Source organism: Streptomyces sp. cmx-18-6 (assembly GCF_046548915.1).
Lineage (GTDB): Bacteria > Actinomycetota > Actinomycetes > Streptomycetales > Streptomycetaceae > Streptomyces.
Genome location: NZ_JAEBEP010000001.1, coordinates 57672 through 172287, shown reverse-complemented (window position 1 = coordinate 172287; position 114616 = coordinate 57672). Strand labels below are relative to the sequence as shown.

Here is a 114616-nt window from a genome sequence, read left to right as displayed (position 1 = left end):
CGCACCCGGTGTGCGTGCTGCCGGCGGAGCCACCGTACCTACGGGCGTACGGCTGCTAGCCGCGCACCCCGCACAGATGCAGCAGTGCCGCTATGCCCCGGTACGGGTCGGTGCGTCCCGCCCGGTCCTCCAGGGCCAGCACCCGCTCCAGCTCGGCGGCGGGCAGCTCGACGCCGTCGCCCACGCCGTCCGTGAAGACCCGCACCCCGTACCAGGCGTGCAGCGGGGCGGCGATCCCGGCCAGCGTGGACCGCAGCGCGTCGAGCCGGTCGGCCCGGACCGTGAGGCCGAGGTGATCGGTGTACGTGGGGGTGTCGAAGGCCGCCAGGGCCGCGCCGAAGTCACCGGCGAGCCCGGGGCGCATCGCGAGCGCGTCCGCGTTCCGTACGAGCAGCGAGAGCAGGCCGCCCGGCGCCAGCATCCGGGCCAGGCCGGCGAGCATCGGGTCGGGCTCCGCCACGTACATCAGGACGCCGTGGCAGAGCACCACGTCGAAGCTGCCGGGCAGGAAGTGCACCCCGGTGTCCCGGCCGTCGCCCTCGATCAGCCGGAACCGGTCGCGGATGCCCTCGGGCTCGGTCGCCAGGCTCTCGCGGGCGGCCCGGAGCAGCTCGGCGTCCGACTCCAGGCCGGTCACCGAGTGCCCGGCCCGCGCCAGTCGCAGGGCCTGGGCCCCCCGGCCCATGCCGACGTCCAGGACGCGCAGCCGCTGCCCGACCGGGAACCGCCCGGCTATCTGCTCGTCCAGCTGCCGGGCGACGAGCTCCTGGCGGACCGTGTCGCGTACGCCGTCGAGGCTCGCCGGAGAGATCCCGGCGGAGCCGGAGGTCTCCGTGCTCAGGGCCGCTCTCCGCGCTTGACCTGGGGCTTCGGGAGCCGCAGACGACGCATCTGGAGGGTGCGCATCAGACCGTAGGCGACGGCGCCGCGCTTGGGGGTGTCCGGGAAGCGCTCCCGCAGCTGCTTCTTCAGCCGGATCGAGATGCCGATCGAGTCGATCACGATCAGGGTGATCACACCCATCCAGAGCAGCAGCACGACGCTCTGGATGTTCTGCACCTGGATCACGCTGAGGATCAGGATGACCACGGCGAGCGGCAGGAACCACTCGGCGATGCAGAAGCGCGAGTCCACGAAGTCACGGACGAAGCGCCGCACCGGGCCCTTGTCGCGGACCGGGAGATAGCGCTCGTCGCCCGAGGCCAGCGCCTCGCGCTGCCGCGCCAGATCGGCTCGGCGCGCCTCGCGCTGGCGCTTCGTGGCCGCCTTGCGGTCGACCGGCGTGGTCGAGGCGCGACGGCGCTGCGTCTGGGCCTCACTGCGCTTGGGGGTGGGGCGACCCTTGGGAGCCTGCGGGTCGCGGGGCTGCTTGGAGAGGTCCGCCGTCACCTTGGCGGTGGGGACCTTCTCTTCCTTGGCACGGCTACGGAACACAAAACCCAAGGGTACGGGGTCGGCGGACGGGCGCGGGGACCGCCCGGGCACGATCCCGCAACGGACCGCGTCCGGAAAAGCAGCCCGACAGGGGCAGAACGGACGTTTGCCTCCGGTTTCCCCGGCCGCCACCCCCTGTCCCTGACCGCCTTCTACTCCCTGGGCGGGAGCGGTCACGGGGCGCAGTCGTCCTTGCGGAGGAGCACATCGCGCCTCGAACAGTGCGGTAATAGAGACAGGGCCCGTACTGTGGGTTCTATCGGGAGTGCTGGAGCTCAGTCCGTCAGAAGGGGGCGCGCGAAGCCCATGAGCGGTGTCATGAAGCGTATGGGGATGCTTTTCCGCGCGAAGGCAAACAAGGCCCTGGACCGGGCCGAGGATCCGCGCGAGACCCTGGATTACTCGTACCAGAAGCAGCTGGAGCTGCTTCAGAAGGTGCGCCGCGGCGTCGCCGACGTCGCGACGTCCCGCAAGCGGCTGGAGTTGCAGCTGAACCAGTTGCAGGGCCAGTCGTCCAAGCTGGAGGACCAGGGCCGCAAGGCGCTGGCGCTGGGCCGCGAGGACCTGGCCCGCGAGGCGCTGTCCCGGCGCGCCGCCCTCCAGCAGCAGGTCACCGACCTGGAGACGCAGCACACCACGCTCCAGGGCGAGGAGGAGAAGCTCACCCTGGCGGCCCAGCGGCTCCAGGCCAAGGTCGACGCCTTCCGCACGAAGAAGGAGACCATCAAGGCGACCTACACGGCGGCCCAGGCGCAGACCCGGATCGGCGAGGCGTTCTCCGGCATCTCCGAGGAGATGGGCGACGTGGGCCTCGCGATCCAGCGGGCCGAGGACAAGACGCAGCAGCTCCAGGCGCGGGCCGGCGCCATCGACGAGCTGCTCGCCTCCGGCGCCCTGGACGACCCGACCGGCACGGCGAAGGACGACATCGCCGCCGAGCTGGACCGGATCTCCGGCGGCAGCGACGTGGAGCTGGAGCTGCAACGTATGAAGGCCGAGCTGGCCGGCGGCTCCTCGTCCTCGCAGCAGGCGATCGAGGGCGGCACGCAGGACGGCACACCGCAGTCGCAGCAGTCCCCGCACAAGTTCGACAAGCAGTGAGGGCGGCGTCATGATCGTACGGATCATGGGGGAGGGCCAGGTCAAGCTGGCCGACAGTCACTTCGCCGAGCTGAACGAGCTGGACGACGTCCTGCTCAAGGAGATGGACAGCGGGGACGGCCCCGGCTTCCGCACCACGCTCCACGCGCTGCTGGACAAGGTGCGCGAGCTCGGCACTCCGCTGCCGGACGACTCCCTGGAGCCGTCCGAGCTGATCCTCCCCGCGCCCGGCGCGACCCTTGAGGAAGTGCGCGCCATGCTCGGCGACGACGGCCTCATCCCCAGCTGAAGCACCACGCCGCAGCACCCCGCGTCCGGGCGGCCCCGCCGACCCGGGCGGGGCCGCCCGCTCCACCCCGCACCCGGACGCCTGTGCCCCGCGCCCCGGTCCGCCGGCGCGGGGCACGGTGCTGTCGCTGTCCGCGCGCCGGCGAGGGGCGGTGCCCCCTCCGCCGTGCGGTTCCGCGGCCGTACGGGCACCCGGCGTGGACTGATCCGGGCACACGCGGAGACGGATACGGGCACCCGTCTGGGACGGGTGCGAGTACCCGCGGAGACGGGCGCGAGCACCCGCGGAGACGGATACGGGCACCCGGCGGAGACGGATCCGTACGCGACACGCCGTACCGTTGCTCGATGTGACCACCCTCCCCTCCGGGTTCGCGCGGGCCCGTCGCTGGCTTCGGGACCACCCCCTCGCGTTCGACGCGGCCCTCGCGTTCTGCGTGCTGATCGCGATGATCAGCGGTTCGTTCGCCGACCCGGGCACGGGCCACGGGCCGAAGTTCGGGACCCGCACCCCCGAGCTCCTCAGCGTGCTGTTCATGGTGCTCGCGGCCGCGGCGCTCGTCCTGCGGCGGCGTCGGCCCAGGGCGGTGCTCGCGGCGACCGGTGTCCTCGCGGCGGCCGAATACGTCCTGATGGATCCGCCGGCCCCGGTCGTGATGAGCGCCGTCATCGCCCTCTACACCGTCGCCTCGCGCACCGACCGTCCCACCACCTGGCGGGTCGGCCTGCTGACCATGGGGGTGCTGACCGTGGCCGCGATGGTCTTCGGCTCGACCCCCTGGTACAGCCAGGAGAACCTGGGCGTCTTCGCCTGGACCGGGATGGCGTCCGCCGCCGGTGACGCCGTACGGAGCAGGCGCGCGTTCGTCGACGCCATCCGGGAGCGCGCCGAGCGGGCCGAGCGCACCCGGGAGGAGGAGGCCGGCCGCCGCGTCGCGGAGGAGCGGCTGCGGATCGCCCGGGACCTCCACGACGTCGTCGCCCACCACATCGCCCTGGTCAACGTCCAGGCCGGGGTCGCCGCCCACGTCATGGACAAGCGCCCCGACCAGGCCAAGGAAGCGCTCGCCCACGTACGCGACGCCAGCCGCTCCGCGCTCAACGAACTCCGCGTCACCGTAGGGCTGTTGCGTCAGTCCGGCGACCCCGAGGCCCCCACCGAACCGGCCCCCGGCCTCGCGGTCCTCGACGAGCTGGTGAACACCTTCCGCAACGCCGGGCTCCCCGTCGAGGTGGCCGGCGCCGACCGGGGCCCCGGCCTGCCCGCCGCCGTCGACCTGGCCGCGTACCGGGTCATCCAGGAGGCCCTGACCAACGTACGCAAACACGCCGGGGCCGGAGCCAGGGCCGAGGTGAGCGTCGTACGGGTCGGAGCCACCGCCGAGATCACGGTGCTGGACAACGGCCTCGGGAGCACGGTCCGCCGCCCGGGCTCCGAGGGCGGCGGCACCGCCCCCGACAGCGCCGGCACGGCTCCCGAGGGCGGCGGCCACGGTCTCCTCGGCATGCGGGAGCGGGTCACCGCCCTGGGCGGAGCGCTCACGGCGGGGCCTCGCTACGGAGGCGGGTTCCGGGTCCATGCGATCCTGCCCATCGAGGCCCGCACGGGTGAACCGGAACCGCCCGGCCCGGCGGCCACGACGGGGGAGCGCCGATGACACAGCCTGTGACAACCTCCGAGCCGCCCATCAAGGTGCTGCTCGCCGACGACCAGGCGCTCCTGCGCAGCGCCTTCCGGGTGCTGGTGGACTCCGAGCCCGACATGGAGGTCGTCGGCGAGGCGGCGGACGGGGCCGAGGCGGTGGAGCAGGCCCGGGCGACCGGCGCGGACGTGGTGCTGATGGACATCCGGATGCCGGGCACGGACGGGCTCGCCGCCACCCGCCTGATCAGCGCCGACCCGGAACTGGCCGCCGTGCGGGTGGTCATGCTCACCACCTTCGAGGTCGACGAGTACGTGGTCCAGGCCCTGCGCGCCGGAGCCTCCGGGTTCCTCGGCAAGGGCGCGGAGCCGGAGGAGCTGCTCAACGCCATCCGGATCGCGGCGGCGGGCGAGGCGCTGCTCTCCCCGGCGGCGACCAAGGGGCTCATCGCCACCTTCCTGGCCCAGGGCGGCAGTTCGGGGGAGGGCCCGGACAGCGCGGAGTACGCCGAGCGGCTGGCCGCGCTCACCGTGCGCGAGCGGGAGGTGCTCGTGCTGGTGGCGGGCGGCCACTCCAACGACCGGATCGCGGAACGGCTCCAGGTCAGCCCGCTCACCGTGAAGACCCATGTGAACCGGGCGATGGCGAAGGTGGCGGCCCGGGACCGTGCCCAACTGGTGGTCATCGCCTACGAATCGGGCCTGGTGCGTCCTCGCGCGGAGTGACGGCGGGCGGCGAGGACTGCGCCGGTTGGAGAAACGGCGTACTCCACCTGCGGTATGCGGGGCGTAAGAAAGCAGCCCGGGGACCGACGTCCCGGCGGGCCGGGTCGGAGATCGTATGAACGGGCGGGACGAGAGTCCCCGCAGGGGCTTCCTTCCATCCTTCCCGCCCGGCCTCCGTCTCGTACGCCACAGAAGAGAGACCCACCCATGTCCTGGCTGTCCAGATTCAGCCTCGCGCAACGGGCCCTGATCGGGCTGATCTCGATCGTCGCGCTCGTCTTCGGCGCGATCGCGATCCCGCAGCTCAAGCAACAGCTGCTGCCCACCATCGAACTCCCGATGGTCTCGGTGCTGGCCCCCTACCCGGGTGCGTCCCCCGATGTGGTGGAGAAGCAGGTCGTCGAGCCGCTGGAGAACTCCCTCAAGGCCGTCAACGGCGTCGAGGGCATCACCTCGACCGCCAGCGAGGGCAACGCCCTCATCATGGCGACCTTCGACTTCGGGGACGAGGGCACCAAGCAGCTCGTCGCCGACATCCAGCAGGCGGTGAACCGGGCCCGCGCCCAACTGCCCGGCACCGTCGACCCGCAGGTCATCGCCGGTTCCACCGACGACATGCCGACCGTGGTCCTCGCCGTCACCTCCGACAAGGACCAGCAGGCCCTGGCCGCCCAGCTGGACCGCACGGTCGTCCCCGCCCTCCAGGACATCGAGGGCGTCGGCCAGGTCACGGTGGACGGGGTGCGCGAGCTCCAGGTCTCCGTCGTGCCCGACGACAGGAAGCTCGCCGCGGCCGGCCTGAACGCGGGCGCGCTGTCCCAGGCCCTCCAGGCGGGCGGCGCGACCCTGCCGGCCGGCTCCTTCTCCGAGGGCGGCAAGAACCGCACCATCCAGGTCGGCGGCGGCTACACCTCGCTGCGGCAGATCGAGGACCTCCAGGTCGTCCCGCAGGGCCCGGCGGGCGGCGACGGCGGCGGCAAGGCCGAGCCGGTACGCGTCGGGGACGTCGCCCAGGTGAAGCAGGAGCCGTCCACCGCGGTCTCCATCACCCGTACGAACGGCAGGCCGAGCCTCGCCGTGATGGCCACCATGGACAAGGACGGCAGCGCCGTCGCCATCTCGGACGCGGTCAAGGACAAGCTGCCCGAGCTCCGCGAGGACCTCGGCGCGGGCGCGGAGCTGACCGTCGTCTCCGACCAGGGCCCCGCCGTCTCCAAGGCGATCTCCGGCCTCACCACCGAGGGCGCGCTCGGCCTGCTCTTCGCGGTCCTCGTGATCCTGGTCTTCCTCGCCTCGATCCGCTCGACCCTGGTCACCGCGGTCTCCATCCCGCTCTCGATCGTTCTCGCGCTGCTCGTGCTCTGGTCCCGCGACCTGTCGCTGAACATGCTCACGCTCGGCGCGCTGACCATCGCGATCGGCCGGGTCGTCGACGACTCGATCGTGGTCCTGGAGAACATCAAGAGGCACCTCGGCTACGGCGAGGAGCGCCACGCGGCGATCATCACCGCGGTCAGGGAGGTGGCCGGAGCGGTCACCTCCGCCACCCTCACCACCGTCGCCGTCTTCCTGCCCATCGGCCTGGTCGGCGGGATGGTCGGCCAGCTGTTCGGCTCGTTCTCCCTCACCGTCACGGCGGCGCTGCTGGCCTCGCTGCTGGTCTCGCTCACGGTGGTGCCCGTCCTGTCGTACTGGTTCCTGCGCCCGCCCAAGGGCACCCCCGAGGACGCGGCCGAAGCCCGCCGCATCGCCGAGGAGAAGGAGGCGGCCAGCAGGCTCCAGCGCCTGTACGTCCCCGTACTGCGCTTCGCGACCCGCCGCCGGATCACCAGCCTGGTCATCGCCGCCGCCGTGCTCATCGGCACCTTCGGCATGCTCCCGCTGCTCAAGACCAACTTCTTCGACGCGGGCGAGCAGGAAGTCCTCACCGTCAAGCAGGAACTGGCCCCCGGCACCAGCCTCCAGGCCGCCGACGAGGCCGCCCGCAAGGTCGAGCGGGTCCTCACCGACGACAAGGGCGTCAAGGACTACCAGGTCACCGTCGGCTCCTCCGGCTTCATGGCGGCCTTCGGCGGCGGTACGGGCTCCAACCAGGCGTCCTACCAGGTGACGCTGAAGGACGCGGCGGACTACGAGGACGCCCAGGACCGTATCGACGAGGCCCTCGGCAAGCTCGACGGCATCGGGGACACCACCATCGCCGCGGGCGACGGCTTCGGCTCCCAGGACCTGAGCGTCGTCGTCAAGGCGTCCGACCCGGACGTCCTGAAGAAGGCGGCCGACGCGGTCCGCGCCGAGGTCGCCACGATCGAGGACGTCACCGACGTCCAGAGCGACCTGTCGCAGAGCGTCCCGCGCATCTCCGTCACGGCCAACGACAAGGCGGCCGCCGCCGGATTCGACTCCGCCACCCTGGGCGCGGTCGTCGGCGGAGCCGTACGCGGCACCCCGTCCGGCACCGCGACGCTGGACGACACCGAGCGCGACATCGTCATCCGCTCCGCCCGCCCGGCCGCCACGATGGCCGAGCTGAAGGCCCTGCCGCTCGGCCCGGTGAAGCTCGGCGACATCGCCACGGTGGAGCTGGTCCCCGGCCCGGTCTCCATGACCCGCATCGACGGCCAGCGGGCGGCGACGATCACCGCCAAGCCCATCGGCGACAACACCGGCGCGGTCGGCACCACGCTCGCCACGAAGATCAACGCCCTGGACCTCCCCGAAGGCGCCACCGCCACCATCGGCGGCGTCACCGAGGACCAGAACGAAGCCTTCATGCAGCTCGGCCTGGCCATGCTGGCGGCCATCGCGATCGTCTTCATGCTGCTGGTGGCCACCTTCCGGTCGCTTGTCCAGCCGCTGATCCTGCTGGTCTCGGTCCCGTTCGCCGCGACCGGGGCCATCGGCCTCCTGCTCGTCACGGGCACCCCGCTGGGCGTCCCCGCGATGATCGGCCTGCTGATGCTCATCGGCATCGTGGTCACCAACGCCATCGTGCTGATCGACCTGATCAACCAGTACCGCGCCCAGGGCCTGGGCATCGTCGAAGCCGTGATCGAGGGCGGCCGCCACCGCTTCCGCCCGATCCTGATGACGGCCCTGGCCACCATCTTCGCCCTGCTCCCGATGGCGCTCGGCGTCACCGGCGACGGCGGCTTCATCTCGCAGCCGCTGGGCGTCGTGGTGATCGGCGGCCTGATCAGCTCCACGCTGCTCACCCTGCTGCTCGTACCGACGCTGTACGCGATGGTCGAGCTGCGCAAGGAGCGCCGAGCCGAGAAGAAGGCGGCCAAGCGCGCGGCGAAGGCGGCCGTCCCGGCGCAGGCCGAGCCGGCGGAGACGAAGGAGACGCAGCCCTCGGGCGTGTAGCCGACACGGTCGTACGACACAGGGGCCTGTCCCACGCGGGTGCGTGGGGCGGGCCCCTTCGGGGGTGAGGGAGCGAACGGGAGCCTTCGTCGTTTCGTCGAGCGGTCCGAACCCGCCCATCGCTCCACGCGGTCTTGACCGCCACGACCGACCTGAGGGAGCGTCACCGAGAGACTCCGCAACTGGCTCGGCGTTGGAGGGAAGCATGGCTTTGGAGTTCTTCGGGAAAGACCCGGACTCGCCCAACGGCGGCTCGCCCACGGTGTGGGTGGAGGACGAGACGGCCGAGATCCTCGTCCAGAGCTGGCTCCCGGACCCGGATACGTACGCGAGGATCAACGAGACCGAGTGGGTGCCGGGCCACCCCAAGGGCGTGCCCGACCATGAGGCCGTGATACGCATCCCCGCCCGGATGGTCCCGATCTTGAGGAAGGCGTGCGATGCCGCAGAACGTGCCGGACTTCACCGCCCTGCTGAGGAGCGCTGAGCGCTCGGCCGTTCACCTGGAGACGCGTGACTCGTACATGGCCGACCCGCTGTTCGACGTATGGCGGGAAGGCCGCGACGTCGAACTGCCCGATGAATACCGTCAGTGGCAGGACCTGGTGCGGGAGACAACGGCCCGTGGCGTGACGCTGCGCCGGGTCCGGGTCGTATCGGAGCCGGTGACCGACTACATCCGATGGGAGCACTCCCTGACCGCACGCCACAACATCGCGGCCGGCGAGAGCGTGCGCTGGCTGCCCCGGCGGCTTTCCTCCGACCTCGCGCTGCCCGGTAACGACCTCTGGCTGATCGACGACGAGCGGGTGCTCTTCCACTGGTTCACCGGCGACGGTGAGTGGGCCGGGCATGAGTTCAACGAAGACCCCGCCACGGTGAAGATGGTCGTCACCTCGATCGAAGCCCTGTGGGACCGTGCCATCCCTCACCAGGAGTTCGTGGTCTAGATCCGCCCTCGCGCCTCCACCGGACAGCCGGCATGTCTTCGACCCCCTCATCAAGCGTCGTCGAGGCGCGGAAGGCTCTCGCTCGCCGCCTGGCCGACATCCGCAAGGACGCCGGCCTCACGGGAGAGGAACTGTCCCTCCGGTGCGAATGGGACGCCGCGAAGACGAGCCGCATCCAGAGCGCGAAGAAGGCTCCTTCCGAGTCCGACATCAGAGCCTGGTGCACGGCGTGCGGAGCGGGTGAACAGATCCCTGACCTGATCGCCGCCGCGCGTGCGGTGCGGTCGATGTACACCGAGTGGCGGCAGATGGAGGGCAACGGGCTCCGGGCTGCTCAGGAATCCGTTGCGGGCCTCTACGAGCGCACCCGCCTGTTTCGCGTCTACTCCAGTCGCGTACTGCCCGGCATGGTTCAGACCGCCGAGTACACCGCTGCCGTGCTGCGCTCGATCCAGCGTGAGCGCGTCGCCGTCGACGACGTGGACGACGCGGTGCGGGCCCGAATGGAGCGCCGGGACGCCCTTCTCTCCGGCCGGCACCGGTTCGGCCTGCTGGTCGAGGAATACGTGCTGCGTGCCGCCGTGTGCGACCGCCGCGCCATGGCCGCCCAACTCGACCAGCTGATCGCGATCGGGTCCAAGCCGTTCGTCAGCCTCGGCATCATCCCCCTCGGCGTCGGCCGCGCTCACTTGCCGGCCGAGGACTTCTACCTGTTCGACGAGGCCGAGGTGGCCGTCGAGTTGACGTCCGGCTACCTCCGCATCACACAGCCCCGGGAGATCGCCGACTACGCCCGCGCCTTCACCGCCATGGCGAACACGGCCGTCCACGGCGCGCGGGCCCGCACTCTGATCCGGTCCGCGATCGACGCACTCGGGTGAAGGCCCGCAAGAAGTCGCAACTTCGTTGGAGGCACGTCCCCTCCCTGCCTAGCGTGTTGAGGGCCGGAGAAGCCACCGAATTCCGCCTGCCGGAGAACCGGCCCTGAGCGGATACGCCGCCGAGCACCATCCGAAAGACCGGCGACATCACTCGAAAGACTGTCGAGAGGAGCACCACCATGAGCATCACCACCATCGAACGCCGCGAGCTCGGCCGCTTCCTTGCCGTGGCCGGGCGACAGTTCGCGGGCGGCGGGGGCCCCGCCGAGATGTTCTCCCGAGCCGTGGACTCCGCGTGGCACCGGATGATCGGAACCCCCGAGTACGCCGCCTTCAGCTCCGAGCACGCCGGAACCGTGCTGGGGCACCGTGAGATGAACGGCTCCGGTCCGATCGGCTGGGTGGCCGCATACGAGGAGGCGTACGGTCAGTTGCCCGCAATCTGGTTCACCGGCGCAGACGGCGTTCTCGACGAGAGCGCCCTTGCCCGGTACGAGGCGACAGGCAAGGTCGTGGCCGAGTGGGACTGCGGCCCGACCACCGGGGACGGCGACGAGGCCGCGCCGGGCAGCCGGTGACCCTCCCGCGAATCGACGGAGCGTCCCGGCCCACCGCTGGGGCGCTTCGCCTCGTCGAGGCCAGTACGGTGAGGCCGAGGTCCATCGACATCACCGGATATGTGCAGCGGATGGCGGCTCACTGCCCTTATCTGTCTCCCTCCATCGAGCTGGGAGGGACCACCTGGACCGTCTACCGCGCCAACGGCAGCGCGGACGCCGTGGAAGCCGAACTGTTCTACGCCGGTGCGCGGGCCGCCGAGCGGCTGCGGCCTCTGATCCACCGACCGCACGGGTCTCTGCGGTGCGAGAACGTCGTCATCCTGGGTGAGATCCCCGGCGTCCGGCACCGCGACCTGATGGCGTGGCCCCACTGGACCCTCAAGAACCTGTACGGGCCCCTCGGGATCATGTTCGGCAAGTTCTACGCGGGCGAGGAGGAGGACACGCGGGCCGGCGAGCCCATCCCCGTCGCCCCGGTCTCGTTCCTCCCCGTGAGAGCCGCGATCCGCCGGCGCGATCCGCAGTTCCTCCGTGCGACGCCCGACCTGGCCGCCGCGCTCTCGGTGGCTGACGACGACGGCCGCGATGTCTTCGACCAACTCCCTGACGAATGGCAGGAGATCCGCACATGGGCGAAGCGCCTCCACCTCCCGCTGAAGCCGTCAGCCTCCTCGAGCACCACGTCGGCGAGCCCGTCACGGCCCGGCTCGTGAGCGACCGGCGCGGCTCGCGGGCCTGGAAGATCGCGGGCCCCCACGGTGTCGTCGCGTTGAAGGCGAACAACCCCGACGACGACACTGCGCGCGACAAGGCCGCAGAGGTGGCCCAGGAGGACGAACACCTCGTCCGCCTCACCGACACGGGTGTGCTCTCCCGCTGCTACCGGGTGGACGCCGGAACCTGGGAGGGCGGGAGGTGGCTCGCTGTGAGGTGGATCGACGGCATCCCCGTGTGGCGCGCCTTCGCCGCCGCGCGCGGCCCCGAAGGCGGCCACCCCTCCGTGCGCCCCTGGATTCTGGGCATCGCCCGGACGTGGGCCGAGCGGCTGGCACAGTTGCACGCCGCCGGGTGGGCCCACGCGGACGTCCAGCCCAGCAACACGCTGATCACGAAGGCCGGTGCCGCAGCGGTCGTCGACTACGCGCTTGCCTGTGGCCCCGACGACCGGCCCCGTCTTCCCTACCGGGGGGCGCTCACACACACCACCGCCCCTGAGATCGCGGATGCCCTTCTCTCCACCGCCGCCGACACCCACATCCAGGTGGAGCCGTCGGCCGACGTCTGGGGACTGGGCGCGTCACTGTTCTGGTGCTGGACCGGACACCGGCCTGTCGCCTACGAGGGCGACACCCCGCGCGAGGACAAGCTCAAGGCCATCGCGAAGGCCGCCACCTCCCCACTCGACGACGTCCGCCCATGGGCGTTCCCCACGTTCGAGAGGGTGATCCGCGTGTGTCTGGCCCCGGAGCCGGGCGACCGGCCGCGCGCCGCCGACCTGGCCGCCCTCCTCGCCAGCTCATGATCGCGCTCCGGCCCCTCACCGCCGCCGATGCCCCGGCCATCAGCCGCGTCTACGGCGGGGCCGCCACCACGTTCCTGGGGCGCTCCGCGATGACCGCTCGGGAGGCTGAGGAGTACGTGGTGCGCGTGGGTGAGAGGACTCCGGCAGACCCGGTCGAGCAGTACGTCTTCGGCCTGGACGTCGCCGGGGACCTGGCCGGCGTCGTCAAGCTCGGCCGTCGACGCGACGGTCACGGCCGGGTGAGCTACGTCCTGCGCGAGGATTGCTGGGGCCGGGGTTACGCGACGACGGCCGTCGAGAAACTCGTCGCCTTCGCCTTCACCACGGCCGGCCTCGACTCCCTCGGAGCCAGACACCACCCCGACAATCGCGCCTCGGGGAGGGTCCTCGCCAAGGCGGGCTTCACGCGGGTCGGAGCCCGGAACGGGATGATCGAGTACCGCCTGCTGCCCGGCCGGAGAGCGCCGACCCACGGCCGGTGAAGCGCCGACCGACAGCCGGTGAGCCTCAGTCCTCCCCGCCCAGCGCCCGGATGATCCGCCGCCATGTCTCCCCGTGCGGTTCGGGGTGGCGGGCGCGGAGGGCGACCACCTCGTCCAGCAGCCGGGTGCGGGTCTCCTCGTCGGTCGTGTGCAGGAGTCCGGCCAGGTCGTCCGGGTCGATGCCCCCGGTCTCCCCCGAGAGCACCAGGGCCACCTGGGCGTGGGTCAGTGAGGAGAGCCTGTCGCCGAAGACCTGGCCCTCGATGCCTCCGGCGTGCATCAGCGCGTTGCCGTCCCCGGCCTCCAGCGCCCGGTCCACGTACGCCTGGAGGGCGCTGCGGTCCTCGACGAGGGGGAAGGCCGCGTCCAGGCCCTCGGTGCGGGCGATGTCGAGTACGGCGATGTGCGCCAGCGGGGTGTCGGCCTCGGACGGCTGTACGTTCAGCAGGCGCGGGTGCTCCTCCAGGAAGGCCCGTGACTCCGCCCAGTCCGCGCACTCCACCCACTCGGCCAGCTGTTCCGTGAGGATCAGCGGATCGTAGGCGGCGGTCACCCCGTGGGCGAGGACGGCCTCACGGAGCAGGGCGTGCCGCTGGGCGGAGCGGGGGTCCAGGATGGCCAGCTCGTCGAGGGCCGTCGCCGTCTCCGCGCCGCTGAGCACCTCGGCGTTCCTCGACCAGAAGTCGCGCGACTGCGGCCAGTTGGGCGCGAACATCCAGGAGCTGACGAGCTCCACCGCCTGCGGCGACAGGGTGAGCCAGTCCGGTACGGGGGTGAAGGTCTCGTCCTCCCAGGCCGTGTGCACCGCCCGGGTGTCTCCGTACGCGCGCAGCGCCTGCCGGGCCCGTACGGTGACGGCGTCCGCGTCGCCGGTCCCCTCGGCATCCTCGTCGAGGAACGTCACGAGCTCGCGCAGACCGGCCGCCGCCTCGGGATCGGGGTCGGACCCGGACCCGGGCGCGGACTCGGGGCCGAAGCCCGGGCAGCGCAGCAGGAAGACGCTCCGCTCGACCCGCAGACGCCGGGCGGTCGCCGGGTGCGCCGCCGTGAACTCCTTGACCGCCTCGTCGAATTCCTGGACCGCCGTCGCACGGTCGCCGGTACGGGCGAGGATCCGGGTCAGGTCGGCGAGAGCCGAGACCAACGGGCCCTCGCAGCCGTCGGGGTCCTCCAGCGCCAGGGTCCGCCGGATCACGACGGCCTCCCTCACCGCGTCCACCGCTCCCGCGTCGTCGCCGGTCAGCTCCAGGTGCGCGCCGAGGTGCTGGAGCGCCAGCGCCAGGGCGGGGAGCAGGGCGTCCGTCTGCCCGGCGACGAGCTCGCGCAGGATGTCCACGGCCTCCCGCGCCGGGGGCAGGGCCTCCTTCGGGCCGCCGGTGTCGGCCAGGCTCCGCGCGAGGTTGCCGAGCGCGGTGGCGAGGCCGGGGCGGAAGGCGGCGGGACGTCGCGCGGCGAGTTCGCGGTGGAGGGCGACGGCTTCCTCCGCCGTCCGCAGCCCGTCCGCCGGGTCCCCGGCCGCGTTGAGGTGGCCCGCCAGGCCGTTGAGCGTGGCGGCCAGGTCCGGGCGGAAGACGTCGGGCCGCCGGGCCGCCAGTTCGCGGTGGAGGGCGAGGGCTTCCCGTACCGATTCGAGCGCCCCCGAGGCATCGCTCACGGCCGCGCGGTGATCGGCCAGGGCGTTGAGGGCCGTGGCGAGCCCGGGGAGGAAGGCGTCCGGGTCCCGCACGGCGAGAAGCCGGTGGAAGCCGACCGCCTCCTCGGCCTGCGGCACCGCCTCCACGAGCTCCCCGGCGGCCGCCAGATGCGCGGCGTAGCGGTGGAGGTAGCGCGCGAGCGTCGCCACGGAAGCGCTCGACTCGTCCCTGTCGACCAGCTCGTGCTGGAGCCGTACGGCCCGCTGGGCGAACGGCACGGCGGTCGCCCGGTCCCCGGTGTCCGCCAGCCAGTCGGCCAGGGACCCCATGCCGAGGGCCAGCTCCGCCTGGAAGGTCCCCGGGTGCTCGGAGGCGAGCCTGGCGAACAGCCGCGCGGCCTCCTTCGCCGGGGCCAGCGCGCCCATGGCGTCCCCGGCGGCGCGGGCCCGGTTCGACAGGTGGTGCAGGGCCATGGCCAGGTCGGGCAGGAAGCCGGCCGGGCGGTCCGCGCCGAGCGCCTCGTAGATCTCCACCGCCTCCTGCGCGGGGGCGACGGCCCCGGCGGGGTCCCCCGCCCCGGCCCGGAGCTCCGACAGACGGCTCAGGGCGGCGGCCAGCTCGGGCGAGGGGGCGGGGGCGGGCGAGGCGCCCTCGGCCGCGCCCCGCCGGCTGCGGACCGCCTCCTCCGCCTGCCGCAACGCGTCGGCCGGGGCTTCCTCGCCGCCCGCACCCGCCCCACGGCCCTCATCGCCCACGTCTGTCCCACGGTCCTCGTAGCTCATACCCGCCCCACCGTCCTCGCTACTCATTCCGGTCATCCGTGCCCCACCGTCAACGCCGCCGCGCACGCCGTCGCACGCGTCATCGCGCGCCCCTGCCCCAGCACGGGGCCAGTGCGGTGAGTAGCAGCGTAGTTACGGAACGCTCGGCCCGGCAGCCGTATGAAAGGAAAGCGACCGTACGAAGGAGCACGAAGACGAAGGAGTGCGAAGGAGTGCGAAGGAGTACGAGGGACACGAAGAAGTGCGAGGGAGCGCGAGGGGTGCGAAGAAGTGCGAGGGAGTACGAAGGAGCGCGAAGGCGGGCGCGGGCCGGGAGGGAGCCCGCCCGGCAGGCCGCGTACGAGCCCCCGTGCGACGACAAAGCCCCGGCAGGCCGACGTACGGCCTACCGGGGCTTCCCGCCACGCACCCGCCACCCGCCACGGCAGCGTCAGCACCCGCTACGGCAGCGCCAGCATCCGCTCCAGCGCGAGCTTGGCGTACTTCTCCGTCTCCGGGTCGACCTCGATCCGGTTGACCAGCTTGCCCTCCGCCAGCGACTCCAGCGTCCACACCAGGTGCGGCAGGTCGATGCGGTTCATCGTCGAGCAGAAGCAGACCGTCTTGTCGAGGAACACGATCTCCTTGTCCTCCGCGGCGAAACGGTTCGCCAGCCGGCGGACCAGGTTCAGCTCCGTGCCGATGGCCCATTTCGAGCCGCGCGGGGCCGCCTCCAGGGCCTTGATGATGTACTCCGTCGAGCCGACGTAGTCCGCCGCGGCCACCACCTCGTGCTTGCACTCGGGGTGCACCAGCACGTTGACCCCGGGCATCCGCGCCCGTACGTCCTCGACCGACTCGACCGAGAAGCGGCCGTGCACCGAGCAGTGGCCGCGCCACAGGATCATCTTCGCGTTCCGCAGCTGCTCGGCGGTGAGGCCGCCGTTCGGCTTGTGCGGGTTGTAGAGGACGCAGTCCTCCAGGCTCATCCCCATGTCCCGCACGGCCGTGTTGCGGCCCAGGTGCTGGTCGGGGAGGAAGAGGATCTTCTCGCCCTGCTCGAAGGCCCACTCCAGGGCCCGTTTCGCGTTCGACGACGTACAGATCGTGCCGCCGTGCCTGCCGGTGAACGCCTTGATGTCGGCGGAGGAGTTCATGTACGAGACGGGCACCACCTGGTCGGCGACCCCCGCCTCCGTCAGCACGTCCCAGCACTCGGCGACCTGCTCGGCGGTGGCCATGTCGGCCATCGAACAGCCCGCCGCCAGGTCCGGCAGCACGACCGCCTGGTCGTCGGTGGTCAGGATGTCGGCGGACTCGGCCATGAAGTGCACGCCGCAGAAGACGATGTACTCCGCCTCCGGGCGCGCCGCCGCGTCACGGGCGAGCTTGAACGAGTCGCCGGTGACGTCCGCGAACTGGATGACTTCGTCACGCTGGTAGTGGTGGCCGAGGACGAAGACCCTCTCGCCGAGCTTCTCCTTGGCGGCCCGGGCGCGCGCCACCAGGTCCGGGTCGGAGGGGGAGGGCAGGTCGCCGGGGCACTCGACGCCGCGCTCGCTCCTCGGGTCGGCCTCACGGCCGAGCAGCAGCAGCGCGAGCGGTGTCGGCTGAACATCCAGGGGCTGGGCCGTGGTCACGTCACGCACCCTTTCTACTCTGCGCATCTGCGATGGCGTCTGTGCATCTGCGATGGCGATCTGCGAGTCTTCGAACGGCCGCGTACGTCTGTGAGCCCGTGCGGGCTTCTCCGAACGCGCCTTTTCGTCTATTTGACGCTATCTATCATAGCTCCTTAGTGTCACGTTGACGATGCCGATAGCGTCGATGTGACGCATCCCCCGGACGGCCGGGTGTGCGAGCATGAAAAGGAACAGACAAGCGCTTGGCCCGGAATGAATCCGCGCCCGAGGCGGTTGAACCGTCGGCAAGCAGTCCGTACAACCCGGGAGAGAAGCAGATGTCCGTATCGGACGAGACCACCACCGTGAGCGACGGCATCCTCCTGTCCGACGCCGCCGCAGCCAAGGTCAAGGGCCTGCTGGAGCAGGAAGGCCGCGAGGACCTGGCGCTGCGCGTCGCCGTCCAGCCCGGCGGCTGCTCGGGCCTGCGCTACCAGCTCTTCTTCGACGAGCGCGCCCTCGACGGCGACGTCGTCAAGGACTTCGACGGCGTCAAGGTCGTCACCGACCGCATGAGCGCCCCGTATCTGGGCGGCGCCTCCATCGACTTCGTCGACACCATCGAGAAGCAGGGCTTCACGATCGACAACCCGAACGCCACCGGCTCCTGCGCCTGCGGCGACTCGTTCAGCTAGGCATCGCACCGCTCGTCCGGCCGAACGCGACGAGCACGGTCGTACGGGAGCGGCCCCCGGGAGTGATCCCGGGGGCCGCTCCCGTACGACCGGCCGCGCGTCAGCCGCGCGGCACCGTCGCTCCGCTCGCCGCGTCGATCACCGTCCGGTCGCCCAGCGGCTTCTCCAGCGTCACCGTCTCCTTGAGCTCCTTGGCGATCATGATGCAGGCCCCGCCCTTCTGCCGCTCCTCCTCGATGGAGATCCGCACCTGGCCCGCGCTCTCCTTCGCGCTCGCCGTGTACGTGCTGCACACGCTGCCCCAGAAGGTCACATCGAGCGTCCGGCCGTCCGCCGCGTACGAGGTCGCCTTCCGGTCGCCGGACGGCGTCGGCGTCTGCGGCTTCTCGACGAACTCCGGCGCCACGGCGATCTGCGTGACCGTGCTCCCGGGCCCGCCCGGCGCCTGGCGCACGGTGAACAGCCACGACGGCACGAGGGTCTGCCGGCCCTCGACGTAACTCAGGGCGAGGCCGAACACCGCCTTCTCGACCGTCTGCGTCACCGGGGCCCGCTTGCCGTTCGAGGGCACGCACTGCGGCTGCGAGGACTTCGGCTCGCCCTCCAGCGGTACGGGGGTGGCGCAGCCGCCGATGTCCCGGCCGGCCTCCCCCTCGCCCCGGCTCGCCTCGTTGAGCTGCTCGATCGCCTCACCGGCCCCGATCGCCGGGTAGGTGTGGCCCTTCTCCAGCGCCTTCAGCTGCCCGCTGCCGCCGGCCACCTTCCCGTCCGGGCCGACCTGGACGCCGGTCGACCAGCCGTACGTGGGCAGCCCGTCCACCTTCGGATCGGCGTTCACCACGCGTACGTCGCCCATGAGCCCGCCCGCGTCCAGCGCCGCGTCGCCCTGCCCGACCGCCTTGAGCACGGGTGCGGCGGCGGCCTTGGCGGCCTTCTCGCTCACCGGCTTCCCGTCCGCCTCCGGCGGGCTCTGGTTCGCGCACATCTTCCCCTGCTCGCAGGGCTGTACGGGGGTGGCGCGGGCGAACGTCCAGGTGCCGGGGGCCTGCTTGGTGACCTTCAGCAGTGCGCCGGGCCCGTCCTCGTCGCCGACCACCCAGGAAGCGCCCACGGTGCGCGGGGTCCCCGGAACGCCGAGCGCCTTCGCCAGCCGGGCGACCTCCGCCGGGGCGACCGTGCCCGTGGCGCGGTGCACCGCCGCCTCGTCCGGGCCGTCCGGGAGCTGGCCCGACGCCCGGTAGACCACGGGCGGACCGTTCGGGTCCGGTTCCCCCGGCGCGATGCCCGGGGGAGGCGTGCTCGGGTCGCCGGGCGCGGCCGGGTCGCCGGGGCCCGCCTCGGGCGCGTCCAGGGACAGGACGGGGGCCGCGTCGCGGTCGGCGCTCCGGCTGTCGGCCGCGTCGCCGCCGCCGGAAGCGGCGGAGGCCCAGTAGACCCCGCCGCCCCCGGCCAGCAGCACCGCTGCCGCCACCGAGGCCACCGCGAGCGGCGGCCGTCGCCGCCGGGGGCCGGTCACGTCGTTGTCGGGTCGCTCGGTGCTCACCGGATCGCTCCTTCGACTGCGTTGCCGTCGCGTCCACTGCCGCGTGCCCCCGGACGGGGACACCGGTGGGACGGAGGGGAGGAGGATACGGTTCCCGCGCCGGAGGAAGCGGTTCCCCTGCCGGAGGCCGTTCGGCGGCCCCGCGCGGGCCCCCGAACGGCCTCCGGTGCCCGACGACGCGGCCCCCGTACGGTCTCCGGCCCGGGACGACGCGGCTCCCGCGCCCGACGGCCCCCGGCTCAGTCCCCGTACTCGGACATCGCGTCGATCAGCCGCGCTGAGGCGGGCGGCACCGTGACCCCGTGGATCAGGGACGGCTTCACCGTCACGGTGGCGGTCTTCACGGGGGCGGTCCAGTGCGGAGCCATGCGCGCGCAGTCCCCGCGCAGCTCGGCCAGGCTCACTTCGGACTCGCGCGAGGCGATGTTGTTCGTCAGGTGCTTCGACATATCCGCACCGTAACCACGGTCACGCTCAGGTAGAAAGCCCTACTATCGGGTAGTTTTCCCTTTTCCCGGCCGGACGGCTCACCCGGTAGCGTGAACTGTCACGCCGTCCCGGAGGGCGCATCACGGCCCTTCGCCTTCCGCAGGAGAAGCCTCCCCGTGCGTATTGCAGTCACCGGCTCCATCGCCACCGACCACCTCATGACCTTCCCCGGCCGCTTCGCCGACCAGCTGGTCGCGGATCAGCTGCACACGGTCTCCCTCTCCTTCCTGGTCGACAACCTCGATGTGCGCCGGGGCGGTGTCGCCGCCAACATCTGCTTCGGCATGGGCCTGCTCGGCACCCGGCCGATCCTCGTGGGCGCGGCGGGATCCGACTTCGACGAGTACCGCGCCTGGCTCGACCGGCACGGCGTGGAGACCGGCTCGGTCCGGATCTCGGAGGTGCTGCACACCGCCCGCTTCGTCTGCACCACCGACGCCGACCACAACCAGATCGGCTCCTTCTACACGGGCGCGATGAGCGAGGCCCGCCTCATCGAGCTCAAGAGCGTCGCGGACCGCGTCGGCGGCCTCGACCTCGTCTCGATCGGCGCGGACGACCCGGAGGCGATGCTCCGCCACACCGAGGAGTGCCGCTCGCGGAACATCCCGTTCGCCGCGGACTTCTCGCAGCAGATCGCGCGGATGAACGGCGAGGAGATCCGCATCCTGCTGGACGGCGCCACGTACCTCTTCTCCAACGAGTACGAGAAGGGGCTCATCGAGTCCAAGACCGGCTGGAGCGACGAGGAGATCCTCTCCAAGGTCGGCCACCGGGTGACCACCCTCGGCTCCCGCGGCGTCCGGATCGAGCGGGTCGGCGAGCCGGTCATCGAGGTCGGCTGCCCCGAGGAGGACGTCAAGGCGGACCCGACCGGCGTCGGCGACGCCTTCCGGGCCGGGTTCCTCTCCGGTCTCGCCTGGGGCGTCGGCCTGGAGCGCGCCGCCCAGGTCGGCTGCATGCTCGCCACCCTGGTGATCGAGACGGTCGGCACCCAGGAGTACACCCTGCGCCGCACCAACTTCATGGACCGCTTCACCAAGGCGTACGGCCACGAGGCCGCCGCCGAGGTCAAGCAGCACCTGGCGTGATCAGCTGAGCCGGCGGACCACATAGGCCGAGCCCCGGTCCGCCGGCTCCTCGCCCACGTACTCCTGCTCCCGCATCTCGCACCAGGCGGGGATGTCGAGCCGCGCCGCCTCGTCGTCGGCGAGCACCGTCACCGTGCCGCCCACCGGTACCTCCCCGATCACCTTTGCGAGCTCGATCACCGGGATCGGGCAGCGCCGGCCGAGCGCGTCGACCACCAGGGACCGGGCGGGCGCGGGGGAGGGGGGTGCGGAGACCGGCGCGCCGAGCCGTTCCCGTACCTCCGCGACCACCCCGGGCAGGATGTCCAGGAAGCGGTCCACGTCCGCCTCCGCCGTCCCCGGGGGCAGCGACACCCGGACGTTCCCCTCCGACAGCACGCCCATCGCCTTGAGCACATGGCTCGGCTCCAGCGTGCTGCTCGTGCAGGACGAACCGGACGATACGGAGAATTCGCGCCGGTCCAGTTCGTGCAGCAGGGTCTCCCCGTCGACATAGAGACAGGAGAAGGTGACCAGATGCGGCAGCCGCCGCTCCGGATCGCCGACCACCTCCACATCGGGCACCCGCTCGGCCACCACCGAACGCACCCGGTCCACCAGCGCCCGCAACCGCACCGCCTCGGCCGCCGCCTCCTCCCGTACCGCGCGCAGCGAGGCCGCCGCCGCCACGATCGCCGGGAGGTTCTCGAACCCCGGTGCCCGGCCCGACTCCCGCTCCCCGGCCGGGCCTTGCGGCGAGAACCGGACCCCCTTGCGTACCGCCAGCAGCCCCACCCCGGCCGGCCCGCCCCACTTGTGCGCGCTCGCCGTCAGCAGCGACCAGCCGCCCGCCACCGGCCCCCACCCCAGCGACTGGGCGGCGTCCACCAGCAGCGGCACGCCGGCCTCGGCGCAGAGCGCGGCCACCTCCGCCACCGGCTGCTCGGTGCCCACCTCGTGGTTGGCCGACTGGAGACAGGCCAGCGCGGTGTCGGCGCGCAGCGCTGTGGCGTACGCCGCCGGGTCCACCGCCCCCGTCCGCTCCACCGGCGCTTCGGTGAACGACCCGCCCGCCGCCTCGTGGGCCGCCGCCGCATGGAGCACCGAGGAGTGCTCGACCGCGGAGAGGGCCAGGTGGCGGCCGACACGCCGACGCCCCGAAAGAGCGCCGGCGATTCCCGCGTGGACGGCGGCCGTCCCCGAAGAGGTGAACACCAGCTCGTCCGGGCGGCACCCGACCGCGTCGGCGGCGGCCTCCCGGGCGGCGTCCAGCAGCAGCCGGGCGCGCCGCCCCTCCCGGTACAGCCGGGCGGGATCGGCCCAGCCCTCGTCGAGCGCGGCAAGCAGCGCCTGGCGTGCGACGGGGTGCAGGGGGGCGGCGGAGGCGGCGTCGAAGTAGGGCACGCCGCCACGCTAGCCCGCACCGGCCCCCGCCCCGGCGGCCGCCCGGCCGCACCGGGGGAGAGAGGGCGTCAGATGACGGCCGGAGGCCCGGATTCCACCCCTTCGGGGAGTCGGGCGGCGCGTTGGGCACCCTCCCCGCGCGACCCCAAATAGCGTCCAGTAGGGTTTGGTCCGCATAAACATCCAAACCCCTGCCCGCGACAGGGACGGCGACCGACCAGCGAGACGGGCGCGCCGCCCGTGCGGGCGAGACTCTCGGGAAGGCGCTACGTGAGTCCCAACGGCTCCGACCGCTCGTCGCGGCGCCCGATGCGGCGGAAGCTGCCGCAGGTGCTGACTGCGGGCCTGGTCCTGGCGACGGCCTCCGGTTGTTCATACAACTGGGAGGATTTTCCCCGCCTCGGTATGCCCACCCCGGTGACGGAAGAGGCCCCTAGGATCCTCTCCCTCTGGCAAGGCTCGTGGGCGGCAGCGCTCGTCACGGGTGTCCTTGTCTGGGGGCTGATCCTCTGGAGCGTCATCTTTCACCGGCGTAGCCGGACCAAGGTGGAGGTACCTCCGCAGACCAGGTACAACATGCCCATCGAGGCGTTGTACACAGTGGTTCCCCTCATCATCGTCTCGGTGCTCTTCTACTTCACCGCGCGTGATGAGTCGAAGCTCCTCGAACTCTCCGACAAGCCGGCCCACACCATCAACGTGGTCGGCTACCAGTGGAGCTGGGGTTTCAACTACATCGAGAAGGTGGAAGGCCAGCCCGCTGCGGGCAACGAGGTCCCCAAGGAGCTCGCGGCCATCCCCGACCGGTTCCGTGAGGACTTCCCCGAGGGCGCCGGCGGCGTCTACGACGTGGGCATCCCCGGCACCCGTAACCCGCAGAACGGCAACCCGGGCCCGACCCTGTGGCTGCCCAAGGGTGAGAAGGTCCGTTTCGTCCTCACTTCGCGTGACGTCATCCACTCCTTCTGGGTGGTGCCGTTCCTCATGAAGCAGGACGTCATCCCGGGCCACACCAACGCGTTCGAGGTCACTCCCAACCGGGAGGGCACCTTCATGGGCAAGTGCGCCGAGCTCTGCGGCGCCGACCACTCCCGGATGCTCTTCAACGTCAAGGTCGTCTCCCCCGAGCGGTACCAGCAGCACCTCAAGGAGCTGGCGGAGAAGGGTCAGACGGGCTACGTGCCGGCAGGCATCGAGCAGACGGACCCGGCCAGGAATGCGGAGAAGAACCAACTGTGAGCATCCTCAACGAACCTCAGGGTGCTGCGCCGGCAGACGACTCGTACGAGGACGAGCTGCCGGTTCGGCGCAAGCAGCCGGGAAACGTCGTCATCAAGTGGCTGACCACCACTGACCACAAGACGATCGGCACGCTCTACCTGGTCACGTCGTTCGCGTTCTTCTGCATCGGCGGACTCATGGCGCTCTTCATGCGCGCCGAGCTGGCCCGTCCCGGCACGCAGATCATGTCGAACGAGCAGTTCAACCAGGCGTTCACGATGCACGGCACGATCATGCTGCTGATGTTCGCGACGCCGCTGTTCGCCGGGTTCGCGAACTGGATCATGCCGCTCCAGATCGGCGCGCCCGACGTGGCGTTCCCGCGGCTGAACATGTTCGCGTACTGGCTCTACCTCTTCGGCTCGCTCATCGCGGTGGCCGGCTTCCTCACCCCGCAGGGCGCCGCCGACTTCGGCTGGTTCGCCTACGCGCCGCTGAACGACGCCGTCCGCTCGCCGGGCATCGGCGCCGACATGTGGATCATGGGTCTGGCCTTCTCCGGCTTCGGCACGATCCTCGGCTCGGTCAACTTCATCACCACGATCATCTGCATGCGCGCCCCCGGCATGACGATGTTCCGCATGCCGATCTTCACCTGGAACGTCCTGCTGACCGGTGTCCTGGTCCTGCTGGCCTTCCCGGTCCTGGCCGCCGCGCTCTTCGCGCTGGAGGCGGATCGTAAATTCGGTGCGCATATCTTCGATTCCGCCAATGGCGGCGCGCTGCTGTGGCAACACCTCTTCTGGTTCTTCGGACACCCAGAGGTGTACATCATCGCCCTGCCGTTCTTCGGAATCATTTCCGAGGTCATCCCGGTATTCAGCCGCAAGCCGATGTTCGGCTACATCGGTCTGATCGCCGCGACGATCGCCATCGCCGGTCTCTCGGTGACGGTGTGGGCGCACCACATGTATGTGACGGGCGGCGTGCTATTGCCGTTCTTCTCCTTCATGACGTTCCTCATCGCGGTGCCGACCGGGGTGAAGTTCTTCAACTGGATCGGCACGATGTGGAAGGGGTCGTTGTCCTTCGAGACACCGATGCTCTGGGCGGTCGGCTTCCTGATCACCTTCACCTTCGGTGGTCTGACCGGCGTCATCCTGGCCTCGCCGCCGATGGACTTCCACGTCTCGGACTCGTACTTCGTCGTCGCGCACTTCCACTACGTCATCTTCGGCACCGTGGTCTTCGCGATGTTCTCCGGCTTCCACTTCTGGTGGCCGAAGTTCACCGGCAAGATGCTCGACGAGCGGCTCGGGAAGATCACGTTCTGGACGCTGTTCGTGGGCTTCCACGGCACGTTCCTGGTGCAGCACTGGCTCGGCGCGGAGGGAATGCCGCGTCGTTACGCGGACTATCTCGCCGCCGACGGCTTCACCGCGCTGAACACGATCTCGACGATCGCCTCGTTCGTGCTCGGCCTGTCGATGCTGCCGTTCTTCTACAACGTCTGGAAGACCGCCAAGTACGGCAAGAAGATCGAGGTCGACGACCCCTGGGGCTACGGCCGTTCGCTGGAGTGGGCGACCTCCTGCCCGCCGCCGCGGCACAACTTCCTCACCCTGCCGCGGATCCGTTCCGAATCCCCGGCGTTCGACCTGCACCACCCGGAGATCGCGGCGCTCGAACAGCTTGAGCACCACTCCGAGTCGGACAGGGCCCTCGCCGGTGACAAGGACCTCGCCGGTGACAAGGAGGCAGGCAAGTGAAGATCCAGGGACACCTGTTCATCTGGCTGAGCGCCTTCATCCTGGTCATGGCCGTCGTGTACGGCCTGTGGTCCAAGGAGCCGGTCGGCACCACGGCCCTCTTCCTGGCCTTCGGGCTCGCGATCATGGTCGGCTTCTACCTGGCCTTCACGGCCAACCGGGTCGACGCCATGGCCCAGGACGACAAGGAGGCGGACGTCGCCGACGAGGCGGGCGAGCTGGGGTTCTTCTCCCCGCACAGCTGGCAGCCGCTCTCCCTGGCGGTCGGCGGCGCCTTCGCCTTCATGGGCGTCGTCTTCGGCTGGTGGCTGATGTACTTCTCGGCCCCCCTGCTCCTGATCGGCCTCTTCGGCTGGGTCTTCGAGTACTACCGGGGCGAGAACCGCACCCAGTGACACCCTCCCCGGGGTGACACCGCACTACCCCACGAGGGGCCCGCGTCGCAGGAAGCGACGCACTACCCCACGAGGGGCCCGCGTCGCAGGAAGCGACGCGGGCCCCTCGCTCGTTCGGAGTCATTGAACGCGCTGGATCGGATGAATCTTCTTACGTTGAGTCCATGGACCACACGCCGCGCATCCGCACCGTAGTGAGCTGCACCCTGCTGGTCGTGACCCTCGCCGCCGGTGCGACCGCCTGTGGCTCGCCCGACAGCCACCCGCTCTCGACGAAGCCGTACGACGCGGGGGACCAGGTCTCCTTCAACGGCCCCTCCAAGAAGGAGAAGGCCGACCCCGACAAGCCCCTGGAAGTCACCGTCAAGGGTGACGACGGCCGCATCACCGACGTGAGCGCCGTGGACACGGGGGGCCGCCACCTGGCGGGCGAGCTCTCCGCGGACGGCAGGCGGTGGCGCTCCACCGCCCCGCTCGCGGCCGGCACCGGATACACCGTCAGGGTCTCCACCGAGAACGCGGACGGCGCCCCCGGCACCCGTACGCTCGCCTTCGAGACCTCATCGCCCAAGAAGCTGCTGAAGGTGGCCTTCGGCCCCCAGGCGGGCACCTACGGCGTCGGACAGCCCATCACAGCGGAACTCAGCGCTCCGGTCACCGACAAGGCCGCCAGGGCCACCGTGGAGCGCGCCCTGAAGGTCCGCTCCACCCCGGCCGCCACCGGCTCCTGGTACTGGGTCGACGACAAGAAGCTGCACTACCGCCCCCAGGAGTACTGGCCCGCCAACGCCACCATCGAAGTCCGCTCCAACCTCACCGGCATCAAGGTGACCAACGCCCTGTACGGGGCCGAGGCCAAGCCCCTGAAGATCACCACCGGCGACCGGGTCGAGGCCGTCACCGACGCCTCGGACCACACCATGACGGTCCTGCGCAACGGAGAAGTGATCAATACCATTCCGGTCACCACCGGCAAGCCCGGCTTCTCCACCCGCAACGGGGTCAAGGTGGTGCTCGCCAAGGAGCAGTTCGTACGGATGCGCGGGGAGAGCATCGGCATCGCCGCCGGCTCCTCGGAGTCGTACGACCTGCCGGTCTACTGGGCCACCCGGGTGACCTGGAGCGGCGAGTACGTCCACGCCGCCCCCTGGTCCACCGGCTCCCAGGGCAACGCCAACGTCAGCCACGGCTGCACCGGCATGAGCACGAGCAACGCCGAGTGGTTCTTCGACACCGTGCGCCAGGGCGACATCGTCAAGGTCGTCGGCAGCGCGGGGGAGACCATGACCCCGTTCGACAACGGGTTCGGCGACTGGAACCTCTCCTGGGAGAAGTGGCAGAAGGGCAGCGCCCTCAACGAAGGGGCGCCGGACAGCCCGCAGACGCTCCAGGCCGCCCGGCTGCGCCCCCACGTCTGACACCGCCCGAGGGGCGCCCCGCAGTGCGGGGCGCCCCTCAGCGGCTCACAGGGGCCCCTCAGGCCCCGACAGCCAGCCGGCGGCGCAGCAGCGCCGCCAGCGCGTCCGCGAACTCCACCGGGTCCACCGGCAGCGTCACCGCGGCCTCCGCACGGCTCCAGGTGGCCAGCCACGCGTCCTGCGGGCGGCCGATCAGCAGGAGCACCGGCGGGCAGTCGAAGATCTCGTCCTTGATCTGCCGGCAGACGCCCATGCCGCCGATGGGAGCGGTCTCGCCGTCCAGGACGCAGACGTCGATCCCGCCGCCGTCCAGCGCCGCCAGGACGGCCGGAAGCGTCGCGCACTCCAGGAACTTCACCGGTGGCACGTCGGCGGCGGGCCTGCGACCTGCCGCCAGCTTCACCTGCTCGCGGATGTTGGCGTCGTCGCTGTAGACCAGGACCGTGGCGGTCGCCTGCATTGTTCCTCCGTGACATCTGTGTCTTCGGGGCTCTCGGGGCATGAACCGATGCGCGGATCGTACTCCGGTCGACCGGCCGTCAGCACCGGTAAGGACGCCGATTCGATGGGCCGTTCGGGCAGGACACACGGGACTGACACACCGAACGGCACCCCCCGGAGTGAGGGCGGGATAAGCGACCGACATAATGTCGGTCGTGGCGACAGCAACGACAGTAGAAACCGGGCACGCGCACCCGTCGGTCAATCGGCCGAACCTCACCAGCGTCGGAACCATCATCTGGTTGAGTTCCGAGCTGATGTTCTTCGCGGCCCTCTTCGCGATGTACTTCACCCTGCGATCGGTGATGGGACCCGTTTACTGGAAGGAGATGGCCGGTCATCTGAACTTCCCGTTCTCGGCCACGAACACCACGATCCTGGTGCTCTCCTCACTCACCTGCCAGCTCGGCGTGTTCGCCGCCGAGCGGGGCGATGTGAAGAAGCTCCGCACCTGGTTCATCGTGACGTTCGTGATGGGTTCGATCTTCATCGGCGGCCAGGTACTGGAGTACACCGAGCTGGTCAAGGACGCGGGGCTGTCCCTGTCGTCCGACCCGTACGGCTCGGTGTTCTACCTGACCACCGGCTTCCACGGTCTGCACGTGACAGGCGGTCTCATCGCCTTCCTGCTGGTACTCGGCAGAACGTACGCAGCCAAGAGGTTCACTCATGACCAGGCGACCGCAGCCATCGTCGTGTCCTACTACTGGCACTTCGTCGATGTGGTGTGGATCGGCCTGTTCGCAACGATCTACATGATCAAGTAACCGGGCTCGCACCCACCCACCATCGACGCAGAAGATCCTGACACCGGGGTAATCCGTGAAAAAGCTCTCCGCACGACGACGCCATCCGCTGGCGGCGGTCGTCGTACTACTCCTCGCGCTGGCGGCCACCGGGGGGCTGTACGCCGCGTTCGCGCCTGCGGGCAAGGCGCAGGCCGATGAAACCGCCCAGTCCCTCGCCATCGACGAGGGCAAGAAGCTCTACACCGTAGGCTGCGCCAGCTGCCACGGAACCGGCGGTCAGGGCACCACCGACGGGCCGTCCCTCGTGGGCGTCGGCTCCGCCGCCGTCGACTTCCAGGTCGGTACGGGCCGTATGCCCGCGCAGCAGCCGGGCGCCCAGGTACCGAAGAAGCCGGTCATCTACAGCCAGGCGCAGATCGACCAGCTCGCGGCGTACGTCGCGTCGCTCGGCGCCGGCCCGATCACGCCGACCGACAAGCAGGTCGACCCGGCCGGCGCGAACATCGCCAAGGGTGGCGAACTGTTCCGCAACAACTGCGCCCAGTGCCACAACTTCACGGGTAAGGGCGGCGCGCTGACCAAGGGCAAGTTCGCCCCGGACCTCGAAGGCGTGAGCCCGAAGCACATCTACGAGGCCATGCAGACCGGCCCGCAGAGCATGCCCTCCTTCCCCGACACGACGATGCCGGAGCAGGAGAAGAAGGACATCATCGCGTACATCCAGACCGTGAACGGTGCGGAGACGGCGAGCCCCGGTGGCCTCTCCCTCGGCGGCCTGGGCCCGGTCAGCGAAGGTCTGTTCGCCTGGATCTTCGGGCTCGGCGCGCTCATCGCAACTGCCATCTGGGTCGCGGCCCACACCGCTAAGGCCAAGAAGTCATGAGTAGCCAACAGATTCCAGAAGACAACCTGCCAGTGCTGCAGGAGACCGTGCACGGCGCGGTCGAGGGTACGGACGACCCGTTCGCCGACCCGGGACTGCCGGCCCACCAGCCGCGCATCCAGGACCTCGACGAACGCGCCGCGAACCGCTCCGAGCGGGCCGTCGCGTTCATGTTCACCCTCTCGATGCTGTCGACGGTGGGCTTCATCGCCTCCTACGTCATCTTCCCGGTGGACAAGATCGTTTACATCTGGCCCTTCGGCCATGTGAGCGCGCTCAACTTCTCCCTGGGGCTGACGCTCGGCTTCGCCCTCTTCTTCATCGGCGCGGGCGCCGTCCACTGGGCGCGCACCCTGATGTCCGACGTCGAGGTCGCCGCCGAACGCCACCCGATCGAGGCTCCGGCCGAGGTCAAGGCCCAGGTCATGGCCGACTTCAAGGCCGGGGCCGAGGAGTCCGCGATCGGCCGGCGCAAGCTGATCCGCACCACCATGTTCGGCGCGCTGGCCCTGGTGCCGCTCTCCGGTGTGGTGCTGCTGCGCGACCTCGGCCCGCTGCCGGAGAAGAAGCTCCGGACCACCCTGTGGGAAAAGGGCAAGGTCCTCGTCAACATGAACACGATGGAGCCGCTGCGCCCCGAGCACGTCACCGTCGGCTCGCTGACCTTCGCCATGCCCCAGGGCCTGGAGGAGGACTCGCACGACTTCCTGTCGCAGATCGCCAAGGCCGCCCTGATGATCGTCCGCATCGAGCCGGACGACATCAAGGACAAGCGCCAGCGCGACTGGGCCCACGAGGGCGTCGTCGCGTTCTCCAAGATCTGCACCCACGTCGGCTGTCCCATCAGCCTGTACGAGCAGCAGACACACCACGTGCTCTGCCCGTGCCACCAGTCCACCTTCGACCTCTCCGACGGCGCCCGCGTCATCTTCGGTCCGGCCGGCCACGCGCTCCCGCAGCTGCGGATCGGCGTGAACAGCGAGGGCAACCTCGAGGCGCTCGGTGACTTCGACGAGCCCGTCGGCCCTTCCTTCTGGGAGCGCGGATGAGTACTGCAGCAACGAACGAGTCCGCCGACCCGGCGGGACAGCGCAAGGCGCCCGCGGGCGAGCGGGTCGCCGACTGGGCGGACGGCCGGCTCGGCATCTACGGCCTGGCCAAGGCCAACATGCGCAAGATCTTCCCGGACCACTGGTCCTTCATGCTCGGTGAGGTCGCGCTCTACAGCTTCATCATCATCATCCTCACGGGTGTGTATCTGACGCTGTTCTTCCAGCCGAGCATGACCGAGGTCGTCTACCACGGCCCGTACGAGCCCATGCAGGGCATCCGGATGTCGGAGGCGTACGCCTCCACGCTGAAGATCAGCTTCGAGGTCCGCGGTGGTCTGCTCGTGCGGCAGATCCACCACTGGGGCGCGCTGATCTTCCTGGCCGCGATGTTCGTGCACATGATGCGCGTCTTCTTCACGGGCGCCTTCCGCAAGCCGCGCGAGATCAACTGGCTGTTCGGCTTCCTGCTCTTCGTGCTGGGCATGTTCACCGGCTTCACCGGCTACTCCCTCCCGGACGACCTGCTCTCCGGTACGGGCGTCCGCTTCACGCAGGGCGCGATCCTGTCCGTGCCGATCGTCGGCACGTACATCTCGATGTTCCTGTTCGGCGGCGAGTTCCCCGGCCACGACTTCGTGGCCCGGTTCTACTCGATCCACATCCTGCTGCTGCCGGGCATCATGCTCGGGCTGCTGGTGGCCCACCTGATCCTGGTCTTCTACCACAAGCACACGCAGTTCGCGGGCCCCGGCCGGACCAACAAGAACGTCGTCGGCATGCCGCTGCTGCCGGTCTACATGGCGAAGGCCGGAGGGTTCTTCTTCCTGGTCTTCGGCATCATCGCGGTCATCTCGGCCATCGCCACGATCAACCCGATCTGGGCGCTCGGCCCGTACCGCCCGGACCAGGTGTCCACCGGCGCGCAGCCCGACTGGTACATGGGCTTCGCCGAGGGGCTGGTCCGTGTCATGCCGGGCTGGGAGATCGTCTTCTGGGGTCACACGCTCAACCTGGGCGTATTCATCCCGCTGGTCGTCTTCGGTCTGCTGCTCTCCCTGCCGGCGATCTACCCGTTCGTCGAGTCCTGGATCACCGGGGACAAGCGCGAGCACCACATCCTGGACCGCCCGCGCAACGCCCCGACCCGTACGGCCCTCGGCGTCGCCTGGATCACGGTGTACTTCATCGGTCTCGTCGGCGGCGGCAACGACCTGTGGGCCACGCACTTCCATCTGTCGCTGAACGCCATCTCCTGGTTCGTCCGGATCTTCCTCTTCGCCGGACCGGTCATCGCGTTCATCGTCACCAAGCGGATCTGTCTCGGCCTCCAGCGCCGCGACCGGGAGAAGGTGCTGCACGGTCGCGAGACCGGCATCATCAAGCGCCTGCCGCACGGTGAGTTCGTGGAGATCCACGAGCCGCTCTCCCCGGGGCAGCTGCACACGCTCACCGCGCACGAGCAGTACAAGCCCGTCGAACTCGGCCCCGAGGTCGACGAGAACGGCGTCAAGCGCAAGATCTCCCCGGTCCAGAAGGTGCGGGCCAAGCTCAGCAAGGGCTACTTCGGCGAGGACAACCAGATCGCCAAGCCCACCGCGGAGGAGTACAAGGAGATCACCTCGGGCCACGGCCACCACTGATCGCCCGGCCTGACCGCCTGACCTGATCGCCACCGTGAGAGCCCCGTCCATTCGATGGACGGGGCTCTTCGCGGTCCCGGCGGCTGGATAGGGTGGAGCCGTCTCTTTACCGGCTGTGGACCCCTGGAGCGGACCATGAACGTCTGGACCCCGAGCGGCGGCGACAGCGTGGCGGACCGTTCCTGGCCCGGCCTGCTGAACCCCCTGCTGCGCGGCGAGAACCTGTCTTCCGAGGACACCGCCTGGGCGATGGACCGCATCATGAGCGGCGAGGCGACCGACGCGCAGATCGCCGGCTTCGCGGTCGCGCTGCGGGCCAAGGGCGAGACCGTCGACGAGGTCACCGGTCTGGTGCGCGCGATGTACGCGCACGCCAACACCATCCATGTGCCGGGCCGCACCGTCGACATCGTCGGCACCGGCGGCGACCTCGCCAAGACGGTCAACATCTCCACCATGTCCGCGATCGTCATCGCCGGGACCGGGGCCAAGGTCGTCAAGCACGGCAACCGGGCCGCCTCCTCCGCGAGCGGCTCCTCCGACGTACTGGAGAAGCTCGGCGTCAACCTGGAGCTGACCCCGCAGCGGGTGGTCGAGGTCGCCGAGCGGGCGGGCATCACGTTCTGCTTCGCCGTGAAGTTCCACCCCGCCCTGCGGTACGCCGCCAAGGCCCGCCGGGAACTCGGCGCGCAGACCACGTTCAACATCCTGGGCCCCCTCACCAACCCGGCCCAGGTCCGCGCCCAGGCGGTCGGGGTGGCCGACGCGCGGATGGCGCCCATCGTCGCGGGCGTGCTGGCCGGCCGGGGCAACTCGGCGCTGGTCTTCCGCGGCGACGACGGGCTCGACGAGCTGACCACCACCGCCACTTCGCGGGTCTGGGTGGTCCGCGAGGGAGAGGTGCGCGAGGAGCCCTTCGACCCGCGCGACGTCGGCCTGACGCTGGTGCCCGTGGAGGCGCTGCGCGGGGCCGACGCCTCGTACAACGCCGATGTCGCCCGCCGCCTCCTGGACGGGGAGGGCGGAGCCGTCCGTGAGGCGGTGCTGCTCAACTCGGCGGCGGCGCTGGTCGCGCTGGACCCGGGGCCCGGCACGCTGACGGAGCAGATCGCGGCGAAGATCACCGTGGCGGCCGAGGCGGTCGACTCCGGTGCGGCCAAGCGCGCGCTGGAGCGCTGGGTGGCGGCCAGCAACGACTGAGGGGCGCACGGGTGTGACACAGGGCGCAGTCCGGATGCCGGACTGCGCCCTTGCGCGTCCGCATACATATGGCAAAATGCTGCGCAGGTCATGAGTGACAGCGACTACGGCCCCGGCCCGCTGTCCGGCAACCCTCCGTCCGTGGCGGGGTGCCCCGGGTGAAGACCAGGCCGTAGGCAGCGAGGTCTGCGGCAAGCGCGGGCCCCTCGGCATCCAGCGGATGCCAGCCCCCGGGGTCCTGGTCCCTAGGGAGCCTCTTGTGAGCAAGCGAATGCGCTAGGGGGCGTCCGGCGGATCTTGACCGGGTCCGCGACGCCTGGCATGGCACCTCGCGGCGTTGCCGGAACGCCCGAATCGCTCCGCGATGAGGACGTTCCAGCGCCTTGCGACGCACCGCACCAGACGCCGCGGCCTATCCGGCCCTGATCCGCCGGACACCCCCTAGGGCTCGTCCCAGGGCTTCTTCCCGCCCTGAGCTGACCGCCCTTCTTCAGCGCACCCTCTTTTCCCTTCCTTCTCCGCGCCGCCGCGTATCCGCAGGCGCGTGGATTTCGCCTGCCTGTTACGGGAGTTCGCCATGTCCGTCTCCACCGCTGCCCTCGACTCGTCGGTTTGTTCCCCGCTGCCCGTTCTGGGCCAGGACGTCACCGTTCCGCTCGTCACCGGCGGTGAAGTCACCTACGCCGCACTCGACTACGCCGCCAGCGCCCCGGCCCTCCAGCGGGTCTGGGACGACGTCGCCGCCTACGCCCCGTACTACGGCAGCGTCCACCGCGGCGCCGGATACCTCTCGCAGCTCTCCACCGACCTCTTCGAGAACAGCCGCCGCACCGTCGCGGAGTTCCTCGGCTGCCGCGCGGAGGACCAGGTGGTCTTCACCCGCTCCACGACCGACTCCCTCAACCTGCTGGCCGCCGCGATCCCCGCGAACTGCCAGGTGTTCGTGTACGAGACCGAGCACCACGCCTCCCTGCTGCCCTGGCGCGACGCCCAGGTCACCTACCTCAACGCGCCCCGCACCCCGGGCCAGGCGGTGGAGACCCTGGAGCGCGCCCTCGCGGACCGCGACCCCTACGGCCCCGCCCTGGTCTGCGTGACCGGCGCGTCCAACGTCACCGGCGAGCTGTGGCCGGTCAGGGAACTGGCCGCCGCCGCCCACGCGCACGGCGCCCGGATCGTCCTGGACGCCGCCCAGCTCGCCCCGCACCACCCGGTCGACATCGCCGAACTGGACGTCGACTGGGTCGCGTTCTCCGGCCACAAGCTGTACGCGCCCTTCGGCTCCGGCGTCCTCGCGGGCCGCGCCGACTGGCTCCAGGCAGCCGAGCCGTACCTCGCCGGCGGCGGCGCGTCCCGCAAGGTCGCCCGGCGCGCGGACGGCGGCGTGGACGTCGACTGGCACACCACGGCCGCCCGCCACGAGGCCGGCTCGCCCAACGTGATCGGCGTCTACTCCATCGCCTCCGCCTGCAAGGCCCTGACCGAGGCGGGCTTCGACAATCTGGTCGCCCGGGAGCAGCAGCTCGTGACCCGGGTCCGTGAGGGGCTCGCGGAGGTCCCCGAGGTCCAGGTGCTCTCGCTCTTCGGAGACGACGCCCCCCGGGTCGGCGTCATCTCCTTCGTGGTGCGCGGCTGGAACAGCTCGCACTTCGCCGCCGCCCTCTCCGCCGAGTACGGCATCGGCGTCCGCGACGGCCTCTTCTGCGCCCACCCGCTGGTGCGCACCCTCCTGGGCAGCGAGCCGCAGGACCCGGGCGAGTGCGGTGCGCCGGAGGCCGAGCCGGGCGAGCGGTCCCTCAACGCGATCCGGGTCAGCTTCGGGGCCGGTACGCCGGACGAGCACATCGACCGGTTCCTGCGCGCGGTCACCGAGCTGGTCCGCGAGGGCGCCCAGTGGAAGTACCGCACCGAGGACGGCCGTTGCGTCCCGGACCGGGGCACGGCCGCCCAGGTCTGAGGACGGACGTACGGAAACACCTCGGCCGGGGACGGGCGGCGCGCCCGTCCCCGGCCGAGGTGCGTACGGTGGCCCCGCGCGTCCAGGCCGGTCGCGTACGGTCCTAGGCGTCGAGGCCGATGGCGAACGCCGCTTCCAGGTCGTGCTGGGAGTACGTCCGGAACGCCACATGCGTGTCCGTGCCCTCGACGCCCGGGATCTTGCTGATCCGGCCGGGGATGACATCGGCCAGGTCGTCGTGCTTGGCGACCCGGACCATGGCGATCAGGTCGTAGGTGCCGGTGACGGAGAAGACCTCGCTGACGCTGTCCAGCGCGGCGATGGCCTCGGCGATCTCCGGAATCCGGTCCACGCTGGTCTTGATGAGCACGATCGCGGTGATCACGGCTGGCTGTCTCCCTCGGTGGCCGTGGCTGGAGTCCCAACTCTAGCCCCACGCCGATACCGCACCCAGGCGTACAGGAACCCCGCCGCGAACCCCGCCACATGCGCCAGATACGCCACCCCCGGGCCCGCGTCCGCCGCCTGGGCCGCCGCCCACTGGAGCCCGAACCAGAACACCAGCACGATCCAGGCGGGGAACCGCAGCGGCAGGAAGAAGAGGAACGGGAACAGGCTGGTCACCCGGGCCCTCGGGAACAGGTACAGGAACGCGCCGAGCACCGCCGAGATCGCCCCCGACGCGCCGACCAGCGTCTGCCCGGAGTCCGCGTGCACCGCCGCGTAGCAGACCAGCGCCAGGTAGCCGCACCCCACGTAGAAGAGGGCGAACGGCACCCGGCCCATGCGTTCCTCGGCCATCGCCCCGAACACGTACAGGAAGAGCAGGTTGCCCAGCAGGTGCAGCCAGCTGCCGTGCACGAACAGCGCGGTGAACGGGGTGAGCAGGGCGCGCGCCGAGCCCTCCCACAGCTCGGCCGGGATCACCCCCCACCGCTCGAAGTACCCGGCCTGGGCGGCGAGCAGGGCGTCCTTGCCGCCGTAGGAGGCGCTGAATCCGGCCAGCGGGCTGATCAGGAAGATCGCGCAGCACAGGGCGATCAGCCCGTACGTCACCGGCGCCCCGCCCGCCGCCGCCCGCTCCCGGACCGCCCCGGCCCGCCGCTCCGCCCGCCGCCAGTCGATCATGTACAGAGCATGACGTACCGGAGGCAACCGGGAGGAAGCGCCTCGCCGTGTCGATGCCTATACGCGAGGCCGTAGGGTTACGCCAGGACTTCCGCAGTTCGACGGCGCACCGCGAGATCCTTGACGTAGGACAGGAAGCGACGCGGCGGCGCGCCCGGCGCGCGCTGTCGTAGACGACGAAAGAGGACGCAACGATGACGACGGTTCCCCTGCCGACCGATGGGACCCGCTGGCGCTGCACCCTGTGCGGCAATCTCACGCGCTTCGACGTGACGCGGTCCTCCAAGGTCGTGGAGTACGTGCATCTCGACCTGGCCGGTGAGTCGAGTGTCGAGGAGCGGGAGGTGGTCAGTGAGACCATCGAGTCGGTCCGCTGTCGTTGGTGCAATGCGGTGGATCAGATCGAACTGGTGGACAGGCCGGGTGCCGCCTCCTGAGGGAGCGCACCGACAGACATAACTATGGGGTGACGGACGGTGGATCAGCCGACCAGCGGCGCCGAACCGGCCGACGCGGCCGACGGCGGCGCAGAGGCGCTCGACCGTCCGCTGCCCGAGGGCGTACGGCGGCGGGTCGTCGCCCTGGTCGCGGACGCCTTCGGCGGTCTGACCGTGGCCGAACTGCCCGCCCAGTTGCGGCAGTACGCCCGGTTCACCCCGACCCGGCGGGCCAAGTTCGCCGGCAACGCGATGGCCGCCGCCCTGGAGAGCGACTCGCTCTTCCGGCAGCGGATCGGTGAGCGGCTGAGCCAGGCCCAGCCGGAGCTGGCCGGTGCGCTGGAGGCCGGTTCGCCGCCCGCGGCCGCCGATCCCGTCGATGTGGCCGCCGCCGCCTATGTGCTGCGCCCCACGGGCTGGGTCAAGCTGGTCGAGGCGGCCGGCGAGGAGGTCCAGCGGGCCGACGCGGAGCGGGTGGACGAGGAGACCCGGCGCGAGCTGGAGCAGTTGCGCGAGGAGCTGGAGCGGGCCCGCGCCCACACCCGTACCGAGACCGAGCGGTTGCGCGCCGAACTGGACGCGGCCCGCAAGGAGTCCGAGGCGCTGCACCGCAAACTGCGCAGCGCGCTCAGCGAGGTGAAGCGCGGGGAGGCCGCCCTGCGCCGCGGTGTCGCCGAGGCCGACGCCCAGCGGGCCGAGGCGGCCGCCCAGCTCTCCGCCGCCGAGAGCGAGTCCCGCCGGCTCAAGGGCAGGCTCGGGGAGGCCGAGGCCGCCCTCGAAGCGGGCCGCAGGGCCTCCCGTGAGGGGCGCTCGATGGAGGACATGCGGCTGCGGCTGCTCCTGGACACGGTCCTGGACGCGGCCTCGGGGCTCCGGCGCGAGCTGGCGCTCCCGCCGGTGACGACCCGCCCGGCCGACAGCGTGGACGCGGTGGAGCCGGGGCGGATGTCGCCCAAGGACATCGCCGCCAGGGCGCTTTCCGAGACGGACCCGGCGCTGCTCGACCAGCTGCTGGCCCTGCCGCAGGCGCACCTCATCGTGGACGGGTACAACGTCACCAAGACCGGCTATCCCCAGATGCCGCTGGAGAAGCAGCGGTTGCGGCTGCTGGGCGGCCTCTCGGTGCTCGCCGCGCAGACCGGGGCCGAGATGACCTGTGTGTTCGACGGCGCGGAACTGGCCGCTCCGGTGCTGCTCGCGCCGCCGCGCGGGGTGCGGGTGCTGTTCAGCAGGGCGGGGGTCACCGCGGACGAGCTGATCCGCCAACTGGCCCGTGCGGAACCGCCGGGGCGGCCCGTGGTGGTCGTCTCCACCGACCGCGAGGTCGCGGACGGGGTGGCCAAGGCCGGGGCCAGGCCCGTCGCGTCCGTCTTGCTCCTGAAGCGCCTTTCGCGCGTCTAGGCGCAGATGTACGACATGTGTGGCATGCCGCATTTCTGGGAACGTACCGTCAAGTCGCCGCTACACGTGGTGGGGTGAGAGTAAAGAAGTGGCCGGTGTGACAAGAAAAATCCTGTGAGGATTTGAACTGATCACAAGATGGTCACTAGGGTCAGGGCTCGAACCTTCGCACGGTTGATCACTCATTGGGGGTGGCGGCGAAGGAACCGCCGAGTCCGTGAGTCCACGGAGCCGGGGATTCTCTCCCCACAGCCCGGTAGGCGGCTCTGAGGAAGAAGGAGCTCGCCTTCGTGGCGTCCCACCGTCGTCCCAAGCAGCCGAGCCGCACTCGCGTGACCGTGCTCACCGCGACCGCCGCCGCGGCCGTGGCCCTGACCTCCCAGGCCGCCCACGCCGACCCCAAGCCGAGCAAGAACGAAGTCAAGGCGAAGGTCGACAAGCTCTACCACGAGGCCGAGGCGGCCACCGAGAAGTACAACGGGGCCAAGGAGCAGCAGGACAAGCTCAAGAAGCAGGTCGACGCGCTGCAGGACAAGGTGGCCCGCGGACAGGACGAGCTCAACTCCCTGCGCGGCGAGCTGGGTTCCATCGCCACCGCGCAGTACCGCTCCGGCGGCATCGACCCCTCGGTCGCCCTCTTCCTCGCCTCGGACCCGGACAGCTTCCTCGACCAGGCTTCCGCGCTCGACCAGCTCACGGTCAAGCAGACGGAGTCCCTCCAGAAGATCCAGGCCAAGCAGCGCACCCTGGCCCAGCAGCGCAAGGAAGCCCAGGACAAGCTCGGCGACCTCGCCGACGTCCGCAAGGCGCTCGGCGAGAACAAGAAGAAGTTCCAGGGCAAGCTGGCCGACGCGCAGCGACTGCTCAACAGCCTGACCGAGGCCGAGCGGGCGAAGATCCAGGAGGAGGAGGCGGCGAAGGAGCGCGCCAGCCGCGCCACCAGCGAGCGGGTCCAGCTCAGCAAGGACGCGCCCCGCGGCAACGAGGCCCCCGCCTCCAACCTCGGCTCCGCCGCCCTCGCCGCCGCGGCCACCCAGCTCGGCAAGCCGTACGTCTCCGGCGGCTCGGGCCCCAACTCCTACGACTGCTCCGGGCTGACCCAGTGGGCCTTCGCCCAGGCCGGCGTCTCCATCACCCGGACCACGTACACCCAGCAGAACGACGGCCAGCGGATCGGCCGCAGCCAGCTCCGGCCGGGCGACCTGGTCTTCTTCAACGGCCTGTCGCACGTCGGCTTCTACGCCGGCAACAACCAGGTCCTGCACGCCCCGAAGCCGGGCACCGTCGTCCGCTACGAGTCGATGGACTACATGGGCACCTTCCAGTTCGGCGTCCGCATCTGACGCCACGCCGCCGGGAGCGACGCCCGAACGAGGGAATCGTCCCGCCCCGCATTGACGCCCCGCCCCGCCGGAGACCGAGGTCACCGGCGGGGCGGCGCCGTATCCCGCCCCTTCCGCCACCGGCGAGGTCTTTGGCCGGTGCGTAGTCGTCCGATTACTGTCTGGCTGCTGTGCAGCTCCCGGTCATCGGTCCGCCCTCCCGGGCGGCAGGGGCTGCGCGCTACCGCGTCAGCGGAAGGGAGTGCGGCTACCTGTGGTGTCCCATCGCCGTTCCACACCGTCCGGACGGGGCCGGGCCGTCAGCGTCACGGTCATCTCGGCGGCCGCCGCCACCGCGGCCGCGACCCTGACCGCCGCCCCGGCCGGCGCCGACCCCAAGGACACCCGGCAGAGCGCCAAGGCCGCCGTCGACCGGCTCTACGGCGAGGCGGAGAAGGCCACCGAGCGGTTCAACGAGGCCGCTGAGCGCGTCGACCGGCTGCGCGGCGAGGCGGACCGGGCCCAGGACGCGGCGGCCCGGGGCCAGGAGTCGATCAACCGGATGCGGGGCTCGCTCGGGGCGATGGCGGGCGCCCAGTACCGCACCGGCGGCATCGACCCCGCCCTCGCGCTGCTGCTCTCCTCCGACCCGGACACCTATCTGGAGCGGGCCGCCGCCCTCGACCGGGCCGGCGCGCGCCAGTCGCTGACCCTGGACAAGCTCCGCCAGGCCCAGCGCAGGGTCGCCCAGACCCGCGCCGAGGCCACCCGCGCCCTCACCGAGCTGGAGCAGAACCGGGCCGCCGTCACCCGCCACAAACGAGCCGTCGAGGCCAAGCTCCGCCAGGCCCGGCAGCTGCTGAACTCCCTGCCCGCCGAGGACCGCGCCTCCCTGGACCGGGCCTCCCGCACCGGCCGCGACGGCGCACCCGACCTCTCCGGCGTCGCCCCCGGTTCGCCCCGCGCCATGTCGGCCGTGGCCGCCGTACGGCAGGCGCTGGGCAAGCCGTACGTGTGGGGCGCGAACGGGCCCTCCGGCTTCGACTGTTCCGGGCTCATGCAGTGGGCCTACGCGCAGGCCGGGGTGAGCCTGCCCCGCACCTCGCAGGCCCAGCGGTACGCGGGCCGCATGGTGCCCCTCTCCCAGGCCCAGCCCGGCGACCTGGTCGCCTACCGCGCCGACGCCAGCCACATCGGCATGTACGTCGGCAACGGCCAGGTCATCCACGCCCCCTACCCCGGCGCCCCGATCCGCTACGACCCGGTCGGCATGATGCCCGTCTCCTCGGTCACCCGGATCTGACCGATCGGCATCCGGATCCGACCGGTACCACCGGACCCGGATGCGACCGTAGGACCGGATCCGGATGACCGTAGGACCGGATCCGGATGCGACCGTACGACCGGATCCGGATCCGACCGCACGACCGGATCCGGCCGGACCCGGCCCCGACCGCCCGCCCGGGTCCGGCCGCCTCCCGGCGCTGACCGTACGATCGGCAGGGTGGCCGTACGCAGACCTGACGCGCGAGGGGGACGCCCCCGGTGGCGACGGCGTGCGGCGGGCCTCGCGCTCGCCGCGCTGCTGACCGCCTCCGCCTGTACGGCCCCCGCCGACGCGAACACCTCCCTCACCGCCCGCGAGATCGACGCCGCCCTGGAGCACCGGGCCGCCGCCGTCCTCGCCCGCGACCAGGCGGGCTACCTCGACGGCCTCGCCCCCGGAGCCGCCAAGTTCCGGGCCGCCCAGCGCACCGAGTTCGCCAACCTCGCCGACGTACCGCTGGAGTCCTGGACGTACGAGGTGCTGGGCATCACCGAGCAGGACGGCGAGTGGGCCACCGCGGAGGTGGAGCTGCGCTACCGGATCGCCGGGTACGACACCGCCCCCGTGGCGACCCGCCGCACCCTGGAGCTCAGCCGGGACGGCGGGCGCTGGTCCGTGTACGCCGACCGGCCCGCCGAGGGCGCGTCCGACCAGCTCTGGCACCAGGGGGAGGTGGACGTCGTCCGGGGCGCGCACAGCCTCGTCCTGGGCGTCGGACGGAGCGAGGAGGAGCTGCGCCAGATCGCGGACACCGTGGACCTCGCCGTACCGGCCGTGTCGGACGCCTGGCCGCAGTCCTGGGCGCGCCGGGTGGTGGTGCTCGTCCCGGACTCCACCGAGTCGATGGCGGGGCTGCTGGGCTCCCCGGAGACCAGCTACCGGGGGATCGCCGCCGTCACCACCGGCGAGGCCGGAACCACGGGGAAGCGCCCGGCCATCGCGGACCGGGTGATCGTCAACCCGCAGGCGTACGCCACCCTCGGCAGTTTCGGCCAGCGGGTCGTCCTGACCCATGAGACGACCCATGTCGCCACCCGGACCAGCACCTCCGCTGCCACCCCCGTCTGGCTCTCCGAGGGCTTCGCCGACTGGGCCGCCTACCGGGCCGAGGACCGCACCCCCGACCTGATCGCCCCGGAGCTGACGGGCGCGGTCCAGCGCGGCGACGTACCCGCCGCCCTCCCCGTGGACGAGGACTTCGGCTTCGACGGCGACCCGGCCGCGCTCGCGCGCGCCTACGAGAGCGCCTGGATGGCGTGCGCGCTCATCGCGGAGCGGTGGGGCCAGGAGAAGCTGACCGCCTTCTACGCCGCCGTGGGAGCCCACCCGAAGCGGGACGGGGCGGTGGAGCAGGCGATGGACGCGGTGCTCGGCACGACGCCCGAGGAGTTCACCGCCGACTGGCGCGACTACCTGAGCGAGCGGCTCGGCTGACCCCCGTGCGCCGGGGACGCCCCGGCCTCCCCGCGCGACCGCGCCCCCGGCACCGTCTCCCGCCACAGCCGCCGGGCGGCGATCAGCGAGGCCGCCGCCAGCAGCCCGTTCCGTACGAACAGGAGCGTCACGCCCCACGCCTCGCTCGCCACCACCTGCCCGAAGCCCACCGGGAACTCCAGCACCGTCACCCCCGCCGCGACCAGCACCAGCACGGCGGGCCGGATCATCGCGGTCCCCCGGAACGCCAGGCAGACGGCCGCGAGCCCGACCAGCCACACCACGTACTGCGGGCTGATCACCCGGCTCGTCGTGGTGAACAGCAGCACCGCCGTGAACGCGGCGTCGGCCGGGGTGCGGACGGCGAACGTACGGGCCCGAAGCCGCCACACCAGCAGCCAGGCCAGCGCCAGCACGGCCAGCCCCAGCGCCAGGGTGGAGACCAGCTCCACGTGCGGGCCGAGGAACTCCATCGAGCCGTAGTGCAGCTCCACCCGCCCCTCCCAGCCGACATGCCGTGCGAGGTGGAAGTACAGCGCCCCCAGCGACTCGATCTCCAGGCCCCGGTCCCGCTGGAACGCCAGGAACGCGAACGCCCCCGGCATCCACAGCGCGAAGGAGACCGCGAGACCGCCCGCCGTCAGCGCCGCCGCCGACCAGGCCGCCCAGGTCGGCCGCCCCCGCCGGACCCCCACCAGCACCAGCGCCGGCCACACCTTCAGCAGCGCCCCGAACGCGGCCAGCGCCCCCATCGCCCGGGGATGGCGCACCCCCGCCAGCAGCGCCGCCACCGCGACCGCCGTCACCATCAGGTCGTACCGGGCGTACACGGTCGGCCCCAGCAGCGGCACCCCCGCGATCCACACCCACGCGCCCGCCCGCCGTATCCCCGGCCGCCGCCCGGCGTACAGCAGCAGCCCCAGCACCAGCGCGTCGCAGAGCAGCACGAGGGCGTAGAAGGCGGTCGCGTACTCCCAGAAGGGCAGCAGCGCGGGGGAGAGGATGGCGAGCGCGGCCCCGGGCGGGTACTGCCAGGTGACGTCGTTCAGCGGGTACGTGCCGGTGAGCAGCACCTCGTACCAGCCCCGGTAGATCGCCGACACGTCCACCGTGACGTCCGGCCCGGGGACCGTGAACACCCCGAACACGCAGAGCAGCAGCGCGGCCCGGGTCAGGGCCCAGGCCGCGTACGGGAGGAGGCCGCACGACAGGAGTCCGTACGGCAGGAGTCGTACGCCGGTGGGTGCTCGTCCGGTCATCGCCGCCCTCATCGTCTTCGGCCGTCGCCGGTCGGATACGGTCATATCTGGTCGTTTCCGGCCAAGGTTCCGGCGGCCCATGATGCCGGGAGGCGAGGGCGCCAGCGGTGAAGCGCGGCCGTTCGGTACTGTCGGCCGCGATGGACAAGACCTTGATCGTGACCAACGACTTCCCGCCCCGCCCCGGTGGCATCCAGGCGTTCCTGCACAACATGGCGCTGCGCCTGGACCCCGACCGGGTCGTCGTCTACGCCTCCACCTGGAAGCGCGGCGAGGAGGGCGCGGCGGCCACCGCCGCGTTCGACGCCGAGCAGCCGTTCACCGTGGTCCGCGACCGGACGACGATGCTGCTGCCGACCCCGCGCGTCACCCGGCGGGCCACCGCCCTGCTGCGCGAACACGGCTGCACCTCCGTCTGGTTCGGAGCCGCCGCCCCGCTCGGCCTGATGGCCCCCGCGCTGCGGGGCGCGGGCGCCCGGCGGCTGGTCGCCACCACCCACGGGCACGAGGCCGGGTGGGCCCAACTGCCCGCCTCCCGGCAGTTGCTGCGGAGGATCGGCGAGGGCACGGACACGATCACCTATCTGGGGGAGTACACCCGCTCCCGGATCGCCCCCGCCCTCACCCCGGACGCGGCCGCCCGGATGGTGCAACTGCCGCCCGGCGTCGACGAGAAGACCTTCCATCCGGCGTCCGGCGGGGACCGGGTCCGCGCCCGCCTGGGGCTCTCCGACCGGCCCGTCGTCGTCTGCGTCTCCCGCCTGGTGCCGCGCAAGGGCCAGGACACGCTGATCCTGGCCATGCCGGCGATCCTGGCGCAGATCCCGGACGCCGTGCTGCTGATCGTCGGCGGCGGCCCGTACGCCAAGGAGCTGAAGCGGCTCGCGGTGGAGACCGGGGTGCAGGACTCGGTGCGGTTCACCGGGCCGGTGCCGTGGGCGGAGCTGCCCGCGCACTACGGGGCCGGGGACGTCTTCGCCATGCCGTGCCGGACCCGGCGGCGGGGGCTCGACGTGGAGGGCCTGGGGATCGTCTACCTGGAGGCGTCCGCGACCGGGCTGCCGGTGGTCGCGGGCGACTCGGGCGGCGCGCCGGACGCGGTGCTCGACGGGGAGACCGGGTGGGTGGTGCGCGGCGGCAGCGCCGAGGAGTCGGCGGACCGGATCGTGACGCTGCTCGGGGACCCGGAGCTGCGGCAGCGGATGGGGGAGCGGGGGCGCGCCTGGGTCGAGGAGAAGTGGCGCTGGGACCTGCTGGCGGAGAAGCTCAAGGCGCTGCTGTGAGCACGGGGAACGAGCTGAGTCGAATACGCAGGAGGGGCCCGCGCTTTTGATCGGCGCGGGCCCCTCCTCCGTACGCGTGACACCGCTCAGGCGCGGTAGATCGACTCCACCTCGTCCGCGAAGTCCTTCGCCACCACGTTCCGCTTCAGCTTCAGCGACGGCGTGATGTGGCCCGCCTCCTCGGTGAACTGGGCCGGCAGGATACGGAACTTGCGCACCGACTCGGCCTTGGAGACCGCCGCGTTGCCGTCGTCCACCGCCCGCTGCACCTCGGCCAGCAGCTCGGTGTCCTCGCGCAGCGACAGGGCCGTCGAGCCGGCCGGCTTGCCGTGCTCCTCGGCCCAGCGGCCGAGGAACTCCTCGTCCAGGGTGACCAGCGCGCCGACGAACGGGCGGCCGTCGCCGACCACCATGCACTCGGCGACCAGCGCGTGCGCGCGGATGCGGTCCTCGATCACCGCCGGGGCGACGTTCTTGCCGCCCGCCGTGACGATGATCTCCTTCTTGCGGCCGGTGATCGCGAGGTAGCCGTCCTCGTCGAGCGTGCCGATGTCGCCGGTGTGGAACCAGCCGTCCGCCAGCGCCTCGACGGACGCCGACTCGTTCTTCCAGTACCCGGTGAACAGGTGCTCGCCGTGGAGCAGCACCTCGCCGTCGTCCGCGATCCGGACCACGGAGCCGGGCAGCGGCTGGCCGACCGTGCCGATCTTCTGCCGGTCCCACGGGTTGAAGGCGGTCGCCGCACACGTCTCGGTCAGGCCGTAGCCCTCCAGGACCGTGAAGCCGATGCCCCGGTAGAAGTGGCCGAGCCGCTCGCCCAGCGGGGCCCCGCCGGAGATCGCGAACTCCCCCTTGCCGCCGAGGACCGCGCGCAGCTTGCCGAAGACCAGCTTGTCGAACAGCTTGTGCTTGAGCTTCAGGCCCAGCGAGGGGCCCTGCGGGGTGCTCAGGGCCCGGCTGTAGGCGATCGCCGTGTCGGCGGCCCGGTCGAAGATCTTGCCCTTGCCGTCCGCCTGCGCCTTGGCGCGGGCCGCGTTGTAGACCTTCTCGAAGACCCGGGGCACGCCGAGGATCAGCGTCGGCCGGAACGAGGCCAGCTCGTCGGTGAGGTTCTTGATGTCCGGTACGCAGCCGAGCTTGATCGGGGCCATCACCGAGGCCACCTCGACCAGCCGGCCGAAGACGTGCGCGGCGGGCAGGAACAGCAGCACCGAGCACTCGCCCGTACGGAACAGCGGCTTCAGCCGCTCCACCACGTTGCCGCACTCCGCGAAGAAGCTGCGGTGGGTGAGCACACAGCCCTTGGGGCGGCCGGTTGTGCCGGAGGTGTAGACGATGGTCGCCGGGTCGTCCGCCTTGGCGCTGACCATCCGCAGGTCGACGGTCTCGTCGGTGACCTCCGCGCCCGCCCTGCCGAGGGCCTCCACCGCGCCCTGGTCGATCTGCCAGACGTGAGCGAGGTCCGGCAGCGCGTCCCGTACGGAGGCCACCGCAGCCGCGTGCGCGTCGCTCTCCACGAGCACCGCCACCGCCCCGGAGTCGCCCAGGATCCACTGCACCTGCTCGGCGGAGCTGGTCTCGTACACCGGCACGGTCACCGCGCCCGCGCTCCAGATCGCGAAGTCCAGCAGCACCCACTCGTAACGGGTGCGCGACATCAGGGCGACCCGGTCGCCGGGCCGCACGCCCGAGGCGATCAGCCCTTTGGCGGCGGCCTTCACCTCGGCCAGGAACTGGGTGGCGCTGACGTCCGTCCAGGCGCCGGCCACCTTGCGGCTCATCACCGCGACGTCGGGATGCTGAGCGGCGTTGCGGCGGATGAGATCCGTCAGATTGCCGTCCGTCGGGACCTCGTACAGGGCCGGAAGGCTGAACTCGCGCAAGACTGCTGCTCCTCATCGGGCTCCGGTGCCACGGCTCTGTGTGACGCACCGGCTGCGGTCCAAGAATGGCGGGTGCTCAGTGGGGTGAGCACGACTGGACTGCCCGGACGTTACCCACCGGTACCAGGTTCCCGATAGGGGGTTCCGGCCAGATGTCTTATGCATCACACAGGTAAATGGCCCTTTCGCGCACAGTAGTCCACCGCCGCGACGACTTGGAAGTAACCGCAGGTCCAGCCGGTCTGCTCGGCCGGTCTACCCGAGCGGGGGCCGCCGCTCTAGGGTGATCCGCATGCGAGGCAGCCAACCGGACGGGCCGGCGCCGGGCGCGCGGCGCTCCACCCGGATCCATGTAGTCAGCGACGTGCACGGCAACACCGAGGCCCTGGCCCGCGCCGGGGACGGCGCCGACGCCCTGATCTGCCTCGGTGACCTGGTGCTCTTCCTCGACTACGCCGACCACTCGCGCGGCATCTTCCCCGACCTGTTCGGCCGGGAGAACGCCACCCGCATCGTCGCGCTGCGCACCGCCCGCCGCTACGAGGAGGCCCGCGCCTTCGGCCGTGAGCTGTGGGAGGGCCGCGACCGCAACACCGAGATCATCGGCGCGGTGCGCAGGCAGTACGCCGAACTCTTCGCGGCCTTCCCCACCCCGACGTACGCCACCTACGGCAACGTCGACGTCCCCCGTCTGTGGCCCGAGTACGCCCGCCCCGGCATCACCGTGCTGGACGGCGAGCGGGTGGAGATCGGCGGACGGGTCTTCGGCTTCGTCGGCGGCGGCCTCAAGACCCCGATGAACACCCCGTACGAGATCAGCGACGAGGAGTACGCCGCGAAGGTCGAGGCGCTCGGCCCGGTCGACGTGCTCTGCTCGCACATCCCGCCCGAGGTCCCGGAGCTGACGTACGACACCGTCGCCCGCCGCTTCGAACGCGGCAGCACCGCCCTGCTGGAGGCCATCCGCACCACCCGCCCCCGGTACGCGCTTTTCGGCCATGTTCACCAGCCGCTGGTCCGCCGGATGCGGATCGGGACCACCGAATGCGTCAATGTCGGCCACTTCGCCTCCACCGGCACGCCCTGGGCGCTGACCTGGTGAACCCGGGCGCCCGGGGCGTGGACCGGAGCGCGGCGGGCACGCGATAGCCTGCACAGCGGCAGGCTCCTGCCGAACGCGACCGGTTACACCGCACTGGAGGGCCACGGCGATGGCTGAACACACCAGCTCGAGCATCACGATCGAGGCGGCGCCGGCCGACGTCATGGCGGTGATCGCCGACTTCGCCCGCTACCCGGAGTGGACCGGCGAGGTCAAGGAGGCCGAGGTGCTGGCCGCCGACGACCAGGGCCGCGCCGAGCGGGTCCGCCTGGTCCTGGACGCCGGAGCCATCAAGGACGACCACGTCCTGTCGTACACCTGGCTGGGCGACAAGGAAGTCAGCTGGACCCTCGTCAAGTCCCAGATGCTGCGCTCCCTGGACGGCACGTACGCCCTCGCCCCGCTCGCCGGCGGCGAGCGCACCGAGGTCACCTACCGGCTCGCCGTCGACGTCAAGATCCCGCTCCTGGGCATGATCAAGCGCAAGGCCGAGAAGGTCATCATCGACCGGGCCCTGGCCGGGCTGAAGAAGCGCGTCGAGTCCGTCCCGCAGGGCTGACGGCGATGCGTACGGTCCTGGTCACCGGCCCCGGCGGCGCGGGCCGTACCACCGTCGCCGTCGCGAGCGCCCTGGCCGCCGCCGCGAGCGGCAGCCGGACCCTCCTGGTCTCCGCCGAGTCCATACCCGGCCTGCCCTCCCGTACGGAGCCCACCCGGGCCGCCGACCGGCTCGACCACGTCCGGATCGACTCCGGCGAGCACTTCCGCGCCCAACTCACCGACCTCCAGAAGCGGGCCTCCAGCCTCCTGGACCTGCTCGGCGCGGGCCGGCTGGACGGCGAGGAGCTCACCGAACTCCCCGGCTCCCCGCAGCTCGCCCTCCTGCACACCCTGCACCGCGCCGCGGCCGGCGACTGGTCCGCCGGCGGTTACGACACCCTCGTCGTCGACCTCCCGCCGCTCACCGAAGCCCTCGCCCTGCTGGCCCTCCCCGAGCAGCTCCGCCGCTACCTGCGCCGCCTGCTCCCCGCCGAACGCCAGGCCGCCCGCGCCCTGCGCCCGGTCCTCGCCCAGCTCGCCGGGGTCCCGATGCCCGCGCAGTGGCTGTACGAGGCCGCCGCCCGCAAGGACGCCGAGCTGGCCGCCGTCCAGGCCCTGGTCGAGGACGGCGCCACCACCCTCCGCCTGGTCGCCGAGCCGGGGCCCGCCGCCGAGGACGCCCTGCGCACCGCCCGCACCGGCCTCGCCCTTCACGGGCTGCGGGCCGACCTGCTGGTGGCCAACCGGGTCCTGCCGCGCCACTCCCCGGACCCCTGGTTCGCCGCGCTCGCCGCCGAGCAGGACAAGTGCCTGGGCCACTGGCAGGACGCGTGGGCCCCGGACGTCCCGGTCCACGAGGCCGCCCACCTGGGGCGCGACCCCCGGGACGCCGACGACCTGGGCGCGCTCGCCGTCCCCGCGCCGGACGAGCGGGAGCCGGGCCGGGTGGACGATCCGTGGTGGATCGAGGAGGAGCCGGGCGAGGAGGGCTCCCCGGACGTGCTGACCTGGTGCCTGCCGCTGCCCGGCGCGGCCAAGGAGGACCTGCGGCTGGTCCGCCGGGGCGAGGAACTGCTCCTGACGGTGGGCCCGTTCCGCCGGATCGTGCGGGTCGCCTCCGCACTGCGCCGCTGCACCGTCTCCGGGGCGGCCCTGACGGACGGCGTCCTGCGGGTCCGCTTCATGCCCGACGCGGCGCTCTGGCCGCGCGGTTCCTGACCCCGTTGCCCGCTCGGGGGGCCGGTCGCGCACGTCCCGCTTCCTGAACGGGCCGGGGCCATTCGGGTAACGTCGGTAGTACGTAGTCACGAGCCCCGCCGGCCGGCCGCCGGCGACCGGCACCCCGCGTCGCAGGAGTCCGCCATGAGTGAAGCCACCGATCGTCCCGTCGACGGCGACCCGTGGGCCGACGCCTGCGCCGAGGACCTCGCGGCGGAGAAGGCGCGCCGCCGCGCCGAGTACGGACCGCCGCCCGGCTCGGCCGCCGAGGAACTGCGCAAGCTGGTCGACGCGGTCGCCGACAAGGTCTCCTCGCTCCAGTCGCCGCTGTTCGGCATCGCGACCCAGGGCGCGGTGCAGCAGGCCATCCGGCAGGCGAAGTCCGCCGTCGAACCGGTCATCGAGCGCAACCCCCAGGTCTTCGACCACCTCGCCGCCGCGGGCAACGAGCTGCTGGCCGCCTACCGCTCCGCGGTGGAGGGCCAGGAGAGCCGCTGGACCCGGGGCGCGGCCGACCCCGCGAAGCCCGCCGGGAAGACCACGGAGAAGGCCGCCGACGACCCGTCCGACCCGCGCGACGAAGGCCCCGGCGAAGGCCCCTCGGGCACCGAGCGCATCGACCTGGACTGAACCGCACACGACAACCCGGACCTCACCGGGCACAACGGCCGGAACCGCACCGGACGCGACGAGTCGACCGCACCGGACACTCGGCCGGGACTGACCGGAATGCAGCGGTCGGGGCCGGTCGCCCCCGGCCGGGCAGGGCCCCGCCTCGGGTACGGTTGCCCCTAGCGGGGCTCGACCGAAACTGAGGGATTCATGGGACTCACCATCGGCGTCGATATCGGCGGCACGAAGATCGCGGCTGGAGTGGTCGACGAAGAGGGCCGGATCCTCTCGACGTTCAAGGTAGCGACCCCCCCGACGGCCGAAGGCATCGTCGACGCGATCTGCGCGGCCGTGGCCGGGGCGAGCGAGGGGCACGAGGTCGAGGCCGTGGGCATCGGCGCCGCCGGATACGTCGACGACAAGCGCGCCACCGTGCTGTTCGCACCCAACATCGACTGGCGTCACGAGCCGCTCAAGGACAAGGTCGAGCAGCGCGTCGGCCTGCCCGTCGTCGTCGAGAACGACGCCAACGCGGCCGCCTGGGGCGAGTACCGCTTCGGCGCGGGCCAGGGCCACGACGACGTCATCTGCATCACGCTCGGCACCGGCCTCGGCGGCGGCATCATCATCGGCAACAAGCTCCGGCGCGGACGCTTCGGCGTGGCCGCCGAGTTCGGCCACATCCGGGTCGTCCCGGACGGCCTGCTCTGCGGCTGCGGCAGCCAGGGCTGCTGGGAGCAGTACGCCTCCGGCCGCGCCCTCGTCCGGTACGCGAAGCAGCGCGCCAACGCCACCCCGGAGAACGCGGCCATACTGCTCGGCCTCGGCGACGGCACGGTGGAAGGCATCGAGGGCAAGCACATCAGCGAGGCCGCCCGGCAGGGCGACCCGGTCGCGACCGACTCGTTCCGCGAGCTGGCCCGCTGGGCCGGCGCCGGACTGGCCGACCTCGCCTCGCTGTTCGACCCGTCCGCCTTCATCGTCGGCGGCGGCGTATCGGACGAGGGCGAGCTCGTCCTCGACCCGATCCGCAAGTCGTTCCGCCGCTGGCTGATCGGCGGCGAATGGCGCCCGCACGCCCAGGTGCTCGCCGCCCGACTCGGCGGCAAGGCAGGGCTCGTGGGAGCGGCCGACCTGGCCCGCCAGGGCTAGGGTGTGTCCGGCGGATCAGAGCCGGGTCCGCGACGCCCGGCACTTCCCCTAGCTCTCGGCTTCGCTCGAGCAGGGGAGACCTCATCCCTCGCGGCGTTGCCGAGACGCCGAAATCGCTCCGCGATGAGGACGTTCCGGCGCCTTGCGACGCACCGCACCGGACGCCGCGCCCCGCCCGGCCCTGATCCGCCGGACACCCCCGACCCCTCCCGTACGACGCACAAAGCGCCCGTCGCCGCCCTCCGGGGCAGCGGCGGGCGTCCGTCGTATCGTGGCCCGCATGGTCCTGACACCGTTGCCCGACTCCCGTACCGAGCCGGACGGTTCAGCCGTGATCCGGGTGCTGAGCTACAACGTCCGCTCCCTGCGTGACGACACCGAGGCGCTGGCCCGGGTCATCCGCGCCTGCGCACCCGACCTCGTCCTCGTCCAGGAAGCGCCGCGCTTCTTCCGTTGGCGCAAGGCCGCGGCCAGGCTCGCCAGGAACAGCGGACTGGTGGTCCTCAGCGGCGGGGCCACCGCCGCCGGGCCGCTGCTGCTGTGCTCGCTGCGGGCGGCCGTCGAGCGCACCGAGGACGTCCTGCTGCCGCTCACGCCGGGCCGGCACCGCAGGGGCTTCGCCACCGCCGTCGTACGGATCGGCGGGGTCCGGCTCGGGGTGCTGAGCTGCCATCTGAGCCTCCACCGCGACGAGCGCCTGGCCCAGGCGGACCTGCTGCTGGAGCGGCTCGCGTCCATGGGCGTGGAGCACGCCGTGGCGGGCGGCGACCTCAACGACGTACCGGACGGGAAGGCGTTCGAGCACCTGGCCGGGCGGCTCCAGGACTGCCACGCGGTCGCCCCGTGGGGCGGCGGGCTCACCTTCACCCCGGACGACCCGCGCCGTCGCATCGACGCGGTGTTCGCGACACCGGGCGTCGAGGTGCTGGGCTGCGGGGTGCCCGCCGGGCTCCCCGGCGTGAGCGACCCGGACCTGAGGGCGGCCACCGACCACCTGCCGGTCCTGGCCGCCCTCAGGGTCCCCGCAGCCGCCACGACACGGTGACGGCCGCGGGCTCACACCAGCGCGCCGGGGCTCACACCACCGCGCCGCGCCCCGGGTCGTCGTAGGTGTCGTCATCGTCGTCGTGCGGCATCCGGGCCACCAGGGTGGCGAAGCCGCCGATGAAGCCGCCGACGCCGAGCGTGGTGAGCCACCACGTCATCTCCCACTGGAACAGCACCGCGAGCAGCATCAGGACCGGGCCGCCGATCACCGACAGCCAGGCGAACTTGGCCGTGATGTCCGCCTCCGGCAGCGGCGGCGGCTCTGGGGGCACGAAGTGGCCCTCCTCGCCGTTGTCCGGCAGCCCGACGCCGTCGTCCTTGGGCTCGTCCAGCTCGTAGTCGCGCGGGCCGGCGACCCCGGGCGCGAAGACGACGGAGCTGCCGAGCGGCTTCTTTTCCGGCGGCTTCGGGGGAGCCTTGCCCGTCCCCTTGTCCGCCGGGTCCCCGGCGCGGCCGTGGTCGGGACCCACCACATTGCGCTGGTCGTCCTCCAGGAGGGCCAGGTCCTCGATCGACTTGAAGGGCTTGGCCCCCGGCGGGTCCGGCGGCTCCTCCCCGTACCCCGCGACGATCGCGGCCCAGGCCGCGTCCTCGTCGATCGCCCGCTGATCCTCCGCCGCCTCCTGACCCGCGCCTTCCGGGGCAGCCCCTTCCGGGCCGGCCCCCTCCGGACCCGCCTCTTCCACTCCCGCGCCTTCCGGGACGGCGGCCTTCGTGGCCTCGGGGAGAGCCTTCGTGCCCTCCGGGACGGCCGCGCTCTCCGTGGGGCGCGGTTCGCGCTCCTCTTCGCCGCCTGTGCGTTCCGCGTCCTGCTCAGCCACCGGACGTGCTCCCCTTCATTCCGACGCTCGGTGCGAGACGGCCGATGAACCGGTAGCTCTCATCGAAGATCCGCTCCGCATCGTGGTCCAACGTCGCGACGTGGTAGCTCTGTTCCAACAAGATCTCCTCGACGTCCGTGGAGGAGATCCGGCTCAGGATGCGGGCGCTGTCGGCGGGCGGCACGACATGGTCCTGCGGGCTGTGCAGCAGCACCACCGGCTGGGTCACCTGGGGCAGCTCGCCGTCGACCAGCCGGAAGAACTTCCGCACCGAGTGGGCCGCGTGCAGCGGCACCCGGTCGTAGCCGACCTCGTGCGAACCGGGGAGCGCGATGTCGTCGGCCAGGCCCTTGGTCGTCGGCACCAGGTGGCGGACGACCGGCAGCGCGTACGCGGTCGCGCCGTGCACCTTGTTGGCCGGGTTGACCAGCACCAGGCCGCTGATCGCGTCCCCGTGCTTGGCCGCGAGACGCAGGCTCAGCGCGCCGCCCATGGAGAGCCCGAAGACGAAGATCCGGTCGCACTTCTCGCGCAGGACGCGCAGCTCGCGGTCCACCTCCGCGTACCAGTCCTGCCAGCCGGTGACCGCCATGTCCTCCCAGCGGGTCCCGTGGCCGGGCAGCAGCGGCAGCGACACGGTCAGCCCGCGCTCGGCGAGGTAGTCGGCCCAGGGGCGCAGCGACTGCGGCGATCCGGTGAAGCCATGGCAGAGGAGGACGCCGACCTCTCCGCCCTCGTGGCGGAACGGCTCGGCTCCAGGGAGGACCGGCACCGGGGTCTCCTGTTCGTGAGGCGGGGCGGGGCGGGGGCGGAAGAGGGCGCGGGGGGTGGAACGGGGTGAGGCGTGCACCGGGGGCGTGCTTGACGGATGACTTCACCGTACGCGACCGGACCGACACCGACCAGGGCCGTCACGGCCTCACCGACGCCCCGGGTTAAGGTCTGTCCGACAGCACACAGGAGGCACCAGAGTTGATCTACGGCGCAATGAAGTTCTCCATCGGCGGGTCCTTGAAGCTCGCTTTCCGGCCGTGGGTGGAGGGCCTGGAGAACATCCCCGAGCGGGGGCCGGCGATCCTCGCGAGCAACCATCTGTCCTTCTCCGACTCGTTCTTCCTTCCCGCGGTCCTGGACCGCAAGGTGACGTTCATCGCCAAGGCGGAGTACTTCACGGCCCCCGGAGTCAAGGGCAAGCTCACCGCCGCCTTCTTCAAGGGCGTCGGCCAGCTCCCCGTGGACCGCTCCGGAGCCCGCGGCGCCGGTGAGGCCGCCATCAAGGCGGGCATCCAGGTCATCGAGAGCGGCGGCCTCTTCGGCATCTACCCCGAAGGCACCCGCTCGCCGGACGGCCGCCTCTACCGGGGCAAGCCCGGCGGCCTGGCCCGGGTGGCGCTGGCCACCGGCGCCCCCGTCATCCCGGTCGCGATGATCGACACCGAGAAGATCCAGCCGCCCGGCCAGGTGATGCCCAAGCTGATGCGGCCCGGCATCCGGATCGGCAAGCCGCTGGACTTCAGCCGCTACCAGGGCATGGACGGAGACCGCTTCATCCTGCGCTCGGTGACCGACGAGGTCATGTACGAGATCATGAAGCTGTCCGGCCAGGAGTACGTGGACATCTACGCCACCGCCGCCAAGCGCCAGATCGCCGACGAGGCGAAGGCCAGGGCGGAAGAGGCGAAGGCCGGGGCCGCGGAAGCCAAGCGCGCCCAGAAGCAGGCCGAGGCGGGCGACGAGAGCGGAACGGAACGGTCCGGCGCGTAACAGCGTCGTACACCGTGGGGGACCGTCGGGGGGTTCGGGTTCATGGCCAAGCGTGAGCAGGTCGTACGGATGTCGGTCGAGCAGCCGCTGTGGCGTGCGCTGACGGGCTACCGCGTGCTGACGATGGGCTACGCGGTGCTGCTCGCCGCGTTCGGGCACGACGACTTCGGCCGCGAGAAGTTCGAGCGGCCCTGGGTGGCCTTCACGTTCCTCGGGTTCCTCTTCGTGTGGACGCTGGCCACCCTGCCCAAGGTCCGCTCGGCGGCCGCCTGCACCAAGCGGTTCCTCGGCGCGGACCTCGCCGTCGCGCTGACCGGGATCCTGCTCACCCCGCTCGCCGACGTCCACTCCCAGACGTTCGACGGCCCGACCCTGCCGTCGATCTGGACGGCCGGCTCGGTCCTCGCCTTCGCCCTCAAGGGCGGCTGGCGCTGGGCGGCCTTCGCCTCCACGTTCGTCGGCGTCGCCAACATCATCCAGCGCGGCGACCCCAGCCGGGACACCTACCACAACGTCCTGCTGGTCTGGGTCGCCTCCATCGCCATCGGTTACGTCGTCGAGGTCGCCCGCGCCAGTGAGCGCACCCTGGCCCGCGCCCTGGAGATCGAGGCCGCCACCCGCGAACGCGAACGCCTCGCCCGGGACATCCACGACAGCGTGCTCCAGGTCCTGGCGATGGTGCAGCGCCGGGGCACGGCGATCGGCGGCGAGGCGGCCGAGCTGGGCCGCATGGCGGGGGAGCAGGAGGTCGCCCTGCGCACCCTGGTCTCCAGCGGCCTGGTGCCGCCGACCCGGGTCTCCGAGGACGCCGCCGATGGCGCGGTCGTGCGCCGGGTCGACGTCGAGGAGAGCCCGGGCGACGAGGCCGCCTGCGACCTGCGCGCCCTGCTCGCCCCGCACGCCGGCTCCCGCACCAGCTTCGCGGAACCAGGCGCTCCGGTGGTCCTGCCGGGCGGGGCCGCCCGCGAGCTGGCGGCCGCTGTCAGTGCCGCCCTGGACAATGTGCGGGTGCACGCGGGGGCGGAGGCCCAGGCGTGGATCCTGGTCGAGGACGAGCCGGACGAGGTCATCGTCACCGTCCGGGACGACGGCCCCGGCATCCCGGAGGGCCGCCTCGCCCAGGCGGAGGGGGAGGGGCGGATGGGGGTCGCGCTCTCCATCCGCGGCCGGCTGCGCGATCTCGGCGGCACGGCCGAGGTGATCTCGGTGCCGGGGCAGGGCACCGAGGTCGAGTTGAAGGTTCCGAAAGCACCGAAGGTTTCCCGGGGGAAGGCAGGATCGGCCCGATGAGCACGCAGAACGCAGCACAGGACGAGCAGGGCGCGCGCCGGAGCGCACCGCAGAGCGCGGCACAGGACGAGCGGAAGGCCGCCGGCCGCCCCATCAAGGTCATGGTGGTCGACGACCACCCGATGTGGCGCGACGCGGTCGCCCGCGACCTCGCCGAGTCCGGCTTCGACGTCGTCGCGACCGCCGGGGACGGCCCGCAGGCGGTCCGCCGGGCCGGGGCGGCCCAGCCGGACGTCCTGGTCCTCGACCTGAACCTGCCCGGCATGCCCGGCGTCCAGGTCTGCAAGGAGCTCGTCGGGTCCCACCCGGGCCTGCGCGTCCTGGTCCTCTCCGCGAGCGGCGAGCACGCCGACGTCCTGGAAGCGGTGAAGTCCGGGGCCACCGGCTATCTGCTGAAGTCCGCCTCCACCCAGGAGCTGACGGAGGCCGTGCACTCCACCGCCGCAGGCGACCCGGTCTTCACCCCGGGCCTCGCGGGCCTGGTCCTCGGCGAGTACCGCAGGCTCGCCTCCGACCCCGCCCCGGCGGCGTCCAACGAGCCGAAGGCGCCGCAGCTCACCGACCGGGAGACCGAGGTGCTGCGGCTGGTCGCCAAGGGACTCTCGTACAAGCAGATCGCCGAACGCCTGGTCATCTCGCACCGCACCGTGCAGAACCATGTGCAGAACACCCTGGGCAAGCTCCAGCTGCACAACCGGGTGGAGCTCGTCCGGTACGCCATCGAGCGCGGCCTCGACGACGTCTGACCGGGCCGGCGGGCCGGCGGGCTGCCCGGCCGGACCTGTGCCAGGGACCTGTGCCAGGATCTTCGCCAGGGACCTCCGGCTGGGCCGTCCGGCCCGGCGGGTTCGGGGACAGCGCCGTATATTCGCCGTATCCGCCCCTGCCCCGCCCTGCGTACAGCTCGGGAGAATCCGTGGAAATCCTGGCCTTCGGTGTGCAGTCCGACGAGAAGCCCCTGATCGAGAAGGCATTCGCCGGGGTGCACGAGGTCCGCTGCCTGGACGTCTTCCTGAACCGGGACACCGCCCCCATCGCGGCGGGGTACGAGATCATCTCCACCAGCGTCAACGCCGACCTCGACGCCAAGGTCCTCCAGACCCTGGCCGCCGGCGGCACGCAGATGATCGCCCAGCGCTCCACCGGCTTCAACAACATCGACCTGGACGTCGCCGAACGGCTCGCCCTGCGCGTCGCCCGGGTCTCGTACTACTCGCCGTACTCGGTCGCCGAATTCGCCTGGACCCTGGCCATGGCGGTGAACCGGCGCGTCATCCGGGCCGCGAGCCGCACCCGCGACTTCGACTTCCGCCTCGACGGGCTGCTCGGCCGGGACATGCACGGGCGGACCGTGGGCGTGGTCGGCACCGGCAAGATCGGTGAGGCGTTCACCCGGATCGCCCACGGCTTCGGGATGAAGCTGCTGGGCTGGGACGTCGTGGAGAACCCGGCCTGCCTCGAACTCGGCATGGAGTACGTGGAGAAGGAGCGGCTGTTCGCGGAGGCCGACCTGATCAGCCTGCACGTGCCGCTGCTGCCCGCCACCCAGCACATCATCAACGAGGCCGCCCTCGCGTCGATGAAGGACGACGCGATCCTGGTCAACTCCAGCCGCGGCGGCCTCATCGACACCGCGGCCCTGGTCACCGAGCTGCGCGCGGGCCGCTTCCTGGGCGTCGGGCTCGACGTGTACGAGGCGGAGGCCGGGCTCTTCTTCCTGGACAAGTCCCTGGAGGGCGTCGACGACGACACCCTGGCCCGGCTGGTCACCTTCCCCAACGTTATCGTCACCTCCCACCAGGCGTACTACACCGAGGACGCGGTGGGCCAGATCATCGACGCGACCGTGCGGAACGTGACCGACTACCTGGCCGGCCGCCACAGCGAGAACGTCCTCGTCCCGCCGCCGCCCACCCGCTGACGGGCGGCGGCACGAGGCCCGCCCACGCACGGACCGGGCGGCGGCGGAACACAGGGCAGGGAGTCAGCTCAGCACCGGCAGCCCCGCCAGCAGCTCCGTCACGATCGCGGACCCCCGCACGGTCAGCACCGACTCCGGGTGGAACTGCACCGAGGCGAAGCCCGGCCCGCGCAGCGCGTGCAGCTCGCCGCTCTCCTCGTCCCGGCTCACCTCGATCCCGTGCGCGGCCAGCTCCACGGCGGCCGGGGAGTCGCAGCGCGCGGTGAAGCTGTTGTAGAAGCCGACCGTCTCCGGCCGCCCGAACAGCTCGATCCGGGTCTGCGCCCCCTGGTACGGCACCGCCTTGCGCACGATCTCCATCCCCAGCTCCGCCGCGATCAGCTCATGCCCGAGGCAGACCCCCAGCAGCCCGTACCGGTGCCCCCGCACCAGCTCGGCGGCCAGCTCCCGCAGCAGCCGCATCTTCGGGTCCGCGAGATCGCCCGGATTCCCGGGGCCCGGGCCCAGCACGACCGGCCCCGCGTGCGCCCGCACCACCTCGCGCAGCCCCGGCTCGTCGTACGGCCGCACCGACACATCGAGGCCCGAGGAGCGCAGCAGGTGCGCCAGCATCGCGGTGAACGTGTCCTCGCCGTCCACCACCAGCGCGTGCCCGGCCAGATCCCGGGCGCGCTCCCGCATCCGCAGCCAGAACGGGGCGAGGGAGCCGCGCCGGTCGTCCAGCGCCGCCTGCACCCGGGGGTCGGCGGCCAGCCGCGGACGGCCCGCCTCCGCCCCGGGCCGCCCCGGCCGCACGCCCAGCGCCGCCAGCACCCCGGCCGCCTTGGCGTGCGTCTCCGCGACCTCGCTCTCCGGGTCCGAGTGGCGTACGAGGGTGGCGCCGACCGGCACCCTCAGCGAACCGTCCGGGGCGATGTCGGCGGTCCGGATCAGGATCGGTGAGTCCAGCGTCTGCGCCCCGTTCGCGTCCCGGCCCAGCAGGGCCAGCGCGCCCGCGTAGTAGCCGCGCCCGCCGCTCTCGTACCGCTCGATGACCCGGCAGGCGTTCTGCACCGGGGAGCCGGTGACGGTCGCCGCGAACATGGTCTCGCGCAGGACGTCCCGTACATCCAGCGAGGAGCGGCCCCGCAGCTCGTACTCCGTGTGCGCGAGGTGCGCCATCTCCTTCAGCCGGGGCCCGACCACCACCCCGCCCATGTCGCCCACCGTGCACATCATCTTCAGCTCCTCGTCGACCACCATGGACAGCTCCTCGCTCTCCTTGCGGTCCGCGAGGAACGCCAGCAGGCCCTCCGCGGTGGGGCCGTCGGCCGGGTAGCGGTAGGTCCCGCTGATCGGGTTCATCACGACCGTCCCGCCCGACATCCGCACATGGACCTCCGGGCTCGCCCCGATGAGCGTCCTGTCCCCGGTGTGCACGACGAACGTCCAGTACGCGCCCCGCTCGCCCGCCAGCAGCCGCCGGAACAGCGCCAGCGCGTCCGCCCGCCCGAACCCGGGGATCCCGCCCCGGAACGTGCGCCGGATCACGAAGTTCGCGCCCTCGCCCTGCCCGATCTCGTCCCGGATCACCCGCCGGACGATCTCCGCGTACTCCCCGTCCGCCACGTCGAAGCCCCGGTCCTCCACCGTCACCTCATGGGCGGGCAGCGCGCCCAGCACCTCCGCGAGCTCCAGCTCGTGACTCTCGTCCGCGACCAGCACGCTCAGCGGCGTCCCGTCGTCGCGCACGTCGAAGCCGCGCTCGGCGATCTGCCGGAACGGCACCAGCGCCAGCGCCGGCCGCTCGCCCACCGGCAGATCGGCCAGCGTCTTCGCCTCCCGCACCCCACCGATCAGCACCTCGACGTGATCGTGGTCACGGCCGGGCGTGCGCCGGCGCAGCAGGGCGAACGGCGGGGCGTCGTCCGCCAGCAGCCGGCGGACGAGGTCGGGGGCAGTGACGGGCGCGGTACGGGACATGGGAGCGGGTTCCTTCCGGACGGGCCCGTACGGGGTTCCGTACGGATTCACGGGGAGAGGAACGGCTCCTGAACGCAGGAAAGGCCGCCCCTCGGGCGGCCTTCGCGAAGTGTGTCAGCGCGATGTGTCAGCGGGCCGCCGGATGAGCGGTCCACCACCAGTTCTGGATCGAGAGCTGGATCTGTTGCGTCGACATACCGCGACCCTAGCGGACCTTCCCGGCATGCGAGCGGGTATCTCAACTATTGAGCAACCGGATGGACGCCCCCCGCGACCCCGTAATGTTGTCCACGTGACCGTGAACGCCAATACCTCCGTCGCCGGTGGCCACACCTGGCGAGACCTTCCCGCGGCGCAGCAGCCCGAGTACCCCGACTCCGAGGCCCTGCGCGATGTGCTCGCGGACCTCACGTCGTATCCGCCGCTCGTCTTCGCCGGCGAGTGCGACCAGCTGCGCGCCCGCATGGGAGCCGTCGCCAAGGGCGAGGCGTTCCTGCTGCAGGGCGGCGACTGCGCCGAGGCATTCGACGCCGTGTCGGCCGAGCACATCCGGGCCAAGCTGAAAACGCTGCTCCAGATGAGCGCCGTCCTGACCTACGCGGCCTCCGTGCCCGTCGTGAAGGTCGGCCGGATCGCGGGCCAGTACTCCAAGCCGCGCTCCAAGTCGACCGAGACCCGCGACGGCGTGACCCTGCCGACGTACCGCGGCGACTCGGTGAACGGCTTCGCCTTCACCGAGGAGGCCCGGATCCCGGACCCCGCGCGGCTGAAGCAGATGTACCACGCGTCCTCCTCGACGCTGAACCTGGTCCGCGCCTTCACCACCGGCGGTTACGCCGACCTGCGTCAGGTGCACGCCTGGAACCAGGACTTCGTGAAGTCGTCCCCCGCCGGCCAGCGCTACGAGGCCCTGGCCCGCGAGATCGACAACGCGCTGAACTTCATGAAGGCGTGCGGCACCGACCCGGCCGAGTTCAAGGCCGTCGAGTTCTACGCCTCGCACGAGGCCCTGCTCCTCGACTACGAGTCGGCGCTGACCCGCACCGACTCGCGCACCGGCGAGCTGTACGACACCTCCGGCCACATGGTCTGGATCGGTGAGCGCACCCGCCAGATGGACGGCGCGCACATCGAGTTCGCCTCGAAGATCCGCAACCCCATCGGCATCAAGCTCGGCCCGACGACCACCGTCGACGAGGCGCTCGGTTACGTCGACCGCCTCGACCCCGAGCGCGAGCCCGGCCGGCTGACCTTCATCGTCCGCATGGGCGCGGACAAGGTCCGCGACAAGCTGCCCGAGCTGGTCGAGAAGGTCACCGCCTCCGGGGCCACCGTGGCCTGGGTGACGGACCCGATGCACGGCAACACCTTCGAGGCCGCCTCCGGCCACAAGACGCGCCGCTTCGACGACGTCCTGGACGAGGTCAAGGGCTTCTTCGAGGTCCACAAGGGCCTCGGCACCCACCCGGGCGGCATCCACGTGGAGCTGACCGGCGACGACGTCACCGAGTGCGTGGGCGGCGGACACGAGATCTTCGTGGACGACCTGCACCAGCGCTACGAGACGGCCTGCGACCCGCGGCTCAACCGCAGCCAGTCGCTCGACCTGGCCTTCCTCGTCGCCGAGATGTACCGCGACCAGTAGTCGGCCGGTATTCCCGGCAGTCGTACCTGTGGGGCACGGATCCATGTGATCCGTGCCCCACAGGGCGTCTGAGGACTTTTGCGCGCCTTGGCAGGCGGGTAAGGTTAGGTTAGCCTCACCGACGAAGACGGGGACGGCACCAGCGACCGGCCCGCAGGGAGGTGAACCGCATGTACGTCTGCTCCTGCTTCGGCATCACGGAACAGCAGGTCAGGAAGCATGCGGACGCCGGGGCCTGCACCCCGCGCCAGATCGCCTCGGCCTGCAAGGCCGGCACGGACTGCGGCGGCTGCGTCCGCCGGATCCAGGCCCTGCTGGGACGCGACTGTTCGCGCCGCGACCTCGGGGACCAGCAGCGGGAGCCCGCGGCGGCGTCCGCCGTCCACCCGGTCGCGGCGTCCGTCACGCACCCGGTGGCCGCGCCGGTCGCGACTCCGGTGCCGGCCGCGGCGGTGGCCCTGGCCGCGATCCGCGACGTACAGCTCTCCGACGCCGCCTGACTCGGCTGCTCGGCTCTCCGACGCCCGCCTGACCCGGCGGTCCCTCCCGGGGCCGTTCGTGAGCGGTTCCGGTCAGCTCTCCGGCTGCTCGATCAACTGCGCGATGTACAGCGGCTCACCGAGCTTCTCGACCAGCTCCAGCTGGGTGTCGAGGTAGTCGATGTGGTGCTCCTCGTCCGCGAGGATGGACTCGAAGATGTTCGCGGAGGTGATGTCGCCCTTGGCGCGCATCACCTCGATCCCGCGCTTGAGGCGGTCGATCGCCTCCACCTCGACCTGGCGGTCCGCCTGGAACATCTCGGTGACCGTCTGGCCCACCCGCACATGGAACAGCCGCTGGTAGTTCGGCAGGCCGTCCAGGAACAGGATGCGGTCGGTCAGGATCTCCGCGTGCTTCATCTCGTCGAACGACTCGGCCCGGGTGTACTTGGCGAGCTTCGTCCAACCGAAGTTGTCCTGCATTTTCGCATGCAGGAAGTACTGGTTGATAGCGGTCAATTCGGCGGTCAGCTGTTCGTTGAGGAACTCAAGGACCTCGGGGTCGCCCTGCATCGCAAAGGCTCCTTCCGGCAGTGATCGACAAGTTGGCCGCATCCTCGCACCGCACTCACCGGCCGTCCAGTAAGTGCACGCTTAGTACGAGTTGACCCCATGGCGGTCCGCCGGGGTCCGTCCTGGTCATGACCACCCCCGCCTGTCTGTCACCATGGAGGCATGGGTCAGCCGGAAAGCCGGGAATACCGCGAATCAGAGCAGTCGGAGCTTCCACCGGGACAGCGACTGCAGCGCGGATGGCCGGTCACCCACTACGGGCCCGTTCCCAAGTTCAAGCCCGAGCGCTGGGAGTTCCGGGTCTTCGGGGCCACCGCGGACGGCGACAAGCACTGCTGGAACCACCAGGACTTCTCGGCGCTGCCGTTCTCCTCGGTCGTCGCGGACCTGCACTGCGTGACGAAGTTCAGCATGATCGGCGCGGAGTGGGGCGGAGTCTCCGCCCGTACGGTGCTCGACCTGGCGCCCCCCGCGCCCGACGTCACCCATGTGATGGTCTGGGCCGAGTACGGCTTCTCCTCGAATCTGCGGCTGGACGACTTCGCCTCGGAGCGCTCCCTGTTCGCCACCCACAAGGACGGCGACCTCCTCACCGCCGAGCACGGCTTCCCGCTCCGCCTGGTCGTCCCGCACCTGTACGCCTGGAAGGGCCCGAAATGGGTCCGGGGCGTCGAGTACATGACGGCCGACCGGCGCGGGTTCTGGGAGGAGCGGGGCTACCACAACATCGGCGACCCCTGGCGCGAGCAGCGCTACTCCTACCAGGAGGAACCGGGCGACGGCCCCGAGCTCTGAGCCCCCTTTCTCAGGCCGTCTCCCGCAGCTCCTTCAGCCGGGCCACGTCCGCCGCGTGCCCCTCCTTGCCGCCGGGCGTCTCGATGATCAGCGGTACGCCCTCGGTCGCCGGGTGCGCGAACAGCTCCCGGAACGGCTCCGCGCCGATGTGACCCGCGCCGATGTTCTCGTGCCGGTCCTTGTGCGCGCCCACGACGTCCTTGGAGTCGTTGGCGTGGATCAGCTTCAGCCGGCCCGCGCCGACCGTCTCCACCAGCAGGTCCAGCGTCTGCCGCATCCCCGAGGGGCCGGTCAGGTCGTGGCCCGCCGCGTAGATGTGGCAGGTGTCCAGGCAGATGCCGAGCTTCGGGTGGGAGTCCAGCGCCTCGAAGTACGGTCCGAAGTCCCACGTACGGGAGCAGAGCGAGGAGCCCTGGCCAGCCGTGGACTCCAGCAGCAGATACGGGTCCTCGTCATGGGTCAGCTCGTCCAGCAGCGGCCGCATGTGCTCCCGCACCTGGGCCAGCGCCTCGGAGCGGGGCCGCCCGCCGGTCGCGGAGCCCGTATGCACCACCACGCCCAGCGCGCCGATCTGCCGGGCCCGGCGCAGCGAGTGGCGCAGGGAGTCCACGGACCGCTCCACGGTCGCCTCGGTGTGCGAGCCGAAGTTGATCAGATACGGGGCGTGGACGTACGCCGGTATGGACGCCGCCGCGCACTCCGAGCGGAACAGGTCGTCCTGCGCCGGGTTGCCGGCGGGCGTCGCCCAGCCGCGCGGGTTGGCGACGAAGACCTGCACGGTCTCCGCCGCCAGCTCCTGGGCGTAGGACAGGCCGACCTTGGCGAGACCGCCGGCGACCGGGACATGCCCGCCCACCGGGTTGCGCGGCCGGCCTGCGGATACCGGGTCGCTCATACGATTTCCGGCTCACGCGTGTGGTTCATGTGGTTCATACGGTCCTAGAACCCCTTGGTCCTGATGGTGATCGTGGACCCCTCCGGGGCCTGTTCGCCGCCCTCGACGGACTGGCTCGCGATGGTGTCGCTGAAGGAGAGGAACGGGCGGTCGACCTTCACGTCGAAGCCCGCCTCCTCCAGTGTGCTCCTGGCCTCGTCGACATCCCGGCCGGTGACGTCGGGAACGTCCAGCATCCGGGGGCCCTTGGAGACGGTCAGCTCGATCGTGTCGCCCTCGGCCGCTTCGTCGCCAGCGCCCGGGGACTGCTGGGCGATGTCCCCGTCGGCCTCGGCGGAGTGGACCCGGCCGGGCAGCGCCTCGGCCTTCAGCCCCTGCTCCTCCAGCTCCGCCGTGGCGTCCTCGACCGAGAGGCCGGTGACGTCCGGGACGTCGATGGGGCTGCCCTTGCTGACCACCAGGGCCACCGCCGTATCGGGGTTCCGGTCGGCCCCCGCGCGGGGATCCGTGCGGATGACCTCGCCGCGCGCCACGTCCTCGCTGAACTCCTTGGTCACCATGCCGGGGGCCAGGCCCACCTTCTTCAGGGAACGCCGGGCGTCCGCGAGCGAGGAGCCCGCGACATCGGGCACCCGGACGATCTCCGGCCCGCGCGAGACGACGAGCTTCACCGAGCCGTTGCCCCGGATCCGGTCGCCGGAGGAGGGGTCGCTGCCGACCACCGAACCCCGCTCGACCGTGTCGCTGAAGACCCCCTCCACGCCCTTCAGCCCGAGCCCGCTGTCCTCGAGCCGCTGCTCCGCCGCCTTCTGGGTCTGGCCGAGCAGCGAGGGGACCTGGGTGAACTGGCCGGAGTTGATGTACCAGACGCCCGTGCCGATGCCGAGGGTCAGCAGTACGGCGGTGAGCACCGTGATCAGCTTGCGGTGCGGGCCGCCGAACGGACCGCGCCGCCCGGCCCCGCGCCGGGGCGGGGGCGGCGGGGGCGGCATCTCCAGACGGCTGGTGCGGTGCACGCCGCCGCCGTCGCCGTCCGCCGGGAGGGCCCGCGGGATCACGCTCGTACGGTCCTGAGCGCCGTCGTGCGTGTCCGAGAGCGCCTGCGGCGGTACGGCGTCGAGCTCGGCCTCGCTCAGCCCGGCACGGGCCTCACGGGCCTCGGCCAGCAGCAGCACCGCGTCGTGCGGGCGCACCTCGGGGTTGCGGGCGGTCGCGCTCGCCACCAGGCTGTCCAGCGCGACCGGGAGCCCCGGCACGAGGGCGGAGGGGGCCGGGACGTCGGTGTTGAGGTGCCGGTAGATGACCTGGGCGGCGTTCTCGCCGGTGTGCGGCTTCGCGCCGGTCAGCATCTCGTACAGCACGACCCCGCAGGCGTACACGTCACTGCGGGTGTCGGCCGTGCCGTGCTCGATCTGCTCGGGAGCCAGATACGAGACCGTGCCCAGCAGCGAACCGGTGGTGTCGGTGGCCGTGCCGACCGCCCTGACCAGGCCGAAGTCGGCGACCTTGACCCGGCCGTCGTCCCCTATCAGGACGTTCTCCGGCTTCATGTCGCGGTGCACGAACCCCGCCCGGTGGGCCGCGCCGAGCGCGGCGAGGACCGGCTCCAGGATGTCCAGGGCCGCCCGGGGCTGGAGGGCGCCGCGCTCGCGCAGCACGTCGCGCAGGGTGCAGCCCGCGACGTACTCCATCGCGAGGTAGACGTACGCGCCCTCGGCGCCCTGGTCGAAGACCGCGACGACGTTGGGGTGAGCGAGCCGGGCCACCGACTTGGCCTCGCGGATGAAACGCTCCACGAAGGCGACGTCGACGGCGAGCGCCGGGTGCATCACCTTGAGGGCGAGCACCCGGTCCAGACGGGTGTCCACGGCCCGGTAGACCGTGGCCATCCCGCCCACGGCGATGCGCGCCTCGATGCGATACCGGCCGTCGAGCAGCTGCCCGACAAGAGGGTCCTGGAGGGTCGTGTCCACCCCGAGAGTCTACGAGCCGCCACCGACACCCCGGACGGCCCGGGGCGATCCCGGAGCCGTTCTCTTACCGATCCGTGACAGGGACACGTCCCAGGTGGGAGCGGTGAGGGGCCCGGGCGGACGACCCGTGGCGGCTCAGAACGCCGGCCGCTCCGGATCGAGGGCCGCCCGCCCCTCCACCGGGGAGGACGCCTCGGCGAAGCGGCGGCGCGGAATCCGGCCCGCCCGGTACGCCAGGCGTCCGCCGTCCACCGCGTGCCGCATCGCCGCGGCCATCAGCTCCGGCTCCTGCGCCCGGGTCACCGCTGAGGCGAGCATCACAGCCGCGCACCCCAGCTCCATCGCCTGCGCCGCGTCCGAGGCGGTCCCGGCCCCGGCGTCCAGGATCACCGGCACCCCGGCCCGCTCCACGATCAGCTCGAAGTTGTGCGGGTTGCGGATGCCGAGCCCGGAGCCGATGGGGGAGCCGAGCGGCATGATCGCCGCGCACCCCACGTCCTCCAGCTTCCGGGCGAGGACCGGGTCGTCGTTGGTGTACGGCAGCACCACGAACCCGTCGTCGACCAGGACCTCGGCCGCGTCGAGCAGCTCGATCGGGTCGGGCAGCAGGGTCCGCTCGTCGGCGATCACCTCCAGCTTGACCCAGTCGGTGCCGAGCGCCTCCCGGGCCAGCCGTGCGGTGAGCACCGCCTCGCCCGCCGTGAAGCAGCCCGCCGTGTTGGGCAGGACCTGGATGGACAGCCGCTCCAGCACCGAGAGGACCGAGCCCCGCACGGTCGGGTCGAGCCTGCGCATGGCGACCGTGGTCAGCTCGGTGCCCGAGGCGATCAGCGACCGCTCCAGCACCTCCAGGCTCGGCGCGCCGCCCGTGCCCATGATCAGCCGGGAGCCGAACGTGGCGGGGCCCAGCGTGAAGACGTCGTCGGACATGGTCAGCCTCCCTGCACGGCGGTCAGGACCTCGACGCGGTCGCCCTCGCCGAGCGTGGTGGCGGCCCACTGGCCGCGCGGCACGACGCACTCGTTGACGGCGGCGGCGACCCCGGAGGGCGCGGTGGTCAGGGCGGCGACGAGCCGGTCCAGCGCGGTCCCCGCGTCGAGGGTGCGCGGCTCACCGTTGACCAGGACGGATACGGGCGGGTTCATACGGGCTGCTCCTGGAGTACGGGGGTGGCGTCGGCGGACGCGAACCGGCCCGGGGCGAAGGGGCGGGCCACCTCGGGCAGCTCGCCGGTGGTCAGCGCCTGGGCCATCGCGTCGCCGGTGACGGGCGTCAGCAGGACGCCGTTGCGGTGGTGGCCGGTGGCGAGGAGGAGGCCGGGCAGGGCGGTCGGGCCCAGCAGCGGGGCGTTGTCGGGGGACGCGGGGCGCAGACCGGCGCGGGTCTCGGTGAGCGGCAGCTCGGTGATGCCGGGCACCAGTTCGTGGGCGTCGCGCAGCAGCTCGTACACCCCGCCGGCGGTGACGGTGGTGTCCCAGCCCATCTCCTCGCTGGTCGCGCCGACGACCAGCTCGCCGTTCTCGCGCGGTACGAGATAGACGTGGCCGCCCCGGACCACCGCGCGCACGGTACGGCTGAGGAAGGGGGCGTACGCCGGTGGCACGGTGAGCCGCAGGACCTGGCCCTTGACCGGGCGGACCGGCGGCACGACCTCCTCCGGGAGCCCCGCGAGCCGCCCGCTGAGGCTGCCCGCCGCCAGCACGACCTGATCGGCCGCCGACTCCGTACCGTCGCCGAGCACCGCCCCGGCCGCCCGGCCCCCGGTCACGGTGAGCCGCTCCACGGGAGCCCGCCGGAACGTCACCCCGGCCCGTTCGCCGGCGGCCAGCAGCGCGGCGGCCAGCCGGCGCGGGTCCACCTGGTGGTCGCCGTCGACCCGCAGCCCGCCCCGGACGCCCGGGGCGAGCATCGGCTCAAGCCGGCGGCACTCGCGGCCGTTCAGCCAGACCGACTCCAGGCCCGAACGCTCCTGGAGGGCGTGCAGCTCGCGCAGATGCGCCCGGTCGTCGGAGTCCAGCGCGACGGCCAGCGTGCCGCAGGTGCGGAAGCCGGTGTCCAGGCCGCTCGCCGCCTCCAGCTCCGCGACGAACTCCGGATAGCGGGCGGCGGAGGCGAGGTTGAGGCCGAGCAGCATCTCCTCGCCGTAGTGCAGTTCGGTGACGGCGGCCAGCATGCCCGCCGCGACCTGCGCCGCGCCGCCGCCCGGATCGGGATCGGCCACGGTGACGGCCAGCCCGCGCTGGGCCGCCCGCCACGCGGTGACCAGGCCGATGACGCCGCCCCCGATGACCAGGACGTCGGACCCTGAGGTTCTCCCCGAGACGCGCATGGGTGTCCAGCCCCTCCCTTCGCCGGCATGACCCGGATCAGGTTCGTACGGTCGGAGGCCGCCCAGCCTCCCTCTCAGCCCGGTCCGTCCGGGCTCCCGCGAGTGTTCTACCGTGGCCAGCCTAAACCCACCCGCCTTCCGCCCAGCGGGGAGCGCCCAGTGGGAGTCCCAGGAGGGCGGCGGGACGAGCGTGGTGGAGGAGCTTGCCTCCCGTCCCGGGGAGCTCCTTTCCTGACGGTGCGTCAGATGATTAGGGTGGGCGGGTGAGCGAGCAGACGGAACACCACGCGGCCGGGCGGCGGACCCGGAACGCCGTCATCGTCGGAGCGGGCATGGCGGGCGTGCAGACCGCCGTCGCCCTGCGGGAAGCCGGCTTCACCGGCCCCGTGACCCTGATCGGCGCCGAACCCCACCAGCCCTACGACCGGCCGCCGCTGTCCAAGGCGGTGCTGCTGGGCGCGGCCGAGGGCTCCGCCTTCGACGTCGACTTCGAGGCGCTGGACATCACGCTGCGCCTCGGCCTGGACGTCACCGCCCTGCGCGCCGCCCACCACCTGCTGGACACGGCCGAGGGGACCGTCCCGTACGACGTCCTGGTCCTGGCGACCGGCGCGGAGCCCATCACCCTGCCCGGCACGGAAGGCGTCCAGGGCGTCCATCTGCTGCGCACCCTGGACGACGCCGCCCGGCTGCGCCCCGTCCTGCGACGGCGGCACGACGTGGTCGTCGTCGGCGCGGGCTGGATCGGCGCGGAGTTCGCCACCGCCGCCCGCGCCGCGGGGTGCGCGGTCACCGTCGTCGAGGCCGCCGCCCGCCCGCTGGCCGGGACCCTGCCCGCCGAGGTCGCCGCGCCGATGGCCGACTGGTACGCGCAGAGCGGCGCGGAACTCCTCACCGACGCCCGGGTCGAGCGCGTCGAGGAGGGCGCGGTGGTCCTCACGGACGGCCGCACGCTGCCCGCCGGGGCCGTCGTCGTCGGCATCGGCGCGCGCCCCGCCACCGCCTGGCTCGCCGGCTCCGGCGTCGAACGCGGCCCGGACGGCTCGGTCACCGCCGACAGCGCCCTGCGCACCTCGCTGCCCGATGTGTACGCGGTCGGGGACTGCGCCTCCTTCCCCTCCGCCCGCTACGGCGAACGCCTGCTGATCCACCACTGGGACAACGCCCTCCAGGGCCCGCGAACCGTGGCCGCCGCGATCCTCGCCGCCGGGGCGGACGGACCGCTCCCCGTCCACGACCCCGTCCCCTACTTCTGGTCCGAGCAGTTCGGCCGCTTCGTCCAGTACGCCGGCCACCACGCCCACGCCGACACCCTCCTGTGGCGCGGCGACGGCGCGGAGGCCGCCTGGTCGGTGTGCTGGCTGCGCGACGGGGCCCTGGTCGCCGTGCTGGCGGTGGGCCGCCCGCGCGACCTCGCCCAGGGCCGCAGACTCATCGAATCCGGGGCCGTCCTGGACCCCGACCGGGTCGCCGACCCCGCCGTACCCCTGAAGTCCGCCGCCCTGTGACCGCCGGGCCGACCGCGCGAGGAGCGGCCCGGGCGACCCCCGTACGGTCGGCCCGGCTACCGGCTGTCAGTCCCGGATGGCACGCTTGTCCCTGTGACCGAGATTGACGCAAAGACCGATGCTCTCGTCCCCGCCTGGCTCCACCTCCCCGACATCGCGGAAAAGCTCGATGTCGAGGTGACGCGTGTACGGCAGTTGGTCAAGGAAGGCCAGCTCATCGCCGTACGCCGTGGTGAGAACCGGACGCTTCAGGTGCCCGCCGCCTTCATCGACGGCGACAAGGTGGTCAAGGGCCTCTCCGGGACCCTGACCCTCCTGAGGGACGACGGCTATTCCGACGAAGAGATGCTGGAGTGGCTCTTCACTCCCGACCCGACCCTGCCCGGCACCCCCGCGCAGGCGCTGAGCGAGAATCGCGGTACGGAGGTGAAGCGCCGCGCCCAGGCGCTCGCCGTCTGACCGACACGACCGGAAGCGGCGTACGGGCCCCGCGTGCAGCGCGGCCCGTGCCCCGCCACGACCACGGGGGAGCTCCACCATGTCCACGCCTCGCGAGCAGCTGTCCGACGCCCGGCTCTACCTGTGCACGGACGCCCGCAAGAAGCAGGGCGACCTCCCCGCGTTCCTGGACGCCGTGCTCGCCGCCGGCGTCGACATCGTCCAGCTGCGGGACAAGGGCATGGAGGCCGCCGAGGAGCTGGAGCACCTCGCGGTCTTCGCCGACGCCTGCCGCCGGCACGGCAAGCTCCTGGCGGTCAACGACCGCGCCGACGTCGCCCACGCCATCGCCGCCGACGTCCTGCACCTGGGCCAGGGCGACCTGCCGGTGCCCGCCGCCCGCGCGATCATCGGCCCCGACCGGGTGATCGGCCGCTCCACCCACGCCGAGTCCGAGGTCGACGCCGCCGTCGCCCAGGACGGCGTGGACTACTTCTGCACCGGCCCCTGCTGGCCCACCCCCACCAAGCCCGGCCGCCACGCCCCGGGCCTCGGCCTCGTGCGGTACGCCGCCTCCCTGGAGCAGCCGCGCCCCTGGTTCGCCATCGGCGGGATCGACGCGGGGAACGTGGACGAGGTGCTGGAGGCCGGGGCCCGCCGCATAGTCGTCGTCCGGGCGATCACCGGGGCCGACGACCCTGCGGCCGCCACCGCCGACCTGGCGAAGCGGGTCCGGGCGCACGCACTCTGAGCAGCCGTTGCGCGGCGCGCTCCGCGCCCACTGTCCAAGGGGTGGACGACAAACCCGTAAAACAAGACAAAATCGCCCGCTCTGGTTGGGGGAGTGTCCACCCCCTGGTTAACCTCCCCCTATGGCCCTTGGGACACCTTCCACCAGGACGGACCACGCACTCACCGTGCGTGACCTGCTCGCGACCGGCAAGACCTCGTATTCCTTCGAGTTCTGGGCGCCGAAGACCGAGAAGGGCGAGCGCAACCTCTGGAACGCGCTGCGCCGCGTCGAGGCGGTGCGGCCGAGCTTCGTGTCGGTGACGTACGGGGCCGGAGGCTCCACCCGGGCCGGGACGGTGAAGGCGACCCAGCAGATCGCCGCCGACTCCACGCTCACGCCGGTCGCCCACCTCACCGCGGTCAACCACTCGATCGCCGAGCTGCGCAACATGGTCGGGCAGTACGCCGACGCCGGCATCAGGAACATCCTCGCCGTCCGGGGCGACCCGCCGGGCGACCCGATGGGCGAGTGGGTCGAGCACCCGCAGGGCGTGAAGTACGCGGCCGACCTCGTCCGGCTCATCAAGGAGTCCGGCGACTTCTGCGTGGGCGTCGCGGCCTTCCCCGAAATGCATCCGCGCTCCTCGGACCGGGAGACGGACATCGGCCACTTCGTGGACAAGTGCCGTGCCGGGGCCGACTACGCCATCACCCAGATGTTCTTCCGCCCCGAGGACTACCTCCGGATGCGTGACCAGGTGGTCGCCGCCGGTTGCGAAACGCCCGTGATCCCCGAGGTCATGCCGCTCACGAGTGTGAAGCAATTGGAAAAGTTCTCACAGCTCAGCAACGCGACCGTGCCCGAGGCGCTGAAAGAGCGCATCCTCGCGGCCAAGGACGATGCGGCCGCTGTACGCTCCATTGGCATCGAGTTCGCAACGGAGTTCTGCGCGACGCTGCTGTCCGAGGGTGTGCCCGGACTGCACTTCATCACGCTCAACAACTCGACGGCAACGCTCGAAATCTACGAGAATCTCGGACTGCACAAGCAGTCGTGACCGGCCGTACCCGCCCCCGAGCGGCTACGGCCGCAGGGAGGGGGCGGGCGTGGGCTGGACGGTCCTCTACATCGCATTCGGCTTGGTGGCGCTGTGGCTGCTGGGCGAGGTGCTGCTGCAGTACAAGGCGCGGCTGCGCTGGCGGCTCCTGGCCTTCGGCGGCTTCCTCGGCGTCGTCATCGGGGTCCTGCTCGCCTCCGTCCCGGTCATCGTCGTCGGGACGCTCGCCTTCGCCACCGGCCAGACCTATGTGACGCTCTCCTTCCGGCGCGGCTTCTCCACCGGCTGGGCCATCGGCGGCAGCCCGGGGGAGAGCCGCCGTCGCCGTGGCGGCGGTGAGAGCGCGGCCGTCAAGGAACCCACGCTGGAGGTCTCCGGCCTGGAGGTCTCGGACCCCGCCGCCCACCCCGCCTCCGCCCTCGGCTTCGATTCCGGTTTCGACCATGTCGGAGTCCCGGCCGCCGCGGCCGACGCCCCGACCTCCGTGTACGAGCCGCAGCCGCTGCCCGACGACACCGGCCAGTACGGCGTGTACCGCGATTCCGGTTACGGGCCGGACGGGGCCGGTCAGGGAGGCCCGGACCACCAGCGGCACGAGAGCGACCCCTCCGCTCCCGCCGACCAGTCGCAGTTCGCCGCGTACGACGACCCGTACGCCGACTACGGACGGCAGCAGGGCCAGGACGCCTACCCGGGGCCGTACGACTACGGCACCGGTCAGCAGAGCTACGCCGCCTACTCCGACCCGTACATCGGCACCACCAACGGCTCCGCCCCGTACGCCGGTTACGACGCCTACGGCAACGGCGGCGGCTACGACAGCCAGGGCGGTCAGCAGAGCTACGCGGACCCCTACGCCCAGAACTACGACGCGGGGACGCACGCCACGGACGCCTACGCCACCGACACCCCGCCCGGCGGCGTCTGGGTCCCGCAGCAGCGCGACGCCGAGCAGTACCCGCCGATGCCTCCGGAGCAGCCCGCCGAGCCCGCTCCGTACGGCCAGTCCAACGGCAACGGCTACGACACCGGCCAGAACGAGCAGTACCGCTACTGAGGGCGGGGCGGGGCGGCGGCAGACCGGCGCAAGCGCCTACTGCGAGCCGCGGAAGCCGTCGCCCTCCACCACGAGCCCGGCCACCAGCGTCCCCGACATCCCGGCGTGCGCGAGCCCGCCGCCCGGGTGCGACCAGCCGCCCGCCAGATACAGCCCCGGCAGCCGGGTGAGATTGCCGGGGTGCAGATACGCGCCCTGCGCACCGGCCAGCGCGGGCGGCGGCACCGCACCGCCCTCGGCCCCCGTCTCGGCCTCGGTCTCCGCAGGCGTACGGACCTCGGTGTGCAGGATCCGCTCCCGCAGCCCGGGAACGGCCGCCCCCGCCCGCTCCACCAACGCGTCCGCGAACCGCTGCCGCAGCGCCGGGTCCGTCCAGTCCACCGGGCCCCGCGGGGCCACCGTCGCCGTCAGCGTCACCGCCTCGTGCTCCTCGTCCGGGCGGGTCGCCGGGTCGTCGGGGCGCAGCACCGTCACTGTGGGGTGCGCGGCGACCCGGCCCCCGAACACCGCCTCCTGCTCCGCCGCCCCGTCGGCGCTGTGCACCACCGTCCGGTGCACAGCGTCCGCCTCCCGGCCCCCGCGCAGCGACAGCAGCACCGTGAACCGCCCCGGCACCGCCCCCGACCGGACGGTCACGTCGTCCGCGCCCCACACCTGCTGACCCGGCGCCAGCCCGGCGTGCGGCCGGACCCCCAGCACCACCCGGTCCGCCTCGGCCACCTCACCGCCCGTCAGCTCCACGCCCGCCGCCCGGCCGTCCTTCTCCACCACCCGGACCACCTCGGCCCCGAAGACGAACTCCACCTTCCGGGCCACGCACCGCTCGTACACCGCCCGGGCCAGCTCCCGCATCCCGCCCATCACGTACCAGCTGCCGAAGCTCTGCTCCATGTACGGCAGCAGCGCGGCGCTCGCGGGGGCGGTGCGCGGGTCGAGCCCGTACGCGAGGGCGTAGCCGTCCAGCAGGGCCGCGAGCCGGGGGTCCGCCAGCTCCCAGGCGCCGATCTGGGCCACAGTGGCCGCCTGCCGGGCCCCGCGCAGCAGCCGGCGCTGCCTCGCGGCGGGATACGGGTCGCGCCCCAGCACCTGGTGGTCCGCCCGCAGCGGCTCCTCCAGCAACGGCCGCCGCGACCGGTCCCAGGCGTCCCGGGCCCGCTCCAGGAACGCGGTCCAGCGCTCCCCGGCACCGGCTCCGAGCGCCGCGTCCAGGGCGGAAGCCACCCCGGCGCGGGAGGCGTTGGGCAGGGACACCGCTGTGCCGTCCGCGAACAGGTGGCGGCTCGCCGGGTCGACCTGGGTCAGCGTCACGCACTGCTCCAGGGACTCCTTGCCGGTCTTCACGAAGAGGTCCCGCTGGACGGCGGGCAGATGCAGCAGCCCGGGCCCGGTGTCGAAGACGAACCCGTCGCGCTCATGGCGGCCGACCGAGCCGCCGTAGCTCTGCGACCGCTCGTAGACCGTCACCTCGTCGCCCGCGACGGCGAGCCGGGCGGCCGCCGCCATGGCGCCCGTCCCGGCGCCGATCACCGCAATTCGTGCCATGCCGGTGACTCTAGCGACCCCCACTGACAACGCGGAGCCCGCCCGGGGACCCCGACCGGGCGGCTCTCAGCCGTGGGGCCAGGGCCCGCCCGTCCCGGCCAGGCGTTTCTCCTCGCGGCGCTGGGCCCGGCGGCGCAGGAACCGGCGGATCCGCGAGGCCAGGAACACCACGACGACGATCCCGAGCACCAGCAGCACTCCGGCGATCACGGCCGCCGCCACCGGGTTGAATATGGCGAACGTGACGATTCCGGCGACGCCGAGGTCCTCGGCGATGCTCATCCCGATGTTGCTGAAGGGCTCCGGCGAGGTGTTGACCGCCATCCTCGTCCCGGCCTTCACCAGATGGCTCATCAGCGCCGTGGACCCGCCGATCGCCCCGGCCGCCACCTCCGGCAGCGAACCGCTCTCCCCGGCGAGCAGCGCGGCGATCACCGCCCCGGTCACCGGACGGATCACGGTGTGCGCGGTGTCCCAGACGGAGTCCACGTAGGGGATCTTGTCGGCCACCACCTCGCAGAGGAAGAGCACACCGGCCACGATCAGCACATCGGTGCGCTGGAGGGCGTCCGGCACCTCGTCGGAGACGCCGGTCGCGCCGAAGACGCCGAGCAGCAGGACCACCGCGTAGGCGTTGATCCCGCTCGCCCAGCCGCTTGTGAACACCAGAGGGATTATCGACACGCAGCAGATCGTAACGACCCCGCCCCGCCGCCGGGTGGGGCCGGGTGCGCAGCCCTGAGTATCCGTACCTAGTCGTCGAGATGAGTAGTTGCGCGGATGGGCCCCGACCTGCGGGGACGGAAGAGTGGTGACCACGGAAGGGGCGCGGCGCCCGGACCGCCGGCACGGGGCGGCGGAACGGCGCGGCCCCTGACGGAACGGGGGTGCACGACGTCGGGACCGGGGGCCACGGGGGACATACGGGGTCACGGGGAACGGGTCCGACGGTGCACGGAAGACGCCGGTCCGGTGGAGTTCGCGGGGGATGCGAGCTCCAGCGGCCGGCGTCTTCGTGTTTCGTGTGCGGCGCGGCCCTGCCGCTCAGTGCCCGCTGACCCGCCCGTGCAGCAGCAGGGACAGCGCCGAGTGGACCTCGTCGATCGAGCGCTCCGGCTGGAACGCCTGCCAGTCCAGCGCCGCCACCAGCACCATGCCGACCAGTGCGGCGGCCGTCAGCGGGATGTCGATCTCCTCGCTCAGCTCACCGGTGCGCACCGCGTCGCGCAGGACGTCCTCCACGACGGCGACGGCCTCCTGACGCACCACCAGCAGCGTGGACTGCCAGGCGCGGTTGGTGCGCCAGAGCTCGGCCACGTACAGCTGGGTGAAGGCCGGGTAGCGGTCGATGAAGGCGAGACCGGCCCGGATCATCGCGTCCAGCGCCTCGACCCGGGTGCCGCCGCGTTCCTCGGACTCCTCGGCGGCGGCCCGCAGCGAGACGGTGAGGAGGCCGACGCCGTGCCGGAGCAGCTCCTCGAACAGCTCGGTCTTGCTCTTGAAGTTGTAGTAGACCGTGCCCTTGGCGACTCCGGCCCGCTCGGCGATCTCGTCGACCGTGGTCGCGGAGAACCCCTTCTCGGCGATGAGGGTCACCGCCGCCTCGTAGAGCCTCTGCCGGGTGGCCTGGCGGCGCGTGGTGCCACTGCTTTCCATGAGGCCGATTCTCCCAGCTTCCGGCGCGCTCACAGGCTCAGTTCCGGGTGCAGCCGGCTCAGGCTCCACACCTGCTTGCGGCGGGCGGTGAACGCGGTCAGGGCGAGTGCGCCGACCGTGAAGGCGCCCAGCACCGCGCAGCCCAGCCAGACCGGGCCGAGCGGGCCGCCGGTGATGAGCCGGCGCAGCCCCTCGACGACGTACGTCATGGGCAGGTACGGGTGGATCGCGCCGAAGAAGCCGGGACTGGTCTGGACGGGGTACGTGCCCCCGGCCGAGGTCAGCTGGAGCATCAGCACCACCAGCACCAGGATGCGTCCGGCCGCGCCGAAGCAGGCGTTGAGCCACTGCACGATCGCGCCGAAGCAGCAGGTCACCAGGGCCAGGAAGGCGATCGTCCCGGCGGAGCGCTCCATCTCCAGGCCCAGACCCCAGTGCAGGACGGCCATCAGTGCGCCGACCTGGAGGATGCCGATGGCGGCGACCGGGAGCCAGCCTGCGAAGGCGATCCGCCAGGCGGAGGCCCCCGTGGAGAGCGCCCGCTTGTTGAGCGGCTGGATGATCATGTACGCGACCATCGCGCCGACCCAGAGGGAGAGCGGGATGAAGTACGGGGCGAACCCGGTGCCGTAGTTGGGCGCGGCGTGCAGGGACTTGGAGGCCAGCTTCACCGGGTCGGCCATCACGTCGGTCCGGGCGTCGCGGTCCTTCTTGTCGTAGTCCGGGATCTTCTCCACGCCGTCGTTGAGACCCTGGGCCAGCTCGGTCGAGCCGTCGCCGAGCCGGAAGAGGCCGCCGTCCAGGTTCTCCGCGCCCGTCTTGAGCTTGCCGACGCCGGTGTCCAGGTCGGCGGAGCCGGTACTGGCCTTGCCGAGGCCCGCGTGCACCTCCGCCGCGCCCTTGGCGACCTTGTGGGCGCCGGTGTTGAGCGCGTTCACGTCCCTGACGGCCTTCTCCAGGTCGTCGTCCAGGGTCGGCGCGCGCTTCGCCAGCGCCTCGGCCTGCTTCTCGAAGGAGGCCAGATGGGTGCTGAGCGCCTTCAGTTCGCCGTTGCGGCTGGTGACCAGGGCGCTCACATCGGCCGCGACCTCGGCGGCGTCGGAGGCCGCCGTACTGGCCTTCTCCAACGCGGGGCAGGTCGTCTCGTCGGGCTCGGCGGCCTCCTCGCACTGGGTGCGGTAGGCCGTGCCGAGCTCGTCGGCCGCCTTGCGGGCCTCGGCCGACGCGGTCGGGGCGGCCTTCGTCAGCCCGTCGAGGCCCTCGCGCGTCGCCTTCGATCCGTCGGCGACCAGCCGGGCGGTGTCCCCGATGGCCTTGCCGTTGTCCTTGAAGAAGGGGCGGGCGTCGCCGGCGATGCCGTTGACCTTGTCGGCCAGGGTCTGGGTGCCGGTGGCCACCTGGCCGGTGCCGGTGGCGACGCCGCCCGCCCCGGTGTTCAGCTTGACGAGCACGTCGGAGAGCCGCTTGCTGCCCTCCTTGGAGCTCTTGAGGCCGTCCGCGAGCTTCTTGGAGCCCTCCTTCGCCTTCGATATGCCGCCCTTGAGCTCGTCCGCGCCCTTGGCCGCGTCGGCGGTCTTGTCGTGCAGGTCGGAGAAGTTGATGAAGATGCGGTCCAGGAAGCCCCGCGAGGCGTTCGTGGAGGCGGCGTTGCGCACCTCGCCGAAGACCGTCTTGGAGATCTGCCCGACGATGTAGTTGTTCGCGTCGTTCGTCCGCACCTGGAGCGCGCCCGTCTCGGGGGAGTCCCCGCCGCTGGACGCGATCTTCTTGCTGAAGTCGGACGGCATCGTCAAAGAGAGGTAGTACGTCCCGTCCTCGACGCCCTTGTCGGCCTCGGCGGAGCTCACCTCGTGCCACGCGAACACCTTGGAGTCGAGCAGCTTGTCGCTGATCTCGTCGCCCGCGTTGACGCGCTCGCCGTCGTTCGTGGCCCCCTTGTCGTTGTTGACCAGGGCGACCGGCAGCTTGTCGAGGTTCCCGTACGGGTCCCAGAACGAGAACAGGTACAGGGCGCCGTACAGCAGCGGCAGGAGCAGCAGGGCGACCAGTGCGGCGGCCGGCAGCTTCCCCCTGCGGAACCGCCGCAGCTCAAGCGCGGCCAGCTTCGGCGAACGCATCTGCCGTCTCCTCTTCGGTGATGGGTGCGGTCAGAACGACCTGGGCGTCCTCGGGGGCCTCGCTGCACACGGCGAGCACGGTGGTGCCGGAGGCGGCGACGGCCCGCAGCATGGCCCAGGCGTCGGCCCGCTCCGCGGCGGAGAGCTTGAGGTCGGCGTCGTCCAGGGCCAGCAGCCGCGGCGTGCCGATCATGGCCAGCGCGACGGACAGCCGCAGCGCCTCCAGCCGCTCCAGATCCCGTACGGAGGTCCGCTCGGCCTTGGGCAGGGTCGCGGTGTCGAGCCCCGCGGCCTCCAGGGCCGCGTCGATCCGGGCCCGTGCGGTGGCCCGGCGCTCCGCGCGGGGGCGCAGCAGGGTGCGCAGGGACGCCCCGTAGCGGCCCTGGAGCAGCGCCCGCTCGCGCAGGTGCTCGGCGACGGTGAAGGCGGGGTCCAGCTCGCTGACGCCGGGGACCGGGCCCAGCGCGGCGATCCTGCGGACGGCGGCGGCCTTGCGCGGCAGCTCGAACTCCCCGACCCGCGCGCCGCCCTCGGTGGCGCGCATGCGCCCGGTCAGAGCGAGCAGAAGACAGGTGCGCCCGGAGCCCGAAGGGCCCTCGACAGCGATGAGCGACCCCGGTTCGGCGGTGAACCCCACCTTGCGAAAGGCCCAGCCGCGCGGCCCCTTGAGTCCAAAGTCCTCGGCGCCGACTGCCGCGCCGTGCGGGCTCTCCACAGACCCTCCCCTGATCCCGGCCGTGATGGTTCCGGCCCGGCTTTCTTTTGAACTGACTGGTCAGTGCAAAAAGTTAGCCCGAACTCGCGCTCGAAGCAAAAAAGCAGGTCAGGGGCGGGTTCTGACCGATTGTCAGTGGGGGCCGTCACCATGGACACATACGGCCACGGAGCCGTCACGCGACGACAGGAGGTTCGTCATGGCCAGCTCGTCCGCAGCCGCCGCCCCGCGGCGCCGCGCAGGCAGCCCTGCCCCCTCACCGACCGGTCCCGCCGACGATGTGCACCCCGTGCTGCGCCGCACGACAGCGCCGCCCGCCGCCCTCGACCTCCTCGCCAAGGCCCGCAGCGGCCTGGACGAGGCCGCCGAGCTCCACGAACCGAACGAGCGCTACGCCACCGCCCACCTCGCGGCCCTGCGCACCGCCGCCGCCGTCCTGGCCGCACGAGGCCGCCCCGAGACGAACAAGCGCCGCCGCGACCGGATCCGGAGCGCCTGGGAGGTCCTCCCGGAGATAGCCCCCGAACTCACCGAATGGGGCGACCACTTCGCCTCCGGCGCGTCCCGCCGGGCCCGCGCCGAGGCGGGCATGCCGGGAGCCGCCAGCGCCCGTGACGCCGACGACCTGCTCCGCGACGCGGCGATGTTCCTGCGCCTGGTGGAACGGCTGCTGGTGCTCCAGCCGGTGCTCCCGCAGCCAAGGCCCGGGAGGTCCGCCGCAGGGTGAGACGGACCGGAGTCGGATGACCGGGACGGCGGCGCGAGGCAATAGGGTGGTGGACGCTCACCATCACCACCTGCACTGTTCACGCTCCGCCGTCCCAGGCGGCACCGTGCCGAGGAGTCATCTGCCGTGTCGGACCAGCCGCGCCCCCGCGCCTCCCTCCGTACCGCCGTGGTCTGGGAGGTCCTGAAGGAGGCTCTGGACCGTCAGGTCAAGGCGGCCGGCCGGGACGCCCTGGACGTCCTGGACACCGGCGGCGGCACCGGGAACTTCGCGGTGCCCGCCGCCCGCCTCGGCCACCGGGTCACCGTCGTCGACCCCAGCCCCAACGCGCTCTTCGCGCTGGAGCGCCGTGCCGCCGAGGCCGGGGTCGCGGACCGGGTCCTGGGCGTGCAGGGCGACATCCTCGGGCTGTTCGACGTCGTGGAGCGCGGCGGCTTCGACGCGGTGCTCTGCCACGGCGTCCTGGAGTACGTCGACGAGCCCGCCGAGGGCGTGCGCAACGCGGTGGAGGCCCTGCGCCCCTCCGGCGCGCTCAGCCTGCTGGCCGCCGGACTGGGCGGGGCCGTCCTGGCCCGCGCGCTCGCCGGGCACTTCACCGAAGCCCGCCAGGCGCTGGGCGACCCGGCGGGCCGCTGGGGCGAAGGCGACCCGGTGCCCCGTCGCTTCACCGCCGAGCAGCTCTCCGGCCTGGTCTCCGGAGCCGGTCTCGAGGTCGGCGCCGTGCACGGTGTGCGGGTTTTCGCGGACCTCGTGCCGGGCGCCCTGGTGGACACCGAGCCCGGCGCCATGGACGCGCTCCTCAAGCTCGAAGCAGCCGTCGCCGAGCTGCCCGCCTTCCACTCCGTCGCGACCCAGCTGCACGTTCTGGGCGAGAAGCGCCCCTGAACCGACCGCGCGGACCGGGCCTCCGGCGGACCCCGCGAGAGCCGAAGCGGTGCTGATCAGCAACGCAGCTGTACACGGAGTAGGACTCGACACCCCCGTAGCGGGCAGGAGCCCCGTATGATCGGGTGACACCATCCGGCATGACGGATCGGTCGTCGGGGCATCTACGCCTCAGCAGCCGAGCCGACACAGCGGTCCGGACTGGCTGAAGGCTAGAGGGCGGGTTTCACGGGGGCGAATCCCTGCCTATCCTGGAAGGGCCGCATACCGGTCGCCCCCGCGGCCGACGACGAGGAGGATCCCGTGCCGCTCTCGGAGCACGAGCAGCGCATGCTCGAGCAGATGGAGCGAGCGCTGTACGCCGAAGATCCCAAGTTCGCGACAGCGCTCGAGGGATCCGGGCTGCGTACGTACACCCGACGAAGGGTCTACCAGGCGGTCGCTGGCTTCCTGGTGGGTATCGCGCTCCTCATGGCCGGAATGGTCGCCCAGCAGATCTGGATCAGCGTGGTGGGGTTCCTCGTCATGCTCGGCTGTGCCGTGCTCGCGGTCACCGGATGGCGCAAAGCGCCCAAGCCCGGTGAACAACAGCAGGCCGCCGCGGACGGCGGGGACGGCGGTTCGCGCCGCCGACCTAGACAACGCCGCTCGGTGATGAACCGCATCGAACAGCGGTGGCAGCGCCGCCGCGACGAACAGGGCCAGTAAGACTCTCCGGTCCGACCCGGCGCTCATGGCGGGGCGGACCGTGCTTGATGGCACGGCCTACGCACGACACTGATGGCTGAGGGGCGTCCGCATTTCTGCGGACGCCCCTCAGCCGTTGCCCTGGGGGTTCGCCCCCCGGGGCCCCAGGCGCTCGGTCACTGCCCCTCGGGGCCCGGGCCCCCAGCTGTGCCTGACGGTCGGGCCCAGCCTCCAGCTGCGCCTGACGCGGGCCCGGCTCTCAGCCGTGCTGACGCGTGACGCGGCGCAGCCGGGCCGTCCAGCGGCCGCGCCCCGGACGGTCGGTCCACCGCTGTACGAGCGTCGCCCACCGGTCCGAGACCGCCCACACCATCCGGACGGCCGAACGGGGCGCGAACGTCGCCCGCAGCCGTGCGCCCCGGCCGGCCGACGCCTCCAGGCCCGCCCGGACCGTCAGCGCGTCCTCGGTCAGACCGGACACGGGACGCGGCTCGGGGGCGTACAGCACCTGCTCCACCGCGCCCGCGATCCGGTGCACGGCCTCGGCGGCGGCGGTGTCGAGCCCGCCCAGACGCACGATCCGGGCCGCCGCCTTCCGGGGCGTCAGCGACTCGTCCGGCGCAATGCCGTGGTCCCAGGCGCAGTCGGTGACCTCCCGCCACGCCCCCAGCACCCTGGCCGCCGCGTCGGCGGGCGTACGCCCCCCGGAACCCAGCCGCCGGCTTCTCGCCCTGACCCGCCAGAGCAACGGCGACAGCGGCAGCGACAGGGCCAGGAGCGCCCCGAACGCCACCAGCAGCACCTTCCCGACCGGCGGGCCCGCATCGGTCGGCAGCGCCGCGCCGGGCTCGTCCGAGGGACCGCACTCACCCTCCCGGCGCATCTGCGGCGGGCAGCTTTCCGGGGCGGACGACGCCGCGGACGGAGCGGCGGACGCACTGGTCGACGGCCGCGCCGGATCGCTCGACCCGCCCGTGGGGTTCTCCGTCAGGGTGTACGGCGGCGTGATGCCCCGGCTCGGGGTGGGCTCGAAGCGGGTCCAGCCGACGCCTTCGAAGTACAGCTCCGGCCAGGCGTGCGCGTCGCGCAGCCCCACCGAGGACGAGCCGTCGGCCTGGAGGGCGCCCGCGGTGAAACCGACCGCGACCCGGGCCGGTATGTCCAGCGTCCGGGCCATGGCGGCCATCGTGAAGGAGAAGTGGACGCAGAAGCCCTCCTTGTCGCGGAGGAAGCGGGCGATCGCCGACGACCCGGTCCCCGAACTGACCGACGTGTCGTACGTGAAGCCGCCCTCCGAGGCGAACCAGTCCTGGAGCTTCACGGCCCGCTCGTAGGCGTTGGCCGAGCCCTCGGTGACCTTCTCGGCCGTCTCGGCCACCACGTCCGGCAGCGAGTCGGGTACCTGTGTGTACTCCTCCCGCAGCTTCTGCGGCGGCGGACCGGCCGCCGCCAGCTGCTCCGCGGTCGGCTCGACGACCAGGCTGCTGACCTCGTACTCGGCCCCGCCCGTGGTCTGCCCGTCGTCGCCGACGAGCGTGCGGCCCTCCGCCTCGTACCGCCAGCGGCCGTCGATCGCCACCTCGCTCGCCGGGTAGGGGAGCGGCAGGTAGGTCTGCTGGTACGAGCGCGAGGCGGAGATGTTCGTGCGGATCTCGGTGACGTACACGCCCCGGTCCAGCCCGGTGGGCTGCGGGAGACGGCTGGGCACATCCGTCAGACGGCGGGTCGAGGAGCGCCACTCGCTGCCGTTGAACTCGTCCAGGGACAGGATGCGCAGATAGAGGCTCTGCGGGTCCTCGGCGTTGGTGCGATACGTCATCACCTCCCGGTTCTCCGGCTGGTTGAGGTTGTCTTTCAACGACACCAGCGGGTTCACCGCGGTGATGGTGCCGCCGCCGCTGCCCTTGCCGTTCCCGGAGCCCCGGCCGCTCAGCAGACCGCTGTCCAGGGCGGGCAGGGCCGCGGGGACGGCCAGGGCGATGCCCAGTGCCAGCGCTCCGATGCGCCGGCCGGTGCGGACGGGCCGTCCGTCCGGCGCGTTTCTGAAGCCCCCCGGCCGGGGGAGGCCGCCGAAGACGCGTCCCCACTGGGAGAGCCGGTCGCGGCCCTCGGCCAGCAGGAGCAGCAGATAGCCGGAAGCGGCGAGCAGGAACCAGAACCAGCCCGCGAAGCCGTCACCGAGGCCGGCGGCCACCGAATACAGCGCGAGCAGCGGCAGACCGGCCGGGGCCGCGCTGCGGAACGTCACCGCGAGGGCGTCCACCGCGAGCCCGACCAGCACCACCCCGCCGACCACCATCAGCCGGATGCCGTCCGTCGCCGGGGCCGGGATGGAGTACATGCCGATGTCCTCGCCGCCGGTCACCAGCAGCTCACCGAGCCGTATGAGGGCCTGTGGGCCCGGCAGCAGCCCGAACAGGGCATGGTCGCGGACGAACAACCACGACAGCAGCACCAGGCTCACCGCGATCTGGCAGGCGATGGTCAGCGTCCGGGCCAGCGGCACCCGGCGGGCCAGAGCGCCCACCCCGCTCTGGATCCCGAGCAGCAGCGCTGCCTGCACGAGCCAGCCCACTCCCTCGACCAGCGGGAGCAGCGCCCCCGCCGACATGAGTGTCGCCGCAAAGGCGCACAGCGCCAGCCGGGCCCGCCCGCTCATGACCATTCCCCCGCGAATCCTGTCGAACCGCCGCCCGCGGCGGACTGCGTGACCACGCGCATCTGCCCCGCCAGCTGCCACAGCGCGGGCAGCTCGGCCCCGGGCTCCACCGGCACCACGACCCAGCCGGCCTCCCGCAGCCGCCGCAGCCGCTCGTCGGCCGGGGCGGCTGTAGCCGCCGGAGAACCGGCGTCGCCGGACCAGCGGTCGCCGTCCAGCACGAAGGCGACGGCCGCGCCGGTGCGCTGCCGCATCCGCGCCGCGACCGAGGTCTGTTCCTCGTCGAGATCACCGAAGAACGCGATCAGCAGCCCTTCGTCGCCGCCGCGCAGCACATCGTGGGCGCGCGCGAGCCCGCCGCCCTCGGAGTGGCCGACGACGGCGAGGGTGTCGAGCATCAGGCCGGCGGAGTCGGCGGACTCCTGGGTCGAGCCCGTGAAGCCGTCGGTCCCCTCGCCGGGCACCGCGTTCCCGTCGTCGGTGAGCAGCCGCACGGCGAAGCCGCGCTCCAGCATGTGCACGAGCGCGGAGGCCGCCCCGGACACCGCCCACTCGAACGCCGAGTCGGGCCCGGCGCCCTGGTAGCCGGCCTCCCGGGTGTCGAGCAGCACCGTGCAGCGGGCCCGCTGCGGCTGCTCCTCGCGGCGCACCATCAGCTCGCCGTAGCGCGCGGTGGAGCGCCAGTGGACCCGGCGCAGGTCGTCGCCGTGCCGGTAGCCGCGCGGAATGATGTCGTCCTCACCGGCGAGGGCGAGCGAGCGCTGACGGCCGTCGCCGTAACCGGAAGCCTCGCCCGCGAGCCGCAGCGTGGGCAGCGGGACCGTGCGCGGGACGACGACGAGGGTGTCGTACGCGCTGAAGGAGCGGGTCAGCTCGCACATCCCGAACGGGTCGCTCAGCCGCAGCTGCAGCGGGCCCAGCGGGTAGCGGCCGCGCAGGTCGGAGCGGACCCGGTAGGACACCTCGCGGCGGCCGCCCGCCTCCACCCGGTCCAGCACGAACCGGGGCCGGGGCCCCAGCACGTACGGCACGCGGTCCTGGAGCATCAGCAGGCCCGTGGGCAGCCGCGACACGTTGTCCATCCGCAGGTGCACCCGGGCCTCCGAGCCCGCCGGCACCCGGGACGGGGTCAGCCGGCGGGTGCCCGTCACCCGGTAGCGGGTGCGGTAGAGCACGATCACGCACACCAGGGGCAGCACGGCCAGCAGCAGCCCGACGCGCAGCAGCTCGCCCTGGCCCAGGACGTACGCGCAGACGGCCGCGGCCACTCCGGCGGCGAGGAACGAGCGCCCCCGGGTGGTGAGGCCGCCCAGGGCGGCGCGCGCGCCGCCCTTGCTGGAGCCGTCCTGCACGGCGCCGGGCTCGCCGGCCGTCATCACAGCCGCCGGGCGCCGGGCTGCCGGCCGTACAGCGGGCGGCCCGGCTCATGCCCGCCCGGGGACGGGGCACCGCCGCCCGAGGTGGGCACCGGGATGCGCTGGATGATCTCCAGCACCACCTGCTCCGCCGTGCGGCGGTTCAGCTGGGCCTGCGCGGTGGGCAGCAGCCGGTGGGCGAGCACGGGCGCGGCCAGCGCCTGCACGTCGTCCGGCAGGGCGTAGTCCCGGCCGTTGAGAGCCGCCGACGCCTTCGCGGCGCGCAGCAGGTGCAGCGTCGCGCGCGGCGACGCGCCGAGTCTGAGGTCCGGGTGGCTGCGGGTGGCCCCGACCAGCTCCACCGCGTACCGGCGGACGGCGTCGGCGACGTGCACCGTGCGGACCGCGTCGATCAGCTTCACGATGTCGTGGGCGTGCGCCACCGGCTGGAGGTCGTCCAGCGGCGACGCGCCGCCGTGCACGTCGAGCATCTGGAGCTCGGCCTCCGGGCTCGGATAGCCGATGGAGACCCGGGCCATGAAGCGGTCCCGCTGGGCCTCGGGCAGCGGGTAGGTGCCCTCCATCTCCACCGGGTTCTGCGTGGCCACCACCATGAAGGGGTCGGGCAGCTCGTAGGTCTGCCCGTCGATGGTGACCTGGCGCTCCTCCATCGACTCCAGCAGCGCCGACTGCGTCTTCGGCGAGGCGCGGTTGATCTCGTCGCCGATCACGATCTGCGCGAAGATCGCGCCGGGCTTGAACTCGAAGTCGCGCCGCTGCTGGTCGAAGATCGACACACCGGTGATGTCGGACGGCAGCAGGTCCGGGGTGAACTGGATACGGCGCACCGAACAGTCGATGGACCGCGCCAGCGCCTTGGCCAGCATGGTCTTGCCGACGCCCGGAACGTCCTCGATGAGGAGATGCCCCTCCGCGAGCAGCACGGTCAGCGAAAGCCGTACGACCTCAGGCTTGCCCTCGATCACACCCTCCACCGACCTGCGCACCCGCTCCGCTGTGGTGGTCAGGTCTGTGAGGCTCGCTCGATCGTCATAGGTCGTCACCCGGCCCTCCTCGGCCCTTTTTGCGCACGGGCAGGCGCTTGCGCACGCCCGGCCCACCCCGAAATTCGGACACCTCCGGAAGACCCGGGGGATGTCACACCCGCATTCTTGTTGGCGTTACCGCTTCGTGTCACTCGCCTGTGGATAAGTGGGTGTGATTTGTCAGTCTCTGCCATGTTTCGCGGGGCGGGCCGGGACGGAGGAGGGTCAGGAAGCGGGCTGGATCTCGCGGAGCAGACCGGTGGTCACGTCGAAGACGAAACCGCGGATGTCGTCGGTGTGCAGGAGGAACGGCGAGGTCCGCACCCGCTGCATCGACTGCCGTACGTCCTGGTCGGCGTCCGTGTACGCCTCCACCGCCCAGACCGGCCGCTGGCCGACCTCGCGCTCCAGGTCCTGCCGGAACTCCTCGGTGATGGATTCGAGGCCGCAGCCCGTGTGGTGGATGAGGACGATGCTGCGGGTGCCGAGCGCCCGCTGGCTGATGGTGAGCGAGCGGATCACGTCGTCGGTGACCACGCCGCCCGCGTTGCGGATGGTGTGGCAGTCGCCGAGTTCGAGACCCAGTGCGGCGTGGAGGTCGAGACGGGCGTCCATGCAGGCGACGACGGCGACCTGGAGGACCGGCCGGGCGTCCATGCCGGGATCGCGGAAGTCCTTCGCGTACGTGGAGTTCGCCTCGACCAGCTGATCGGTGACCTGGCCCCCCTCGCGGAGCGCCGCGGCGGTGGACGTCGCGGACTGGGCGGGGGTGTGAGCGGAAGTCGACATGGATACGACGTTAGCCTTCCCACCTGGTCCGGGCGTGCTGTGAGAGTGGACAAAGAACGTCAACGCGTCTTGTTGTGAGCTAACCCACAAGCACCAGCGAACGCGCCCGTACGGGTGAGGTCGCCGCTTCCGGACGGGTGGCACGACTCGCTGTCCGCTTCGTTGATCGCGAATCGATCGAATGGCAGGGTGGACTAAAGTAACGCGAAGTCACCACCCTGAATCCGTGGAACCTTCCACCCCGCACACCCCGCATCTTCCGTATTTCCCCCGTGATGTGCGGCGTACGTGCGGCCCGGCCCTCTCCCGCTCCCGGTCGGCCGTCGCCCCCTTCCCCGGCGCCGGCGGACCTCCCCTTCGGAGCGGGCGGGGACCAGGACGTACGTACCGGCCGCGCGGGACAGAGCCTGAGAGGGCGCATTGAGCCAGACCCGACACGTCCCGGTGATGCTCCAGCGGTGTCTGGACCTGTTGGCCCCGGCTCTCCAGGACCCGGCCCGCCCGGAGCCCGTGGTCGTCGACTGCACCCTCGGCCTCGGCGGTCACAGCGAGGCGCTGCTCCAGGCGTTCCCCACCGCCCGGCTGATCGCCCTGGACCGCGACAAGGAAGCCCTGCGGCTCTCCGGCGAACGGCTCGCCCCCTACGGCGACCGCGCCACCCTCGTCCACGCCGTGTACGACGAACTCCCCGACGTACTCGCCCGGCTCGGCGTCCCCAAGGTCCAGGGCGTCCTGTTCGACCTCGGCGTCTCCTCCATGCAGCTCGACGAGGCCGACCGCGGATTCGCGTACGCCCAGGACGCCCCGCTCGACATGCGCATGGACCAGTCCACCGGCATCGGCGCGGCCGAGGTCCTCAACACCTACCCGCCCGGCGAGCTCGTGCGGATCCTGCGCGCGTACGGCGAGGAGAAGCAGGCGAAACGGATCGTCTCCGCCGTCGTGCGCGAGCGCGAGAAGGAGCCGTTCAGCAACAGCGCCCGGCTCGTCGAGCTGATCCGCGACTCCCTCCCGCAGGCCGCCAAGCGCACCGGCGGCAACCCGGCCAAGCGGACCTTCCAGGCCCTGCGCATCGAGGTCAACGGCGAGCTCAGCGTTCTGGAGCAGGCCATTCCGGCGGCCGTGGCGAGTCTCGCGGTCGGCGGCCGGATCGCCGTCCTGTCCTACCACTCGCTGGAGGACCGGCTGGTCAAGCAGGTCTTCGCGGCCGGCGCGGCCAACACCGCGCCCCCCGGCCTGCCCGTCGTCCCCGAGCGCTACCAGCCCCGCCTGAAGCTGCTCACCCGGGGCGCGGAGCTGCCCACCGAGGAGGAGGTCGCCGAGAACCGGCGCGCCGCCCCCGCCCGGCTGCGCGGTGCCGAGCGCATCCGGGCGGAGGAGCGATGAGCACCCCGGGGGGCACGCGGTGAGCAAGCCGGCCGCACCGTTGAAGGGGCGGGTCGGACGGCTCGCCCGGCTGATGCCGTCCGCGGGACCCAGCAGCGCGGCCCGCACCCCCTTCGTCCTGCTGGTCGTACTGCTCCTGGGCGGCGGGCTCATCACCCTGCTCCTGCTGAACTCCGCGCTCAACGAAGGATCGTTCAGGCTCAGCGAGCTCAAGCGGGACACCACCGAGCTCACCGACGAGGAGCAGGCCCTCCAGCGCGACGTCGACAGCTACTCCCAGCCCGACGCCCTGGAACGCCGCGCCCGGGAACTGGGCATGGTCCCCGGCGGCAGCCCCGCCTTCCTCGACCCGGACGGCACCGTCCGGGGAGTCCCCACGAAGGCCACCGCCCCGCCGCCGTCGCCCAGCCCCACCCCGAGCCCCGAGCCGACGCCCGAGGACGGGGCCCCCGCCGACGACGCGGAAACCGCCCCCTCGCCGGCCCCCTCCGCGGCCGGCGCCGACCCCGCCCCCGCGGCGGAGAGCGCCCAGCCGCCCGCCACGCCGGAGAACGCCCAGCCGTCCACCCCGGCGACCCCGCCCCCGACCACCCCCGGCAGGTGACGCAGTGCCGCCCAAGGAACCGCCGCGCCGCCGCGTACCCGGCCCGCCGCGCCCCCGTAAGGCGGCGAACGGCTCCGGACGTCCCGGCGCACGCCCCCCGGCCCGCCGCCCCCGGCCCGCCGCCGGGCGCACCACCGCACGCGGGCGTGCGCCCCGCACCCTGCGCCTGGGCAGCCCGCGCCCCCGGCTGCGGCTGGTCAGCCTCGGGCTGACGCTGGTCATCCTGCTCTTCGTGGCCCGGCTGCTCCAGGTCCAGGCCGTCGACGCCAGCGCGTACACGGCCAAGGCCGAGAAGAACCGCTTCCTGGAGTACACGGTCGCCGCCGAGCGCGGCGAGATCACCGACCGCAGGGGCGTCGCGCTGGCCACCAGCGTCGACGCGCACAACATCACCGCCGACCCGAAGATGTTCACGCCCGAGGACAGCAAGGCCCCCGACGCCCCCCGGCAGGCCGCCGCCCTGCTCGCCCCGATCCTCGGCAAGGACGTCGACGAGCTCGTCAAGAAGCTCTCGACGCCCGACAGCCGCTACACCGTGCTCGCCTACCGGCAGACCCCCCAGGTCTGGAAGCAGATCAAGGACCTCAAGACCGTCTTCGCCGAGAAGGCAGCCGCGGACAAGCTGAAGGGCGGCGCGGGAGCCAACGTACTGGCCGGAGTCCTCCAGGAGCCGACCACCAAGCGGGTCTACCCCAACGGGGATCTCGCCGCCGGGATACTGGGATTCGTCAGCGCCGACGGCAAGGGCGGCGGCGGCCTCGAATCGCAGCTCGACAAGGAGCTGGCGGGCGAGGACGGCAAGATCCGCTACGCCCAGTCCGGCGGCCGCCGCGTCCCCACCGCGGGCAGCACCGAGAACCCGGCCGTGCCCGGCTCCGACATCGAGCTGACCATCGACCGGGACATCCAGTGGGCCGCCCAGAAGGCCATCAGCGACCAGGTCGAGAAGTCCAAGGCCGACCGCGGCTACGTCATCGTCCAGAACACCAGGACCGGCGAACTGCTGGCCATGGCCAACGCCCCCGGCTACGACCCCAACGACCTCTCCCAGGCCGCCTCGACGTCGCTGGGCAACGCGGCCCTCCAGGACGTGTACGAACCCGGCTCCACCAGCAAGGTCATGTCCATGGCCGCCGTGCTGGAGGAGAAGGCCGCCACCCCCGGCACCCACGTCACCGTGCCCAACCGGCTGCACCGGGGCGACCGGCTCTTCAAGGACGACGTCGACCACCCCACCTGGTACCTCACGCTCAACGGGGTGCTCGCCAAGTCCAGCAACATCGGCACCATCCTGGCGACCGGTCAGCTCGGCGAGAGCCAGGCCGAGTCCAACCAGGTCCTGTACTCCTACCTGCGCAAGTTCGGTCTCGGCGCCAAGACCGGACTCGGCTACCCCGGCGAGTCGCCCGGCCTCCTCGCCCACCCCAAGGACTGGTCGACCTCGCAGCAGTACACGATCCCCTTCGGCCAGGGCCTCTCGCTCAACGCCGTCCAGGCCGCCTCGGTCTACTCCACCATCGCCAACGGCGGCGTCCGGATCGCCCCCACCCTCGTACGCGGGGCCAAGGGCGCGGACGGGCGCTTCACCGCCGCCCCGGAACCCGAGGAGAACCGGGTGGTCAGCGAGAAGACCGCCACGACCCTGGCCACCATGCTGGAATCCGTCGTCGACGACCAGGAGGGCACCGGCACCAAGGCCGCGATCCCCGGCTACCGGGTCGCCGGCAAGACCGGCACCGCCAACCGGGTCGACCCGGTGCGCGGTGTCTACAAGGGCTACACCGCCTCCTTCGCGGGCTTCGCCCCGGCCGACAATCCGCAGCTCACCGTCTACTGCGCGATCCAGAACCCCACCAAGGGCAGCTACTTCGGCGGCCAGATCTGCGGCCCGATCTACAAGCAGGTCATGGAGTTCGCGCTCAAGACGCTCCAGACCCCACCGTCCGGCAGCGAGCCGCCCCGGCTGCCGGTGTCCTTCAAACCCGGCGAGTGAACACGGGGATGCGCGAGCATCTCCTCCAAGGGAACCCTCAGTGACAACCATCACCCCCGATCCCGGGAACCGGAACGAGAACGCCCCGGACCCGGATCCCTCGCTTCGCGAGAGCCCGCACCGGCCCGGTACGCTCACCGCCGTGCCCCACGCTGATCAGTCCCAAACCTCTCAGAAGGACGCGCCTGTGACCTACCCGGGAGCGCCCCGACCGGACCGGCTCCGGCCCACCCCCCTCGGCGAGCTGGCCGGCCGGCTCGGCGTCGAGGCGGCCGGGTCCGCCGACGTCACCGGCATCACCCACGACTCGCGGGCCGTGCGCCCAGGAGACGTGTACGCGGCCCTGCCCGGCGCCCGCCTCCACGGCGCGGACTTCGCGGCCCAGGCCGCGGGCCTGGGGGCCGTCGCCGTCCTCACCGACCCGACAGGCGCCGAACGCGCCGCCGCCACCGGTCTGCCGGTCCTTCTCGCCGAGGACCCGCGCGCCGTGATGGGCGAGCTGGCCGCCGACATCTACGGGCGGCCCGGCATCGGCCTCCTCCAGATCGGCATCACCGGAACCTCCGGCAAGACCACCACCGCGTACCTGGTGGAGGGCGGACTGCGCGCCGCGGGCCGGCCCACCGGGCTCATCGGCACCGTCGAGATGCGCATCGGCGACGAGCGCATCAAGTCCGAGCGCACCACCCCCGAAGCCACCGACCTCCAGGCCCTGTTCGCCGTCATGCGCGAACGCGGCGTCGAGGCCGTCGCGATGGAGGTCTCCAGCCACGCCCTGGTGCTCGGCCGGGTCGACGGCTGCGTCTTCGACGTCGCCGTCTTCAACAACCTCAGCCCGGAGCACATGGAGTTCCACTCCGGCATGGAGGACTACTTCCAGGCCAAGGCCCGGCTCTTCACCCCCGAGCGCAGCCACCGGGGCGTGGTGAACTTCGACGACGAGTACGGCCGCAGGCTCATCACCGAGTCCGGGGTCCCGGTCACCACCTTCTCCGCCGAGGGCCACCCGGACGCCGACTGGCACGCCGAGGACGTCAAGGTCGGACCGCAGGACAGCACCTTCACCGCGGTCGGCCCCCAGGGCGAGCGGATCACCGCCCGCGCCCCGCTGCCCGGCCCGTTCAACGTCGCCAACACCCTCGCCGCGATCGTCACCCTGGCCGTCGCGGGCGTCGACCCGCAGACCGCGGCGGACGGCGTCGCGGCCGTCCCCGGAGTCCCGGGCCGGCTGGAGCGGGTGGACGCCGGACAGCCCTACCTCGCCGTCGTCGACTACGCGCACAAGACCGACGCCGTCGAATCCGTCCTGCGCTCCCTCCAGAAGGTCACCGAGGGCAAGGTGCACATCGTCCTGGGCTGCGGCGGCGACCGCGACACCACCAAGCGCGGCCCGATGGGCGCGGCGGCGGCCCGCCTCGCCGACACCGCCGTACTGACCTCCGACAACCCCCGCTCCGAGGACCCCCTCGCGATCCTCGCCGCGATGCTCTCCGGCGCGGCCGAAGTCCCCGTCCACGAACGCGGCGACGTCCTGGTCGACGCCGACCGCGCCTCGGCCATCGCCGCCGCCGTCGCCCGCGCGCAGCCGGGCGACACCGTCCTCGTCGCGGGCAAGGGCCACGAGCAGGGCCAGGACATCCACGGAGTCGTACGCGCCTTCGACGACCGCAAGGTCCTGCACGACGCCATCGAGCGGACCCTGGGGCGCACCGGCGTCGCGGACCGCGCCCCCCGCCACGAGAACAACAGTCAGGGATGACCAAGTGATCACCCTTTCCCTCGCCGAGATCGCCTCCATCGTCGGCGGACAGCCGCACGACATACCGGACCCGGCAGTCACCGTCACCGGCCCCGTCGTCAGGGACTCCCGCGAGGTCGAACCCGGCAGCCTCTTCGTCGCGTTCGCCGGCGAGCGCGTGGACGGCCACGACTACGCCCGGCGCGCCGTCGAGGCGGGCGCGGCAGCCGTGCTCGCCGCCCGCCCGGTCGGCGTTCCGGCGATCGTCGTGGACGACGTCCTCGGCGCGCTCGGCGTGCTCGCCCGCACCGTCGTCGAACGCCTCGGCGCCACCGTCGTCGCGCTCACCGGCTCCGCGGGCAAGACGTCCACCAAGGACCTGATCGCCCAGCTCCTTGAGCGCAAGGCCCCCACGGTCTGGACGCCGGGCTCCCTCAACAACGAGATCGGCCTGCCGCTCACCGCCCTCAGCGCCACCCCCCAGACCCAGCACCTGGTCCTGGAGATGGGCGCACGCGGCATCGGCCACATCCACTACCTCGCCGAGCTCACCCCGCCCCGCATCGGCCTGGTCCTCAACGTCGGCTCCGCCCACCTCGGGGAGTTCGGCAGCCGCGAGGCCATCGCCCAGGCCAAGGGCGAACTGGTCGAGGCGCTCCCCGAGGACGGCTGCGCCGTGCTCAACGCCGACGACCACCTCGTACGCGCCATGGCCTCGCGCACCAAGGCCCGGGTTCTGCTCTTCGGAGAAGCCCCGGATGCGGACGTACGGGGAGAGAAGGTCCGGATGACCCCGGACGGGCGGCCCGCGTTCGAGCTCCACACACCCACCGGGTGCAGCGACGTGACCTTGCGCCTGTACGGTGAGCACCACGTGTCGAACGCGCTCGCCGCGGCCGCCGTCGCCCATGAGTTGGGCATGTCCGTGACCGAGATCGCCGATGCGCTCTCGGAGGCGGGCTCCCTCTCCCGCTGGCGCATGGAGGTCACCGAACGCGGGGACGGTGTGACGGTCGTCAACGACGCCTACAACGCGAACCCCGAATCCATGAGAGCCGCACTGCGTGCGCTGGCTGCCATGGGCAAGGCCCGAGCGGCCGAGGGGGGACGCACCTGGGCGGTGCTCGGTCAGATGGCCGAGCTCGGTGACGCATCGCTCGCCGAGCACGACGCGGTCGGACGGATCGCCGTCCGGCTCAACGTCAGCAAGCTCGTCGCTGTCGGGGGGGTCGAAGCCTCCTGGCTGCAACTGGGCGCATATAACGAGGGTTCGTGGGGTGAGGAGTCGGTGCACGTGTCCGACGCACAGGCGGCCGTCGACCTGTTGCGCAGTGAACTGCGCCCGGGAGACGTCGTGCTGGTGAAGGCGTCCCGGTCGGTCGGCCTGGAGAAGGTCGCCCAGGCACTGCTGGAGAACTCGACCGAGGGCGAGGTCGCCGGCCGATGAGGCAGATCCTCTTCGCGGGGGCCATCGGGCTCTTCCTGACCCTGGTCGGGACCCCGCTGCTGATCAAGCTGCTGGCCCGCAAGGGATACGGGCAGTTCATCCGGGACGACGGCCCGCGCACGCACGGCAGCAAGAAGGGCACGCCCACGATGGGCGGCATCGCCTTCATCCTGGCGACGATCATCGCGTACCTCCTGGCGAAGGTGATCACCGGCGAGGACATCCGCTTCTCCGGCGTCCTCGTGCTGTTCCTGATGGCCGGGATGGGCCTCGTCGGCTTCCTCGACGACTACATCAAGATCGTCAAGCAGCGTTCGCTGGGCCTGCGGGCCAAGGCGAAGATGGCCGGGCAGCTGATCGTCGGCATCGCCTTCGCGGTGCTCTCGCTCCAGTTCGCCGACTCCGCCGGCAACACCCCGGCCTCCACCCGGCTCTCCTTCGTGGAGGACTTCGGCTGGTCGATCGGACCGGTGCTGTTCTGCGTCTGGGCGCTGTTCATGATCCTCGCCATGTCCAACGGCGTGAACCTCACGGACGGCCTGGACGGCCTGGCCACCGGCGCTTCGGTGATGGTCTTCGGCGCGTACACCTTCATCGGCCTCTGGCAGTTCCAGGAGTCCTGCGCCAACGCGGACAAGCTCACCAACCCCAGCGCCTGTTTCGAGGTACGCGACCCGCTCGACCTCGCGGTCGTCTCCGCCGCCCTGATGGGCGCGTGCTTCGGCTTCCTGTGGTGGAACACCTCGCCCGCCAAGATCTTCATGGGCGACACCGGCTCGCTCGCCCTCGGCGGCGCGCTCGCGGGCCTCGCGATCTGCTCCCGCACCGAGTTCCTGCTCGCCATCCTCGGCGGCCTCTTCGTGATGATCACCATGTCCGTGGTCATCCAGGTCGGTTCGTTCAAGATGACCGGCAAGCGGGTCTTCCGGATGGCGCCGCTCCAGCACCACTTCGAACTCAAGGGGTGGTCCGAAGTCCTTGTCGTGGTCCGCTTCTGGATCATCCAGGGCATGTGCGTGATCGTCGGACTCGGCCTCTTCTACGCGGGATGGGCAGCCAAGAAGTGAGCACCGTGGACTGGCAGGGCAAGCACGTCACCGTCGCCGGACTCGGCGTCAGCGGCATCCCCGCGGCCCGCGCCCTGCACGAGCGCGGCGCGCTGGTCACCGTCGTCAACGACGGCGACGACGAGCGCGCCCGCGCCCAGGCGGCCGAGCTGGAGGCGCTCGGCGTCACCGTGCGCCTCGGCGACGGAGCGACCCTGCCGCCGTCCACCGAGCTCGTCGTCACCGCCCCCGGCTGGCAGCCGGACAAGCCGCTCTTCGCGGCTGCCGCCGAGGCGGGCGTCGACATCTGGGGCGACGTCGAACTCGCCTGGCGGCTGCGCGGGACCAACGGCCGCGAGCCCGCCCCCTGGCTCGCCGTCACCGGCACCAACGGCAAGACCACCACCGTACGGATGCTGGCCTCGATCCTCCAGGCGGCGGGCCTGCGCACCGCGGCGGTCGGCAACATCGGCGTATCGCTGCTGGACGCGGTGCTCGGGGACGAGGAGTACGACGTCCTCGCCGTCGAGCTCTCCAGCTACCAGCTGCACTGGGCGCCCTCCCTGCGCGCCCACTCCGCCGCCGTCCTCAACCTCGCCCCGGACCACCTCGACTGGCACGGCTCCATGGAGGCGTACGCCGCCGACAAGGGCCGCGTCTACGAGGGCAACACCGTCGCCTGCGTCTACAACGCCGCCGACCCGGCCACCGAGGACCTGGTCCGCGAGGCCGACGTCGAGGAGGGCTGCCGCGCCATCGGCTTCACCCTGGGCGCGCCCGGGCCCTCGCAGCTCGGCGTGGTCGACGGCATCCTCGTCGACCGGGCCTTCGTGAAGAACCGCCAGAAGCAGGCCCAGGAGCTCGCCGAGGTCTCCGACGTCAACCCGCCCGCCCCGCACAACATCGCCAACGCCCTCGCCGCCGCCGCCCTCGCCCGCGCCTTCGGCGTGGAGCCGGCCGCCGTCCGCGACGGGCTGCGCGCCTTCCGCCCCGACGCCCACCGCATCGAACACGTCGCGGACATCGCCGAGGTCGCGTACGTCGACGACTCCAAGGCCACCAACACCCACGCCACCGAGGCGTCCCTCGCCGCCTACGACTCCATCGTCTGGATCGCCGGCGGCCTCGCCAAGGGCGCGACCTTCGACGAGCTGGTCACCGGCGCGGCGAAGCGGCTGCGCGGGGTCGTGCTGATGGGCGCCGACCGCGCGCTGATCCACGAAGCCCTCACGCGACACGCCCCCGAAGTCCCGGTGGTCGACCTCGACCGGACCGACACTGGGGCGATGTCCGAGGCGGTCGAGCAGGCCGCCCGGCTCGCGCGGCCGGGCGATACGGTACTGCTGGCCCCGGCCTGCGCCTCGATGGACATGTTCACCAACTACGTCAAGCGCGGCGAGGCGTTCGCGGACGCGGTCCGCGCCCGCGCCGGGACGAGCGCCTGACCGACCGGGCTCCGCGCCGGGGCCGCGCCCCCGGGGCACGAGCAGTGGAGGGGACAGCGATGCCGGCCGAGAAGAGGTCCGCCGTACGGTCAGGGGCCCGCGAACGGGCGGCGATCCCGCGCCCCCTCCCCCCGGGGGCCCCCGGCCGCAGGCCCCGGCGCGGTGGCGTACGCCGTCTCTACGAGCAGGCACGCCGGGCCTGGGACCGCCCTCTGACCGCCTACTACGTGATCCTCGGCTCCAGCCTCCTGATCACCGTGCTGGGCCTGGTGATGGTCTACTCCGCGTCGATGATCTACGCGTTGAGCATCGACCAGTCGTCGACGTACTTCTTCGGCAAGCAGTTCGTCGCCGCCGTCATCGGGGGCGCGCTCATGCTGGTCGCCTCCAGGATGCCGGTGAAGCTGCACCGCGGACTGGCCTACCCGATGCTCATGATCACGGTCTTCCTGATGGTCCTGGTCCAGGTGCCGGGGATAGGGATCTCCCGCAACGGCAACCAGAACTGGATCTACCTCGGCGGCCCGTTCCAGCTCCAGCCCAGCGAGTTCGGCAAGCTCGCGCTGATCCTGTGGGGCGCCGACCTGCTCGCCCGCAAGCAGGACAAGCGGCTGCTGAGCCAGTGGAAGCACATGCTGGTGCCGCTCGTCCCGGTCGCCTTCATGATCCTCGGGCTGATCATGCTCGGCGGCGACATGGGGACCGCGATCATCCTCACGGCGATCCTGTTCGGCCTGCTCTGGCTGGCCGGCGCCCCCACCCGGCTCTTCGCCGGAGTGCTCGGATTCGCCGCCGTCATCGCGTTCGCACTGATCTGGACCAGCCCCAACCGGATGTCCCGGCTCTCCTGCATGGGCGTCGTCGGCGAACCCGACCCGGAGGCGGGCTGCTACCAGGCGGCCCATGGAATCTACGCTCTGGCGTCCGGCGGATGGTTCGGTTCCGGACTGGGTGCGAGTGTGGAAAAATGGGGTCAACTCCCCGAACCCCACACGGACTTCATCTTCGCGATCACCGGTGAGGAACTGGGTTTGGCGGGGACGCTGTCAGTGCTCGCCCTGTTCGCGGCTCTAGGCTATGCGGGTATCCGCGTGGCCGGACGCACGGAGGACCCCTTCGTGAGGTTTGCCGCGGGAGGCGTGATCACCTGGATCATGGCCCAGGCCGTGATCAACATCGGTGCGGTGCTCGGCCTGTTGCCGATCGCCGGTGTCCCGCTCCCGCTGTTCTCCTACGGAGGGTCCGCCCTGCTGCCGACGATGTTCGCGGTCGGGCTCATGATCGCGTTCGCGCGGGACGATCCCGCCGCGAGGGCGGCCCTGGCCATGCGGAGGCCCGGGGTGAGATGGAAGACGATGAGACGGCGCGTCAAGAGGCGGCCGTCCGGAGAGCGGTGAATTTCGGTGCATGTCGTACTCGCCGGCGGGGGGACCGCCGGACACATCGAGCCCGCGCTTGCCCTCGCAGACGCCCTGCGCAGGCAGGACCCGACCGTGGGAATCACTGCCCTCGGCACGGAACGCGGCCTGGAGACCAGGCTCGTACCCGAGCGGGGGTACGAGCTCGCCCTCATCCCGGCCGTACCGCTGCCCCGCAAACCCACCCCCGAGCTGATCACCGTCCCGGGCCGGCTGCGCGGCACCATCAAGGCTGCCGAGCAGATCCTGGAGCGCACCAAGGCGGACTGCGTGGTCGGCTTCGGCGGTTACGTCGCGCTGCCCGGCTACCTCGCCGCCAAGCGCGTCGGCGTGCCCATCGTCGTCCACGAGGCCAACGCCCGCCCGGGCCTCGCCAACAAGATCGGCTCCCGGTACGCCCACGGGGTCGCCGTCTCCACGCCGGACAGCAAGCTGCGCGGCGCCCGCTACATCGGCATCCCGCTGCGCCGCACCATCGCCACCCTGGACCGCGCCCGGGTCCGCCCGGAGGCCCGCGCCTCCTTCAACCTCGACCCCAACCTGCCCACGCTGCTGGTCTCCGGCGGCTCGCAGGGCGCGCGCCACCTCAACGAGGTCGTCCAGCGGGTCGCGCCGCTGCTCCAGCGCTCCGGGATCCAGATCCTCCATGTGGTCGGCCCGAAGAACGAATTGCCGCGGATCGACAACATGCCCGGGATGCCGCCCTACATCCCGGTACCGTACGTGGACCGGATGGACCTCGCGTACGCCGCGGCCGACATGATGCTCTGCCGCGCGGGCGCGATGACCGTCGCCGAACTCTCCGCCGTCGGGCTCCCCGCCGCCTACGTCCCGCTGCCCATCGGCAACGGCGAACAGCGGCTGAACGCCCAGCCGGTGGTCAACGCCGGCGGCGGCCTGCTGGTGGACGACGCGGCGCTGACCCCCGAGTGGGTGCAGGGCAACGTCCTGCCGGTGCTGGCGGACCCCCACCGGCTGTACGAAATGTCCCGCGCCGCGGCCGAGTTCGGCCGGCGCGACGCCGACGACCTGCTCGTCGGCATGGTGTACGAGGCGATCGCCTCACGTCACTAGGCGTGCGGCGCGAGGCGGTGCGGACCCGGGGCGGGCGCCCCGGGTCCGGCGAAGGAGCGAGCGTGGCCGGACCGACGACCGCCCAGCGCGGCGCAGCGGGGCGTGCGGACACCCCCGCCCGCCCGCCGCACATCGGCCCCGAGGAGCGGCGGCTGAGCCGCCGTACGCTCCTGATCCTGGCCGGCGTCGCGGCCGCCCTGCTCACCGCGTTCACCATCTGGGTGCTGTACGGCTCCTCCTGGCTCCGGGTCGAACGCGTCTCCACCTCCGGGGTGGACGTGCTGACCCGCGAGGAGGTGGAAGCGGTGGCCGCCGCGCCGATCGGCGCCCCCCTGGTCTCCGTGGACACCGGTGCGATGGAAGCCCGGTTGCGCCAGAAGCTGCCCCGTATCGACTCGGTGGACGTCGTACGGTCCTGGCCGCACGGCATCAGCCTGAAGGTGACCGAACGCAAGCCGGTCCTGCTGGTCGAGAAGGGCGCGAAGTTCATCGAAGTGGACGCCACGGGCTTCCGGTTCGCCACGGTGGACCGGCGGCCCGAGGGCGTACCGCTGCTGGAGCTGACGCCCGATCGGTCGGCGAGTCTGCGCCGCTTCGGCGGTGACCGTCTGTTGCGGGAAGCGGTCCGGGTGGCGGGCGACCTGCCCGAGCGACTGGTCAAGGACACCGAAGCCGTGCGGGTCGCCTCGTACGACGCGATCTCCTTGCGGCTCACCCGTGATCGCGAGGTGGTCTGGGGCAGTGGAGAGGATGGGCCGGTGAAGGCGCGTGTTCTCGCCGCCCTGATGAAAGCCGCTCCCAAAGCGGGACACTTCGATGTGAGTGCCCCCACCGCCCCTGCGGTATCGGAGAGTTGACGTGCATTTGCGCTGGCCAGCACCCTGGTTGGTCAGCGCTACGGGTGATCACATAGGGTGAAAAGAAAAACGGGAGGTTCGGCGTGTTCGTTGAACGTGCGCCACTTGTCGACTTAGTGTCCTGTTCGGAAGAGTCCAGGAAGCAGACACACTGGTAACCCTAAACTTGAACGTTAGGGTTTGGGTCGGCGTTCGGACCGTCCCCATCGACATCAGTCGTCGCCGCGGGTCCACCGCAGAGCGACGACACGTAACTCGAGGCGAGAGGCCTTCGACGTGGCAGCACCGCAGAACTACCTCGCAGTCATCAAGGTCATCGGTGTCGGCGGCGGTGGTGTCAATGCCATCAACCGAATGATCGAGGTCGGTCTCAAGGGCGTCGAGTTCATCGCGATCAACACGGACGCACAAGCCCTGTTGATGAGCGACGCCGACGTCAAGCTCGACGTCGGCCGCGAACTCACCCGGGGCCTCGGCGCCGGGGCGAACCCGGCAGTCGGTCGCAAGGCGGCAGAGGACCACCGTGAGGAGATCGAGGAGGTCCTCAAGGGGGCCGACATGGTCTTCGTCACCGCAGGAGAGGGCGGCGGCACCGGAACCGGCGGCGCACCCGTCGTCGCCAACATCGCGCGCTCGCTCGGCGCCCTGACGATCGGTGTGGTCACCCGCCCGTTCACCTTCGAGGGCCGACGACGCGCGAACCAGGCGGAGGACGGCATCGCCGAACTCCGCGAAGAGGTCGACACCCTCATCGTCATCCCCAACGACCGCCTGCTGTCCATCTCGGACCGCCAGGTCAGCGTGCTCGACGCCTTCAAGTCGGCCGACCAGGTACTGCTCTCGGGCGTTCAGGGCATCACCGACCTGATCACCACCCCGGGCCTGATCAACCTCGACTTCGCCGACGTGAAGTCGGTCATGTCCGAGGCCGGATCGGCGCTCATGGGCATCGGCTCGGCGCGCGGCGACGACCGCGCGGTCGCGGCGGCGGAGATGGCGATCTCCTCGCCGCTCCTGGAGGCGTCCATCGACGGCGCCCGCGGCGTCCTGCTCTCCATCTCCGGCGGCAGCGACCTCGGTCTCTTCGAGATCAACGAGGCCGCGCAGCTGGTGAGCGAGGCGGCGCACCCCGAGGCCAACATCATCTTCGGCGCCGTCATCGACGACGCCCTGGGCGACGAGGTCCGGGTCACCGTGATCGCCGCCGGGTTCGACGGCGGACAGCCGCCGGCCCGCCGCGAGAGCGCGCTCGGTGCGAACAGCAACAAGCGGGAGGAGCCGGCCGCCCCGGCCAGGCCCGCCGAGACCGCTCGCGCCTCGGGCGGACTCGGGTCCGTGCCCGCGCGCGAGGAGAGCCCGGCCCCGGCCGAGCCCGCCCCCGCGTCGGCCTCGAACGAGAGCCCGCTGTCGCAGGTCTCTCCGCCGCACGTCCCGCCGGCCCGTCCCTACCAGGACACCCAGGCCGAAGAGCTGGACGTACCGGACTTCTTGAAGTGATAGGCCGGCCTCAGGCGGAACCCGTCACGGGCAGCGCTCACTTCGCCTTCACCGACCGGTGGGGCGGGGTGAGCGCCGCTCCGTACGGTGAGCTCAACCTCGGCGGCGCGGTCGGTGACGACCCCGCCGCCGTCGGCGCGAACCGCGAGCGCGCGGCCCGCCGACTCGGCCTCGACCCGGCCTCGGTCGTCTGGATGAACCAGGTGCACGGCCGGGACGTGGCGGTGGTCGACGGGCCCTGGGGCGCGGACGCGGAGATCCCGGCCGTGGACGCGCTGGTGACCACGCGGCGCGGACTGGCGCTCGCGGTCCTCACCGCCGACTGCACCCCCGTCCTCCTCGTCGACCCGGTCGCCGGAGTCGTCGGGGCGGCGCACGCCGGGCGGCCGGGGCTGGTCGCCGGAGTCGTGCCCGCGGTGGTGGGGGCCATGACCGCGCTGGGCGCACGCCCGTCCCAAATCACCGCCCGCACCGGGCCCGCCGTCTGCGGACGGTGCTACGAAGTGCCGGAGCGGATGCGGGCCGAGGTCGCCGAGGCCGTCCCCGGCACCTGGTCCGAGACCAGCTGGGGGACCCCGGCGGTGGACGTCACCGGCGGAGTCCACGCCCAGCTCGCCGCACTCGGCGTGAGCGACCTGCACCGTTCGCCGGTCTGCACCCGGGAATCGGGCGACCACTTCTCGTACCGCCGCGACCGCACCACCGGGCGGCTCGCCGGATATGTCTGGTTGGACTGATAGGGCATGACGGACCGTAGGGATCAACTCGCGGCGAACCTGGCACAGGTGGAGGAAAGGATCACCTCCGCCTGCGCCGCGGCCGGCCGCAAGCGCGAGGAAGTGACCCTGATCGTGGTCACCAAGACCTACCCCGCGAGCGATGTGCGGATCCTGCATGAACTGGGTGTGCGCCATGTCGCGGAGAATCGTGACCAGGACGCGGCGCCGAAAGCCACCGCTTGTGCGGATCTTTCCCTGACATGGCACTTTGTCGGACAATTGCAGACGAACAAGGTTCGTTCTGTGACGAGTTATGCCGATGTCGTGCAGTCGGTGGACCGGAGCAGGCTGGTCACCGCCCTCTCCGCCGCCGCGGTCCGCGCGGACCGCGAACTCGGCTGTCTCCTCCAGGTCGCCCTGGACGCGGAGAGCGGCGAGCGCGGTGAGCGCGGCGGCGTCGCGCCGGACGGGATCGAGGAGTTGGCGGCCGCCGTCGACGCGGCGGAGGGGCTGCGGCTGGAGGGTCTGATGACCGTCGCGCCGCTGGCCGGACCGTTTGCGGGACGGCAACGGGTCGCTTTCGACCGGCTGATGGAATTCGCCACCCGCCTGCGCGCCGGTCATCCGGCTGCCACCATGGTCTCCGCGGGCATGAGTGCGGACCTGGAGGACGCGGTGGCGGCCGGAGCGACACATGTACGCGTCGGTACGGCGGTACTCGGAGTCCGACCACGCCTCGGGTAACGTCGCGAAGCAAGTCGGACCACAGCAGAAAATATGGTCATTCCCGCCCGGAGCGGGCAGGCCACAGTGGATCGCGGGCACTTGGTGACGAATGCCGATCCACCACAGAGCGGAGGACTCGGAGCATGGCCGGCGCGATGCGCAAGATGGCGGTCTACCTCGGCCTCGTGGAGGACGATGGGTACGACGGTCCGGGGTTCGACCCCGATGACGAATTCGAGCCCGAGCCGGAGCCCGAGCGCGACCGGCGACGGCACCAGCCCCCGCATCAGGTGGAACGGGAGCGCGAGCGCGATCGTGAGCGCGAAAGGGACGAACCGGTGCGAGTGGTGCAACCACCCGCCCAGCGCGAGCCCGTTCAGCTCCCCGCGGAAAGCGTGCGACCCGCCCGGATCGCACCCGTGGCATCCATCACACCTGACCGCCCGAACATGGAGAAGAACGCACCGGTGATCATGCCCAAGGTCGTGTCCGAGCGGGAGCCGTACCGCATCACCACGCTGCACCCCAGGACCTACAACGAGGCCCGTACCATCGGGGAACACTTCCGTGAGGGCACTCCGGTGATCATGAATCTCACGGAGATGGACGATACGGACGCAAAGCGACTTGTCGACTTTGCCGCGGGACTCGTCTTCGGACTCCATGGCAGCATTGAACGCGTGACGCAGAAGGTGTTCCTGTTGTCGCCTGCTAACGTCGATGTCACGGCGGAGGACAAGGCCCGCATCGCAGAGGGCGGATTCTTCAACCAGAGCTGAGAACACGACACCGGGAACAACCCGGCCGCGAGGCCGGAGCTACGAGGGCCAGGGGAGAGGGAAGCGCGGGAGATGGGCGTCGCACTGGATGTTGTCTACATCGCGCTGATGTGTTTCCTCATCGTGCTGATCTTCCGGCTGGTCATGGACTATGTCTTCCAGTTCGCACGTTCATGGCAACCCGGCAAGGCGATGGTGGTCGTACTTGAGGCCACCTACACTGTCACCGATCCACCGCTCAAGCTTCTGCGGCGGTTCATTCCGCCGTTGCGTCTCGGGGGCGTGGCACTCGACCTGTCCTTCTTCGTTCTGATGATCATCGTCTACATCCTGATCAGCGTTGTGGTCAGGTTGTGAGCGATACGGTCTTGCCGACTGCCGACGACTACGTAGAGGTGAAGAAGAGATGCCGTTGACCCCCGAGGACGTGCGGAACAAGCAGTTCACGACCGTCCGCCTCCGAGAAGGCTATGACGAGGACGAGGTCGATGCCTTTCTCGACGAGGTCGAATCGGAGCTGACCCGTCTGCTCCGTGAGAACGAGGACCTGCGCGCCAAGCTGGCCGCCGCGACGCGCGCCGCCGCGCAGAACCAGCAGCAGCAACAGCAGCAGCAGGGTATGCGCAAGCCTCCGGAGCAGCAGGACCGCCCCGGTGCGCCCGTTCCCGCCGCCATATCTGGACCGCCGCAGCAGCAGCAGCCCCCGCAGATGGGTCCGCCCCAGCTGCCCGGTGGCGCGCCGCAGCTGCCTGCCGGCCCGAGCGGCCATGGCCCCCAGGGTGGCCACGGCGGCCCGCAGGGTCCGCACGGCCCCGGCCCGATGCAGGGCGGTCCCATGGGTGGCCCGATGGGCGGCCCCATGGGTCAGCACCCCCAGCAGCAGCAGATGCAGCAGATGCAACAGCCGCAGATGCAGCAGCAGGGGCAGGGCCCCGGTGGCGACAGCGCCGCCCGTGTCCTCTCGCTCGCGCAGCAGACCGCCGACCAGGCGATCGCGGAGGCCCGTTCCGAGGCCAACAAGATCGTCGGCGAGGCGCGCAGCCGTGCCGAGGGCCTGGAGCGCGACGCGCGCGCCAAGGCCGACGCGCTGGAGCGGGACGCGCAGGAGAAGCACCGCGTGGCGATGGGCTCGCTGGAGTCGGCCCGCGCGACGCTGGAGCGCAAGGTCGAGGACCTGCGCGGCTTCGAGCGCGAGTACCGCACGCGGCTGAAGTCCTACCTGGAGAGCCAGCTGCGTCAGCTGGAGACCCAGGCGGACGACTCGCTCGCCCCGCCGCGGACCGCGCCGGCCGCTTCGCTGCCGCCGTCGCCCTCGCTGGCTCCGGCCGGTGCGGGTGCGATGGGTCACTCCATGGGCAGCTCCAACCACGGTGGCCACGGCGGCCAGCAGATGGGTGGCGGCCAGTCCATGGGCGGTGCGCCGTCCTACGGCGGGCAGCAGCAGATGTCGCCCGCGATGACGCAGCCGATGGCACCGGTGCGGCCTCAGGCTCCGCAGCCGATGCAGCAGGCGCCGTCGCCGATGCGTGGGTTTCTGATCGACGAGGACGACAACTGATCGGTTCGCGCTCGCTGAGCGCGTAGCCGTCGGCAGTCACAGGGCCGGGCCCCGGAATTTTCTCCGGGGCCCGGCCCTTTGGCGTGTGGCAGCGCCGCCGTCTGCCGGTGCGGGTGGGGCGCCTGCGGGGGTGGGGGCGCCTGCGGCGGGCTGTTCCCCTACCCGCCCCTTCCCGAAACCGGGGCTCCGCCCCGGGCCCCCTTTCGTCCTCAAGCGCCGGACGGGCTGGTTTTGCGGCTCCGGCCCCCGGGCCCTGCTCCTCAAGCGCCGGACGGGCTGGTTTCGGGGCTCCGCCCCGGACCCCGCTCCTCAAACGCCGGAGGGGCTATCGGTAGCCTCGCCGGCGTTTGAGGAGCGGGGGTTCGGGGCGGAGCCCCTGAGGGGGTACGCCGGAGGGCCCGGCCGGGAAGCTTCCGGCCGGGCCCTCGCAGACGTACGCGCTACCGCTTGCGCAGGCGGAACACCAGCTCCAGGCCCTCGTCCTCGAACGGTTCGCCGTACGTGTCGTCCGCCTCGCCCTCCGCGTAGTCCAGGGCGAGCACCTCCTCGGAGATCAGCGGGGTGTGCTCCGTGAGGGCTTCCACGGTGGCCGGGGACGTGGAGGTCCAGCGGACGGCGATGCGGTCCGCCACGTCCAGGCCGCTGTTCTTGCGGGCCTCCTGGATCAGGCGGATCGCGTCACGGGCCAGGCCCGCGCGGCGCAGTTCCGGGGTGATCTCCAGGTCCAGGGCGACCGTCGCGCCCGAGTCCGAGGCCACCGACCAGCCCTCGCGCGGGGTCTCCGTGATGATGACCTCGTCGGGGGAGAGGGTGATCTGCTCGCCGTCCACCTCCACCGACGCCGTCCCCTCGCGCAGGGCGAGGGAGAGCGCCGCCGCGTCCGCCTCGGCCACAGCCTTGGCCACCGCCTGCACGCCCTTGCCGAACCGCTTGCCCAGCGCCCGGAAGTTCGCCTTGGCCGTGGTGTCGACCAGCGAGCCGCCCACCTCGGAGAGCGAGGCCAGCGATGTGACGTTCAGCTCCTCCGTGATCTGCGCCCGCAGCTCGGGGGAGAGGGAGTCGAAGCCGGCCGCCGCCACCAGCGCGCGCGACAGCGGCTGGCGCGTCTTCACGCCCGACTCCGCCCGCGTGGCCCGGCCCAGCTCCACCAGGCGGCGCACCAGCGCCATCCGGGTCGAGAGGGTGGGGTCGATCGCGGTCAGGTCCGGCTTGGGCCAGGAGGACAGGTGCACCGACTCCGGGGCGTCCGGCGTCACCGGCGTGATCAGGTCCTGCCAGACCCGCTCGGTGATGAACGGGGTCAGCGGGGCCATCAGCCGGGTCACCGTCTCGACGACCTCGTGCAGTGTGCGCAGCGCCGCCTTGTCGCCCTGCCAGAAGCGGCGGCGCGAGCGGCGTACGTACCAGTTGGAGAGGTCGTCCACGAACGCCGAGAGCAGCTTGCCGGCGCGCTGGGTGTCGTACGCCTCCATCGCCGCCGTCATCTGGTCGACCAGCGCGTTGAGTTCGCTGAGCAGCCAGCGGTCCAGGACCGTGCGGTCCGCCGGGGCCGGGTCGGCCTCGGAGGGGGACCAGGACGAGGTGCGGGCGTACAGGGCCTGGAACGCCACCGTGTTCCAGTACGTCAGGAGCGTCTTGCGGACGACCTCCTGGATCGTGCCGTGGCCCACCCGGCGTGCCGCCCACGGGGAGCCGCCCGCCGCCATGAACCACCGCACCGCGTCCGCACCGTGCTGGTCCATCAGCGGGATCGGCTGGAGGATGTTGCCCAGGTGCTTGGACATCTTGCGGCCGTCCTCGGCGAGGATGTGGCCCAGGCAGACCACGTTCTCGTACGAGGATTTATCGAAGACCAGCGTTCCTACCGCCATCAGCGTGTAGAACCAGCCGCGGGTCTGGTCGATGGCCTCCGAGATGAACTGCGCCGGGTAGCGGCTCTCGAAGACTTCCTTGTTCTTGTACGGGTAGCCCCACTGCGCGAACGGCATCGAACCCGAGTCGTACCAGGCGTCGATGACCTCCGGGACCCGGTACGCCTCCAGCTGGCAGTTCTCATGCGAGCAGGTGAAGGTGATCTCGTCGATGAACGGGCGGTGGGGGTCCAGGGACGACTGGTCCGTGCCCGTCAGCTCCGTCAGTTCCGCCCTTGAGCCCACGCACGTCAGGTGGTCGTCCTCGCAGCGCCAGATCGGCAGCGGGGTGCCCCAGTAGCGGTTGCGGGAGAGCGCCCAGTCGACGTTGTTGTTCAGCCAGTCGCCGAAGCGGCCGGTCTTGACCGAGTCCGGGAACCAGTTGGTCTTCTCGTTCTCCTGAAGGAGGCGGTCCTTGATCGCCGTCGTCCTGATGTACCAGGACGGCTGCGCGTAGTAGAGCAGCGCCGTGTGGCAGCGCCAGCAGTGCGGGTAGCTGTGCTCGTACGGAACATGGCGGAAGAGCTTGCCGCGCGCGTCCAGGTCCGCGGTGAGCGCCTCGTCGGCCTTCTTGAAGAAGACGCCGCCGACCAGCGGGAGATCCTCTTCGAAAGTGCCGTCCGGACGGACCGGGTTGACCACCGGGAGGCCGTACGCACGGCAGACCAGGAGGTCGTCGGCGCCGAACGCGGGGGACTGGTGGACCAGACCCGTACCGTCCTCGGTCGTCACGTACTCGGCGTTGACCACGTAGTGGGCTTCCGCGGGGAAGTCGACCAGCGTGAACGGGCGCTCGTAGGTCCAGCGCTCCATCTCCGCGCCGGTGAACGACTGGCCGGTCACCTCCCAGCCCTCGCCGAGGGCCTTCTCCAGGAGGGGTTCGGCGACGACGAGCTTCTCCTCGCCGTCGCTCGCCACGACGTAGCGGACCTCGGGGTGCGCGGCGACCGCCGTGTTGGAGACCAGCGTCCAGGGGGTCGTCGTCCAGACCAGGAGGGCCGCCTCGCCGGCCAGCGGGCCGGACGTGAGGGGGAAGCGGACGAAGACGGAGGGGTCGACGACCGTCTCGTAGCCCTGGGCCAGCTCGTGGTCCGAGAGGCCGGTGCCGCAGCGGGGGCACCAGGGGGCGACCCGGTGGTCCTGGACCAGCAGGTCCTTGTTGAAGATCTCCTTCAGCGACCACCACACGGAGTCCACGTACTCCGGGTCCATCGTGCGGTACGCGTCGTCCAGGTCGACCCAGTACCCCATACGGGTCGTGAGCTCGGCGAAGGCGTCGGTGTGCCGGGTCACCGACTCGCGGCACTTGGCGTTGAACTCGGCGATGCCGAACGCCTCGATGTCCTTCTTGCCGTTGAAGCCCAGCTCCTTCTCCACCGCGAGCTCGACCGGCAGGCCATGACAGTCCCAGCCGGCCTTGCGGCCCACGTGGTAGCCCTGCATGGTGCGGAAGCGGGGGAAGACGTCCTTGAAGACGCGGGCCTCGATGTGGTGCGCGCCGGGCATGCCGTTGGCGGTGGGCGGGCCCTCGTAGAAGACCCACTCCGGGCGGCCCTCGGACTGGTCCAGGCTCTTGGCGAAGACCTTGTTCTCGCGCCAGAAGTCGAGCACGGCGTGCTCCAGCGCGGGCAGGTCGACCTGGGCGGGTACCTGGCGGTACTGCGGCGATGTCATGTGCGGCTTCCTCCGGCGGACGTATTCCACTTCCGTCGGAGGGACGAGAGCGTATCGGCTCCCGCGGTACCACCCTCCTTGGCCCCGGGCGCGTGTGCCCGTGGCCCCCTCATTGGGGTCGCGATGCCGGGTCTAGTGACCTCGGGCCCGTGGGCGGACCCACGGTCCGAGGCTTTCTTCCGGCGGCTCCGGGGTGATCTTCACGACGCGCTCGCCCCCGGGCTCCCACCGTCCCCGGGTCGCTGCTGGCTGCGTACGGCGCTACTCGTCCCGTCCATGCCTCTCGCTGAGCCCAGTGTACGGGCCCGTACGGCTGACGGCCGACCGGTTTAACCGGGGGCCCGCCGTGACCCGAATGGCCAGTCGGGGGCGTACGGAGTCGTCCATGGGGCGCGGGGGCGGATTACCGGGCGGGGAGCTGGGCACAACGGATGCAGGCGCGCCACGACCGGGTACGGGGAGGGGCGAAAAGGCGGCGTGCCCCGTTGCCGCGGGGCTGGGGTCGATTTATCGTCCCAGCACGATTCGCGAGCAAGATCACAATATGTGAAGGGGCCGCGGCCATGGTGGCGAAGAAGACGGCGGAAGAGACCGCGGCCGGGCAGAAGGCCGACGGGAAGCCACCGGCCGATGCCCCGTCCGCCGAGGACGCGGTCGCCGGTGAGGCGTCCGCGAAGAAGACGCCTGCCAAGAAGGCGACGGGCAGGAAAGCGGCGGTCAAGAAGGCAGCGGTCAAGAAGGCGGCCGCGAAAGAAGCGCCCGCCGCCAAGGCGGGTCAGAAGAAGGCGGCTGCCGAGAAGACCGCCGCCGAGAAGAGCACTGCCAAGAGCACCACCACGAAGAGCAGCGCAGCCAAGAAGGCTTCGAAGAAGGCCGCGACGACGGCCACGGGGGCGGCGAAGGCCGCCGAGGAGACGGGAGCCCACACGGTGGTAGCCAAGAAGAGCGCGAGTCGCCCCGCAGCCGGTACGGACGAGGCGGCCGCGGTGCCGCCGGCCCGGGCCGCCGCCGCGACCGCTCCCGGCGAACTGGCGGTACGGCCCGGGGAGGACCCCTGGACGCCCGAGGAGGTCACCGAGGCGCGCACGCTGCTCAGCAGCGAGATCACGCGGCTGCGCGACGAGCTGGAGGCGTCGGGGGCGGCCCTCGCCGGGCTGATGCGGGACTCCGGCGACGGCGCGGGCGACGACGATGCCGACACGGGCACCAAGAACATCACGCGGGAACACGAGCTGTCGCTCGCCGCCCACGCCCAGGAGACGCTGGAGCAGACCGAGCGGGCGCTCGCCCGGCTGGAGGCGGGGACCTACGGGCTCTGCGAGATCTGCGGCAAACCGATCGGAAAGGCGCGGATGCAGGCGTTTCCCCGCGCCACCCTGTGCGTCGAGGACAAGCAGAAGCAGGAGCGGCGGGGCTGACCCCGCACAGGTGTGTCGTACCCTCGTCCTCAGTCAGGCACCTAGGTTGAGGGACTCACGTGGCAGAGGCGGAGCGCATCATCGGTACGCCGGACAATCCCGAGGCCGAGCACCCGGACGAAGGCGGCTCCACCGCCGCCGACGCCGCCGTGAACGCGGGCCGGGGCAAGCGCAGGATCCTGGTGCTCCTCGGCGTCGCCGTCGTCGCCTACCTGCTGGACCTGGTCAGCAAGATGATCGTGGTCGCCAAGCTGGAGCACCAGCCGCCGATCGACATCATCGGGGACTGGCTCCAGTTCCGGGCGCTGCGCAACCCGGGCGCGGCGTTCGGGATCGGCGAGGCGTTCACGGTGATCTTCACCATCATCGCGGCCGGTGTGATCGTGGTCGTCATCCGCCTCGCCCGCAAGCTCTTCAGCCTGCCGTGGGCCATCGCCCTGGGCCTTCTCCTGGGCGGTGCGCTCGGCAACCTCACCGACCGGATCTTCCGCGCGCCCGGTGTGTTCGAAGGGGCGGTGGTCGACTTCATCGCCCCCAAGCACTTCGCCGTCTTCAACCTCGCGGACTCCGCCATCGTGTGCGGCGGCATCCTCATCGTGATCCTCTCCTTCAAGGGCCTGGACCCGGACGGGACCGTCCACAAGGACTGACTGTCCACAGGCGTCGACCGTCCGCGGGGAGTGACTGTCCACAGGCGTCGACCGGGCGGCGCGGGCAGCGGTGGGCGCAAGGCATACTCGACAGGTGAGTACGCACCCCGAGATCCGCACCCTGCCCGTACCGGACGGCCTGGAAGGCGAGCGTGTCGACGCCGCCATCTCCAGGATGTTCGGTTTCTCCCGCACCAAGGCCGCCGAGCTGGCCGCTGCCGGGAAGGTCCAGGTGGACGGTTCGGTGGCCGGCAAGTCCGAGCGCGTGCACGGCGGCGCCTGGCTGGAGGTCGAGATGCCGCAGGCGCCCGCCCCCGTCCAGGTCGTGGCCGAGCCCGTCGAGGGCATGGAGATCGTCCACGACGACGACGACATCGTGGTCATCATGAAGCCGGTCGGCGTCGCGGCCCACCCCAGCCCCGGCTGGACCGGCACCACCGTCATCGGCGGCCTCGCCGCCGCCGGGTACCGCATCTCGACGTCCGGCGCCGCCGAGCGCCAGGGCATCGTGCACCGCCTCGACGTCGGCACCTCCGGCCTGATGGTCGTCGCCAAGTCCGAGCGCGCCTACACCCTGCTCAAGGCCCAGTTCCGCGACCGGGTCGTCGACAAGAAGTACCACGCGCTCGTCCAGGGCCACCCGGACCCGATGAGCGGCACCATCGACGCCCCCATCGGACGCCACCCCAACCACGACTACAAGTGGGCGGTCACCGCCGAGGGCAAGCCTTCGGTGACCCACTACGACCTGATCGAGGCGTACCGCGCCGCCAGCCTCCTGGACATCAAGCTGGAGACCGGCCGCACCCACCAGATCCGGGTCCACATGTCCGCCCACCGCCACCCCTGCGTCGGCGACCTGACGTACGGGGCGGACCCGACCCTGGCCAAGCGGCTCGGGCTGACCCGGCAGTGGCTGCACGCGGTGCGCCTGGGCTTCGAGCACCCGAGCGACGGAAGCTGGGTGGAGTTCTCCAGCACCTACCCGGCCGACCTCCAGCACGCCCTGGACACCATCTCCGCGGAGAGCCAGTGACCGCCGCTCCACCCCCGTACAGCACCCGCAGGGCCGTCGACGACGGTGACCTGCAAGCCTGCTTCCAGGTGCGCAAGGACGTCTTCGTCGGTGAGCAGAACGTGCCCGAGGAGATCGAGTACGACGCCCACGACGCCACCGCCGTGCATGTGCTGGCCGTCGCGGCGGACGGCACGGCGCTCGGCACGGGGCGGCTGCTGCACGGCGCGGACGCGGCCGGGAAGACCGGCGGCGACCTCACCGCCGGCTCGCTCGGCCGGCTGGCCGTGAGCGCGCGGGCGCGCGGCCTCGGCGTCGGCGCGGCGCTGGTGCGCGCCATCGAGGACGAGGCGCGGAAGCTGGGGCTGGCCGCCGTGGACCTGCACGCCCAGACGCACGCCCTCGGCTTCTACGAACGGCTCGGTTACGTCGCGTACGGCCCCGAGTTCCCGGACGCGGGCATTCCGCACCGGGCGATGCGCCGGGAGATCCGAGCCGCCTGAGCTCGCGCCGTGCGGGGGGTCTCGTGCTCCTCGTGAACCGTGCGTGGCAGGGTGGAGGCCCTGCCCGGCCGTTGCCCCGGCCGGGCTCCCGACGGCCGCTCACCCCGGCCGGACCCACAGGCACGGCACAGCCGTGACCTGGACGTCGGCCCGGTGAGAGGCCCGGAACCGTACGCTCCGGAAGGCCCCTCCCGTGGATCAAATGGCCCTGCTGCTCCTGCTGCTGCTCGGAGCCGTGGTCACGGTGCCGCTCGGCGCCCGCCTGGGGCTGCCGGCACCGGTCCTGATGACCCTCGCCGGTATCGCGATGGCGTTCGCGCCCTTCGTGCCGACCGTCGCCATCCCGCCCGAGATCATCCTCCCGGCCCTGCTGCCGCCGCTGCTGTACGCCTCCGTGCAGCGCACCTCCTGGCGGCAGTTCGCCGCCAACAAACGCCCGATCTTCCTGCTGGCCGTCGCCCTGGTCTTCGTCACCACGGCCGCCGTCGCCGCGGTCGCCAACTCGATCGTTCCCGGGCTGCCGATCGCCGCCGCCGTCGCCCTCGGCGCGCTCGTGGCCCCGCCCGACCCGGTCGCCGCGACCGCCGTCGCCGGCTCGGTCGGGCTGCCCCGCCGGCTCGTCTCCATCCTGGAGGGCGAGGGGCTCTTCAACGACGTCACCGCCATCGTGCTCTACCACGTGGCCATCGCCGCGGCGGTGAGCGGCACTTTCTCGCTGCCCCAGGCATTCGGGCTGCTGATCCTCTCCGCCGTGGTCGCGGTCGCGGTGGGCCTCGCCCTCGGCTGGCTCACCATCAAGCTGATGGGGCTGCTCGGCGACGCCACCCTCCAGGTCGGCCTGAGCCTGCTGGTGCCCTTCGTGAGTTACGTCCTGGCGGAGGAGCTGATGGGCTCCGGCGTGCTCGCCGTCCTCACCACGGCGCTCTTCCTCGCCCAGCACACCGCCGACGCCGACGACGTGCTGGGCCGGCTCACCGGACGCACCTTCTGGGAGATCGTCGACACCCTGGTCACCGGAGTGGCCTTCGGGCTGATCGGCCTGGAGCTGCACAGCGTCTTCGGCACCTCAGACGGGCGGGAGTTCCAGATGCTCGGCTGGGGGCTCGCGATCGTCGGGGTCGTCGTCGGCGTACGGCTGGCCTGGCTGCTGCCCGCGACCTGGCTCGCCAAGCGGCTGCACACCCGGCGGGACGTCAGCGAGGAGATCCCGACCAGCTGGCGGGAGACCGTCGTCATGTGGTGGGCCGGGATGCGCGGGGTGGCCTCCGTGGCGCTGGCGCTGGCGATCCCCCTGGAGACCGACGACGGACAGCCCTTCCCCGGCCGCGAGGAGATCATCTTCATCGCCTTCGCCGTGATCATGGCCACTCTCGTCTTCCAGGGGCTCACCCTGCCCTGGCTGGTCCGCAAGCTCGGCGTGCGCGCCGACAGCGACGCCGAAGAGGCCCTGGAGCGGGAGCTCGCCCTGCGCGCCGCCAAGGCCGCCAAGCACCGGCTCAAGGAGATCCAGGAGGTCGAGGAGTTCCCGGAGGAGGTCGTGGAACGGCTCCAGCGCGCCGCGTACGACATCGGGGCCCGGATCAACCCGGAGATCGTCGACGAGGAGCGGCGCGAGGCGTACGCGCAGCGCGCCGAGCGGTT

General features: G+C 71.8%; 104 protein-coding genes and 2 riboswitches (1 of these 106 running past the window's edge). Of the genes, 72 read left to right on the top strand and 32 right to left on the bottom strand.

All coding sequences use genetic code 11. The features are described from left to right. Positions 1 to 55: 55 nt before the first annotated feature. Positions 56 to 748, bottom strand: a complete 693-nt coding sequence (locus ACLJPL_RS00775; protein WP_411079421.1) for a methyltransferase domain-containing protein — start codon at positions 746 to 748, stop codon at positions 56 to 58. 89 nt (positions 749 to 837) lie between these two features. Then, positions 838 to 1434, bottom strand: a complete 597-nt coding sequence (locus ACLJPL_RS00770; protein WP_411078672.1) for a DUF3043 domain-containing protein — start codon at positions 1432 to 1434, stop codon at positions 838 to 840. Positions 1435 to 1752: 318 nt separating this feature from the next. On the opposite strand from ACLJPL_RS00770, the gene ACLJPL_RS00765 reads away from it, so the two are divergent. The 12 genes from ACLJPL_RS00765 (at position 1753) to ACLJPL_RS00710 (ending at position 12952) form a co-directional block, all read left to right on the top strand. Continuing rightward, on the top strand, positions 1753 to 2535 hold the full coding sequence (locus ACLJPL_RS00765) for a PspA/IM30 family protein (protein WP_411078671.1): 783 nt from the start codon (positions 1753 to 1755) through the stop codon (positions 2533 to 2535). A 10-nt stretch (positions 2536 to 2545) separates the two neighbouring features. After that, positions 2546 to 2824: a PspA-associated protein PspAA gene (gene pspAA / locus ACLJPL_RS00760; protein ID WP_411078670.1), complete on the top strand. Its 279-nt coding sequence runs from the start codon at positions 2546 to 2548 to the stop codon at positions 2822 to 2824. 349 nt (positions 2825 to 3173) lie between these two features. After that, a complete protein-coding gene (locus tag ACLJPL_RS00755; RefSeq protein ID WP_411078669.1) occupies positions 3174 to 4481 on the top strand; it encodes a sensor histidine kinase in 1308 nt (435 codons plus the stop codon). Beyond that, entirely contained in the window at positions 4478 to 5191 is a 714-nt protein-coding gene (locus tag ACLJPL_RS00750; protein WP_411078668.1) for a response regulator, read from the top strand. Before ACLJPL_RS00755 ends, ACLJPL_RS00750 begins: the two co-directional genes overlap by 4 nt. A 207-nt stretch (positions 5192 to 5398) precedes the next feature. Then, positions 5399 to 8557, top strand: a complete 3159-nt coding sequence (locus tag ACLJPL_RS00745) for an efflux RND transporter permease subunit (RefSeq protein ID WP_411078667.1) — start codon at positions 5399 to 5401, stop codon at positions 8555 to 8557. 205 nt (positions 8558 to 8762) lie between these two features. Continuing rightward, positions 8763 to 9044, top strand: a complete 282-nt coding sequence (locus ACLJPL_RS00740; protein WP_411078666.1) for a hypothetical protein — start codon at positions 8763 to 8765, stop codon at positions 9042 to 9044. Further along, positions 8998 to 9507 carry a DUF6879 family protein gene (locus ACLJPL_RS00735; protein WP_411078665.1) on the top strand — a complete coding sequence of 170 codons (510 nt, stop codon included), beginning with the start codon at positions 8998 to 9000 and terminating at the stop codon, positions 9505 to 9507. Before ACLJPL_RS00740 ends, ACLJPL_RS00735 begins: the two co-directional genes overlap by 47 nt. Before the next feature lie 32 nt (positions 9508 to 9539). Continuing rightward, positions 9540 to 10388: a Scr1 family TA system antitoxin-like transcriptional regulator gene (locus ACLJPL_RS00730; RefSeq protein ID WP_411078664.1), complete on the top strand. Its 849-nt coding sequence runs from the start codon at positions 9540 to 9542 to the stop codon at positions 10386 to 10388. 179 nt (positions 10389 to 10567) lie between these two features. After that, positions 10568 to 10966, top strand: coding sequence for a hypothetical protein (locus ACLJPL_RS00725; protein WP_411078663.1), 399 nt, complete (start codon positions 10568 to 10570; stop codon positions 10964 to 10966). 68 nt (positions 10967 to 11034) lie between these two features. Beyond that, positions 11035 to 11661: a hypothetical protein gene (locus ACLJPL_RS00720; protein WP_411078662.1), complete on the top strand. Its 627-nt coding sequence runs from the start codon at positions 11035 to 11037 to the stop codon at positions 11659 to 11661. Next, positions 11577 to 12470 (top strand): protein kinase domain-containing protein, encoded by an 894-nt coding sequence (locus ACLJPL_RS00715; RefSeq protein WP_411078661.1) that lies wholly within the window; start codon positions 11577 to 11579, stop codon positions 12468 to 12470. Before ACLJPL_RS00720 ends, ACLJPL_RS00715 begins: the two co-directional genes overlap by 85 nt. Continuing rightward, a complete protein-coding gene (locus ACLJPL_RS00710) occupies positions 12467 to 12952 on the top strand; it encodes a GNAT family N-acetyltransferase (RefSeq protein ID WP_411078660.1) in 486 nt (161 codons plus the stop codon). Before ACLJPL_RS00715 ends, ACLJPL_RS00710 begins: the two co-directional genes overlap by 4 nt. 25 nt (positions 12953 to 12977) lie before the next feature. Here the strand turns inward: ACLJPL_RS00710 and ACLJPL_RS00705 are convergent, their stop codons facing one another. Together ACLJPL_RS00705 and nadA are read right to left on the bottom strand one after the other, a co-directional pair. Then, complete coding sequence (locus ACLJPL_RS00705) at positions 12978 to 15395, bottom strand: tetratricopeptide repeat protein (RefSeq protein ID WP_411078659.1); 2418 nt, start codon at positions 15393 to 15395, stop codon at positions 12978 to 12980. A gap of 413 nt (positions 15396 to 15808) precedes the next feature. Continuing rightward, positions 15809 to 16987 (bottom strand): quinolinate synthase NadA, encoded by a 1179-nt coding sequence (nadA, locus tag ACLJPL_RS00700; RefSeq protein ID WP_411078658.1) that lies wholly within the window; start codon positions 16985 to 16987, stop codon positions 15809 to 15811. A 320-nt stretch (positions 16988 to 17307) separates the two neighbouring features. Here nadA and ACLJPL_RS00695 point away from each other — a divergent pair, with 320 nt between their 5' ends. Beyond that, positions 17308 to 17664, top strand: coding sequence for a HesB/IscA family protein (locus ACLJPL_RS00695; protein ID WP_411078657.1), 357 nt, complete (start codon positions 17308 to 17310; stop codon positions 17662 to 17664). A gap of 100 nt (positions 17665 to 17764) precedes the next feature. Here ACLJPL_RS00695 and ACLJPL_RS00690 read toward each other — a convergent pair whose 3' ends face one another. Next, positions 17765 to 19207: a hypothetical protein gene (locus ACLJPL_RS00690; RefSeq protein WP_411078656.1), complete on the bottom strand. Its 1443-nt coding sequence runs from the start codon at positions 19205 to 19207 to the stop codon at positions 17765 to 17767. Between the two features lie 239 nt (positions 19208 to 19446). Beyond that, positions 19447 to 19656, bottom strand: coding sequence for a hypothetical protein (locus ACLJPL_RS00685; protein WP_411078655.1), 210 nt, complete (start codon positions 19654 to 19656; stop codon positions 19447 to 19449). A gap of 156 nt (positions 19657 to 19812) precedes the next feature. On the opposite strand from ACLJPL_RS00685, the gene ACLJPL_RS00680 reads away from it, so the two are divergent. Next, positions 19813 to 20787 carry a carbohydrate kinase family protein gene (locus ACLJPL_RS00680; protein WP_411078654.1) on the top strand — a complete coding sequence of 325 codons (975 nt, stop codon included), beginning with the start codon at positions 19813 to 19815 and terminating at the stop codon, positions 20785 to 20787. Here the strand turns inward: ACLJPL_RS00680 and ACLJPL_RS00675 are convergent, their stop codons facing one another. Further along, positions 20788 to 22170, bottom strand: coding sequence for a cysteine desulfurase/sulfurtransferase TusA family protein (locus ACLJPL_RS00675; RefSeq protein ID WP_411078653.1), 1383 nt, complete (start codon positions 22168 to 22170; stop codon positions 20788 to 20790). 270 nt (positions 22171 to 22440) lie between these two features. Here ACLJPL_RS00675 and coxB point away from each other — a divergent pair, with 270 nt between their 5' ends. From coxB to ACLJPL_RS00655, 4 genes are all read left to right on the top strand, one after another. Then, positions 22441 to 23409, top strand: a complete 969-nt coding sequence (coxB, locus tag ACLJPL_RS00670; protein ID WP_411078652.1) for a cytochrome c oxidase subunit II — start codon at positions 22441 to 22443, stop codon at positions 23407 to 23409. Next, positions 23406 to 25160: a cytochrome c oxidase subunit I gene (ctaD, locus tag ACLJPL_RS00665; protein ID WP_411078651.1), complete on the top strand. Its 1755-nt coding sequence runs from the start codon at positions 23406 to 23408 to the stop codon at positions 25158 to 25160. The genes coxB and ctaD overlap by 4 nt, the downstream gene beginning before the upstream one ends. Further along, positions 25157 to 25555: a cytochrome c oxidase subunit 4 gene (locus tag ACLJPL_RS00660; protein ID WP_411078650.1), complete on the top strand. Its 399-nt coding sequence runs from the start codon at positions 25157 to 25159 to the stop codon at positions 25553 to 25555. The genes ctaD and ACLJPL_RS00660 overlap by 4 nt, the downstream gene beginning before the upstream one ends. A 164-nt stretch (positions 25556 to 25719) precedes the next feature. Beyond that, on the top strand, positions 25720 to 26973 hold the full coding sequence (locus tag ACLJPL_RS00655; protein WP_411078649.1) for an Ig-like domain-containing protein: 1254 nt from the start codon (positions 25720 to 25722) through the stop codon (positions 26971 to 26973). A gap of 58 nt (positions 26974 to 27031) precedes the next feature. On the opposite strand, the gene ACLJPL_RS00650 is transcribed toward ACLJPL_RS00655, so the two are convergent. After that, a complete protein-coding gene (locus ACLJPL_RS00650; RefSeq protein WP_411078648.1) occupies positions 27032 to 27433 on the bottom strand; it encodes a hypothetical protein in 402 nt (133 codons plus the stop codon). A 187-nt stretch (positions 27434 to 27620) separates the two neighbouring features. On the opposite strand from ACLJPL_RS00650, the gene ACLJPL_RS00645 reads away from it, so the two are divergent. The 6 genes from ACLJPL_RS00645 to ACLJPL_RS00620 all read left to right on the top strand — a co-directional run bounded on the left by ACLJPL_RS00645 (position 27621) and on the right by ACLJPL_RS00620 (position 34955). Then, positions 27621 to 28241 (top strand): heme-copper oxidase subunit III, encoded by a 621-nt coding sequence (locus tag ACLJPL_RS00645; RefSeq protein ID WP_411078647.1) that lies wholly within the window; start codon positions 27621 to 27623, stop codon positions 28239 to 28241. A 55-nt stretch (positions 28242 to 28296) separates the two neighbouring features. Next, complete coding sequence (locus ACLJPL_RS00640; RefSeq protein WP_411078646.1) at positions 28297 to 29106, top strand: c-type cytochrome; 810 nt, start codon at positions 28297 to 28299, stop codon at positions 29104 to 29106. After that, entirely contained in the window at positions 29103 to 30155 is a 1053-nt protein-coding gene (locus ACLJPL_RS00635; RefSeq protein ID WP_411078645.1) for a Rieske 2Fe-2S domain-containing protein, read from the top strand. Before ACLJPL_RS00640 ends, ACLJPL_RS00635 begins: the two co-directional genes overlap by 4 nt. Beyond that, positions 30152 to 31798, top strand: coding sequence for a cytochrome b (locus tag ACLJPL_RS00630; RefSeq protein WP_411078644.1), 1647 nt, complete (start codon positions 30152 to 30154; stop codon positions 31796 to 31798). Before ACLJPL_RS00635 ends, ACLJPL_RS00630 begins: the two co-directional genes overlap by 4 nt. A 135-nt stretch (positions 31799 to 31933) precedes the next feature. Further along, positions 31934 to 32998, top strand: coding sequence for an anthranilate phosphoribosyltransferase (gene trpD, locus ACLJPL_RS00625; RefSeq protein ID WP_411078643.1), 1065 nt, complete (start codon positions 31934 to 31936; stop codon positions 32996 to 32998). A gap of 86 nt (positions 32999 to 33084) precedes the next feature. After that, positions 33085 to 33202: riboswitch (SAM riboswitch) on the top strand. Between the two features lie 373 nt (positions 33203 to 33575). After that, complete coding sequence (locus tag ACLJPL_RS00620; RefSeq protein WP_411078642.1) at positions 33576 to 34955, top strand: aminotransferase class V-fold PLP-dependent enzyme; 1380 nt, start codon at positions 33576 to 33578, stop codon at positions 34953 to 34955. 103 nt (positions 34956 to 35058) lie between these two features. Here ACLJPL_RS00620 and ACLJPL_RS00615 read toward each other — a convergent pair whose 3' ends face one another. Together ACLJPL_RS00615 and ACLJPL_RS00610 are read right to left on the bottom strand one after the other, a co-directional pair. Continuing rightward, complete coding sequence (locus tag ACLJPL_RS00615) at positions 35059 to 35340, bottom strand: Lrp/AsnC family transcriptional regulator (RefSeq protein WP_007451244.1); 282 nt, start codon at positions 35338 to 35340, stop codon at positions 35059 to 35061. After that, positions 35337 to 36083: a rhomboid family intramembrane serine protease gene (locus ACLJPL_RS00610; RefSeq protein ID WP_411078641.1), complete on the bottom strand. Its 747-nt coding sequence runs from the start codon at positions 36081 to 36083 to the stop codon at positions 35337 to 35339. Before ACLJPL_RS00610 ends, ACLJPL_RS00615 begins: the two co-directional genes overlap by 4 nt. 194 nt (positions 36084 to 36277) lie before the next feature. Here ACLJPL_RS00610 and ACLJPL_RS00605 point away from each other — a divergent pair, with 194 nt between their 5' ends. The 5 genes from ACLJPL_RS00605 to ACLJPL_RS00585 all read left to right on the top strand — a co-directional run bounded on the left by ACLJPL_RS00605 (position 36278) and on the right by ACLJPL_RS00585 (position 42004). Beyond that, entirely contained in the window at positions 36278 to 36520 is a 243-nt protein-coding gene (locus tag ACLJPL_RS00605; protein ID WP_015608051.1) for a hypothetical protein, read from the top strand. Positions 36521 to 36559: 39 nt separating this feature from the next. After that, complete coding sequence (locus tag ACLJPL_RS00600; protein ID WP_411078640.1) at positions 36560 to 37921, top strand: NYN domain-containing protein; 1362 nt, start codon at positions 36560 to 36562, stop codon at positions 37919 to 37921. Between the two features lie 290 nt (positions 37922 to 38211). Further along, on the top strand, positions 38212 to 39264 hold the full coding sequence (locus tag ACLJPL_RS00595; RefSeq protein ID WP_411078639.1) for an NlpC/P60 family protein: 1053 nt from the start codon (positions 38212 to 38214) through the stop codon (positions 39262 to 39264). 253 nt (positions 39265 to 39517) lie between these two features. Next, positions 39518 to 40546 (top strand): NlpC/P60 family protein, encoded by a 1029-nt coding sequence (locus ACLJPL_RS00590; RefSeq protein WP_411078638.1) that lies wholly within the window; start codon positions 39518 to 39520, stop codon positions 40544 to 40546. A gap of 201 nt (positions 40547 to 40747) precedes the next feature. Then, a complete protein-coding gene (locus ACLJPL_RS00585) occupies positions 40748 to 42004 on the top strand; it encodes a hypothetical protein (RefSeq protein WP_411078637.1) in 1257 nt (418 codons plus the stop codon). Here ACLJPL_RS00585 and ACLJPL_RS00580 read toward each other — a convergent pair. Next, complete coding sequence (locus ACLJPL_RS00580) at positions 41980 to 43263, bottom strand: glycosyltransferase 87 family protein (RefSeq protein ID WP_411078636.1); 1284 nt, start codon at positions 43261 to 43263, stop codon at positions 41980 to 41982. The genes ACLJPL_RS00585 and ACLJPL_RS00580 overlap by 25 nt on opposite strands. A gap of 140 nt (positions 43264 to 43403) precedes the next feature. Here ACLJPL_RS00580 and ACLJPL_RS00575 point away from each other — a divergent pair, with 140 nt between their 5' ends. Beyond that, entirely contained in the window at positions 43404 to 44546 is a 1143-nt protein-coding gene (locus tag ACLJPL_RS00575; RefSeq protein WP_411078635.1) for a glycosyltransferase family 4 protein, read from the top strand. An 86-nt stretch (positions 44547 to 44632) separates the two neighbouring features. Here the strand turns inward: ACLJPL_RS00575 and ACLJPL_RS00570 are convergent, their stop codons facing one another. Then, complete coding sequence (locus ACLJPL_RS00570; RefSeq protein ID WP_411078634.1) at positions 44633 to 46429, bottom strand: AMP-dependent synthetase/ligase; 1797 nt, start codon at positions 46427 to 46429, stop codon at positions 44633 to 44635. A gap of 292 nt (positions 46430 to 46721) precedes the next feature. On the opposite strand from ACLJPL_RS00570, the gene ACLJPL_RS00565 reads away from it, so the two are divergent. The 6 genes from ACLJPL_RS00565 (at position 46722) to ACLJPL_RS00540 (ending at position 52098) form a co-directional block, all read left to right on the top strand. Then, positions 46722 to 47531 carry a metallophosphoesterase family protein gene (locus tag ACLJPL_RS00565; RefSeq protein ID WP_411078633.1) on the top strand — a complete coding sequence of 270 codons (810 nt, stop codon included), beginning with the start codon at positions 46722 to 46724 and terminating at the stop codon, positions 47529 to 47531. Positions 47532 to 47640: 109 nt separating this feature from the next. Then, positions 47641 to 48090 carry an SRPBCC family protein gene (locus ACLJPL_RS00560; protein WP_411078632.1) on the top strand — a complete coding sequence of 150 codons (450 nt, stop codon included), beginning with the start codon at positions 47641 to 47643 and terminating at the stop codon, positions 48088 to 48090. Between the two features lie 5 nt (positions 48091 to 48095). Then, positions 48096 to 49289: an ArsA family ATPase gene (locus ACLJPL_RS00555; protein WP_411078631.1), complete on the top strand. Its 1194-nt coding sequence runs from the start codon at positions 48096 to 48098 to the stop codon at positions 49287 to 49289. 144 nt (positions 49290 to 49433) lie between these two features. Continuing rightward, positions 49434 to 49919: a DUF5304 domain-containing protein gene (locus ACLJPL_RS00550; protein ID WP_411078630.1), complete on the top strand. Its 486-nt coding sequence runs from the start codon at positions 49434 to 49436 to the stop codon at positions 49917 to 49919. Positions 49920 to 50111: 192 nt separating this feature from the next. After that, positions 50112 to 51053, top strand: a complete 942-nt coding sequence (locus ACLJPL_RS00545; protein WP_411078629.1) for an ROK family glucokinase — start codon at positions 50112 to 50114, stop codon at positions 51051 to 51053. A 280-nt stretch (positions 51054 to 51333) separates the two neighbouring features. Further along, complete coding sequence (locus tag ACLJPL_RS00540) at positions 51334 to 52098, top strand: endonuclease/exonuclease/phosphatase family protein (protein WP_411078628.1); 765 nt, start codon at positions 51334 to 51336, stop codon at positions 52096 to 52098. Positions 52099 to 52129: 31 nt separating this feature from the next. On the opposite strand, the gene ACLJPL_RS00535 is transcribed toward ACLJPL_RS00540, so the two are convergent. Together ACLJPL_RS00535 and ACLJPL_RS00530 are read right to left on the bottom strand one after the other, a co-directional pair. Next, positions 52130 to 52921 (bottom strand): hypothetical protein, encoded by a 792-nt coding sequence (locus tag ACLJPL_RS00535; protein ID WP_411078627.1) that lies wholly within the window; start codon positions 52919 to 52921, stop codon positions 52130 to 52132. After that, the gene (locus ACLJPL_RS00530; protein ID WP_411078626.1) at positions 52914 to 53693 is read right to left on the bottom strand and encodes an alpha/beta hydrolase; all 780 of its coding nucleotides are present in this window, start codon (positions 53691 to 53693) and stop codon (positions 52914 to 52916) included. Before ACLJPL_RS00530 ends, ACLJPL_RS00535 begins: the two co-directional genes overlap by 8 nt. Before the next feature lie 215 nt (positions 53694 to 53908). Here ACLJPL_RS00530 and ACLJPL_RS00525 point away from each other — a divergent pair, with 215 nt between their 5' ends. From ACLJPL_RS00525 to ACLJPL_RS00510, 4 genes are all read left to right on the top strand, one after another. Then, on the top strand, positions 53909 to 54685 hold the full coding sequence (locus ACLJPL_RS00525; RefSeq protein ID WP_411079420.1) for a lysophospholipid acyltransferase family protein: 777 nt from the start codon (positions 53909 to 53911) through the stop codon (positions 54683 to 54685). 42 nt (positions 54686 to 54727) lie between these two features. Next, positions 54728 to 55975, top strand: a complete 1248-nt coding sequence (gene macS / locus ACLJPL_RS00520) for a MacS family sensor histidine kinase (RefSeq protein WP_411078625.1) — start codon at positions 54728 to 54730, stop codon at positions 55973 to 55975. Then, a complete protein-coding gene (locus tag ACLJPL_RS00515) occupies positions 55972 to 56721 on the top strand; it encodes a response regulator (protein ID WP_411078624.1) in 750 nt (249 codons plus the stop codon). The genes macS and ACLJPL_RS00515 overlap by 4 nt, the downstream gene beginning before the upstream one ends. Before the next feature lie 170 nt (positions 56722 to 56891). Beyond that, on the top strand, positions 56892 to 57896 hold the full coding sequence (locus ACLJPL_RS00510) for a 2-hydroxyacid dehydrogenase (RefSeq protein ID WP_411078623.1): 1005 nt from the start codon (positions 56892 to 56894) through the stop codon (positions 57894 to 57896). Positions 57897 to 57959: 63 nt separating this feature from the next. Here ACLJPL_RS00510 and ACLJPL_RS00505 read toward each other — a convergent pair whose 3' ends face one another. Together ACLJPL_RS00505 and ACLJPL_RS00500 are read right to left on the bottom strand one after the other, a co-directional pair. Continuing rightward, a complete protein-coding gene (locus ACLJPL_RS00505) occupies positions 57960 to 59858 on the bottom strand; it encodes an anthranilate synthase family protein (RefSeq protein ID WP_411078622.1) in 1899 nt (632 codons plus the stop codon). Positions 59859 to 59985: 127 nt separating this feature from the next. Beyond that, complete coding sequence (locus tag ACLJPL_RS00500) at positions 59986 to 60054, bottom strand: trp operon leader peptide (protein WP_106973636.1); 69 nt, start codon at positions 60052 to 60054, stop codon at positions 59986 to 59988. 102 nt (positions 60055 to 60156) lie between these two features. Between ACLJPL_RS00500 and ACLJPL_RS00495 the strand changes: the two genes are divergently transcribed. Together ACLJPL_RS00495 and ACLJPL_RS00490 are read left to right on the top strand one after the other, a co-directional pair. Beyond that, positions 60157 to 61503, top strand: a complete 1347-nt coding sequence (locus ACLJPL_RS00495; protein ID WP_411079419.1) for a class II 3-deoxy-7-phosphoheptulonate synthase — start codon at positions 60157 to 60159, stop codon at positions 61501 to 61503. A gap of 170 nt (positions 61504 to 61673) precedes the next feature. After that, a complete protein-coding gene (locus ACLJPL_RS00490) occupies positions 61674 to 62003 on the top strand; it encodes a bacterioferritin-associated ferredoxin (protein WP_411078621.1) in 330 nt (109 codons plus the stop codon). Between the two features lie 72 nt (positions 62004 to 62075). Here ACLJPL_RS00490 and bfr read toward each other — a convergent pair whose 3' ends face one another. Beyond that, the gene (bfr, locus tag ACLJPL_RS00485) at positions 62076 to 62555 is read right to left on the bottom strand and encodes a bacterioferritin (RefSeq protein ID WP_356363861.1); all 480 of its coding nucleotides are present in this window, start codon (positions 62553 to 62555) and stop codon (positions 62076 to 62078) included. Positions 62556 to 62717: 162 nt separating this feature from the next. On the opposite strand from bfr, the gene ACLJPL_RS00480 reads away from it, so the two are divergent. Then, positions 62718 to 63350 (top strand): sulfite oxidase-like oxidoreductase, encoded by a 633-nt coding sequence (locus ACLJPL_RS00480; RefSeq protein WP_411078620.1) that lies wholly within the window; start codon positions 62718 to 62720, stop codon positions 63348 to 63350. A gap of 10 nt (positions 63351 to 63360) precedes the next feature. Here the strand turns inward: ACLJPL_RS00480 and ACLJPL_RS00475 are convergent, their stop codons facing one another. From ACLJPL_RS00475 to thiO, 5 genes are all read right to left on the bottom strand, one after another. Continuing rightward, on the bottom strand, positions 63361 to 64245 hold the full coding sequence (locus ACLJPL_RS00475) for a deoxyribonuclease IV (RefSeq protein WP_411078619.1): 885 nt from the start codon (positions 64243 to 64245) through the stop codon (positions 63361 to 63363). Positions 64246 to 64289: 44 nt separating this feature from the next. Further along, positions 64290 to 66218 (bottom strand): Stk1 family PASTA domain-containing Ser/Thr kinase, encoded by a 1929-nt coding sequence (gene pknB / locus ACLJPL_RS00470; protein ID WP_411078618.1) that lies wholly within the window; start codon positions 66216 to 66218, stop codon positions 64290 to 64292. Positions 66219 to 66353: 135 nt separating this feature from the next. Continuing rightward, a complete protein-coding gene (locus tag ACLJPL_RS00465; protein ID WP_411078617.1) occupies positions 66354 to 67148 on the bottom strand; it encodes a thiazole synthase in 795 nt (264 codons plus the stop codon). Positions 67149 to 67150: 2 nt separating this feature from the next. Further along, positions 67151 to 67363 (bottom strand): sulfur carrier protein ThiS, encoded by a 213-nt coding sequence (gene thiS, locus ACLJPL_RS00460; RefSeq protein WP_411078616.1) that lies wholly within the window; start codon positions 67361 to 67363, stop codon positions 67151 to 67153. Continuing rightward, on the bottom strand, positions 67360 to 68547 hold the full coding sequence (gene thiO, locus ACLJPL_RS00455) for a glycine oxidase ThiO (RefSeq protein WP_411078615.1): 1188 nt from the start codon (positions 68545 to 68547) through the stop codon (positions 67360 to 67362). Before thiO ends, thiS begins: the two co-directional genes overlap by 4 nt. Continuing rightward, positions 68545 to 68657, bottom strand: a riboswitch (TPP riboswitch). Its footprint overlaps the gene before it by 3 nt. A gap of 153 nt (positions 68658 to 68810) precedes the next feature. Here thiO and ACLJPL_RS00450 point away from each other — a divergent pair. From ACLJPL_RS00450 to ACLJPL_RS00430, 5 genes are all read left to right on the top strand, one after another. Next, positions 68811 to 70055, top strand: a complete 1245-nt coding sequence (locus tag ACLJPL_RS00450; RefSeq protein WP_411078614.1) for an NAD(P)/FAD-dependent oxidoreductase — start codon at positions 68811 to 68813, stop codon at positions 70053 to 70055. Positions 70056 to 70148: 93 nt separating this feature from the next. Continuing rightward, positions 70149 to 70514, top strand: coding sequence for an Rv2175c family DNA-binding protein (locus tag ACLJPL_RS00445; protein WP_030564177.1), 366 nt, complete (start codon positions 70149 to 70151; stop codon positions 70512 to 70514). 79 nt (positions 70515 to 70593) lie between these two features. Next, entirely contained in the window at positions 70594 to 71244 is a 651-nt protein-coding gene (thiE, locus tag ACLJPL_RS00440; protein WP_411078613.1) for a thiamine phosphate synthase, read from the top strand. A gap of 121 nt (positions 71245 to 71365) precedes the next feature. Further along, a complete protein-coding gene (gene metF, locus ACLJPL_RS00435; protein ID WP_411078612.1) occupies positions 71366 to 72283 on the top strand; it encodes a methylenetetrahydrofolate reductase [NAD(P)H] in 918 nt (305 codons plus the stop codon). Between the two features lie 49 nt (positions 72284 to 72332). Next, positions 72333 to 73340 (top strand): hypothetical protein, encoded by a 1008-nt coding sequence (locus tag ACLJPL_RS00430; RefSeq protein ID WP_411078611.1) that lies wholly within the window; start codon positions 72333 to 72335, stop codon positions 73338 to 73340. 36 nt (positions 73341 to 73376) lie between these two features. On the opposite strand, the gene ACLJPL_RS00425 is transcribed toward ACLJPL_RS00430, so the two are convergent. From ACLJPL_RS00425 to ACLJPL_RS00405, 5 genes are all read right to left on the bottom strand, one after another. Next, on the bottom strand, positions 73377 to 74882 hold the full coding sequence (locus tag ACLJPL_RS00425) for a phytoene desaturase family protein (protein WP_411078610.1): 1506 nt from the start codon (positions 74880 to 74882) through the stop codon (positions 73377 to 73379). A 66-nt stretch (positions 74883 to 74948) separates the two neighbouring features. After that, on the bottom strand, positions 74949 to 75566 hold the full coding sequence (locus ACLJPL_RS00420) for a DUF4126 domain-containing protein (RefSeq protein ID WP_411078609.1): 618 nt from the start codon (positions 75564 to 75566) through the stop codon (positions 74949 to 74951). Positions 75567 to 75926: 360 nt separating this feature from the next. Continuing rightward, the gene (locus ACLJPL_RS00415) at positions 75927 to 76538 is read right to left on the bottom strand and encodes a TetR/AcrR family transcriptional regulator (protein WP_411078608.1); all 612 of its coding nucleotides are present in this window, start codon (positions 76536 to 76538) and stop codon (positions 75927 to 75929) included. Between the two features lie 29 nt (positions 76539 to 76567). Then, positions 76568 to 78655, bottom strand: coding sequence for a YhgE/Pip family protein (locus ACLJPL_RS00410; protein ID WP_411078607.1), 2088 nt, complete (start codon positions 78653 to 78655; stop codon positions 76568 to 76570). Then, positions 78627 to 79370, bottom strand: coding sequence for an ATP-binding cassette domain-containing protein (locus ACLJPL_RS00405; protein ID WP_411078606.1), 744 nt, complete (start codon positions 79368 to 79370; stop codon positions 78627 to 78629). The genes ACLJPL_RS00410 and ACLJPL_RS00405 overlap by 29 nt, the downstream gene beginning before the upstream one ends. Before the next feature lie 199 nt (positions 79371 to 79569). Here ACLJPL_RS00405 and ACLJPL_RS00400 point away from each other — a divergent pair, with 199 nt between their 5' ends. From ACLJPL_RS00400 to ACLJPL_RS00390, 3 genes are all read left to right on the top strand, one after another. Further along, positions 79570 to 80097, top strand: a complete 528-nt coding sequence (locus ACLJPL_RS00400) for an SAV_6107 family HEPN domain-containing protein (RefSeq protein ID WP_411078605.1) — start codon at positions 79570 to 79572, stop codon at positions 80095 to 80097. Positions 80098 to 80223: 126 nt separating this feature from the next. Continuing rightward, positions 80224 to 80982, top strand: a complete 759-nt coding sequence (locus tag ACLJPL_RS00395) for a class I SAM-dependent methyltransferase (protein ID WP_411078604.1) — start codon at positions 80224 to 80226, stop codon at positions 80980 to 80982. Positions 80983 to 81285: 303 nt separating this feature from the next. Next, positions 81286 to 81690: a DUF3040 domain-containing protein gene (locus ACLJPL_RS00390; RefSeq protein WP_411078603.1), complete on the top strand. Its 405-nt coding sequence runs from the start codon at positions 81286 to 81288 to the stop codon at positions 81688 to 81690. A 238-nt stretch (positions 81691 to 81928) separates the two neighbouring features. Here ACLJPL_RS00390 and ACLJPL_RS00385 read toward each other — a convergent pair whose 3' ends face one another. The 4 genes from ACLJPL_RS00385 to ACLJPL_RS00370 all read right to left on the bottom strand — a co-directional run bounded on the left by ACLJPL_RS00385 (position 81929) and on the right by ACLJPL_RS00370 (position 87518). Continuing rightward, positions 81929 to 84328 (bottom strand): DUF3488 and DUF4129 domain-containing transglutaminase family protein, encoded by a 2400-nt coding sequence (locus tag ACLJPL_RS00385; RefSeq protein WP_411078602.1) that lies wholly within the window; start codon positions 84326 to 84328, stop codon positions 81929 to 81931. Continuing rightward, positions 84325 to 85704: a DUF58 domain-containing protein gene (locus tag ACLJPL_RS00380; RefSeq protein ID WP_411078601.1), complete on the bottom strand. Its 1380-nt coding sequence runs from the start codon at positions 85702 to 85704 to the stop codon at positions 84325 to 84327. The genes ACLJPL_RS00385 and ACLJPL_RS00380 overlap by 4 nt, the downstream gene beginning before the upstream one ends. After that, the gene (locus ACLJPL_RS00375; protein WP_411078600.1) at positions 85704 to 86747 is read right to left on the bottom strand and encodes an AAA family ATPase; all 1044 of its coding nucleotides are present in this window, start codon (positions 86745 to 86747) and stop codon (positions 85704 to 85706) included. Before ACLJPL_RS00375 ends, ACLJPL_RS00380 begins: the two co-directional genes overlap by 1 nt. Positions 86748 to 86954: 207 nt before the next feature. After that, positions 86955 to 87518: a beta-class carbonic anhydrase gene (locus ACLJPL_RS00370; RefSeq protein WP_411078599.1), complete on the bottom strand. Its 564-nt coding sequence runs from the start codon at positions 87516 to 87518 to the stop codon at positions 86955 to 86957. A gap of 420 nt (positions 87519 to 87938) precedes the next feature. Here ACLJPL_RS00370 and rsmH point away from each other — a divergent pair, with 420 nt between their 5' ends. From rsmH to ACLJPL_RS00290, 16 genes are all read left to right on the top strand, one after another. Next, entirely contained in the window at positions 87939 to 88904 is a 966-nt protein-coding gene (rsmH, locus tag ACLJPL_RS00365) for a 16S rRNA (cytosine(1402)-N(4))-methyltransferase RsmH (protein ID WP_411078598.1), read from the top strand. A 19-nt stretch (positions 88905 to 88923) separates the two neighbouring features. Beyond that, complete coding sequence (locus ACLJPL_RS00360; RefSeq protein ID WP_411078597.1) at positions 88924 to 89508, top strand: FtsB family cell division protein; 585 nt, start codon at positions 88924 to 88926, stop codon at positions 89506 to 89508. Positions 89509 to 89512: 4 nt separating this feature from the next. Next, positions 89513 to 91501, top strand: coding sequence for a peptidoglycan D,D-transpeptidase FtsI family protein (locus tag ACLJPL_RS00355; RefSeq protein ID WP_411078596.1), 1989 nt, complete (start codon positions 89513 to 89515; stop codon positions 91499 to 91501). A gap of 40 nt (positions 91502 to 91541) precedes the next feature. Then, positions 91542 to 93260 carry a UDP-N-acetylmuramoyl-L-alanyl-D-glutamate--2,6-diaminopimelate ligase gene (locus ACLJPL_RS00350; protein ID WP_411078595.1) on the top strand — a complete coding sequence of 573 codons (1719 nt, stop codon included), beginning with the start codon at positions 91542 to 91544 and terminating at the stop codon, positions 93258 to 93260. Between the two features lie 4 nt (positions 93261 to 93264). After that, the gene (locus ACLJPL_RS00345; protein ID WP_411078594.1) at positions 93265 to 94686 is read left to right on the top strand and encodes a UDP-N-acetylmuramoyl-tripeptide--D-alanyl-D-alanine ligase; all 1422 of its coding nucleotides are present in this window, start codon (positions 93265 to 93267) and stop codon (positions 94684 to 94686) included. Continuing rightward, positions 94683 to 95753, top strand: a complete 1071-nt coding sequence (gene mraY, locus ACLJPL_RS00340; protein WP_411078593.1) for a phospho-N-acetylmuramoyl-pentapeptide-transferase — start codon at positions 94683 to 94685, stop codon at positions 95751 to 95753. Before ACLJPL_RS00345 ends, mraY begins: the two co-directional genes overlap by 4 nt. After that, positions 95735 to 97177: a UDP-N-acetylmuramoyl-L-alanine--D-glutamate ligase gene (gene murD, locus ACLJPL_RS00335; protein ID WP_411078592.1), complete on the top strand. Its 1443-nt coding sequence runs from the start codon at positions 95735 to 95737 to the stop codon at positions 97175 to 97177. The genes mraY and murD overlap by 19 nt, the downstream gene beginning before the upstream one ends. Before the next feature lie 59 nt (positions 97178 to 97236). Further along, on the top strand, positions 97237 to 98574 hold the full coding sequence (ftsW, locus tag ACLJPL_RS00330) for a putative lipid II flippase FtsW (protein WP_411078591.1): 1338 nt from the start codon (positions 97237 to 97239) through the stop codon (positions 98572 to 98574). A gap of 6 nt (positions 98575 to 98580) precedes the next feature. Then, positions 98581 to 99669, top strand: coding sequence for an undecaprenyldiphospho-muramoylpentapeptide beta-N-acetylglucosaminyltransferase (murG, locus tag ACLJPL_RS00325; RefSeq protein ID WP_411078590.1), 1089 nt, complete (start codon positions 98581 to 98583; stop codon positions 99667 to 99669). A gap of 62 nt (positions 99670 to 99731) precedes the next feature. Beyond that, positions 99732 to 100526: a cell division protein FtsQ/DivIB gene (locus ACLJPL_RS00320; protein WP_411078589.1), complete on the top strand. Its 795-nt coding sequence runs from the start codon at positions 99732 to 99734 to the stop codon at positions 100524 to 100526. 276 nt (positions 100527 to 100802) lie between these two features. Then, positions 100803 to 102023, top strand: coding sequence for a cell division protein FtsZ (gene ftsZ / locus ACLJPL_RS00315; RefSeq protein WP_411078588.1), 1221 nt, complete (start codon positions 100803 to 100805; stop codon positions 102021 to 102023). Then, positions 102020 to 102760 (top strand): peptidoglycan editing factor PgeF, encoded by a 741-nt coding sequence (gene pgeF, locus ACLJPL_RS00310; protein WP_411078587.1) that lies wholly within the window; start codon positions 102020 to 102022, stop codon positions 102758 to 102760. Before ftsZ ends, pgeF begins: the two co-directional genes overlap by 4 nt. 6 nt (positions 102761 to 102766) lie before the next feature. Beyond that, positions 102767 to 103486 carry a YggS family pyridoxal phosphate-dependent enzyme gene (locus tag ACLJPL_RS00305; RefSeq protein WP_411078586.1) on the top strand — a complete coding sequence of 240 codons (720 nt, stop codon included), beginning with the start codon at positions 102767 to 102769 and terminating at the stop codon, positions 103484 to 103486. 125 nt (positions 103487 to 103611) lie between these two features. After that, positions 103612 to 104247 carry a cell division protein SepF gene (locus ACLJPL_RS00300; RefSeq protein WP_411078585.1) on the top strand — a complete coding sequence of 212 codons (636 nt, stop codon included), beginning with the start codon at positions 103612 to 103614 and terminating at the stop codon, positions 104245 to 104247. A 72-nt stretch (positions 104248 to 104319) separates the two neighbouring features. Beyond that, on the top strand, positions 104320 to 104604 hold the full coding sequence (locus ACLJPL_RS00295) for a YggT family protein (RefSeq protein ID WP_006123846.1): 285 nt from the start codon (positions 104320 to 104322) through the stop codon (positions 104602 to 104604). 49 nt (positions 104605 to 104653) lie between these two features. Further along, entirely contained in the window at positions 104654 to 105805 is a 1152-nt protein-coding gene (locus ACLJPL_RS00290) for a DivIVA domain-containing protein (protein ID WP_411078584.1), read from the top strand. Positions 105806 to 106245: 440 nt separating this feature from the next. On the opposite strand, the gene ileS is transcribed toward ACLJPL_RS00290, so the two are convergent. Next, positions 106246 to 109389: an isoleucine--tRNA ligase gene (gene ileS / locus ACLJPL_RS00285; protein ID WP_411078583.1), complete on the bottom strand. Its 3144-nt coding sequence runs from the start codon at positions 109387 to 109389 to the stop codon at positions 106246 to 106248. A gap of 563 nt (positions 109390 to 109952) precedes the next feature. On the opposite strand from ileS, the gene ACLJPL_RS00280 reads away from it, so the two are divergent. From ACLJPL_RS00280 to ACLJPL_RS00260, 5 genes are all read left to right on the top strand, one after another. Continuing rightward, positions 109953 to 110807 (top strand): TraR/DksA family transcriptional regulator, encoded by an 855-nt coding sequence (locus tag ACLJPL_RS00280; RefSeq protein ID WP_411078582.1) that lies wholly within the window; start codon positions 109953 to 109955, stop codon positions 110805 to 110807. 59 nt (positions 110808 to 110866) lie between these two features. Beyond that, complete coding sequence (gene lspA / locus ACLJPL_RS00275; RefSeq protein WP_411078581.1) at positions 110867 to 111457, top strand: signal peptidase II; 591 nt, start codon at positions 110867 to 110869, stop codon at positions 111455 to 111457. 94 nt (positions 111458 to 111551) lie between these two features. After that, positions 111552 to 112493 (top strand): RluA family pseudouridine synthase, encoded by a 942-nt coding sequence (locus ACLJPL_RS00270; RefSeq protein ID WP_403208927.1) that lies wholly within the window; start codon positions 111552 to 111554, stop codon positions 112491 to 112493. Then, complete coding sequence (locus ACLJPL_RS00265; RefSeq protein ID WP_411078580.1) at positions 112490 to 112975, top strand: GNAT family N-acetyltransferase; 486 nt, start codon at positions 112490 to 112492, stop codon at positions 112973 to 112975. The genes ACLJPL_RS00270 and ACLJPL_RS00265 overlap by 4 nt, the downstream gene beginning before the upstream one ends. 193 nt (positions 112976 to 113168) lie before the next feature. Continuing rightward, a protein-coding gene (locus tag ACLJPL_RS00260) for a Na+/H+ antiporter (protein ID WP_411078579.1) crosses the window boundary here: on the top strand, positions 113169 to 114616 show its 5' portion. Its footprint extends 139 nt past the window's final position; the window shows 1448 of its 1587 coding nt (coding positions 1–1448); it begins with the start codon at positions 113169 to 113171; the stop codon falls past the right edge of the window.

What these genes read in the sequence shown, in the direction of transcription:
- ACLJPL_RS00370 (WP_411078599.1), bottom strand. Translation starts at nt 87,518, where the DNA reads ATGTCGACTTCCGCTCACACCCCCGCCCAGTCCGCGACGTCCACCGCC.
- ACLJPL_RS00505 (WP_411078622.1), bottom strand. Translation starts at nt 59,858, where the DNA reads ATGTCCCGTACCGCGCCCGTCACTGCCCCCGACCTCGTCCGCCGGCTG.
- ACLJPL_RS00655 (WP_411078649.1), top strand. Translation starts at nt 25,720, where the DNA reads ATGGACCACACGCCGCGCATCCGCACCGTAGTGAGCTGCACCCTGCTG.
- ACLJPL_RS00750 (WP_411078668.1), top strand. Translation starts at nt 4,478, where the DNA reads ATGACACAGCCTGTGACAACCTCCGAGCCGCCCATCAAGGTGCTGCTC.
- metF (WP_411078612.1), top strand. Translation starts at nt 71,366, where the DNA reads ATGGCCCTTGGGACACCTTCCACCAGGACGGACCACGCACTCACCGTG.
- pspAA (WP_411078670.1), top strand. Translation starts at nt 2,546, where the DNA reads ATGATCGTACGGATCATGGGGGAGGGCCAGGTCAAGCTGGCCGACAGT.
- ACLJPL_RS00380 (WP_411078601.1), bottom strand. Translation starts at nt 85,704, where the DNA reads ATGACGGCCGGCGAGCCCGGCGCCGTGCAGGACGGCTCCAGCAAGGGC.
- trpD (WP_411078643.1), top strand. Translation starts at nt 31,934, where the DNA reads ATGAACGTCTGGACCCCGAGCGGCGGCGACAGCGTGGCGGACCGTTCC.
- ileS (WP_411078583.1), bottom strand. Translation starts at nt 109,389, where the DNA reads ATGACATCGCCGCAGTACCGCCAGGTACCCGCCCAGGTCGACCTGCCC.
- ACLJPL_RS00765 (WP_411078671.1), top strand. Translation starts at nt 1,753, where the DNA reads ATGAAGCGTATGGGGATGCTTTTCCGCGCGAAGGCAAACAAGGCCCTG.
- ACLJPL_RS00540 (WP_411078628.1), top strand. Translation starts at nt 51,334, where the DNA reads ATGGTCCTGACACCGTTGCCCGACTCCCGTACCGAGCCGGACGGTTCA.
- ACLJPL_RS00425 (WP_411078610.1), bottom strand. Translation starts at nt 74,882, where the DNA reads ATGGCACGAATTGCGGTGATCGGCGCCGGGACGGGCGCCATGGCGGCG.
- macS (WP_411078625.1), top strand. Translation starts at nt 54,728, where the DNA reads ATGGCCAAGCGTGAGCAGGTCGTACGGATGTCGGTCGAGCAGCCGCTG.
- ACLJPL_RS00730 (WP_411078664.1), top strand. Translation starts at nt 9,540, where the DNA reads ATGTCTTCGACCCCCTCATCAAGCGTCGTCGAGGCGCGGAAGGCTCTC.
- thiE (WP_411078613.1), top strand. Translation starts at nt 70,594, where the DNA reads ATGTCCACGCCTCGCGAGCAGCTGTCCGACGCCCGGCTCTACCTGTGC.
- ACLJPL_RS00740 (WP_411078666.1), top strand. Translation starts at nt 8,763, where the DNA reads ATGGCTTTGGAGTTCTTCGGGAAAGACCCGGACTCGCCCAACGGCGGC.
- mraY (WP_411078593.1), top strand. Translation starts at nt 94,683, where the DNA reads ATGAGGCAGATCCTCTTCGCGGGGGCCATCGGGCTCTTCCTGACCCTG.
- ACLJPL_RS00490 (WP_411078621.1), top strand. Translation starts at nt 61,674, where the DNA reads ATGTACGTCTGCTCCTGCTTCGGCATCACGGAACAGCAGGTCAGGAAG.
- ACLJPL_RS00650 (WP_411078648.1), bottom strand. Translation starts at nt 27,433, where the DNA reads ATGCAGGCGACCGCCACGGTCCTGGTCTACAGCGACGACGCCAACATC.
- ACLJPL_RS00305 (WP_411078586.1), top strand. Translation starts at nt 102,767, where the DNA reads ATGACGGACCGTAGGGATCAACTCGCGGCGAACCTGGCACAGGTGGAG.
- ftsW (WP_411078591.1), top strand. Translation starts at nt 97,237, where the DNA reads ATGCCGGCCGAGAAGAGGTCCGCCGTACGGTCAGGGGCCCGCGAACGG.
- ACLJPL_RS00550 (WP_411078630.1), top strand. Translation starts at nt 49,434, where the DNA reads ATGAGTGAAGCCACCGATCGTCCCGTCGACGGCGACCCGTGGGCCGAC.
- ACLJPL_RS00575 (WP_411078635.1), top strand. Translation starts at nt 43,404, where the DNA reads ATGGACAAGACCTTGATCGTGACCAACGACTTCCCGCCCCGCCCCGGT.
- ACLJPL_RS00480 (WP_411078620.1), top strand. Translation starts at nt 62,718, where the DNA reads ATGGGTCAGCCGGAAAGCCGGGAATACCGCGAATCAGAGCAGTCGGAG.
- ACLJPL_RS00565 (WP_411078633.1), top strand. Translation starts at nt 46,722, where the DNA reads ATGCGAGGCAGCCAACCGGACGGGCCGGCGCCGGGCGCGCGGCGCTCC.
- bfr (WP_356363861.1), bottom strand. Translation starts at nt 62,555, where the DNA reads ATGCAGGGCGACCCCGAGGTCCTTGAGTTCCTCAACGAACAGCTGACC.
- ACLJPL_RS00515 (WP_411078624.1), top strand. Translation starts at nt 55,972, where the DNA reads ATGAGCACGCAGAACGCAGCACAGGACGAGCAGGGCGCGCGCCGGAGC.
- ACLJPL_RS00290 (WP_411078584.1), top strand. Translation starts at nt 104,654, where the DNA reads ATGCCGTTGACCCCCGAGGACGTGCGGAACAAGCAGTTCACGACCGTC.
- ACLJPL_RS00580 (WP_411078636.1), bottom strand. Translation starts at nt 43,263, where the DNA reads ATGACCGGACGAGCACCCACCGGCGTACGACTCCTGCCGTACGGACTC.
- murD (WP_411078592.1), top strand. Translation starts at nt 95,735, where the DNA reads ATGGGCAGCCAAGAAGTGAGCACCGTGGACTGGCAGGGCAAGCACGTC.
- ACLJPL_RS00385 (WP_411078602.1), bottom strand. Translation starts at nt 84,328, where the DNA reads ATGAGCGGGCGGGCCCGGCTGGCGCTGTGCGCCTTTGCGGCGACACTC.
- ACLJPL_RS00525 (WP_411079420.1), top strand. Translation starts at nt 53,909, where the DNA reads ATGAAGTTCTCCATCGGCGGGTCCTTGAAGCTCGCTTTCCGGCCGTGG.
- thiO (WP_411078615.1), bottom strand. Translation starts at nt 68,547, where the DNA reads ATGCGCGTCTCGGGGAGAACCTCAGGGTCCGACGTCCTGGTCATCGGG.
- ACLJPL_RS00605 (WP_015608051.1), top strand. Translation starts at nt 36,278, where the DNA reads ATGACGACGGTTCCCCTGCCGACCGATGGGACCCGCTGGCGCTGCACC.
- ACLJPL_RS00560 (WP_411078632.1), top strand. Translation starts at nt 47,641, where the DNA reads ATGGCTGAACACACCAGCTCGAGCATCACGATCGAGGCGGCGCCGGCC.
- ACLJPL_RS00610 (WP_411078641.1), bottom strand. Translation starts at nt 36,083, where the DNA reads ATGATCGACTGGCGGCGGGCGGAGCGGCGGGCCGGGGCGGTCCGGGAG.
- ACLJPL_RS00475 (WP_411078619.1), bottom strand. Translation starts at nt 64,245, where the DNA reads ATGAGCGACCCGGTATCCGCAGGCCGGCCGCGCAACCCGGTGGGCGGG.
- ACLJPL_RS00745 (WP_411078667.1), top strand. Translation starts at nt 5,399, where the DNA reads ATGTCCTGGCTGTCCAGATTCAGCCTCGCGCAACGGGCCCTGATCGGG.
- ACLJPL_RS00300 (WP_411078585.1), top strand. Translation starts at nt 103,612, where the DNA reads ATGGCCGGCGCGATGCGCAAGATGGCGGTCTACCTCGGCCTCGTGGAG.
- ACLJPL_RS00400 (WP_411078605.1), top strand. Translation starts at nt 79,570, where the DNA reads ATGGCCAGCTCGTCCGCAGCCGCCGCCCCGCGGCGCCGCGCAGGCAGC.
- ACLJPL_RS00645 (WP_411078647.1), top strand. Translation starts at nt 27,621, where the DNA reads ATGTCGGTCGTGGCGACAGCAACGACAGTAGAAACCGGGCACGCGCAC.
- ACLJPL_RS00295 (WP_006123846.1), top strand. Translation starts at nt 104,320, where the DNA reads ATGGGCGTCGCACTGGATGTTGTCTACATCGCGCTGATGTGTTTCCTC.
- ACLJPL_RS00725 (WP_411078663.1), top strand. Translation starts at nt 10,568, where the DNA reads ATGAGCATCACCACCATCGAACGCCGCGAGCTCGGCCGCTTCCTTGCC.
- ACLJPL_RS00545 (WP_411078629.1), top strand. Translation starts at nt 50,112, where the DNA reads ATGGGACTCACCATCGGCGTCGATATCGGCGGCACGAAGATCGCGGCT.
- ACLJPL_RS00630 (WP_411078644.1), top strand. Translation starts at nt 30,152, where the DNA reads ATGAGTACTGCAGCAACGAACGAGTCCGCCGACCCGGCGGGACAGCGC.
- ACLJPL_RS00710 (WP_411078660.1), top strand. Translation starts at nt 12,467, where the DNA reads ATGATCGCGCTCCGGCCCCTCACCGCCGCCGATGCCCCGGCCATCAGC.
- ACLJPL_RS00735 (WP_411078665.1), top strand. Translation starts at nt 8,998, where the DNA reads ATGCCGCAGAACGTGCCGGACTTCACCGCCCTGCTGAGGAGCGCTGAG.
- ACLJPL_RS00695 (WP_411078657.1), top strand. Translation starts at nt 17,308, where the DNA reads ATGTCCGTATCGGACGAGACCACCACCGTGAGCGACGGCATCCTCCTG.
- ACLJPL_RS00555 (WP_411078631.1), top strand. Translation starts at nt 48,096, where the DNA reads ATGCGTACGGTCCTGGTCACCGGCCCCGGCGGCGCGGGCCGTACCACC.
- ACLJPL_RS00410 (WP_411078607.1), bottom strand. Translation starts at nt 78,655, where the DNA reads ATGCGTTCGCCGAAGCTGGCCGCGCTTGAGCTGCGGCGGTTCCGCAGG.
- ACLJPL_RS00280 (WP_411078582.1), top strand. Translation starts at nt 109,953, where the DNA reads ATGGTGGCGAAGAAGACGGCGGAAGAGACCGCGGCCGGGCAGAAGGCC.
- ACLJPL_RS00465 (WP_411078617.1), bottom strand. Translation starts at nt 67,148, where the DNA reads ATGTCCGACGACGTCTTCACGCTGGGCCCCGCCACGTTCGGCTCCCGG.
- ACLJPL_RS00635 (WP_411078645.1), top strand. Translation starts at nt 29,103, where the DNA reads ATGAGTAGCCAACAGATTCCAGAAGACAACCTGCCAGTGCTGCAGGAG.
- ACLJPL_RS00620 (WP_411078642.1), top strand. Translation starts at nt 33,576, where the DNA reads ATGTCCGTCTCCACCGCTGCCCTCGACTCGTCGGTTTGTTCCCCGCTG.
- ACLJPL_RS00705 (WP_411078659.1), bottom strand. Translation starts at nt 15,395, where the DNA reads ATGAGTAGCGAGGACGGTGGGGCGGGTATGAGCTACGAGGACCGTGGG.
- ACLJPL_RS00685 (WP_411078655.1), bottom strand. Translation starts at nt 19,656, where the DNA reads ATGTCGAAGCACCTGACGAACAACATCGCCTCGCGCGAGTCCGAAGTG.
- ACLJPL_RS00415 (WP_411078608.1), bottom strand. Translation starts at nt 76,538, where the DNA reads ATGGAAAGCAGTGGCACCACGCGCCGCCAGGCCACCCGGCAGAGGCTC.
- thiS (WP_411078616.1), bottom strand. Translation starts at nt 67,363, where the DNA reads ATGAACCCGCCCGTATCCGTCCTGGTCAACGGTGAGCCGCGCACCCTC.
- ACLJPL_RS00715 (WP_411078661.1), top strand. Translation starts at nt 11,577, where the DNA reads ATGGGCGAAGCGCCTCCACCTCCCGCTGAAGCCGTCAGCCTCCTCGAG.